The following is a 110,839-nucleotide window of genomic DNA, read 5'->3' as shown; positions in this document are numbered from 1 at the left end:
GCTGCCATAGGGCCCTTCGATGCGCAGAATGTCTTTCTCCTTCATGGCGCCGAACACGTGGTCGGTGAACTTGCCGCCCGGCATGTGGCGCAGGTGCAGCTCCATGGCCGGCTGGCCGGCCTGCGTGTGCGGCGCGTTGGCCATGGAGTAGCTGCGGCGGTCGCCGTCGCGCAGCAGGAATTCGATGTACTGACCCGCGTGGTACTGGAAGGTGTCGGACGCGGGCAACTGCAGGTGCATCACGATCACGTCGTGCGAGGCACGCTCCAGCCGGTTCACGCGCACCGGCATCTTCTTGATCGGGAAGGCGCCTGCTTCGGTGACCTGGCGCGACTCCAGCACCACGTCGCTGTGGGCCACGCCGCAGCAGGTCAGCGCATAGCCGGCGGCTTCTTCATCGGCGCTCAGGGCCTTGGCCTGGTGCGGACCATGGGTGATCTGGCCGCTGACCACTTTGCATTTGCACGAGCCGCAGGCGCCGTCCTTGCAGCCATACGGCAGACCGATGCCCTGGCGGATCCCCGCGGCCAGGATGGCCTCGTCGGGTTCGGCAGTGAAGCTGCGCCCGCTGGGTTCGATGGTGATGGTGAATGTCATACTGGCATGGTGTTGTGGTTGGGGCGCTGTGTTGCGTCGCGACACAAAAGCAAACGATCATTGTCGCAAATCTGGGAATCGCATGAGCCTTCTGGGCGCTTTGCCCGCACGCTTCCGGCGTGAGCGGGTGTTGATCATTGGCTGTGGTGACGTGGGCCAACGAGCGGCTCGCGTGCTGGGTGGCGGCCGGCGTGTGCGGCTGCTCGCCCTCACATCGACACCCGGGAGCGCGGCTGCGCTGCGCGCGCAGGGCATCACCCCCTTGCAGGGCAACCTGGACGATGCCCGCAGCCTGGGGCGCCTCGCCGGGTTGGCCACCCGTGTGCTGCACCTCGCACCGCCCCCGACGGGTGAATCGTCCGACTGGCGGCTGGATACCCGCACCCGGGCGCTGGTGCGGGCGCTGGCGCAGCGCTCGTTGCCTGTGGCGCTGGTGTACGGCTCCACCAGTGGTGTCTACGGGGACCGGCAGGGGCAATGGGTGAGCGAGGCCACACCGGCTCAGCCGCGCACGCCGCGCGCCTGGCGGCGTGTCGATGCCGAGGCCAGGGTGCACTGGCTGGGCCGCGCCACGGGCGTGCGCACCAGCGTGCTGCGCATCCCCGGCATCTACGCGCCCGACCGCGAGGGCGGAACGCCGCGTGAGCGCCTGCTGCGCGGCACGCCGGTGCTGTGTGCTGAAGACGACGTTTTCACGAACCACATCCACGCCGACGACCTGGCGCGGGCCTGCGTGCTGGCGCTGTGGCGCGGGCAGCCGCAGCGCAACGTCAACGTGAGTGACGACACCGATCTGAAGATGGGTGACTACTTTGATCTCGCGGCCGACCTGTATGGACTGCCCCGTCCGCCGCGCATCGCGCGCAACGCCGCAGGCGATCAGTTGCCGCTGATGCTGCTGAGCTTCATGAGCGAATCGCGCCGGCTGCACAACCAGCGCATGAAGGCTGAACTGGGCCTGCGCCTGCGCTATCCCACAGTGGCCGAAGGCCTGGGGAGCTGATCAGGCGCCGGGCGTCATGGAGGCCAGCAGCCAGGCTGTGTACCCCACATACAGGGCCAGCAGCACCAGCGCCTCCAGCCGGTTGATGCGCCCGGGGCCGCGGAAGCCCCAGCCCATCGCGAAGAGCAGCACGGTCAGGCCGGCCATCATCGGCAGGTCGCGCGTGAGCACATCCCCGCCGATGTCCATCGGGGCAATCACACCCGCAAGACCGACTACAGCCAGCGTGTTGAACAGGCCGGACCCCAGCACATTGCCCAGGGCGATGTCGTGTTCCCCCTTGCGCGCCGCCGCCACGCAGGAAGCCAGTTCGGGCAACGAGGTGCCCAAGGCCACCACGGTCAAGCCGATGATGAGGTCACTCACGCCCAGTGACTGCGCGATCGACACCGCGCCCCAGACCAGCAGGCGCGAGCTGCCCACCAGCAACAGCAGGCCCAGACCCAGCCACATGAGCGCACGCCGTATCGGCATCGGATGTGCCTCCAGCTCGGTGGCTGTTTCGGTGGCCAGGGCATCGCCGCCGCCGCTGCGGGCCTCGACGATGGACCAGGTCACCAGCGTGCCGAACACCAGCAGCAGCACCGCGGCGTCGAGCCTCGAGAGCACGCCGTCCCAGACCAGCAGCGCCGACAGCGCGGTCACCGCCATCAGGATCGGGAGCTCCTTGCGCAGGATCACCGACCGCACCAGGATCGGCGCGATCAGCGCCGTGATGCCGAGGATCAGCGCCATGTTGACGATGTTGGAGCCCCAGGCGTTGCCCAGTGCGAGCCCGGGATTGCCCTGCGAAGCCGCCAGGACCGACACCACCATCTCGGGCGCCGAGGTGCCGAAGCCCACGATCAGCATGCCGACCAGCAGTGGGGGCACGGCAAAGTGCTGGGCCGTCGCCGAAGCCCCGGCCACAAAACGGTCGGCGCTCCAGACCAGCAGTATCAATCCGGCGAGGATGGCAAGGGAAGGCAGCAGCATGGGAAGTCGGGCCCGGGTTGTTGGACAATGAAGTGGATTGTGTCAGCTGATCCTCGTCCCCCCTTCCTGTCGGACATGACGTCCGGCGGGCTCCTCCAGCGCCGCCGCGTTGCGCCCGCACCATGAGTTCATTGCCACCCGATCGGCCAGACGTCCCCGCTGCTGCCGTCCAGCCGTCGGGTTTCTGGGGCTCGCCCCTGCGGTCACGCCTGGCGCTCACGGCGGGCGCCGTGGTGCTCATGCTGCTGCTGCTGTGGTGGTGGCGGCCGCTGCTGCTCATTCCCGGCACGCAGCCGTTGGTCATGTCGGGGGGTGATCCCTACCTGCGTGCCTTGATGCGCACCATTTCGGCCAGTGAGTCCAACGTGCTGCGGCCTTACCACGTGTTGTACGGGCACGGCTATGTGTGGACGCTGGATATGCACCCCAACCGTTGCGAACCCATCGGGCAGGGGCCCAACCGGGGCAACTGCTCCACCGCCGCCGGGCGGTACCAGCTGCTCTACAGCACCTGGCTCGAACTGGCCGCACGCCACCACCCGCAACGCACCGACGATCCCCTGGATGCCACCGGGCTGAGTTTTGCGCCCGTGCATCAGGACATGGTGGTGCACGCCTGGCTGTCCGAAGCACGCTGGGGCAACCTGTCGGCCCAGTTGCGGCAGGGGCGGGTGCAGCCGGTGTTGCGGCGGCTCTCCGGCACCTGGACCAGCCTGGGCTATGGCATCGAAACCAACAGCATGAGCCGCCAGCTGCCGCGTATCTTCCAGCAGGTGCTGAAGGAAGAGCTGGCCCGCGCAGGGTCGGATGCGGCGGAACCGGCCGCCGAAAAACAAAAAGGCCGCACAGTGAAAACTGTGCGGCCTTGAGTGTGGTGCCCGGGGCCGGAATCGAACCGGCACGCCTTGCGGCGGGGGATTTTGAGTCCCCTGCGTCTACCAATTTCACCACCCGGGCTGGAATCTGGGAGACAGAAATTATGGCACAGTGGGGCCCATGAACTACCCAACCATTGAAGACGCCATCGGTAACACGCCGCTGGTGGCGCTGCAGCGCATCGGTGCGGCGGACAACCAGGCTCGGGGCAACGTCATTCTGGGCAAGCTGGAGGGCAACAACCCGGCGGGCTCCGTCAAGGACCGGCCGGCGGTGTCCATGATCCGGCGCGCCGAGGAGCGCGGCGAGATCAAGCCCGGCGACACGCTGATCGAAGCCACCTCGGGCAACACCGGCATTGCGCTGGCCATGGCCGCGGCCATCAAGGGTTACCGCATGGTGCTGATCATGCCGGAGGACCTCTCGATTGAACGTGCGCAGACCATGAAGGCCTTTGGCGCCGAGCTCATCCTCACGCCCAAGAGCGGCGGCATGGAGTACGCCCGCGATCTGGCCGAAAAGATGCAAGGCGAAGGCAAGGGCCGCATGCTGGACCAGTTCGCGAACGCCGACAACCCACGCATCCACTACGAGACCACCGGCCCCGAGCTCTGGGAGCAGACCGGCGGACGCATCACCCATTTCGTGAGCGCCATGGGCACCACCGGCACCATCACTGGCGTGTCGCGCTTTCTCAAGGAAAAGAACCCGGCCATCCGCATCGTGGGTGCCCAGCCCAGCGAAGGCTCGCGCATCCCCGGCATCCGCAAATGGCCCACCGAATACCTGCCGAAAATTTACGACCCCAGCCAGGTGGACGAGCTGGTGTACGTGAGCCAGGGTGATGCCGAAGACATGTGCCGCCGCCTGGCGCGCGAAGAGGGCATTTTTGGAGGCATCTCGGCGGCAGGAGCCTGCTGGGTCGCCCTGCAGATTGCGCAGCAGGTGGAAAACGCCACCATCGTCTTCGTCGTTTGTGACCGCGGCGACCGCTACCTGTCCACCGGCGTGTTCCCGGCCTGAACAGGTGAGCGCCGAGTACCGTTTCTGCCCCTGCTGCGCCACGCCGCTGACGCTCACGGGCGCCGAGGAGGACGGCGGTTTCAAGGAGCGGCTGCGTTGCCAGGCCTGCGACTTCACGCACTGGAACAACCCCACGCCCGTGCTCGCGGCCATCGTTCAGGTCGGTGAGCGGGTTCTGCTCGCGCGCAACGCGGCCTGGCAGAACCGCATGTTCGGTCTGATCACCGGATTCATGGAAGCGGGTGAGACGCCCGAAGAAGGTATCCGGCGGGAGATTGCCGAAGAAACCGCGCTGGAGGTGACGGCGCTGCAGCTGGTGGGTGTGCACGACTTCCAGCGCATGAACCAGATCATCATCACCTACCACGCGCAAGCCACCGGCGAGATCCGGCTTTCGCCCGAACTGGTCGAATACAAGCTGCTGGCGCCGGCACAGCTGAAGTGCTGGCGCGCGGGTACCGGGCTGGCCCTGGCCGACTGGTTGCGAGGCAAGGGCATCGAACCGGTGTTCATGGAAACGCTGCCCTCAGACCCCCATCAGGCGAACGCTGCCAAGTCGCTCTGACACCCGTTGCCCGCTGGGGTCCACGGCCACCTGGCCGCGGATTGGCTGGACATCCGCTTGACATAGAATCGTTCAACCACAGGAATCCCTCCATGAACGCCGACAAAGAACTTGATGCCCGCGGCTTGAACTGCCCCCTGCCCATCCTGAAAGCCAAGAAAGCCCTGGCTGACATGACCAGCGGACAGATCCTTCGCGTGGTGTCTACCGATGCCGGGTCGGTGCGTGATTTCCAGGCCTTTGCCAAGCAGACGGGCAACGAACTCGTGGAACAGCAGACGGTGGGCACCGAGCATTTCACGCTGCTCAAACGCCGTTGAGGGCGTGAACGGTTGTTGCCCTGAGCCGCAACAACCCGATACGTTGTTTCCATGGAAGTCCTGCTGATCGACCCACTGGTCCCCGAGGCCCTGAGCTGGTTGCGCGAGCGCTACGAGGTGGCCTTCCGTCCGGATCTGGCCGACGACCCGGTCGCGCTGCGCAACACCGCCTACAAGACGCGCGCCATCGTCCTGCCACCCCATGTGGTGGTGTCGCAGGAATTCCTGGACTTTTCACCCAAGTTGCAGCTGGTGGCTCGCATGCAGATATCCAGCGACAACACCGATCTGGAGGCCTGCGCCCGGCGCCACGTGCGCGTGGTGCAGGCGCGCAGCGCCACGGTGCGCTCCAACGCCGAGTACCTGCTGTATGGCCTGCTCATGCTGTACCGCCGGGGCATGATCAGTGCGTTGCTCGGTCGCCAGATCGCGCAGGTGCGCATGGGGCGGGAGCTGGCGGGCAGCACCGTGGGTGTGCTCGGGCTGGCCCCGGTGGCTCACACGCTCGCGCCCATGCTCAAGGGCCTGGGCGTGCGCCTGCTGGGCTACGACCCGGCCGTGCACCATGCCGCGCCCATCTGGGCCAAGCTCGGTGTGGAGCCGGTTCCGCTCAACGATCTGCTGGCGCGTTCCGACGCGGTATCGCTCCAGGTGGTTTATGCCTCCCGCTTCCGGGGCTGGATCAACGAGCGGCTGCTCAACCACTGCAAGCCTGGCCAGCTGTGGGTCGGTGTGAGCCGCAGCTCGCTGTTCGACCCGGAGGCCCTGGCCCTGGCCCTGACCGATGGCCGCATCGACGCCTGTCTGCTCGACGGCGCCAATCCGGCTTTTGCGGCCGAAGGCACGCCGCTGTACAACGTGCCCAACCTGCACCTGACGCCGCGCCTGGGTTCTCATACCCGCGAAGCCAAGCTGCGTGCCAGCTGGTACGTCGCTCACCGCATCCACGAGACGCTGTCGCCTGCGACAGCCGCGACAAAACAGAGCGAATTCTCCGAACTCGACAGCCTGAACCACCCGTCCGACATGGAAGACCCGCAGGCGGTTTCGCCGTCGCAGTGGGAGTCGCTGGCGGTCCACCACCGGCCCTGAACGCGGTTCAGGTCCGCGCGGTGGCGGGTCAGTTGCCCAGTCGCGCCAGTTGCTCGCGCACCTTGGCCAGCGTGGCCGTGAAGTCGGCGACACGCTTCTTTTCCTGATCGATCACCGCCGGCGGTGCCTTGGCCACGAAGGCCTCGTTGCCCAGCTTGCTGTTGGCCTTCGTGACCTCGTTTTCGAGGCGTGTGGCTTCCTTGGACAGGCGCACCTTTTCGGCGGCCACGTCGATCTCCATGAACAGGCACAGGCGGGCTTCACCCGCCACGGCCACGGGAGCGGCCTGCGCGGCGGCGGCCCAGGCGGCCTCGTCGGTGAACACCTTCACTTCGCTCAGCTTGGCCAGGCCCTGCAGCACGGCGGCGTTGGCCTGCATGAAGGCCGTGTCGCCCAGCACGTACAGCGGCAAGCGGGTGGCGGGTGAGACGTTCATCTCGCCGCGCAGTGTGCGGCAGGCGTCCACCAGACCCTTGAGCTTGGCCACAGCCGCTTCGGCGGTTTGATCGATGCGCTCGGGCTGGCTGACCGGGTAAGCCGCCACGCTCACCGATTCACCGGCACGGCCGGCCACGGGCGCAACCTTCTGCCAGAGTTCTTCGGTGATGAAGGGGATGACCGGGTGGGCCAGACGCAGGATGGTCTCCAGCGTGCGGATCAGCGTGCGGCGGGTGGCGCGCTGCTGCGCTTCGTTGCCGGTGTTGATCTGCACCTTGGCGATCTCCAGGTACCAGTCGCAGAACTCGTTCCAGACGAAGTCGTAGACCGTGTTGGCCACGTTGTCCAGGCGGTACTCGGCGAAGCCCTGGGCCACCTCGGCTTCCACACGCTGCAGCTTGGAGACGATCCAGCGGTCAGCGGGGCTGAACTCCAGGTAACCGCCGGGCAGGCACTCGGCCGCACCGTGGTCCTTGAGGCCGCAGTCCTGGCCTTCGCAGTTCATCAGTGTGAAGCGCGTGGCGTTCCAGAGCTTGTTGCAGAAGTTGCGGTAGCCCTCGCAGCGCTTGCTGTCGAAGTTGATGCTGCGGCCCAGCGAGGCCAGCGCGGCGAAGGTGAAGCGCAGCGCGTCGGCGCCGTAGGCCGGGATGCCTTCGGGGAATTCCTTCTCGGTCTGCTTGCGCACCTTGGGCGCGGTCTCGGGCTTGCGCAGGCCGGTCGTGCGTTTGTCCAGCAGGGGAGCGAGCGAGATGCCGTCGATCAGGTCCACCGGGTCGAGCACGTTGCCTTCGGACTTGCTCATCTTCTGGCCCTGCGCGTCGCGCACCAGGCCGTGGATGTAGACGTGCTTGAACGGCACGCGGTCGGTGAAGTGCGTCGTCATCATGATCATCCGGGCCACCCAGAAGAAGATGATGTCGTAGCCCGTCACCAGCACAGTGCTCGGCAGGTAAAGGTTGTAGTCGTCGGTGGGCTTTTCACCTTGTTCTGGCCAGCCCATCGTCGAAAAAGGAACGAGCGCCGACGAGTACCAGGTGTCGAGCACGTCTTCGTCGCGCGTGAGGGGACTGCTGTTGGTTAGGCGTTGAGCAATGGCTTCAAGGGGGCGACCTTCTTCTATCTGTCGCTGTTGCCATTGAGCGGTAGCTTCTTCCAGGCTGCGCGCCACGTAGACCTGGCCCTGCTCGTCGTACCAGGCCGGGATCTGGTGGCCCCACCAGAGCTGGCGGCTGATGCACCAGTCCTGGATGTTGTTCATCCACTGGTTGTAGGTGTTGACCCAGTTCTCGGGCACGAACTTCACCTCGCCCGACTGCACGGCAGCGATGGCTTTGTCGGCGATCGAGGTGCCGCTGGTGTTGTGTTCATTGCCCTTGCTGGTCATGGCGACGAACCACTGGTCCGTCAGCATGGGCTCGATCACCTGGCCGGTACGCGCGCAGCGCGGCACCATGAGCTTGTGCTTCTTGGTCTCGACCAGCAGGCCGGCGGCTTCGAGGTCGGCCACGACCTGTTTGCGGGCGACGAAACGGTCCAGGCCGCGGTATTTTTCGGGCGCGTTGTCGTTGATGGTGGCGTTGAGCGCCAGCACGCCAATGATCGGCAGCTGGTGGCGCTGGCCGACGGCGTAGTCGTTGGCGTCGTGCGCGGGCGTGACCTTGACCACACCGGTGCCGAATTCGCGGTCCACGTAGGCGTCGGCGATCACGGGGATTTCCCGGTCGCACAGCGGCAGCTTCACGTACTGGCCGATGAGCGCGCTGTAGCGCTCGTCTTCCGGGTGCACCATCACGGCCACGTCACCCAGCAGGGTTTCAGGGCGGGTGGTCGCCACCGTGAGGTGACCCGAGCCATTCACCAGCGGGTAGGCGATGTGCCAGAGGAAACCGTCTTCCTCTTCGCTTTCCACCTCCAGGTCGGACACGGCCGACATCAGCACCGGGTCCCAGTTCACCAGGCGCTTGCCGCGGTAGATCAGGCCCTGCTGGTAGAGCTTCACGAAGGTCTCGGTCACGACCTTGCTCAGCTTCTCGTCCATGGTGAAGTACTCGCGGCTCCAGTCCACGGAATCGCCCATGCGGCGCATCTGCGTGGTGATGGTGTTGCCGCTTTCTTCCTTCCATTCCCAGACCTTGGCGACAAAGTTCTTGCGCGCCTCGGCGGGCGTGGGGCCCATGTCGTGGCGGCTGATACCCTTTTCCTGCAACTGGCGCTCCACCACGATCTGCGTGGCGATGCCCGCGTGGTCGGTGCCCGGCACCCAGACCGTGTTGGCGCCGCTCATGCGGTGGTAGCGCGTGAGGCTGTCCATGATGGTCTGGTTGAACGCGTGGCCCATGTGCAGCGTGCCGGTCACGTTGGGGGGCGGCAGCTGGATGGCGAAGGACGGTGCGTCTTCCCTCGGCATGCCCGTGCCGCGGAAGCCCGCCACGCCGTAGCCACGCTGCTCCCACTCGGGTCCCCAGTGGGCTTCGAGCGCGGCGGGCTCGAACGATTTGGAGAGCGATTGCAGGCCAGGTTGGTGCAGGGTGTCGGACATGGGTGGGCGCAGAAGTGGATCGGCGCCCCGCAGGGCGCCGACAGGGTGAACTCGGGAATGGCCTGATTTTATTCCGCGGCGGGGGTGGGTATCTCGCGGGCCGCTTCGATGCATTCTTGCAGCACCCGAGAGTCGCCCACCTGGTTGGCCAGCAGCAGGATCAGCCGGGCATTGAGCAGTTCGCTGTCTTCGCGGCTCAGGCCTGCATGGGCATCGAGCAGCTGTTCGTAAAAGGCGTCAGCGTCCTGGAAGTGGAGGGCGAGTTTCATGGTTGATCTCCGCGCAGTCCGAGGCAACGTTCGATGGCCGAAACCAGCTGGGCGTCGACCGACTCGCCGGTGGCGGCCAGGTAGCCGTCGGGACGCAGCAGCGCCCAGGCGTGGCCAAAGACATGGCAGGCGCCCTGCAGGTGGCCCTGGTGGTCGCGGACATGCTCCAGCGCCTGCGGCGTGGCGTCGGGCCCGAGCACCTGCACGCTGCGCACCGGCGCATCCAGACACAGCCGCCGCAAACGCTGCAGGGCCGCGGCCGACAGATCGCCAAACACCAGCACCAGCAGGCCGCCCGCGGCCCAGTCAAGCAGCTCGTTGACGCAGCCTCGGGTACCGTCGGCCCAGGCGAAACGCACGTTCTGCACCGACAGCCCCGCGCCGCCGCCAGCCCGGTAGGTGCACGCGCTGGAGCGGCTGTAGGGGTTGGCCACCGCCATGCGCCCGGTGTTGATCAGGCTGCGCGCAAACGGGTACTGCCTGGCCAGCCCGATGGTGGCCTGGCGGAACAGCCGCTCGATGCCGGCGGCCGGGCGCAGAAACCGTGCGGTGCGGTTGGTCACGCACACGTTTTGCTGCGCGGCCTCGATGCGTTCCTCGTTGTAGCTCGCCAGCAGGGAAGCGTCTGCCTGGCCCTTGAGCACGGCCGCGAGTTTCCAGGCCAGGTTGTCGGCGTCCGCCACGCCGGAGTTGCCCCCGCGTGCACCAAACGGGCTCATGACCTTGGCCGCATCGCCGATCAGGAACACCCGCCCATGGCGCATGGCGTGCACGCACTCGCTGCGGTAGGTGTAGGGGCCGATCCAGACGATGTCCACCTCCACATCGGCACCGAAATGGCGCGCCAGCCGTTCGCGCACCGCTGGTTCACGGCTCACGGCTTCTGGGTCGCTGTCGGGTGCCATCTGGTAGTCGATGCGCCAGACCTCGTCGGCCATCAGGTGCTGCCAGACCGCGCGGTTTTCGTTGAATGGCGCCTCGATCCAGGTGTGGCGCTCCACCGGCGGATGTCTGGAAAAGCGCACGTCGGCGATGCACCAGCGGTCATCGCCCCGTCGGGTGTCAAACGGCACTTGTAGCCACTGACGCAACGGGCTGTTCGCGCCCGTGGCGTCGATCACGTGTTCGGCCTCCATGCGGTAGCGGCCCGCCGGGGTGTCCACGGTGAGCGTGGCGCATGTGTCGTTTTGCTCGAAGGCCACCAGCCGGTTCTGCCAGCGCAGCTCCACATGGCCGAGCCCGTGGATGCGCTCGACCAGATAGCCTTCGACATAGAACTGCTGGATGTTGATGAACGGTGGCTGGCGCGAGAGATGGAAATTGCCTTGCTGCTTCAGATCGAAGCTGAAGACCTCATCCCCGCCCGCGAAGGTTCGCCCCACACTCCACTGCACGCCCTTGGCAGCCACCCGCTCGTAAATGCCCAGGCGTTCGAAGATTTCCAGCGATTTCTGCGTGTAGCAGATGCCGCGCGAAGAGGCGCCCTTGACGCCCACGGTGTTGTCTTCGTCGATCAACACCGAGGCCACGCCGTAGCGCGCCAGCGAGCAGGCCAGCGTCAGCCCGGTGAGGCCGCCGCCGACGATGACCACGGTGTGGCGCACCAGTGGGTCGCCCTGCAACTCGGGGGGCGCTTCAAACGGGTATTCGGGCAGGTCGTAGCCCGAGCCACCGCTGAATTCGTATCCGTTTGTGGGTCCGGTTTCCCGGTACGTGTCGACGTGGCTGTTCATGGTCTCCTCACGGGATCGGTGCTCGCGGGCTGTCACTGCGGACAGTCGTCTGGCTGCGACCTGAGTGGCGCGGCTGACAGCCCTCAGCGCAATCGCGATGCCAGTTTGAGGGTTTCCCGCTGGGCTGTCGATGGTGTTGAGAGTTGTTATCAATACTATCGACGAGATAGTCATAAACAATTTGCCACATAGGCCAGAACAATTAGACGAGGTCTGCCAACGGGCGTAAGGTGCCATCTGTCTCAACGGGGTGTTCCGGCGTGGGCACCTGGTTGGGCGTTTCTTCAACCACGACAAGGAGATACCCCATGGCCGCATTGAAAGGCTCGAAAACCGAGCAGTGCCTGAAAGACGCCTTCGCTGGCGAATCGCAGGCCAACCGCCGTTACCTGTACTTCGCAAACAAGGCCGACGTGGAAGGCCAGAACGACGTGGCCGCGCTGTTCCGCTCGACCGCGGAGGGGGAAACCGGCCACGCACACGGCCACCTGGAGTTCCTGGAGCAGTCGGGCGATCCGGCCACCGGCCTGCCCATCGGCCCCACGCGCCAGAACCTGGAATCGGCTGTCGCTGGCGAAACCCACGAGTACACCGACATGTACCCGGGCATGGCCAAGACCGCGCGCGAGGAAGGTTTCGACGAAATCGCCGACTGGTTCGAGACCCTGGCCAAGGCCGAGCGCTCGCACGCCAACCGCTACACCAAGGCGCTGAACGAGCTTGTGGACTGACCCCCTGCGCCGCTGACGCGGCTTCCCCCTGAGGGGGACGACACCAGCGGCCCGGCAAAGCCGGTTCCGCGGTGTCCTTGGGTGAACTCCCCCTCACTACGGGGGTGTTTTTGAAAGCGTTGCAATCGAGCGCTTTCAAAAACCCACGATAACAACCCGCACAGACGAGGAGAAGAGACATGGCGACCGAAGGCAACCTGCAGGCTCCGACGCGGCACGCACTCGACTGGAAGGGCCCCGACTTCCACGACGAGGAAAAGTGTTTTGTCGAGCTCGAACGCATCTTCGACATCTGCCATGGCTGCCGGCGCTGCGTGAGCCTCTGCGGGGCGTTTCCTACGCTGTTCGATCTGGTCGACGAGAGTTCGACCATGGAGGTCGACGGCGTCGCCAAGCCCGACTACTGGAAGGTGGTCGACCAGTGCTACATGTGCGACCTCTGCTACATGACCAAGTGCCCGTACACGCCGCCGCACGAATGGAATCTGGACTTCCCGCACACCATGCTGCGCGCCAAGGCCATCAAGTTCAAGAAGGGCGAGGTCAAGCTGGCCGAACGTTTTCTCGCCTCCACCGACGTGCACGGCCAGTTCGCGGGCATTCCCGTCGTGGTGCAGGTGGCCAACGCGGTCAACAAGACCAAGGCCATGCGCAGTGTCATGGAAAGCGTGGCCGGGGTGGACAAGGACGCCTGGCTGCCCGAACTGGCGACGAAAAAATTCCGCTCCGGCACACCAGAGGCCACGTCGTCCAACGTGGTGAATGGCGAGAAGACGCCGGGCAAGGTGGTCATCTTTTCGACCTGCTACATCAACTACAACGAGCCCGGGATCGGGCTTGATCTGCTGAAGATCCTGAACCACAACGCCATCCCGTACGTGATCGTGGAGAAAGAAAAGTGCTGCGGCATGCCCAAGCTGGAGTTGGGCGATCTGGACTCGGTGCAGGCCAGCAAGGAAGCCAACATCCCGGTGCTGGCGAAGTACGCGAAAGACGGCTTCGCCATCCTCGCCGCGGTGCCGAGCTGTGCGCTGATGTTCAAGCAGGAAATCCCGCTCATGTTTCCGGACGACGCCGACACCCAGCTCGTGAAGGAGCACATGTGGGACCCGTTCGAGTACCTCATGGCGCGCAAGCGCGACGGCCTGCTGAAGACCGAATTCCCGCAGCCGCTGGGCAACGTGAGCTACCAGATCCCCTGCCACGGCCGGGTGCAGAACATCGGCCGCAAGACCGAAGAAATGTTCAAGATGATCCCCGGCACCACGCTCAACACCATCGAACGCTGCTCGGGCCACGCGGGCACCTTCGGCGTGAAGAAGGCCTACCACCAGCAGGCCATGAAAATCGGCAAACCGGTGTTCAAGGCCATGGCGACCATGAAGGACGGAGCCAAACCCGACTACATCAGCTCCGACTGTCCGCTCGGTGGCCACCACATCGCGCAGGGTTTTGAAGTCAATGGCCTGGGCGCGCCCGAGCTGCAGCACCCGCTGAGTCTGGTGGCCAAAGCCTACGGATTGAAATAAGGAACACCCGATGCAACTCACCGGACACATCACCCCCGACAGCCTCATGAGCCTGGAGGCCTACAGCAAGTGGCGCAAGGCGCACAAGCCCGAGGTCATCGCGCACCGCAAGCAACGCAGCGTGCAGCTGGGTGAACACATCAACCTGCAGTTCGAGAGCGAGATGACCATCCGCTACCAGATCCAGGAGATGCTGCGCATCGAAAAAATCTTCGAGGAAGACGGCATCCAGCAGGAGATCGAGGCCTACGCACCGCTGGTGCCGGATGGCAGCAACTGGAAGGCCACGGTGATGATCGAATACACCGACGCCAACGAGCGCAAACGCGAGCTGGCGCGCCTGATCGGCGTGGAAGACCGCCTGTTTGTCGAGGTCGACGGTCAGGCCCGTGTCTACGCCATCGCCGACGAAGACCTGGACCGCGAGAACGATGAAAAGACCAGCGCCGTGCACTTCGTGCGCTTCGAGTTCACGCCCGCCATGTGTGCCACAGTCAAGGCCGGTGGCGCCGTCAAACTGGGCTGCGACCACACCCACTACCCGGCCCACACCCAGATCCCCATGGAAACGCTGGCCAGCCTGGCCGGCGACCTGAAGTAACCGGTCCCGTTGGTCATAATCGGGCTTCCTGCGGGAAGCCCTTTTTGTGTTTCCTCCCGCTGCGTCCACGACAACATGCTGTTCCTCATCTCCCCCGCCAAGGCCCTCGACTTCGAGACGCCGGCCCACCTTGCGACCCACACCCAGCCGCTGTTCGTGAAACAGGCGGCCGAGCTCATCGACGTGATGCGCGACAAGTCGCCGCAGCAGATCGCCGATCTCATGGGCCTGTCGGACCCGCTCTCGGGCCTGAACTTCGCGCGTTACCAGGCCTGGGTGCCGAGGTTCACCGCGAAGAATTCCAAGCAGGCGGTGCTGGCGTTTGACGGCGATGTCTACGGCGGGCTCGACGCAAAGAGCCTGGGCGAAGCCGAACTCGACTGGCTGCAGCAGCACCTGTGCATTCTCAGTGGCCTCTACGGCGTGCTGCGTCCGCTCGACTGGATGCAACCCTACCGGCTGGAGATGGGCACGCGCCTCGTCACGCCGAAGGGCAAGAACCTGTACCAGTTCTGGGGCAGCCAGATCGCCGACTACCTCAACCAGCGCGCCCGCGCCGACAAGAGCCCGGTCGTGATCAACCTTGCCAGCGAAGAGTATTTCAAGGCGGTGGACCGCCGTGTGCTGCAGCCGCGCGTGGTCAGCTGCGTGTTCGAAGAGCGCAAGGGCGACGGCTACCAGATCATCAGTTTCTTCGCCAAGCGCGCGCGTGGCCTGATGGTGCGCTACGCGGTGAAGCACCGCGTGACCACGCCCGAGCAGCTCAAGGGCTTTGATCTGGACGGCTACCGGTTTGTGGCGGCCGCATCCGACACCGACCGCCTGGTGTTCCGCCGCGAACAGAAGCCCTGACCCATGACGGGCGACACCATGGTGCAAACCATCACCCCCGAGCTGCGCCGCTGGATCGTGGAGCAGACCGTCGCCGGTTTTTCGCCCGAATCGGTGCTCGATGCCATGGTGAAGGCGGGCTGGCAGAAGGAGCTGGCGGCCTCGGCGCTGGAAGACAGCTTGCGTGAACACCTGGGGCAACGCGGGGATGGCCGAGGCGCCGGTGTGGCGCCGGCGGTCGTGACCGCGCGATCCATGGCGGGCGCCGCGCGCCTGCCCGAGATCAGCCTGTCGCCCTCACTGCTGTGCCTGGACGCCGGCGACCGCCAGGTCCGTGTGCTCGCGACGCTGGCGCTGCCGCGGGTGGTGGTGCTGGGCGGGCTGTTGAGCGACGAGGAGTGCGGAGCGCTCATCGATTTGGCCCGTCCGCGCCTGGCGCGCTCCCTCACGGTGCAGACCCAGACCGGCGGCGAAGAGCTCAACCCCGACCGCACCAGCAACGGCATGTTTTTCACCCGCGGCGAAAGCGAGCTGCTCCGCCGCATCGAGGCGCGCATCGCCCGCCTGGTGAACTGGCCGGTGGAAAACGGCGAGGGCATGCAGGTGCTCAACTACCCGGTGGGTGCCGAATACAAACCGCACTACGACTACTTCGACCCGGCCGAGCCGGGCACGCCCAACATCCTGCAGCGCGGCGGGCAGCGCCTCGCCACGCTGGTGATGTACCTCAACGAGCCTGCGGAAGGCGGCGGCACCACCTTCCCGGACGTGGGGCTGGAGGTGGCGCCGCAACGCGGCAACGCCGTGTTCTTCAGCTACGACAGGCCCAGCCCGATCACCCGCACGCTGCACGGCGGCGCGCCCGTGGTGCAGGGTGAAAAATGGGTCGCGACCAAGTGGCTGCGCGAACGCGAATTCATCTGAACCGGTCCTTCATGAACCTCCCTGAACATTCCCAGCTCGGCAAGGCCTCGGCCTATATCGACCAGTACGACGCGTCGCTGCTGTTCCCCTTGCCGCGCGAGCCCAAGCGGCGCGAGATCGGCATCACCGGTAGCGTGCCCTTTCTGGGCGCCGATCTCTGGACCGCGTTCGAACTGAGCTGGCTCAACCCCAGGGGCAAGCCGCAGGTGGCGCTGGCGCACATCACCGTGCCTTGCGAGAGCACGCACATCGTCGAGAGCAAGTCGTTCAAGCTCTACCTCAACAGCTTCAACAACACCCGGATGGAGAGCGCCGACGCGGTGCGCGAACGCATCCGCGGCGACGTGAGCGCGGCCATCTGGAGCGGCGGCCCCGTCAAGGCCGGCGCCGGAGTGCGCCTGTTGCTGCCCGAGCTGTTCGACTGTGAACCGGTCAAGGAGCTGGAAGGTTTGTCGATTGACCGGCTCGACGTGGAATGTGACCACTACCAGCCTGCGCCCGAGTTGCTGAGCGCCGCCCTGGATGAAAAGCCGGTGGAAGAAACCCTGGTGAGCCATCTTCTGAAGAGCAACTGCCTCGTCACCGGTCAGCCCGACTGGGGCAGCGTGCAGATCCGCTACAGCGGCCCGCAGATTCACCAGGCCGGCCTGCTGCAGTACATCGTGAGTTTCCGCAACCACAACGAGTTCCACGAGCAGTGCGTCGAGCGCATCTACACGGACATCATGGCGCGTTGCAAGCCCACCAAGCTCATGGTCTACGCCCGCTACACGCGCCGTGGCGGACTCGACATCAACCCCTGGCGCAGCAGCCACCCACAGCTGCCGCCAGCGAACGTGCGCACCGCGCGGCAGTGAGGCCGCCGGCGCTCACAACATCTTCTGGATCAGCGCGCCTTTGAACAACACCGGCCCGGTCGGACCGGTTTCGCTCGGCACGCCGCCCTTGGGCTCCAGGCTGATTGCCAGCGCCGGCACTTCGCGCACGTCGCGCTGGTCGGCCGCCAGCTGCAGCAGCTTCTCCTGACTCAGCACGCCCAGTGAACGCGGTGCCGCGCCGGGCGGCAGCGCCCAGAGTTGCAGGGACTTGTCGGCCGCTTCCTGGTAGCCACCCACGCGCTGCAGCGTGAGACGGCCGTTCTTCGGGTCGAAGGTCACCAGCATGGACGCGCTGGCCTGCTCGTCATTGAGCACGGCCACGTATTCGATCTGCGGTTGCGCTGACAGCTGAGCCTGCAGTTCACCGATCTGCGCACCCATCTCGTCGCGCAGGCCCACGGCCGTGACGACCGCCAGCACCGTGGCCAGCGCGCCGGCCGCGGTGGTGCCGCGCCACAACGCCAGGCTGCGCAGCCAGCCACCCGGTTTGGGTGGCGCTTTCGCTTCGTGCGCGGCGGCCATGGCGGCCTGTTCGCGCTCGGCTCGCACGAGGTTGTCAATGCGCGTCCACACCGCGGGCGAAGGTTCGACGGGGGCCTGCAGCTCGTTCATGCTGGCCACGCGGCTTTGCCAGATGAGCGCGGCCGCGCGCACCGGCGCCTGTTCGCGCGCCAGCGCTTCAAAACGGCGGCGCGCACCACCGCGCAAGGTGCCCAGCGCGTAGGCGCTGGCCAGACGGTCCAGCAGTTCGGGGTGTTGGGGCAAGTTCATGCAAACCTCGCCATGCATTGGCGCAGGTGGTCCAGCCCGCGGCGTATCCAGGTTTTCACCGTGCCCAGCGGCAGCTTGAGCTGTTGCGCCAGCTCGCCGTGGCTCAGGTCGCGCAGGTAGGCCAGGCTCACCACCTCGCGTTGCCGGTTCTCCAGGCGCCCCAGGCACTGGTGCAGCGCCCAGGCCTGCTGGCTCGCGAGGCTGGTGTCCATGGGGTTGGGCGAATCGCCTTCGAGCGTGTCGGCCATCGCCTCGTCGATTTCATCGGTCAGGTGTTCGCGCTCGGCCTTGCGGCGGCGCAGCAGGTCCAGCGATCGGCTGCGCACGATCAGGCCGAGCCAGGCCATGGGCGGGCTCAACGACGCGCGGTAGTCGGGCGCGGTGCGCCAGATCTGCAGAAAGGTCTCTTGCAGCGCGTCTTCGGCCCACCCGTTGTTGCGCACCACCCGCAGCGCGAGACCGTAGAGCTTGCCCGAGGTCTGGTCGTACAGCGCTTTCAGGGCGGGCTCGTCGCGCCGGGCCACGCGGTCGATCAGGGCCATGAGCTCGTCGTCGGGTTGGTCTCGCATGCGCGCATTGTGCGGGAGCGCCCGACCCGCCGTGGACCACAGGGTCTTGAACGGGGCCAGGCCGATCATCATGGCCGCCGCCGGCGGGGCTGCACCTGGGTGGGCACGCTCAGGGCGGTGAGCGGCGTCACGTTGAGCGCGGTGGGCGCGGCTTCGACCAGCTGGTCGGTGTGCCACACGCGCAGTCGCGCCGCGCCTTCGGGCACACCCTGCAGCGTGGCCACGCCCGCGGCGTCGGTCTTGACGGCCCAGGGCGAGTCGGTGACGAACAGGAAGCCGCGCATGGAGCCGTGGATGTGGCAACCCAGCTGCAAAGGTCCGGCCTTGCCGAGCGTCACTTCGGCGCTTTCGGACGGCTGGCCGTCGACCTTGCCACCCAGGCGCAGTTCAAACCCGGCGCCCGGTCCGGCGCTGAGCCCGGCGAGGCCGGCGGGCAGGCCGCGCACATGGTGTTCCCAGCCGTCGAGGTTGGTGAAGCGCACGCGCGAACCCACCGGCACCAGGGTCAGCGCCGGGTCGAACCGCATCTTCTGCTGGGTGATCGTCGCCTGCACCGGCGCGGGTGCCGGCGGCTTGGTGCCGTTGACCGGCTCGACCAGCACCACGGCGTCGGCCAGCGGCTGGCCATCGCGCGCGAGCAGGGTGATCTGCACCGTGGCCGCCTGGGCGGCGCCCGCGAGCAGCGCGAGCGCGGCAGCCGCAACGCCTGACAGGATCCGGGCTTTCATCGCGTGTTCACCACGTCGCGGTGCATCGGCGCGAGCAGCGCGAGCAACTGGTTCTGGCGCGTGAACGGGATGCCGCGCGCGTCCATGCTCGCTTGCAGCACCTCCACCAGCGCATTGAAGTGGCTGCGCGTCACGTCCATCTCGGCGTGGGCCTCTTTCATGTCGGGGCCCTTGTAGACGCAGGGACCGCCGGCGAGCTGGCAGACCTGGTCGGTCAGCTGCTTGGCCAGGTTGTCGAGCTGGGTTTCCTTGAACTGCTCGCCGATGCGGGCGTCGGCCTTCAGGCGGATCACGAAGTCGTCCATCAGGGCGCGGATGCCGGCCTGTTCGCCGAAAGCCTGGTACAGCCCGGGCGCGGGCGCCACCGGGTAGGCGGAGGCGGGCGTGGCTTGCAGGGGAGCGGGCATGCTCTGGGCCAGGACGTGCCCGCTGCCCATGGCGAGCAGGGTGAGGGCGGTGGCGGTGATGAGGTGTTTCATGTCGGTCTTCATGGGGTGATGGGATGGGGAATGCTCAGAAGGCGATCTGTGCCGAGAGGTAGACGCCGGTCTGCTTCCTGTTGCCGGTGGTGGCGGGCACGATGCGTCCCAGGTCCACGTAGGCGGCGGTGAGCGAGACGTTTTTGCTCGGCGCCCAGGCGATGAAAATGTCCTTCCAGTCGTCGGCACGCAGGCCGTCGCCCAGGCCCGCGGCGGCTCCCGCGCGCTGCAGCTTGTTGGGCATGGCGCGGTACTCGAAGCCCACGGCCACGTTCTTGCTCAGCAGGTAGGCCACCGAGAGCTCGGGCATGAGTTGATAGCCGTTGTCCGCGCCGCCCAGCCGGGCGCCAAAACCGAGCAGGCCGTTCTGGTTGGCCTGGGTGGCGCGCAGCGTGCCGTTGACCACCACGCCTTGTGCGAGGAAGAGCTTGGTCGCGCTCACGTAGAAGTCCACGCCATCGCGTTTCGCGCCCAGCGCGTCGAGCGTGCCGTCGAGCCCGCTGGAGCGCAGGCGCTTGGCCTGAACGCCCACGGCGATCTGCGGCATCAGCGAGTCGCTGTCGAGCACCGCATCGCCGGCCACGCGCAGCTTGGCGCCCAGGATGTCCTGCTTCAGGTGCAGGCCGGGCAGACCGAGCAGCGTGCCGGTGATGCCGGTGTCGAAATCCTGATGGCCGAAGGAGAGTTCCAACCGGTCGTTGAAGCCCACGGCCACGCCCGCCGCGGTCAGGCCGTGGTCCCTCGTTTCGGCTCGGCTCAGGTAGGCCGACACGCCTTTTTCGCCCTCGGTGGCCTGGCTGCCGATCACGGCCCAGGGGCTGATGCCGCCGCCGGCCGCGCCTTCCACCGTGCTCACGCCGCCGGTGAGCAGCAGCTTGCCGGTGTCGGCCTGGGCGGGTGTGGCGGCAAGCAGGGCGGCCGAGGCCGCCAGTGCCAGCAGGGTGGTCGATAGGGCCTGGGGGCGACGGGTCTCGGTGAGGTGATTCATGGGGTGGTTCATCGCTTGGTTGGGGTGAGGTGGTTGCTGAGGGGCGCCGTTGCCAGTGCAGCGTCTGCACAGCTGGCCCACCCACTACGCCACCCGGCGCCGTGTGGATTCAGCGATTTGAATCACCTCAAAAATTTGTGGGTTTCTGAATCCACCCGTTGGGGCGTCTGCGTATCCGGGGTGTCGGCAGCGCTGGTCCCACCCGATCAACGCCGCCGGCCCCACGACAACCGAACCCACCCCACCTCAAGGAAACACCACCATGTCACGCTCCACCTCTTCCGCTTTCACCGCATCCACCCCGCTGATCGCCGCCACCCCGTCACGCCGCTCCTTCATGGGCACTGGCGGCGCGCTCTCTGCCGTCGCCGTGGCCCTGCTCGCCGGCAAAGACGTCATGGCCGTCGGCATGAAGGGCGACATGTCCAAAGACGTGTCCATCCTCAATGTGGCGCTGGGCCTGGAGCACGAAGCCATCAACGCCTACCAGCTCGGCGCCGGCAGCGGCCTGCTGCAGAAGCCGGTGCTTGATGTGGCGGTGCAGTTCCAGGGCCACCACAAGACCCACCGCGACGCGCTCATCGCCACCATCCAGAAGCTCGGCGGCAAGCCGGTGGCCGAGATGAAGCTGGAGGAATACGCCAAGGCGCTCAACGCGGCTTCGCTGAAGAGCCAGGGCGACGTGCTCGACCTCGCGGCCCGCCTGGAGCTGGGCGCGACCAACGCCTACCTGAGCGTCATTCCCGCGCTGGGTGATCGCGAACTCGCCAAGGTGGCCGCCCGCCTGGCCGCCGACGAGACCATGCACTTCACGGTGCTGAACAACGCCCTCGGCCGTTCGTTGCCGCCGGGCGCGTTCTCGTTCGGCGCCTGATCCGCGTGTTTTTCGGGCCGGGGACGGTTGGCCGCCCCGGCTATTTCGCTGTCACACCCGTTCTTCTTTCAACCGCAACGAGGAGTTTTTCCATGTTCATCAAAACCACCCTGGCTGCCGCAGCAGCCCTTGCCCTCACAGCTTGCGCCTCCAAGATGAGCGCACCGGCCATGGCGTATTCGCAGGCCGGCCTGCCCGCCACCGTGCAGGTGCCCGCCGGTCACAAGGTCGCCCTGGAAACCGTGGGCGTGGGCCAGATCACGTACGAGTGCCGCGCCAGGAAAGACATGGCCGGCCAGTTCGAGTGGGTCTTTGTTGGCCCCGATGCCAAACTGATGAGCCGCAACGGCCAACAGGTCGGCAAGTACCACGGCCCGCCCGCCACCTGGGCCAGCATGGACGGCTCCCAACTCACCGCCACCCAGCTGGCGGTGGCGCCCGCTGCGGCCGGCAGCATCCCGCTGCAGCTGGTGAAGGCCAACCCGGCGATGGGCATGGGCGCCATGCAGGGCGTGACCTACATCCAGCGCGTGAAGACGCAGGGCGGCGTGGCTCCTGCCATGGCCTGCGATGCGGCCACCATGGGCAGCCAGCAGATCGTCAATTACCAGGCCGACTACATCTTCTGGAAGGCCGCGTGAGCCAGGTTCACACCGCGCGGTTGAAACCTTCCAGCAGGTTCACCGCGTTGGTGCCCACCGCGTCCACCGCGTAGCCGCCCTCGAAGGTGAACACCGTGGGCAGGCCGGCACTGGCCAGCGCCTCGCCCACGGCGAAGTAGTCGGCGCTTCGCAGCGTGAAGCCCGAGATCGGGTCGCCCTCGAAGGTGTCCAGCCCCATCGGCACCACCAGCGCGTCGGTCTTGAACGCCTTCACCGCCTCCAGCGCTTGGCCGAGCGCCGCGCGCCAGGTGGCGAAGTTCGTGCCGCGCGGCAGCGGCAGGTTGAGGTTGAAGCCCTCGCCCGCACCCGCACCGCGCTCGTCCGCATGGCCCAGGAAAAAGGGGTACTCGGTCACCGGGTCGCCGTGGATGGAGGCGGTGAACACGTCGGCCCGCTCGTAGAAGATGGTCTGCGTGCCGTTGCCGTGGTGGTAGTCCACGTCCAGCACCGCCACACGCTGCCTGCCGCCGTCGCGCAAAGCCTGCGCCGCAATCGCCGCGTTGTTCAGGAAACAGTAGCCACCCAGAAAGTCCGGCCCTGCGTGGTGGCCCGGCGGGCGGGTGAGCGCAAACACCGAGCGCGCACCGCCCAGCACCTCGCGCGCCGCCGCCAGCGCACAGGCCGCGCCACCGCGCGCCGCGGCCCAGGTGCCCGCCATCAGCGGTGAGCCCGAGTCAAAACAAAACAGGCCCAGCCGCGCCGCGAAGTTCTGCGGCAGCACGTCGGTGCGGAAGGCGTGTTGGTTCCCCAGCGGCCAGACCGAGGGCAGGGCATCGCGCAATCCGTTCGCCGGGTCCATGGCCACCCACTCATCCCAGGCGCCGGTCAGAAACTGCGTGTAGCACGCGTCGTGCACGCGGGCGATGGCAGCGTCCAGATCGACTTCAGCCACCTCGGGGGTTTCCAGCGCCCCCAGCGACCGGCGCTGCAGCTCCGTCAACACGAAGTCCAGCCGCGCCGGCACCTCGTGGCACGGCACCATCCGGCCGCGGAACATCTCTTCGCGTCCCTGGTGCAGGGCGTGGTGGGGGTTGTGAAAGGTTTTCATGCGGCGCAGTGTCGCATGGGGCTCGTCGTTGCCGGGCACCACTTCGCCGGGGCATGAACGGTACCGAACAGTTGTGCGCAGCGAAGCCCGCTACGATGCGATTTACGGCCCGCGCCTTGAACCGAGCCCCTGCACATGACAACGATCCAGCACCCTTCGCGCACCCGCACCCGGCAACTGATCGGTTTGGCTGGCTGGATGGCCCTGTGTTTTGCCACCGCCGCTGCGGGCGCGGTCGCGTCGGCCAATGCCAAATCGTTCTACAGCGGGCTGGTGCAACCGGCGTGGGCACCGCCCGGCTGGCTGTTCGGCCCGGTGTGGACAACCCTGTTCACCATGATGACCGTCGCCGCCTGGCTGGTCTGGCGCGCGCCGGCACAGCCAGCCGCACGGCGCGCGGCGCTCGGTCTTTTCGTCGTGCAACTCGCGGCCAACGCCTTGTGGAGCTGGCTCTTCTTCGCCTGGCAAAAGGGTGGCTGGGCGTTCGCAGAAGTGCTGGTGTTCTGGGTGCTGATCGCGCTCACCTGCGCCGCGTTCTGGCGCATCCGGCCGCTGGCCGGCGCCCTGTTGCTGCCTTATCTTGTCTGGGTAGCGTTTGCCTCGTACCTCAACTGGGTGCTGTGGCAGGCGAATCCGGCGATCCTGGGTTGAAACCCTGCTGCTGCTCTGTCTTCAGCGACCCCGATTCCTTTTCCAACTCCAAGGAGCACCCATGTCATCCGGAAAAATCCTCGTCGCCCAGGGCGGCGGCCCGACTGCCGTCATCAATCAGTCCCTCGTGGGCGTGGCGCTGGAGGCGCGGCGCTTCCAGAACGTGAAACTGGTCTACGGCGCGCGACACGGCGTGCGCGGCATCGTGGACGAAAACTTCGTGGACCTCACGCAGGAGACCAGCCACAACCTCGAAGCCGTGGCGCGCACGCCGGCTTCGGCGCTGGGCTCCACGCGCGACAAGCCCGACCTGAAGTACTGCCAGGAAATCTTCAAGGTTCTCAAGGCACACGAAATCGAGCACTTTTTCTACATCGGCGGCAACGACTCGTCGGACACGGTGCGCATCGTGAGCGAAGAGGCGCGCAAGGCCAACTACCCGCTGCGGTCCATCCACATCCCGAAGACGATCGACAACGACCTGGTGGGCAACGATCACACGCCCGGCTTCCCGTCGGCGGCGCGTTTCGTGGCGCAGGCTTTTGCCGGCGCCAACCTCGACAACGCTTCACTGCCCGGCGTGTATGTGGGCGTGGTGATGGGCCGGCACGCGGGCTTTCTCACCGCCGCATCGGCGCTGGGCAAGAAGTTTCCGGACGACGGCCCGCACCTGATCTACGTTCCCGAGCGCGTGTTCGAGATTCCGAAGTTCCTGGCCGACGTGAAGGCCATGTATCAGCGCCACGGCCGCTGCGTGATCGCGGTGAGTGAAGGTATTCACGACGCGTCGGGCCAGCCCATCATCACCCAGCTGGCGAAAGACATCGAGAAGGACGCGCACGGCAACGTGCAGCTCTCGGGCACCGGCGCGCTGGCCGATCTGCTGTGCGAGGAGATCAAGAACAAGCTGGGCATCAAGCGCGTGCGCGGCGACACCTTTGGCTACCTGCAGCGCAGCTTCATCGGTTGTGTTTCCGACGTGGACCAGCGCGAGGCGCGCGAGGTGGGCGAGAAGGCGGTGCAGTTCGCGATGTGGGGCAGCGTGGACGGTTCGGTGGCGATCAAGCGCACCGGCTTCTATTCGGCCGACTACGAGCTGCTGCCGCTGGACGCGGTGGCCGGCAAGACGCGCACGATGGAAGACGAGTTCATCACCGCCAGCGGCACCGACGTGACCGACGCTTTCCGCCTGTACCTGCGCCCGCTGCTGGGCTCCGACATGCCCGACGCCTACCGCCTGCGCAACAACCCGGTGGCCAAGGTGCTGCACAGGGGCTGAGCGGGGCAGGGGGTCGGGGTCCCGCTGTCGCGCCGATTGGGGATTGATCTCTTGTGATCCGCTGCGGGGGCTGATAGCCTGCAGCTTCGCCGTCGCACTTCCGGCGCTGCCGGTGCACGGTGCACGTCCTGCCCTCTGTGACCTTTGTCAGAAAGCGAGCGATCCGTGAACCCTGCCATCCTGCCCACCTTCCGTTTCCCCGAAGGCACCTGCATCGCCCAGGCTCAGCCCCACATGGGGGTGCCCGTGACGCTGAATTCCCCCGGTCGAGCGGTCATGACCGACCTCACCCATGTGCGCGCCGCCACCATCGCACCCGACATGGGGCTGAACGAGGCGCGTCAGACCATGATCCACCAGGGGGTGCGCCTGCTGTTCGTGGTCAGCGAGATCCCCTGGATGGACGGACTCATCACCTCGACGGATCTGGAGGGTGAACGCCCGATGCAGGTGATCAACCAGCGCGGTCTCCGCTACGAAGACCTGACGGTGGCCGACGTGATGTCGCCCCTGGGCCAGCTGGATGCGATCGACCTCGACGATCTCGCGCACACCACGGTCGGCAAAGTCGTGGCCACCCTCAAGCACGTGGGCAGACGCCACATGCTGGTGGTGCAGAAGGGGGACGACAGCCAGGGACCGCGGGTGCGCGGCGTCATTTCTCAAACGCAGATCGAGCGCCAGCTGGGCAAGCCCATCGATGTGATCGAACTCGCGGGCAACTTCGCCGAGATCCGGGTGTCGCTGGCGGCCTGAAGCGCGCTGGCAGACAGTTGCCGGCTCAGCCCAGCGCCTTGAACGGCTGCAGCGGCGAGAGCGGCGTGAAGCCGCCCGGGCGTTTTTCTTTCATGGCGGCGATGGACTCGCGCACATGCGCGTTGCTCCAGATCGCGCCCTGCAGCCAGCCCATCTGGCGCAGGCTGTCTTCCACGGAATGGTCGCGTGCGTAGTTCACGGCCTGCTTGGTGCCCCAGATAGCGATCGGCGGCTTGCTGGCAATCTCTTTCGCGCACAACAGCGCCGCGGCGAGCATGGCCTCGGCCGTGTCGAACACTTCGTTCACCAGCCCGTAGGCCAGCGCTTTGGCGGCGGGCAGGCGGCGGCCGGTGTAGGCCATCTCTTTCACCACGGCGAACGGGATCAGCTTGGGCAGGCGCTGCAGCGTGCCCACGTCGGCCACCATGCCGATGTTGATTTCCTGGATGCAGAAAAACGCGTCTGCCGTGGCGTAGCGGATGCAGGCGGCGGTGACCATGTCCACCGCGCCGCCGATGCAGCCGCCCTGGATGGCGCAGATCACCGGGAAACGCAGGTTCTCGATCTTCGTGAAAGTGGCCTGCATGTCGGTCAGCAGATCGAAGATGGCGGCGCGGCCTTCGGGGCTCTGGTCGTCCATGGTGATGACGCCACTGAAGGTTTCCAGCGCCATGCCGGCGCTGAAGTGTTTGCCGGTGCTGCTGATCACCAGCGCGCGCGCCGTGCCTTCGGTGTGGAGGGCGGTCAGCACCTCGTCCAGCTCGCGCCAGAAGGTGGGGTGCATGGTGTTCATCGCCTCGGGCCGGTTGAGCACCAGGTGGGCGACGTTATCCGTCAAGCTCAGGGAAAAGCAGGTCGGTGTGGTCATCGGAGGCCTTGTCTTTGTGGGGTTTGGAAGGAAGCGAAGCACTGTAGCCCGAGGCCTCTTCGCCTTCTGTCCCGGGCTTGACCAGCTTGCCCACGCGCACGCCCAGCAGGCGGATGCGCCGGCTCAGGTCCACACGCTTGAGACACTGGCCCGCCTGGCGGCGGATGGTGGCAGCGTCGTCGGTGAAGTGATCGATCGTCACGTCGCGCGTCACGCTCTGGAAATTGTCGTAGCGCAGCTTGATGCCGATGGTTTTGCCCGCATAACCCTTGCGTTGCAGGTCGTCGGCGACCTGCTCGCACAGCGTGGTGAACACCGTGCCCAGCTCGGCGCGGTCACGCACCGCGTGCAGGTCGCGCTCGAAGGTGGTCTCGCGGCTCATGCTCACCGGCTCGCTCTCGGTCACCACCGGGCGCTCATCGCGGCCCCAGCTCACTTCGTGCAGCCAGTGGCCGTAGCTCTTGCCGAAATGTTCGATCAGCCAGCCGGGCTCGCGCGCCGCCAGTTCGCCGATGGTGTGGATGCCATACCCCTGCAGCTTCTCATCGGCCTTGGGGCCGACACCGTTGACCTTGCGGCAGGGCAGCGGCCAGATCTTCGCCTCCAGATCGTCGGGCCAGACGATGCTGATGCCGTTGGGCTTGTTGAATTCGCTCGCCATCTTGGCGATCAGCTTGTTGGGCGCCACGCCGATGGAGCAGGTGATGCCGGTGGCCTGGAAGATGCTCTTCTGGATCAATCGCGCCAGCACGCGCCCGCCCTCGCGCTGGCCGCCGGGCACGTGGGTGAAGTCGATGTAGACCTCGTCCACGCCACGGTCCTCCATCACCGGCGCGATCTCCAGGATGGTGCTCTTGAACAGGCGCGAGATGCGGCGCACTTCGTCAAAGTCCACGGGCAGCAGGATGGCTTGCGGGCAGAGCCTGGCCGCCTTCATGAGCCCCATGGCCGAGCCGACACCGAACTGGCGCGCGGGGTAGGTGGCGGTGGTGATGACGCCGCGCCCGGTGTAGCTCGCCAGGCGGGGGAAAAAGTCAACCGGGATGCGGCTGAGGTCGCCATCGGACCAGTCGCGTTCCGGGTAGGCCTCGCGCAGTCGGGCCAGCACGTCGTCCTCGCGCCGCCGCCCGCCGCCGATCACCACCGGCAGGCCCTTGAGCTGCGGGTAACGCAGCAGCTCCACCGACGCAAAAAAAGCGTCCATGTCCAGGTGCGCGATGCGCCGGGGCAGGGGGGCGTTTGGGTTGGCAGCAGCAGTCACGGCGCCAAGCATAGCGCTGTGGATGCGCGGTGCGGCGGGCTAAGATGGTCCATCTGCGCAGCGCCGTCGCGCTGCCGTTTTTCTGGGAGCGCCAACATGAACGCACTGTCCCGCCTGATCGCCGCCCTGCTCGTGGGCGCGGGCATCGCCGTCGCCGGTTTTTCGGTGAGCCAGGGTCTGGAGCGCTTCCGCATGTCGGACCGCTCGGTCACCATCAAGGGCCTGGCCGAGAAAGATGTGGAGAGCGACTTCGCCATCTGGACGCTGAGCTTCCGCCGCGCTGGCAACGAGTTCGGCACCGTGCAGCAGGCGCTGGCCGCCGACCGCGAAAAGGTGCTGGCCTTTTTGAAGGAGCGCGGATTCACCGACACCGAACTCGAAGCCCGGCCGCTCCAGGTGCAGGACCTGATGGCGCGCGACTACGCGCAGGGCAACGTGCCTTTCCGCTTCAACGGCAGTGGCCAGGTGCTGGTGAAGACGAGCCGCGTGGCCGATGTGGCCAGCGCCGCGCTGGCGGTGGACCCGCTGATCCAGGGTGGCATCCAGCTTGGCGGTGACGGCGAAGGCGCCAGCGGCCCGCGCTACCAGCTGCGCGGCTTCAACGACATCAAGGCGCCGCTGCTCGCCGAAGCCACACGCAACGCGCGCGAGCAGGCCGACAAGTTCGCGGCCGAAGCGGGGGCCAGCCTCGGCCCGTTGAAAAACGCCAACCAGGGCGCGATCCGCATCACCGGCACCGACGGCAACGACTTCGATGACGGCAGCTCGCGCAGCAAGCGGCTGCGCGTGGTGAGCACGTTCGAGTATGAGTTGAGGTAGAGCACCCCCCGCAGCGCTTCAAGCGTCGGGTCGCGCTTCGGACGCCTCTGCTGCGGGCGTGTCGCCTTCCGTGTCCCCGGGAATGCCTGACCAGCTTTCCCAGCCCGGGCCAAAGGTTTCGATGGGGTGCTGCGTGCGCTCCGAGCCGTTGCCGCAGAGCAGGTCGTCGGCGGCGCAATAGCGGTCACAACCCCAGCAGTTGCGCTCGGGGTGGGGTGGGTTGACCGGGAAGCGTTTGGCCATGACCGAAGGCGGTTGGCGCACCCGGAACCTCAGATCGACTTCTGCACCAGCCAGCCCTTGAACAGCCAGGGCAGGCTGGGGCTGGCGCCGGCGGGTACGCCGCCTTTGCTCTCGGCGCTGACGGCCAGCTCGGTCACACCTTGCAGATCGGTCTCTTTCACCGGCATCTGCAGCGTCTTGTATTTGCTTTCGATCACACCCAGCGAGCGCGGCGCGGCATCGCCCGCGATGGCCCAGACCTGCATGCTGTCTTCGCGGCCTTCTTTCACATCGTTGAGCCGCTGCAGCAGCAGCGCGCCGTCTTTGGGGTTGTAGGTGGCGAGCATGGCGGGTTTCTGCTGGTTGTCCTGCAACAAGGCCACCTGGCGGATCTGTGGCACCTCAACCAGCCGGGCCTGGGCGTGCTGGATCTGCGCCTGCAGCTGCGTCATCAAGCTGCTGTGGGCAGCCCAGCCGATCAGCAGCACGAGCAGCAAAAAAATGGCCAGTGCGCGCCACCAAGGGCTGACGCGGCGGTCGGAAATTTCGGTGGAGTTGATGGATGTCATGGCGGTAGCGGTTTTCTTTTTCCCATTCAGGTGAAGTGGGATTACCATCGGCCCCTTTTCGGGAGTTTCAGGCACGGCGCATTCTCCCACGCACCCCCACGTCAGACGACTTCGCTGCGATGTCCATCAACGAATCCGACCAAACCATCACCGACTGGCCCGACAGCGGGTCAGAGGTGCCCACGCTGCCCGTTGGCCGCCTGGTGTATGCCAGTGTGTGTCTGGTGCAGGAGGCGGTGCTGGACGAGATGCGCCGCATCCGCGACCACGCCTTGGCACACAACGGGCCGGAGGGCATTCGTGTGGCGCTGCTGTACATGAGCGGCTGGTTCGTCGAATGGATGGAGGGGCCCGAGGGCGCGATCCAGGCGCTGTTGCAACGCGTGGCGCAGGATCCTCGGCACCAGGGGATCAAGGTGATTCACCGCAGCGTGGGACGGCCCCGGCTGTTCCGCCCCTGGATCGGCTCCATCGTGCAGACGCCCGAACGGCCCGATGCCTTTGGCCTGCGTGTGTTCGAGCAGTTGGACCGGTTCGAGGCTGGCCAGGTGGTGGACCCGGCCAGCGTGTGGCTGGCGCTTTGCTCGCCGGCCGTGGCCGCCATGCCGACACCCTTGGGCCAGTACCCCCGGATCATGCTGCTCTCGGCGCGAGGCGCCCGGACGTTCGACCTGATCACCTGGCTGGCGAGCGTGCAGCGGCAGCCCCTGGTGCGGCGCCGCTTCGCTGGCGCTGCCGACGATGCCCCCGATGTGGAGAGCGACTACCTCGACCTGCCGGCACACGGTCGGCAGGGCCTGCGGCTGATCGCGAATGCCCGCAAGGGGCTGGCCATGGGCATGACACACGCGTTCCTGCCCGATTACACGGCCGTGGTGGTGCTGCTCGACCAGGATCCGTCCGCCAACCAGCGCATCGTTGATCGGGTGCTCGCGGCCTGCCGCCAGGTGCACCATTTGCCGACCATCGTGGGGCTGGGAACGCAAGCCGAACTGACCACCGATTTGATGGAACAGGTCGAGCGCCAGGGACTGGCCTGGCTCGCAGCCCGCACCCGCACGGGCAAGCCCGATCTGGGGGACTACTGGGTGGCCTTGCTGCCAGCGCTGAACGCGCTGGAGTGATTGACCCACCCCCGCCGCGCTTTGCGCGACCCCCTCAAGGGGCTTTGCTCCTGGCCCGGCGGAGCCGGTTCCACCGCGTTCTGGGTTGGGCACCTCGCTCCGGCTAAACCCTCAAGCGGCCTTGGGGTAGGTGCCGGGCAGCAGGATGCTCTGGTCCACGTTCTGGATGTTGGTGTGGCCGCAGAAGGCCATCGTGATGTCGAGTTCCTTGTGGATGATCTCCAGCGCTTTCAACACGCCTTCTTCACCCATGGCACCCAGGCCGTAGACCATGGCGCGGCCGATCATGGTGCCGCGTGCGCCCAGCGCCCAGGCCTTGAGCACGTCCTGCCCGCTGCGGATGCCGCCGTCCATCCAGACCTCGATCTGATCACCCACCGCGGCCACGATGGCGGGCAGCGCTTCGATGCTGCTCGGTGCACCGTCGAGCTGGCGCCCGCCGTGGTTGCTCACCACGATGGCATCGGCCCCGCTGGCGACGGCCAGCTTCGCATCTTCCACGTCCATGATGCCTTTGAGGATCAGCTTGCCGCCCCATTGCTGCTTCACCCAGGCCACGTCTTGCCAGTTCAGCGTCGGGTCGAACTGCTCGTTGGTCCAGGACGCGAGTGAACTCATGTCGCTCACACCCTTCACGTGGCCCACCAGGTTGCGGAAGGTGTGGCGGCGCGTGCCCATCATGCCCAGCACCCAGCGCGGCTTGGTCGCGATGTTGAGCACGTTGCCCAGCGACGGGATCACCGACGCGCGCATCTTGTTCTTCAAATCCTTGTGGCGCTGGCCGATCACCTGCAGGTCGAGCGTGAGCACCAGCGCGCTGCATTGGGCCACCTTGCAGCGTTCGATCATGCGGGCCATGGCCTCGCGGTCGCGCATCATGTAGAGCTGGAACCAGAACGGCGCGGTGGTGTGCTCGGCCACGTCTTCGATCGAGCAGATGCTCATGGTCGACAGCGTGAACGGGATGCCGAACCTTTCGCAGGCCTTGGCCGCCTTGATTTCGCCGTCGGCACTCTGCATGCCCGTCAGCCCCACGGGCGCGATGCACACCGGCATCTTCACGGCCTGGCCCACCATCGTCGTGGCGGTCGTGCGGTTCTCCATGTTCACCGCCACGCGCTGGCGCAGCTTGATCTTCTGGAAATCGTCGCTGTTGGCGCGGTAGGTGCTCTCGGTCCAGGAGCCGGAATCGGCGTAGTCGTAGAACATGCGCGGCACGCGTTTTTTGGCCAGCACGCGCAGGTCTTCGATGGTGGTGATCACGGTCATGGGTTTGTCTCCGGGGTGTCGTTGGGTGAGCTGCACGCGATGTTAGCGAGGCGGGCCGGAAATGGCTTGTGAAAGCGGGACAGTGGGGGTTGAAATTTCTGATGCCCCAACCGGGGGATGTCGCCGCGCCGAAGCGCCTTGGAGGCGTCAGGCGCCCGGCGTATCATGATCTGGCTGGGAGCCCACGCACCGGAGGAACACCATGACGCACCGTTTTTCGAAGCACGCTGTTCAAGTCCTTCAACCCCTGGCGGCGGCTGCCGCGCTGGCGCTGGCGCCGATGGTGGCGCAGGCTCAGACGGCGCCCACGCAATTGTGGGTTGATCTGTCCACGTCCACCATGCCCGGCATGCCCGACATGTTGCAGGGCGGTGTTGGCGGCATGATCGGCGGGCTCTTCGGTGGCGGTCGTGGCGGTGGCGGGTCGCAGACCTACGGCCACGCCAGCGGCCGTTTCATCCAGCAGGGCAGCGGACCCAGCCTGACCGGCGCCTTCCCACCCAACCGCGTGATCGACCTCGCGCTCTACAACCCGCGCCAACCCGGCGTTGAGGCGGCGCTCGCGATCCCGCCAACCATGGGCATGGGCGAGCAGCTGCCGCTGGTGCCGCCCAGCCCGGGTTTCAAGGAGCCGGGTGACAGCGCTCCCGGCGAGGTGCCCGAGGTCAAGGGCCGCCTGCTGGTGTACTGGGGTTGCGGCGACAAGGTGCGCCCCGGCCAGCCCAAGGTGATCAACCTCGCCAGCAACCCGGCGCAGTGGGCGCCGGTGCTGGCCGGGCGGCACGCGCCCGAGCGTGCCGCCAAGGTGGGCGCGCAGCACGCGCTCTACCCCAACGAGAAGAACACCGTGAACCCGAAGGCCGACACCTCGCTCGTGGGTGAACATCAGGTGCGCGGCGAAGGCGTGCCCGAGTCCATGCGCTTCCAGCTGGCCGAGCGGCAGGACCTCATGTCCGCCATCCGCCTGCAGAGCCAGGGGCAACTCACGGAGAGCATCCAGCTGAGCTGGCTGACCGTGCCGCGCGCCCACGCCTACCACCTGCACGCCATGGGCGCGGTGGGGCAGGACATGGTGCTCTGGTCCAGCGCAGACAACGGCGACGCCGGGCTCGGCCTGTTCGACTACCTCACCGAAAGCACCAGCGCCAAGTGGGTGAAAGACAAGGTGCTGCTGTCGCCGGGCACCACCGAGTGCGCCGTGCCGCAGGGCATCTTTGCGAGCCCGGGGGGCGAGGCGGGCGGCGCCATGTTGCGCATGATCGCCTACGGCCCCGAGAGCACCCTGAGCCACCCGGCGCGCCCGGCCACCGCGCCCAAGTCCTGGCAGCCGGAGTGGACGGTGCGTGTGCGCACCAAGAGCCAGACCATGGCGATGCTGGGCATGGATATGGGGGGCATGGCCGGCGGCAGCGAGAGCAGCAGCGACAGCGCTCCCGCCGAGGAGCAGGCAGAAAAGCCCTCGGGTCTGCCCGGCGCGGCCGGCAGCATCCTGCGCGGCATCTTCGGCCGCTGAACCGGCGGCGCGCTTCAGCTGGCGGCGGGCAGGGCCTGCGCCCGCTCGGCGTCCGACAGCGGTTCCAGCCAGCCCAGCTGCTGTTCCAGCACCGCCACGGTGGCTTCCGACGCATCGGCGCCGCGCGCCTGCCGCTCGGTGATGCGCGCGCGCAGCACGTCCACCGGCGCCTCGCAGGCGAGGATGTGAAACGGCACGCCCGCGCCCTGCGCCAGCGCCGCGAAATCGGCGCGCTCGGCCGCGCGCAGAAAAGCCGCATCCACCAGCACCGTCCAGCCGTCGGCGAGCAGCATGCGCGCTCGCGACAGCAGCGAGGCGTAGGTGTCGACGTGGGCCTGCGGGCTGTAGAGCCCGGCGTTCAGACCCGAGCCGCTGGCCGCCAGCGCACTCATGCCGTGCAGGCGCTTGCGCTCCACGTCGGAGCGCAGGCGGATCGCGCGTCCGCTGGTCTCGGCGGCGAGCCAGCGGCTGGAGGCCCAGGTCTTGCCGCTGCCAGAGAGGCCGTGGGTGATGAGCAGTTGCGGTGCGGGTGGGTGGGCGATGTCGCGCGCCAGCGCGAGGTAGCGCCGGGCTTCGGCCAGACACGCGTCGGCTTCGGGCGAGGCGCCTGCGCCACCCAGCTGCCCCAGTCGTATCGCCGCCACCTTGGCGCGCACCCCGGCGCGGTAGCTGGCGAAGAAGGTCCACACGGTGTGCGAAGACACATCGCCGCTCGCATCGAGCCAGGCGCTCAGCAGCACGTTGGCCAGGCCGGGGCGGCCGTGGGCCAGCAGGTCCATCCAGACAAAGGCCATGTCGTTGGCCACGTCGATCCAGCGCAAGCCGTCGTTGAACTCGATGGCGTCGAAGGGCAAGACCTCGTCCTCGATCAGCACCAGGTTGGCCAGGTGCAGATCGCCATGCCCCTCGCGCACGCGGCCCTTCTGCCGGCGCCGGGACAGCAGCGGTTCGATGGCGTTGAAGCGCTGCTCGGTCCAGTCGCTCAGCTCGCGCACCAGGGCGGCGTCGGCGGGGTCGGTCAGGGCCGTGCGCAGGGTGCTGAAGTTGTCGCGCGGCCAGCGCATGGCCGCGGTCGGGTGGCCCCAGGGGTCACCGTTGCCGGCCACCGCGGCCCGGGCCTGAAACGCCGCCATGCGCCGCGCCAGCCCGCTCATGTGTTCGGGCGTCAGCGCGCCGCGCTCGCACAGGTGGTCCAGCCGGGCCGCCTCGTCGAAGCGGCGCATCTGCACCGCGAACTCGATCGCCTGCCCGGCGTCGGCCTTGCCGGGCTCGCCCCAGCGCGGCGCCGCGGGCGTGCCCACGATGGGCAACACGCCCAGGTAGAGCTGCGTCGCGGGGCGGTCGAGATTCTGGAAGCGCCGGTTCACCCGGATCTCGGTCTCGCTGGCCTGGCGGCGCAGGGCCAGGGTGCTGAAATCCATGAAGGGAAAACGCACCGGCTTCTTGATCTTGTAGGCGAAATCCCCCGCCAGCAACACCCAGGCGCCGTGCGTTTCCATCAGCTCCACGCGCTCCACCGGCTGCGGCTGCACGGCGGCGTACCGCGCCGGCTCCAGCAGGGCGGTGATCAAGGGCGGCAGCGCATCGTTCATGCGAGCCACTGTAAGCCAGCTCCCCCTGACGCTGCCTGACACCCTTCTTTCCTGGCTGCTTCAGAGGTGAAAATGATTTCCCAGCGACCCCCATAACGACGCCCGGAGACAGCAACCATGAACCTCGCCCACCTGCTCGAACGCGTGGCGCTTCAAGAACCTGCGCGCCCCGCCATCTTCAGCGGCGCCCGGTGCGTGGCTACCCACGGCCAGTGGGAAGATCACGCCACGCGAGTGGGCGCTCACCTTCTATCTGCCGGTCTGGCGCCCGGCGACCGCGTTGTGCTCTTCATGCGCAACCACCCGCGCTACCTGGAGCTGATGTTCGGCGCCTGGTGGGCCGGGCTGGTGGTGGTGCCGGTCAACGCCAAGCTGCACCTGAAAGAAGTGCAGTGGATCGTGGAGAACTCGGCCGCGCGCTGGGCCTTCGTGACCAGCGACGTGGCGCCCGACCCTGCGGCGCTCACCGGGCTGGACGGCGTGATGGACGCCGAATCCGCCGCCTGCACCGCGTGGCTGGAAGAGGGCGAAGCCCTGCCCGCCATCGAAGAACGCGCCGCCGAAGACACCGCCTGGCTGTTCTACACCAGCGGCACCACCGGCCGCCCCAAGGGCGTGATGCTCACGCACCGTAACCTGCTCACCATGGGGCTGACCTACTTCAACGACGTGGACGCCATCGCGGCCGGCGACGCCATCGCCTACGCCGCGCCCATGTCGCACGGCGCCGGCCTCTACGCCATCCCGCACCTCATGGCCGGCGCGCGCCACGTGGTGCCCGCCTCGGGCGGCTTCGACGCGGCCGAGCTGTTCGCGCTCGGCCGCCAGCTCGGGCCGCTCTCGCTGTTCGCTGCGCCGACCATCGTCAAACGCATCGTCGACGAGGCCGAGGCGCAGGGCTTCACGCCCCAGAAGTGCGGTGAAAGCTTCAAGACCATCGTCTACGGCGGCGCGCCCATGTACGCGGCACACATCCAGCGCGCCCTGCGCGTCATGGGCCCGCGCTTCGTGCAGATCTACGGCCAGGGCGAAAGCCCCATGGTCGGCACCGCCCTCAGCCGCGCGCACCTGGCCGACACGGCGCACCCGCGCTACGCCGAGCGCATCGCTTCCGTGGGCGTGGCGCAGACGCCCGTGCGCATCCGAGTGGCCGGGCCAGACGGCGAGCCGCTGCCGCCGGGCGAAGTGGGCGAAGTGCTGATCCAGGGCGACAGCGTCATGGCCGGCTACTGGCGCAACCCCGAAGCCACCGCCGCTGCCGTGCGCGACGGCTGGCTCTGGACCGGCGACATGGGCGCGCTCGATATCGACGGCTTCCTCACCCTCAAGGACCGCAGCAAGGACCTCATCATCAGCGGCGGCAGCAATATCTACCCGCGCGAGGTGGAGGAGGTGCTGCTCACCGCGCCCGGCGTGGCCGAAGTGGCCGTGGTCGGCGCCCCCGACCCCGAGTGGGGCGAAATCGTGGTGGCCTTCGTGGTGCCGCAGCCGGGGGCGGCGCTGAGTTCAAAAGCGCTCGACGCCTTCTGCCTGGAACAGATCGCCCGCTTCAAGCGGCCCAAACGCTATGAGATCGTGGACGCGCTGCCGAAGAACAGCTACGGGAAGGTGTTGAAGACGGTGTTGCGGGAGCGGCTGTAGATCGGCAAGCGAGCGCGGGTCCATTGATGAAGCTCAATCGTGCTGGCTTCTTGCGGCATATAAGGAGGGCGGTGCGTGCGCCACGCGCCGGGCCGGTGCCACCGACCCGCTTGCCTTGATTGAAAGACATCAGGCTTTTCAAACAGGAGGATCAATCATGCAGACCAACGCACTCCCTCACTACGACATGTCGGTCAACACAACCGGCTGCTGCTTCAAGTTCAACCCCGACGGTTGGGATGCGCAGGAGCTCCACTTTCGTGACAAACCGTTCGTGCGTGCCAAGACGCACAGCCTGATGCACGTGCCCATTGACATGGGCAGGGTTTTCTCGCGCGTGCAGAAACACATGGAAGACGCCGGCGCCATTGACGGGTCGGACACCATCGTGCTCTCGCGCGACACATCATCTTTCGCCGGAGAGCATTTGTTCGCGGTGCCAAAGGCGGTACCGGAAGAAGAGATGACCACGCTCTCGGGCGACTTCGTCACCAAGGTCTTTGAAGGCCCCTACCAAGAGGCCCGCCACTGGCACGAGGCCATGGCAGAGCTGGCTCGCGCCCGCGGCAGCGAGCCGAAATCGATCTGGTTTTTCTACACCACCTGCCCGAAATGCGCGAAGGCCTATGGGAAGAACTACGTGGTGGGTGTTGCCGAGGTCTGACGGATCGGCTTGCGGGGGGCGGGGCAAAAGGCAAGACCCCGTTGTTCGCCAGGCGCTCGACGCCTTCTGCCTCGTGATCCGTTCCCATCAAGCCGCCTGCGCGCCCAGGTCCTGGATCTGCTTCACCCAGCGCTGCACCTGCTCGGGCTTGGCCTCGCTGGCCGGCCCGAGGTGCGTCAGCCGGGTGGGCTTGAGGCCGACGAACTCCAGGATCTGCCCGCGCAGCTGCCAGATCAGGGCGTTCCTGTAGGCCAGCCGCATGAACCAGCCCGGCGTGTCGGAGGTGATCACCACGCGCGCACTGCGGCCCGTCAGCATCGGCAGCGGCAGGCCGAGCAGGCTCTTCTTGCGGGTGTCGAAGGCCCGGCCGGGCAGCAGTGCCCGGTCAAACAGGCCTTTGAGCTTGGCGGGCAGCCCGCCCCACCACATGGGCGTGGACATCATGAAGTGCTCGCTCCACGACAGGTCTTGCAGCAGTTGCTCCAGCGCGGGCTCCAGCGCCTTGGGTTGCTGGTAGTCGACCCAGCCGAAGTCGGCGTCGAACGCCAGGTCGTGCAGGTGGGTGAGTCGAACCTCGTGCCCGGCCTGGCGCGCGGCGTTGGCATAGGCCTCCACCAGGGTGCGGGACAGCGAACGTTCGGCCGGGTGGCCGTTGAGAATGAAGATGCGTTTCACGGGCGTGCTCCTATAAAATTGACCGGAGTCAAATTTATAGATCAAAAAATGACCAAGGTCAATATAAATTGACTGAGGTCACTTTATGGCCGCCCATGCCCCATGAAAAAAGCCGTCCAGCAGCGAACCCTTGAAACCCGCTCCCGACTGACCTCGGTGGCGGACCAACTCGTCGCCGAAAAAGGCTTCGAGGCCCTGCGCATCGAAGAAACCGTACAAGCCGCGGGCGTGGCCAAGGGCACGTTCTTTGCCCATTTCAAGGACAAGGACGAGCTGATGGACCTGCTCATCGGCCAGCGCATCGAGACCCTGCTCGACCGCATGGCGGCCGAACCGGCGCCGCGCGACGCGGACCAGCTGGCCCAGCGCCTGATGCCGCTGGTGGAGCTGATGTCGTCCGAGCGCTATGTGTTCGACCTCATCATGCGGCGCTCGGGCGCCATGGCGGTGGAAGAGATCGGCCCCATTGCCCTCAGCTTCGGCCGGCTCGGCGAGCTCGTGGGTCAGTGGCTGGTGCAGGGCGCGTTCCGCAAAGACGTGCCGATCGAGATCCTGGTCGAGGGCGTCGAGGCCTTTCTGATGCAGACCCTGGCGCTGAACTTCTGCGCCCTGCACAAGGACAAGACCATGAAGGCTCGGCTGCAGCCTTACTTGCGGGCTTGGTTGGCGCCTGTGGAGGGGTGAGCTGGCTGTGGACGAGGTTTGACGGATCGCTTTGCAGGACACGGGGCAATAGGGAAGACCTGACCTCGTTGCTTCCTTCGACTGACTAACTAGTCCACGGTATGTTCGTTCTCGCCCGTGACTGCAAAAGCATAGCGATCTATTTTTTCATAAGAATCTAGCGAATTTTTAATTAACTCTCGCTCCACCTCAGGTTGGTTTCCCTGAAGTTCATTAAATTTTCGAAGTGAGTTTTCATATTCATTGAAGTATTTATGCAATCTACGATTGGGTTGTCGCCACCACTTTAAATTACGGCGGAGTGCGATTATCATTTTGTCGCCCATCGGCTTCTCTGGTACAACTGCTCTCTCACCGGTCAAACTGTTCTCTACAACGTGCCCATAAACTGTCGATCGAGCATCATCCAGAAGGATGTCAGGCGAACGGAATGTCCACTGTTCATTCAGCCATTTGCAATAATCTAACAACTTTTCTGCTTCACGTTTTTTCCAAGAGAAAATCTTCTCAACCAAAAATATAAATATGGCAGCCGCTGCGCCTATTAAAGCCGAAAACCATTGAGAGTCCAAAAAGCCATGTCGACTCATTCCGTCAGCGATCAAAGCCAGACTGGTGTTGATGCCATGCATCGAGTCTGCAATTGAAGGTATCGGCTCCATGTTGTACATATCTCCAATTTTTGGGTTGTGGGGGAGTTGGGGTCAGGTCTTGTCTTTTGCCTCGCGGAAGCGATAGAGATGTGGGGACTCTTTCATTTTCGCGCCAGAGTCATCGTCATAAACCGACTGAACGGATCCTCCCGGTAATCCGAAAACGGCCCGCATTCCACAAATCCGAACCGTCGGTACATGCCAATAGCCGGTTCAAACGCCGGCGTGCTGCCGGTTTCCAGGCTCACCCGCACATAGCCGCGCTGGTGCGCGAGGTTGAGCAGTTCGGTCAGGATGGCTTGGGCGACGCCCTGGCGCAGGTGGCGGGCGCTGGTGCGCATGGACTTGAGTTCGCCGTGTCCGCCGCCGAACGCGGTGGTGGGCGCCAGTTCCTTGATGGCGCCCATGGCGAGCAGTTCACCTTTGTCGGCGCCGGGTGGATCAGAAGGCGCGCGGCGCCAGGCGGTCAGGAACGTGATCTCCGGCCGGCGCAGGCCGTCGAGGTCCAGCGCAAACACGCACTCGGGCGGCGACTCGGCGCGCATGCCGGCGAGGTGCTCTTCCAGCAGGGCGATCACCTGCGGGTGCGTGAGTTCGCGGTCGATGCGGACGTGGAACGGGCGCGGCTGGGCGTCGTTCATGGGCGCCCCTCCCTGGGCGGCGTTGTTGTGGGCTGATGCCTCGGCGGCCATTGTGTACGGTTTGTTACCAGAGAGGCAAGCAACACGAACGGGCGGGCGACGGTGCGTGTCAAGTTGTCTGTGCAGGGGGCCGATAAACACCGAACACCTATCGAGGATTCAGCATGGACATGGACGTTTCTCCCGCTTTGCTCATGGACCGCGTGCTTCAGACGCGCCAGGGGCAGATCGCGCAGGAAGCGCAAATCCTCGTCATGAAAAAAGCCATGGACATGCAGGAGTCGGCGTCCGCGGCGCTGCTGAACGCGGTGGCGGGCGATCTGCCGCTGGCGAGCGGTGGAGCGGTGGGGACGCAGGTCAATGCGCTGGCTTGAGGCCGCCTCGGTACTCGCTCAGAGCTGGTGCCTGATGCACTGCGGTCCTAAGATGCGGCGCATCTGCAACGCACCAAGCCCATCTCATGAAAGCTGCCACCTTGCCTTCGCTGCGCGTCGATCCCCAATTGCGTGATGCCGCGCAAAGCGTGCTGCAGGAGGGCGAGACCTTGTAGGGTTTCATTGAGGCCTCGGTTCGGGAAACCATCAAGCGACGACGCACCCGCGCCGAGTTCGTGGTGCGTGGGCTGGCGTCGCGCGATAAGGCGCTGGCCACGGGGGCTTACTTTGCTGCGGATGAGGTGCATGCCGAGCTGAGTCGGATGCTGACTCAGGCTCGTGCACATGTGCAGAAGAGGGTGCCGGGGTGAGTTTCGCGGTCTGGTAGCGCCGCCGTTACGGTCGCCTCAACATGCGTGCCGCCAGCACGCTGGCCAGCAGCATGAGTGCGCTGCCGGTGAGGGCGGTGAACTGCAGCGCGTCGGTGAAGGCGGCGCGGGCCATGAGGGTCAGCGTCTGCGCCGCTTCGGCGGGCAGGCGTTCGGCCACCGAGAGGGCGCCGCCCAGGGTGGCGAGCGCTTCCGGGGGCAGGCTGTTGCCGCCGGCCTGCGCGAGTTGCTGGCGGTAGATGAGGGTGCCCGCGCTGCCGAACAGCGCAATGCCCAAAGCGCCACAGAATTCCGAGCTGGTTTCGGCGATGGCCGAGGCGGCGCCCGCGCGTTCGGGCGGCGCGGAGGTGATGATCTGTTCGGTGCCGATGGCGAACACGGGCGCCATGCCCAGGCTGACCACGACCATGCCGGCCACCAGCACCCACAGCGCCCAGGGGCCGTCTGAACTGCACCCCAAAGGTTGGACATCAATCCAATCGATGGGGTGTTTTTCATGACGAAACACAGTGAGAGCTTCAAGCTCGAAGTTGTTCAAAGGTATCTGGCCGGGCCGCTGGGCCATAAGGCTTTGGCCAAGCAGTACGGGATAGGCCGAAACAGCATCGCGAACTGGGTGGACCGCTATATGGCCCATGGTCTGAAAGGATTGCACAGAAAGCCAGGGGGCTACTACAGCGCAGAGTTCAAGTTGAACGTACTGCGCCAGGCCAAGCTTCGGGAGTTGTCGAACACGCAAGCGGCCACGCTCTTTGATGTGCGTGGCGGTGGAGGCATCGTGGGTTTGTGGCGGCGCCAGTACGATGAGGGCGGCCTGCAAGCGCTCCACCCCAAACCCCGAGGCCGCCCTCCCATGAAGCCCCCCAAGCCCAAATCCGCGCCAGCCGCCCCCGCGCAGACGGACGACAAGCGCTCGCTGCAAGAGTTGCACGAGGAGAACGAGCAACTACGTACGGAGGTGGCCTACCTAAAAAAGTTGGAGGCCTTGGTTCGAGCCAATCGGCAAGCTGCGCTGAAAAAGCGCAAGCCGTCCTCGAACTGAGGCCACAGTTCCTGCTGCGTCGACTACTGCAGTCCGCAGGCCTGTCGCGAAGCACGTTCTACTACCAAGCCAAGGTGCTGCAGGCTGGCGACCGATACGCCGGATTGAAGGACAGCATTCAAGCTGTGTACGAACGCCACAAGGGGCGTTATGGCTACCGGCGCATCACGGCCGAGCTCGGCCGCAGCGGCCAAATAGTGAATCACAAGACGGTGCAGCGTCTGATGCAGAGCCTGGGCCTGAAGTCGCTAGTGCGACCCAAGAGATATCGCTCCTATCGGGGCGAGATGGCCTCGACGCCCAACCTACTCAATCGTCGGTTCGAGGCCGAGCGTCCGAACGAGAAATGGGTGACCGATGTGACCGAGTTCAATGTGCGCGGCGAGAAGCTGTACCTGTCGCCCGTGATGGACCTGTTCAACGGAGAAATCGTGGCTTATGAAATGAACGAGCGTCCGCTCTTCCCGCTGGTGGGAAACATGCTCAAGAAGGCTCTGTCGCGGCTCACTGCGCAGGAGGCTCCGATGATGCACTCAGACCAAGGCTGGCAGTACCAGATGGAGGCCTATCGACAGCGGCTGCTCGAGCGAGGCCTGACGCAAAGCATGTCCCGCAGGGGTAACTGCCTGGACAACGCAGCGATGGAGAGCTTCTTCGGCACGCTGAAATCGGAGTTCTTCCGTCTCAACAAATTCGACAACGTCCAGCAGTTACGACAGGGACTGTGCCGCTACATCCACTACTACAACCACCAGCGTATTAAGCTCAAACTAAAAGGCCTGAGCCCGGTGGAGTACCGAACTCAGGCCTTGGGTGCCTAGCTTCCAACCGTCCAACTTCTTGGGGTCAGTTCAGTCGGCCCCCACCATCATCAGCATGCCGACCGCCGCCGCCGCGAGGCACCACACCATCACCGGCCCGGGCCCGAAGCGCCGCGCCAGCCAGGGCGCCAGCACCAGGGAGCCGAACACGAATCCGCCCGCCCACGGCACCGTGGCCCAGCCGGCCTGCAGCGGCGAGAGCGCCAGCACCATCTGCAGGTGCTGGGCAATGAAGATGTAGATGCCGAACATGGCCAGGCACGACAGCCCGTAGGCCATGATGGCGGTGCGGAAGCTGGGGATGGCGAACAGGCGCAGTTCGAGCAGCGGGTAGTCGATGCGCTTCTGGCGCCGCACGAACGCCACGCCGAGGGCCAGCCCGGCGAGCAGCAAGGCCAGCCGCCCCCAGCTCGGCCCGTGTTCGGCCATGGCCTTGACGGCGTAGATCAGGCTGAGCACGGCGCCCAGCGAGAGCAGCACGCTCGGCCCGTCGATGCGGCCGGCGTTCTCGTCGCGGTACTCGGGCAGCAGGCGCGGCCCGAGTACCAGCAGCAGGGCCATCACCGGCACGGCGGGCAGGAACACCGAGCCCCACCAGAAGTGCTCCAGCAGCCAGCCGCCGACCAGCGGGCCGATGGCGCTGCCGACCGAGAACGCGGTGATCCACACGCCGATGGCGAACTGGCGCTGCGTCTCGTCGTGGAACATGTTGCGGATCAGCGAGAGCGTGGACGGCGCGAGCGTGGCGCCGGCGATGCCCAGCAGCGCGCGCAGCACGATCAGCTCGTTGGGGGTGCGCGCGAACGCGGCCAGCACCGAGGCCACGGCGAAGAAGGCCGCGCCGATCAGCAGCAGGCGGCGGCGCCCGATGCGGTCGCCCAGCGTGCCCATGGTGATCAGGAAGCCGGCGACGAAGAAGCCGTAGATGTCGATGATCCAGAGCAGCTGCGAGGCGCTGGGCACCAGCGCCCGGCTGAGCGCGGGCACGGCCAGGTTGAGCACCGTGAGGTCCAGGGCGTAGACCAGGCAGGGCAGGGCGATCACGGCCAGCCCGAACCATTCGCGGCGGGCGGCCCGGGCGGGCGGGATGTCCGGCAAGGTGGACGGGGCAGGATTCATGGTATCGGCAGCATCGGGCACAGACCTGTTCCGCCCGGTACGAAGGCGGGGCCAGGGCGAATGATAGGGACGAAGTGCCCCCTCACACCACGACGATCACCCCGTCCGGATTTCGACATCCGGGCTCTGCGAAGGGGCGGTTCCGTTCAGGCCGATAGAACAGCGTTGCCCGTGGGCAGGGTCACCGTCGGAATGCTGCTGGCGTCCTTGATCACCTGGCGTTGCGGCACGTAGTGCAGCAGCACGTCGGTTTCCTTCTTGACCACGGCATAACACTCGCAGCTCAGGGCTTCGAGTTTGGGGCGGTCCAGCACCTTGATCAATCCGCGTCCGTACGAAATCACACCCAGTTGCTGCAGCTTCAGCGCCGCCTGGGTGACGCCCTCGCGGCGGACACCGAGCATGTTGGCGATGAATTCCTGCGTCATGGTCAGCTGGTTGCCGGAGAGCCGGTCCATGGACAGCAGCAGCCAGCGGCAGAGTTGCTGGTCGATGGCGTGGTGCCGGTTGCACACGGCGGTCTGGGCGACTTGTGTGATCAGGGCCTGCGTGTAGCGCAGCATCAACACCAGCAACTCGCCATGGCGCTTGAACTCATCCTTCACCCGCGACCGGGGCAGGCGGTAGGCATGACCGGCGCTTTGCACCAGCGAGCGGCTGGGCGTGCTCTCGCCGCCCATGAACAAGGTGATGCCCAGCAGGCCTTCGTTGCCCACCACAAGGATCGCGGTGGAGGCGCCGTTTTCCATCACGTACTGCAGCGAGACGATGGCGTCGGTGGGGAAGTAGACGTGGCGCATGGGACGCCCTGATTCGTACATGAGCCCGCGCAGCGGCAGCGCAACCAGTTCCAGATAGGGGAACAGCCGGTCCTGAACTTCCGGTGACAAGGCGGCCAGCAGATGGTTCTGCCGAGGATGAGGCTGGATTTTGGTTTTGGTGGACATCTCGATGCTCTGGGAAGCTGGAGCTTGTATGACACCCGCTCAAAATTGCGTGGAGCATACACGCACAGCGCGTGCGGGGTCTGCGGGCTGCACAGAGACCTTGTAAGAACGGGGCATCACCAGGTCGTGCGCGTCTTCAGCAACGTGAAGCGCTACCCGCGACTGCGCGCTCAGGCCGCTGGACGGGTCGGCGCGGGCGTCTTCAGCTGCAGCTGACGCTGCCGCAGCCGCTCATCGTCGCCGGCCGCACCCGGTCCGGGTCGGCCAGGGTTTCGGTGCGGCTGTCGAAACCCACGTCTTTCAGGTGCAGGGCGAGGCCGGCGTCCATGCTGGCGGCGTGTTGCGGGAACCATTCGACCAGCGCCTCGGCCAGGCGGGTGATGATTTCCGGGTCGTCGTTCTGATAGTGGGGAATCACCGCGTGCAGCGTTTCCATGATGGTCGCGTGGTGCGAGGCGTGGCAGTTGTCGGCGGTGAAGCCGGTGGCGAGCATCCAGCGTTCTTCCTGCGCAAAGTGGGCGGCGGTGTGCTCCACAAACGCGCGGTAGAGCGGCAACTGCTGGTCTTGCGGGGTGGCGAGCAGCTGGTTGAGCAGGGTGACGAACTCTTCGTGCGTCTCGTCCATGCGGGCGTCGCCGGTCTGCAGGCCGGGGGCCCATTCCAGGCCGGTGGTGACGGGGGCTTCGGGCGTGGCGGTGGTGTTCATGGGGCGCAACTGTACGGGGTGGGTGGGCCGGAAGGCTTGATGAAGGTCAAGCGCCGCAAGACACCGATTGTGCCAGCGGGCGCCGTCTATGATGGCGACGGCGCACCCGCCGGGCCGCGCTTTCCAGCCACCACAGCCAGGAGGAACCCATGGGATTCGTTGACGCGATCAAGACCTGTTTTTCCAAGTACGCCAGTTTCAGCGGCCGCGCGACGCGCGCTGAATACTGGTGGTGGGTGTTGTTTGTGGTGCTGGGCGGGGTGGTCACGGGGGCCGTGAACGATGGTCTGAACGCTGTTTTCGGCCTCGCCATCCTGGTGCCGTCCATCGCCGCGGCGGCTCGCCGCCTGCACGACATCGGCAAGAGTGGCTGGTGGCAGCTGGTGGGGTTCATTCCCCTGCTGGGACTGATCCTGATGATTTACTGGACCGTGCAGCCCAGCCAGGGCGACAACGAATACGGTTCGGCCGGGCCGCTGACCGCCGGAATCTGAACCAGGCGCCCGATCAGGCCAGGCGGGCGCGGTGGCGCGCGATCTGGCTCAGCACCTGGGCCGGCGCGGTGCCACCCAGGGTGTTGCGGGCGTTGAGGCTGCCGCGCAGGCTCAGGCACTCGTAGACGTCTTTTTCAATGCTGGCGTTGAAGCTTTGCAGCACCGCCAGCGGCAGTTCGGACAGATCGCACTGGTGACTCGTGGCGGCTTTCACGGCGTGGGCCACGGTCTCGTGGGCATCGCGGAAGGGCAGGCCTTTTTTCACCAGGTAGTCGGCCAGGTCGGTGGCGGTGGCGTAGCCTTTCTTGGCGGCTTCTTCCATGGCGATGGCGTTGACGGTGATGCCGCCTTCCTTCTGGCCCGTGGCGGGGTTCAGCTGGCCGCCCACCATCTCGGCAAAGATGCGCAGCGTGTCCTTGAGCGTGTCCACGGTGTCGAACAGCGGCTCCTTGTCTTCCTGGTTGTCCTTGTTGTAGGCCAGCGGCTGGCCCTTCATGAGCGTGAGCAAACCCATGAGGTGGCCGAACACGCGGCCGGTCTTGCCGCGCGCGAGTTCAGGCACGTCGGGGTTTTTCTTCTGCGGCATGATCGAACTGCCGGTGGTGAAGCGGTCGGCGATCTTCACGAAACCGAAGTTCTGGCTCATCCACAAAATCAGCTCTTCGCTGTAGCGGCTGATGTGCACCATGCACAGGCTGGCGGCGGCGGTGAACTCGATGGCGAAGTCGCGGTCGCTCACGCCGTCCAGGCTGTTCTGGCAGACCTGCGGGTTGCCTTGTTCATCGACCATGCCCAGGCTCACGGCCACGCGCTCACGGTCCAGCGGGTAGGTGGTGCCAGCCAGCGCCGCGCTGCCCAGCGGCAGGCGGTTGGTGCGGCGGCGCACGTCGGCCAAACGCTCGGCGTCGCGGGCGAACATTTCCACATAGGCCAGCAGGTGGTGCGCAAAGCTCACCGGCTGCGCCACCTGCAGGTGGGTGAAGCCGGGCAGGATGACCTCGACGTTCTGCTCGGCCACGTCCACCAGCGCGGTCTGCAGTTCAACCAGCAGGTCAGAAATCAGGTCGATCTCGCTGCGCAGCCACAGGCGCACGTCGGTGGCGACCTGGTCGTTGCGGCTGCGGCCGGTGTGCAGGCGCTTGCCGGCGTCGCCCACCAGCTGGGTCAGGCGGGCTTCGATGTTCAGGTGCACGTCTTCCAGGTCGAGCTTCCACTCGAACGAGCCGTTTTCGATTTCAGCGCGGATCTGCGCCATGCCGCGTTCGATGGACGTGCGGTCGTCGGCGCCGATGATGCCCTGTGCGGCCAGCATTTCCGCGTGTGCCAGGCTGCCGGTGATGTCGGCCAGCCAGAGGCGTTTGTCAAAAAACACGCTGGCGGTGTAGCGCTTGACCAGTTCGCTCATGGGCTCCGAGAATAGGGCGGACCAGGCTTCGGATTTCTTGTCGAGTTGGTTGGTGGACATGGTGGTGCCAGCGGCTGGGTAGGGAATTGGAGGGCGGCGGGTGCGCCGGGCCGGGCTGGCCGGGTTTTACAAACGGATCTGTGCTGCCCATATCGGGCGGTCGCGGCCTATAGTGCGAGCCATGCAAGACTCCCGAATTTTATCGAGCTTCCAGGACCTCGCACCAGCGTCCGGCACGCGGCCCCTGCGGCGCATGCCCGAGCCGGTGCGCGCCAGCGAACTGGTGTTCGACACCTGCAAGGTCGGCGTGGTGCTGCGGGCGGTGCTGTTCGTGCAGGCCGTCGTGTGGGTGGCGGCAATGTTTGACGCCCAGGGCTGGTGGGCCTGGGCCGGCCAGATGGCCATGCTGACAGGCGCTGCCCTGCCCGCGACACTGGTCTGGTTGCTGGGCGTGTGTGCCCTCAAGCGGCCTCTGGGTCGCCTGCCGATGCCGGCGCAGTGGACCGCGGGCACCTCGTTGGGGGCCTTGGCGGCGTTGTATGGCTGTGCGCTGCTGCACTGGATGGGGCTGGTGGATCCGGCGCCCTGGCTGGCCAGCGCGGCCTCGGGTGCGTTGTTTGCCGCGGTGCTGGTGGCGGCGCTGGTCTGGCGCGCCCGCGCCCGCACACCGGCGAGCACCGCCGCGCGGCTGGCCGAGCTGCAGGCCCGCATCCGGCCGCACTTTCTGTTCAACACGCTCAACAGCGCGATCGCGCTCGTGCGGGCCGAGCCTGCCAAGGCCGAGCGCCTGCTCGAAGACCTGAGCGAACTGTTCCGTCACGCACTCGCTGACTCCAAGGAAGCGGTGCCGCTGAGCCAGGAACTGGAGCTGGCCCGGCACTACCTGGCGATCGAGCAGGTGCGTTTTGGCGCTCGCCTGCGGCTGGAGTGGAGCATCGACGAGTCGGCCTCCGAGGCCCGGCTGCCACCGCTGATCCTTCAGCCGCTGGTGGAAAACGCGGTCAAGCACGGCGTGGAGCCCAGCCCCACCGGTGCCGTGGTGCGCATCAGCACGCAGCGGCGTGGCAGCGTGGTGGTGATCAAGGTGACCAACACCGTGCCGGCGGGCAGCGGCACCAGAGGCAACGGGCTGGCGCTGGACAACGTGCGCCAGCGCCTGGCCCTGTTGCACGACGTGCAGGGCCGGTTTCAGAGCGCACTGGTCGATGGCGTGTTTCAGGTTCGCCTTGAAATACCGGTATAAGCTGTTGTTTCGAGCCTGACAGCAAGGGAGCGTGGCATGGCATTGAAGGTTTTGATCGTTGACGACGAAACATTGGCCCGTTCGCGGCTGCGCACGCTGCTGGGCGATTGCCCCGATCCGCGCACCGAGATCGTGGGCGAAGCGGCCAACGCGGTGCAGGCCATGGAGCAGATCCAGCGCAGTGCCTGCGATCTGGTGCTGCTGGATGTTCACATGCCCGGTGTCGACGGCATGGCGCTGGCCGCCAGCCTGCGTCAGATGGTATCGCCGCCGCAGATCATTTTCGTCACGGCCTATGCTGAACATGCGGTGCAGGCGTTTGACCTGGAAGCCATCGACTACCTGACCAAGCCGGTGCGACTGGAGCGCCTGCAGCAAGCGCTGCAGAAAGCGCAGCGCCTGCGCAGTGTGGGCGGCGAGGGCGCCGCGGCAGATGCGCACGGTGCAGCGGATTGCCTGCTGATCCAGGAGCGCGGGCGCAGCGAGCGCGTGGCGCTGTCGGACGTGATCTACCTCAAGGCCGAGCTGAAATACATCACGGTGCGCACGGCGGAGAAGGAGCACATCTACGACGGCGCCTTGAGCGATCTGGAGCAGAAATACGCGCACCTGTTCGTGCGGGTGCACCGCAATGCGCTGGTGGCGCGCCGCGCAGTGCGGGCGGTGGAGAAGCACAACGATCCTGTGGACGGCGAGGGCTGGACGGTGCGGCTCGATGGGGTGGACGAGCGTCTGTCGGTTTCGCGTCGTCAGCTGGCGGCTGTTCGTGAAGCGTTGATGAGCTGAGTTTTTGCTTGCGTTGCTCCGGTTCTTGAGCTGCTTCGGTCTCCGGTAGCACCGGTCATCGGCAAGCGGGGCGACCGATTTCGCTCATGTCCCCCGGCGGCTGAAGCCGCCTCCTCCTTTACTTCGCTGCATCAGTCACCCCGTTTGCCGATGACCTCCATGGCGAACGGACTGCTCAATGCTGGAACGCCCACGCGGCTCTGGCTGGCGAGGACATGGCGTTCTGCATAGCGAAGTAAAGGAGGAGACGGCCGCAGGCAGTCGGGGGACATGAGCGGCGCAGAGCGCCATGGTCTCGCCAGCGTGCGAGGTGCAACGCAAGAGGCTCAGACCTCAGCCGCCTCAATGAGGAAGCGCACGCGTCGCTGACCCTGCCACTCATCCGCATCCAGCCGGAACGCCAGCTTCACCCGTTCAGGCAATGGCTCGGTATGCCCAAACCAGATGCCGTCCACCGGGTCACCCTGGTGCTTCATCTTGAGAGCAAGGTGCTTCTCGCCCACGAGACGCTGCGACACGATCTGCAGCTCTTCGCAGAACACCGGCGGCGCAAAACCCTGGCCCCACACCTCGTGGTGCAGCGTGTCCACCAGGTCGGTGCGGCGGTACTGCTTGTCGAGCGCGCCGTCGGCTTCCATGCGGCGCTGCAGCGTGGCGGCGTCGAGCCATTCGTGCGCCACCTGCTGCAGCGCGGCTTCAAAAATGTCCAGGTGTTCTTCGTCGATGGTGCAACCCGCCGCCATGGCGTGGCCGCCGAAGCGCAGCAACACGCCCGGGTGGCGCTTGGCCACGAGGTCGAGCGCGTCGCGCAGGTGGAAGCCGGGAATGGAGCGGCCCGAGCCCTTGAGCTCGTTTTCCTTGCCCTCGGCGCCGCTGGCGGCGAACACGAAGGTGGGCCGGTGCATCTTGTCCTTCAGGCGCGAAGCGACGATGCCGACCACGCCTTCGTGGAAGTCCGGGTCGAAGACGATCAGCGCCGGTGGCGGCTCTTCGGATTCGTCGAACATCTCTTCGGCCAGCATCAGCGCCTGGTCGCGCATCTCGCCTTCAATCGCTTTGCGCTCGCGGTTGATGCCATCGAGCGTGCGCGCCAGTTCGTCGGCGCGCAGGCCATCGTCGGTGGTCAGGCACTCGATGCCCAGCGTCATGTCGGCCAGGCGGCCGGCGGCGTTCAGACGCGGGCCCAGCGCAAAGCCGAAGTCGAAGCTGGTGGCTTTTTGAGGCTGGCGCGCGACCACGTTGAACAGCGCCGTCATGCCCGGCGGCATGGCGCCGGCTCGCACGCGCTTCAGGCCCTGGGCCACGAGGCGGCGGTTGTTGGCGTCAAGCTTCACCACGTCGGCGACCGTGCCCAAGGCGACCAGGGGCAGCAGCGTGTCGATCTTCGGTTGTGACTTCGCATCAAACACGCCGCGCTCACGCAATTCGGCGCGCAGCGCCAGCAACACATAGAACATCACGCCGACGCCAGCAATCGATTTGCTCTCGAAATCGCAACCCGGCTGGTTGGGGTTGACGATCACGCAATCGGCGGGCACCACGACCTCGCCGCCTTTCAGCGCGGGCAGGTGGTGGTCGGTCACGATGACCTGCAGGCCCAACTCGCGCGCGGCGCCCACGCCGTCGAGGCTGGCGATGCCGTTGTCCACCGTCACCAGCAGGTCGGCACCTTGCGCCTTCACACGCTTCGCGATGGCGGGCGTGAGGCCGTAGCCGTCGGTCACGCGGTCGGGCACCAGGTAGTTCACGCGGTCAAAACCCATGGGCGCGCCCAGCAGGCGCAGGCCGCGCAGGCCCACGGCGCAGGCGGTGGCGCCGTCGCAGTCATAGTCGGCGACGATGCAGATGGCTTTGTTGGTCGCCATGGCGTCGGCCAGCGCGCGGGCGGCTTCCTGTGCGCCCTTCATGGAAGACGGCGGCAGCAGCAGCGAGAGCGCGTCGTCGAGCTGCTCCTTGGCGGTGATGCCGCGCGCGGCAAACAGGCGCGCCAGCAGCGGGTGCACGCCGCCTTGCTCCAGTGCCCAGGCGGCGCGGGGGGGGACATCGCGGGTGATGATCTTCATAGGGTTTCGAGGGCTTTCCAGGCAGGTTCACTGCCCAGCAGTTTTTTGAACAGGCGTCCCAGGCGCGCGCCGGCGCCGTGTGGGGCGTTGACCCAGGTCTGCGCGCCACGTTCGCCGCAGAGCGTGAGCGTGACCGGCTCAGCACGACGGGCGGCGTCCAGCAGGGTTTTGATCTCGGTGGCGTCGAGCTGCGCCCAGGCCTGTTGCCAGGCCGTCCAGTCGGCGCGCAGCGCGGCCTGGCGCAGGGTATTGGGGACGGTGGGTGCGGGTCGCAGCGGTGCGGGTGCTTCCAGGGCCCCCGCACCGCTGATCCAGAAACCGTTGACCGGCAACAGGCCCCGCGCGGTGCGCGCATCGTGCACCGGGTGCGTGTAGAACAGCATCTGTGCTTCGCTCTGCAGGCGCTTGAGCAGCTGGCTGCCGGCCGGGTTGGCGGGGCTCTGGGGCATCCATCTGTCCACCGGGCGGCCGCTCACGCGGTCCAGGCTGGCGCAGGCGATGCCGCGCAGCGGCTCGCCGCTGGCGTGCCAGAGTGTGGCCGACTCAAAGCGCAGGGTGATGCCGTCTTCGGCGCAATAGGGCTTGAATGCGTCGAACAGGCCACGGGCGTCTTCATTGGTCAAGCCGATCTGCTCGCCCGGCAGCAGGCTCACGTGATCCGTGCCGATCTGGAAATGGCAGGGGCTGAACCAGGCCTGTGGCGTGGCGGGTTCGGCACTCCCGGCGGCGGCCCAGGGGATCTGGCCGTCGTCACAGGCTGAACCATCGGCCTTCACCAGGCCCCGGATCTGCGCCAGCGCGCGCTCGTGCGGCAGGCTCAGCGAGTGCTCGTCACCGCTGTCGGTGGTCGCAGGTGCCAGCTCAGCCAGCAAGGCCCCCAGGTTCGGCAGGTTCAGGCTGTTCAGCACGGTCTGGCACTCCAGCGCACTGGCGCTGGCAAACGGGATCAGCAAGTGCTTGGGCAGAGAGGACAGGGCTTCTGGGGCCATGGAGGCAACGGACATGGGTGCGATTGTCGGGGATGCCACAATCCGCCCTGGACTTCATGATGCAAACCCCCTACGAACTCATACTCGGCTGGCGCTACACCCGCGCCGGCCGCGCCACCCGGCGCAACGGCTTCATCTCCTTCATCTCGGGCGTGTCCATGCTGGGCATTGCGCTGGGCGTGGCGGCGCTCATCATCGTGCTGTCGGTGATGAACGGCTTCCAGAAGGAGGTGCGCGACCGCATGCTGGGCGTGCTTTCGCACATAGAAATTTTCGAGCCGGGTGGCCAGGCGATCCCCGACCTGGCGGCCACGCTGGCCACCATCGAGCGGCATCCCGAGGTGCTGGGCGCGGCGCCTTTCGTGGGCGCTCAGGCGCTGATGGCGCGGGGTGAGGACATGAAGGGCGCGCTGGTCCGGGGCATCGATCCGGCGCTGGAGCCCAAGGTGACGGACCTCGCAGCCGATCTGGCCGACACCGTGTTGCCGCGGCTGGTGCCGGGTGCGTTCGGCGTCATTCTGGGCGGCGAGCTGGCACGCAGCCTGGGGGTGGGCACCGGCGACACGGTGACCCTGATCGCACCCAGCGGTCAGGTGACGCCCGCCGGCGTGGTGCCGCGCATCCGCCAGATGACGGTGGTCGGCACCTTCGATTCGGGCCACTTCGAATACGACTCGGCGCTGGCCCTGCTGCACCAGGAAGACGCCGCGCGCATCTTCCGCGTCGAAGGGCCCACCGGTGTGCGCGTGAAGATCAAGGACCTGCACGCCGCGCGCGAGGTGGCGATTGCCATCGCCGCCGACCTCGATCCGGGCCTGCTGGTGCGCGACTGGACGCGCCAGAACCGCAGCTGGTTCGCGGCGGTTCAGCTGGAAAAACGCATGATGTTCATCATCCTCACGCTGATCGTGGCGGTGGCGGCGTTCAACCTCGTGTCCACGCTGGTGATGACGGTGACCGACAAGCGCGCCGACATCGCCATCCTGCGCACGCTGGGCGCCAGCCCGCAGAGCATCATGGGCATCTTCATGGTGCAGGGCGCGATGGTGGGCATCATCGGCACCGGCGCCGGCCTGCTGCTGGGGCTGGGCGTGGCCTTCAACATCGATACCCTTGTGCCCGCGCTGGAGCGCCTGCTGGGCGCGAGCTTCCTGCCCCAGGACGTGTACCTCATCAGCAGCATGCCCAGCGATCCGCAACAGGGCGACATCCTGCCGGTGGGCCTGATTTCGCTGGTGCTGTCGTTTGTGGCGACCATCTACCCGAGCTGGCGTGCGAGCCGCGTGAACCCCGCGGAGGCGCTGCGTTATGAGTGACCAGCCCATGTCTCCCGTTGTTCTCCAGGCCACCGGCCTGACCAAACGTTTCTCCGAAGGCCGGCTCGATGTGACCGTGCTGCAGGGCGTGGACCTGACGGTGCGCCAGGGCGAAACCGTGGCCATCGTCGGCGCTTCCGGCTCGGGCAAGAGCACGCTGCTGCACCTGCTCGGCGGCCTGGACGCGCCCACCAGCGGCAGCGTGCAACTCATGGGGCAGACGATGTCGGGCCTGAGCGCGACGCAGCAGGGGGCGCTGCGCAACCGGCACCTGGGCTTCGTCTACCAGTTCCACCACCTGCTGCCCGAATTCAGCGCGCGCGACAACGTGGCGATGCCGCTGTGGATCCGCCGCCTGCCGCGTGCTGAAGCGGCCGAAATCGCCACCCGGACCCTGACGCGCGTCGGGCTGGCCGGGCGCCTGCACCACCGACCGTCCGAACTGTCGGGTGGAGAACGCCAGCGCGTGGCCATCGCGCGCGCGCTGGTGACGCAGCCGGCCTGTGTGCTGGCCGACGAACCCACCGGCAACCTCGATCGCGCCACCGCCGACGGTGTGTTCGAACTCATGATGCAGCTCGCCCGCGATCAGGGCACGGCCTTCATCGTCGTTACCCACGACGAGACGCTGGCGGCGCGCTGCGGGCGCGTGCTGCGGTTGACTACCGGCGTGCTGACCTGAGGGTTCAGGGTGCGGTCTGGGCGAAGCGCAGCGGCTGCGCCATGCCGTTCACGTGGATCAGCAGCGTGCGGCCCTGCAGCTCGTAGCGCTCGGCCTTCTGCAGGGCAGCGAGATAGCGCGCCTCCTGCTCGTTCGCCGGCCCCATGCAGGCCATCTTGGTCGAACCCATCTGACCAAAGCCGATGTGGCCCTGCGTGATGCGGACCGAACCGAAGAAGCGGTTGCACGAACCGTTGCCGGCGACGCGACCCGCCTCGGGGAAGATCAGCGTCGCCTGCGAGCGCTCCATCACGGCGCTGTCGCCCAGGGCTTCCAGCCGCCACTCGGTGCCCGTGAGCGAGGGCGCGGCGGGCTGTCCGGCGCAGGCGGCCAGCGAGAGGGAGATGGCCAAGCAGGCGAAGGGGCGGACGAAACAAGAGGTCGAATGGGACATCGGGGGCTCCGGGGCCGCACGGTGTGCCCCACATCGGGCACGCTTCAGGCGGCACAATCAAGGTTATACCGCCATGTGGATCGACACCCATTGCCACCTCGACGCTCCCGAATTCGGCGCTGAACACGCGCTGGCGGTGGAGGCGCGCGAGAGGGCGCGTGGGCTGGGCGTGGGCTTGTGCGTGATCCCGGCGGTGGAGCGCAGCAACTTCGACACCGTGCGCCGGCTGGCACACCGGCTGGGCGACGCCTACGCGCTGGGCATCCATCCGATGTGCGTGCCACAGGCGCGGGACGAAGACCTGGATGCGCTGGACGCGGTGCTGACCGAACACCGCGACGATCCGCGGCTGGTGGCGGTGGGCGAGATCGGGCTGGACTTCTTCGTGCCCGCGCTGTGCGAGCCCGCCATGCGCGAGCGCCAGGCCCGCTTCTACCGCGCGCAGCTGCGGCTGGCGCGCAAGCACGGCCTGCCGGTGATCCTGCACGTGCGGCGCAGCGCCGACGCCTTGCTGGGCGCGTTGCGCGAGCTGCCGGTGGCGGGCGGCATTGCCCACGCTTTTAACGGCAGCGCACAGCAGGCACAGGCTTTTCTCGATCTTGGCTTCAAGCTCGGCTTCGGCGGCGCGGTCACGTTCGATCCGGCGCTGAAACTGCGCCGGCTGGCCGCCGAGTTGCCGCTGTCGGCGCTGGTGATGGAGACCGACGCGCCCGACATCCCGCCGCACTGGCTGTATGCAACGGCGGCGGAGCGCGCAGACGGGCGCTCGCAGGGGGTCAACACGCCGGCCGAGCTGCCGCGCATTGGGCAGGTGGTGGCGGATCTGCGGGGTGTGCCAACCGATGAGCTGGCGCGGGCGACCAGCGCCAACGCCCTGGTTGCGCTGCCGAAACTGGCGGCTTTGGCAGCGGGAGGGGCCGTGGCTTGAGCCGCCTGCAGGGTTTGCCGCCGGTGCTGGACGTGCGCACGCGCCTGCTGGTGCTGGGCAGTTTCCCGGGTGTGGCATCGCTGCGCGCGCAGCAGTATTACGGCCATCCGCAGAACCAGTTCTGGAAGATCCTGGGGGCGCTCTGGCAGCAGCCGCTGATCGCGTTGCCGTATGCCGAGCGCATCGCCGCGCTGCACGAGCATGGCCTGGGGCTGTGGGACGTGTACGGCGCCTGTGAGCGCGAGGGCAGTCTGGACGCCGACATCCGCGCCGCCGAACTCAACGACTTCGCTGCGGTGCAGCGGCAGTGCCCGATGCTGGAGGCGATTGCGCACAACGGGGGTGAGAGCTTCCGGCACGCCAAGCACACGTCGGCCTTCGGGTTGCCGGTGTACAAACTGCCGTCCACCAGCCCGGCCAACGCGAGCTGGTCGTTTGATCGCAAGCTCGCTGCGTGGGCCGAGGTGTTGCGGCGGCATGGGGTTGCTGCATAAAGCCTTTCGCTCCTGGACCTCGCGGGCTTGCTGCGACGGTGCGCTCTGCGCCGCTCATGTCCCCCGGCCCGGCTTCGCCGTGCCTCCTCCTTTACTTCGCTATGCAGAACGCACCGCCACAGCAAGCTGGAGACGTGGGGGTGATCCAGCGTCGAACTGAGAAATGGTGGTTGGGACGTCGACGTCGGGTGGCTGACGCAGCGAAGTAAAGGAGGAGGGCCGGAACGGCCCGGGGGACATTCGCGGAGTCGGCCGCGCGGCGGCGGCGTCCTGGCGCGATGTTGGCCAGAAACACGAGCCCAGAAGAAAAGCCAACCGGCGCGAGAAAAGCCCAGACGGCTTCCCTGTTCATAATGATCGCTTTGCAGTTCCAGAAGTGACAAAGATGCCGTATTGGTTGCCCGTCCGCGCAGCGACGGATTCAGGGGGTTCGCCCGCCCGCCACCCCGTGGCACGGTTCCCCCGCCTGTGGTGTGGTGACCGAAAGGGAGCGCGCGCATGAAGAGCGGAGCCAATGCCACGGCCCGCCGCCGCACCGGGCCGCAGACCCTGCCCGACGTGACCATGTCCGAAGACGGCGAGGTGCGTTTCCTGCACCTGGGGACCGAGTGGATCCAGGGCTCGATGATCATCGACGCGCCGTTCGACATCGAGCTCGACTATGTGCAGCGCATGATGGCCTGGCTGCTGTTCGTGGAGCCCGATTCGGTGGGCAAGCGCCGCGCCATGCAGCTCGGGCTGGGCTCGGCCGCGTTGACCAAGTTCCACTTCAAGCAGTTGCGCATGGACACCACGGCGATCGAGATCAACCCGCAGGTGCTCGCGGCCTGCCGTGGCTGGTTCAAGCTGCCGCCCGACGGCCCGCGCCTGCGCGTGCTGCTGGCCGATGCGGAGCAGGAAATCCGCAACCCGGCGCACACCGGCCAGATCGACGCGCTGCAGGTCGATCTGTACGACCACGAGGCCGCCGCACCCGTGCTCGACAGCCCCGATTTCTACGCCGACTGCCGCTCGGTGCTGACCGACGAGGGCGTCATGACGGTGAACCTCTTTGGCCGCGACGCAAGCTACGAGCGCTCGCTGCAGAGTATCTGCGCGGCGTTTGGTGAAGGCGCGGTCTGGGCTTTCAAGCCCACGCGCGAGGGCAACACCATCGTGCTCGCGCAACGCACCGCCGACCGTCCCACGCGCATGGCGCTGCTGGCGCGGGCCGAAGAAATCCAGTCGCGCTGGCGCCTGCCAGCGGTCAAATGGCTGCGCATTTTCAAACCGGTTGACTGAACGTGTCATGAAAACCACCACCACCAAGGCCCCTGCGCCCAGGCCCGCTCACGAACCCGGGCCGCTCGACTGGCGCACGCTGGTGGGCTGGCTGCGCGAAGATGGCGTGATCTCGGCGGACGAGGCGGCCCGCACGGTGGCGCGTTGTGCGTCGGCGCACAGCGCCCAGCACCCGCTGCAGCGGCTTGCGGTGGTGGGCGTGGCGCGCGAGGCCGACGGACATGTGCTTGACATCGAGCAGCTCACGCAGTGGCTGGCCGGACACAGTGGCATGGATTATTTCCGCATCGATCCGCTGAAGGTCGACGTGGGCAAGGTGGCTGACGTGATGAGCGCGGCTTACGCCGAGCGCCACAAGGTGCTGCCGGTGCAGGTGGGTGTGGCCGAGGTGGTGGTGGCCACGGCCGAGCCCTTCATCCGCGACTGGGTGCCCGAGGTGGAGAGGCAGACGCGCAAGAGCGTGCGCCTGGTGCTGGCGAGTCCGCAGGACGTGGCGCGCTACACGGCCGAGTTTTTCGCTCTCGCCCGATCGGTTCGTGCGGCGAGCAAGCTGGGTGGCCAGGGAGGGTTTGGCAGCTTTGAGCAACTGGTTGAACTCGGCAAGGCCAACAAGCAGCTCGATGCCAACGACCAGCACGTGGTGCAGGTGGTGGACTGGCTCTGGCAATACGCCTTCGACCAGCGTGCGAGCGATATCCATCTGGAGCCGCGGCGCGAGCAGGGCGTGATCCGTTTTCGCATCGACGGCGTGCTGCACCCGGTCTACCAGATGCCCATGGGCGTGATGAACGCGATGATCGCGCGCATCAAGCTGCTGGGCCGCATGGACGTGGTGGAAAAGCGCCGTCCGCAGGATGGCCGCATCAAGACCCTGCGCCCCGGTACGGGCACGGGCGCGAGCGCGGTGCGCGGTGACGAGGTCGAGATGCGCTTGTCCACCCTGCCCACCGCCTTTGGCGAGAAGCTGGTGATGCGCATTTTTGATCCCGAAGCCACAGTGAAGGACCTGAGCGCGTTGGGTTTTGCGCCGCACGACGCCCAGCGCTGGCAGTCGCTCACCAGCAAGCCCTACGGCATCGTGCTGGTGACCGGACCGACCGGCTCGGGCAAGACCACCACGCTCTACGCCACGCTCAAGCGCCTGGCGACCGAAGAGGTGAACGTGAGCACGGTGGAAGATCCGATCGAGATGATCGAGCCCGCCTTCAACCAGACCCAGGTGCAGCCGCACCTGGACCTGGACTTTGCCCAGGGCCTGCGCGCCCTGATGCGGCAGGACCCGGACATCATCATGGTCGGCGAAGTGCGCGACCTGCCCACCGCCGAGATGGCGGTGCAGGCCGCGCTGACCGGCCACCTGGTGTTCACCACGCTGCACACCAACGACGCACCCAGCGCCATCATGCGGCTGATGGAGCTGGGCATCCCGCCTTACCTGATCAACGCCACCGTGCTTGGTGTGCTGGCGCAGCGCCTGGTGCGCACCCTGTGTCAGGCCTGCCGCGTGCGCGAGGACGATGCAGGCACCACGGCGTCGCGCGAAGCCCTGGCCGAGCTGGTCAAGCCCTGGCAGATCAGCGGCAAGTACCGGCCCTATCGACCGGTGGGCTGTGTCGATTGCCGCATGACTGGCTACCACGGTCGCATGGGCCTGTACGAACTGCTCGTGGTCACCGAGACCTTCAAGAGCAAGGTGAGCCGCGAGCCGGTGCTCGAAGCATTGCGCAGCCAGGCGGTGAAGGACGGCATGCGGCCGCTGCGCCTGGCCGGGGCGGCGCGCGTGGCTGAAGGCCTGACGACGCTGGACGAGGTGCTGGCCTGCACGCCGCCCGTGAGCGGCTGAAGGCAATCGCCCCCTTGCGGACTGTCACCGATGGTGCCAGTCCGGGGCTCCACCGCTGCGCGGGTCGCTGCCCCCCGAGGGGGCTGTTTCGCCGTGGGGCGGCCCTGCGGCGAAACGGTGCCCCACACTCCGCCGCTGCGCGATGTGCCAAACGTTTGACCGGACCGTTGTCCATGATTTTCAGCAAGGGCTTATATTCCAGTGTCCGCACGACCGCATGAAAAGCCCGAGATGATCCCGATCAAGACCGAATCCGCCTGGCGCGGCACCGCCGATTGCCGCAACTGCGGTATCCGCGATATGGTGCTGTTTGCCGACCTGCGTGAAGAGGACTTCAACCTGATCCACGCGCCCATCGACGACCTCGAATTCAGTGCGGGTCAGCCGCTGGTGCGCATGGGCGAGACGGCCACGTCGCTCTACACCCTGCGTTCGGGGGTGATCAAGCTGGTGCGCAACACGGTGGACGGGCGTCAGCGCATCGTGCGCGTGCTGCGCTCGGGCGACGTGATCGGGCTCGAAGCCCTGATGGGCCCGGTGTACGACTCCGATGCCATTGCGCTGACCAACATCAAGGTGTGCCGCCTGCCGCTGCAGGTGATCCAGCGACTGAACCGCGAAACGCCGCGCCTGCACCAGCGCCTGATGGAGCAGTGGCACCACAGCCTGAAAGAAGCCGACGACTGGCTGGCCGAGCTCAATTTCGGCAACGCGCGCCAGCGGGTGGCCGGACTCATTCTCAAGATGCGCGCCGAGCACGACGTCACGGTGGCCAACCTGTTCTCGCGCGAAGACATGGGCGCGATGCTCGATCTCAAGCTGGAGACGGTGAGCCGCACGATCTCGGCCTTCGAACGCGAGGGCCTGATCGAACCTCTCGACAAGCAGGGCCGCACCTACCGCGTGGTCGACGCGGACCGGCTCTCGGCCCCCAAGGCCTGAGAGGCTGTCCCGAGCGGTCTTGGCCTGGCGTGACAGCAGGTCGCGCGGGGTCTGCCGATAATCGGAACGATGCCTTCCCCTTCCGCGCCACCCGTACCCCACCTCGCCACCGGTCTGCTGCTCGCCAGCGCCGGCTCCATCGCCTTCAGCGGCAAGGCCATCATCGTCAAACTCGCCTACCGCCACGGCGTGGACGCGGTGACGCTGATCATGTACCGCATGCTGTTCGCGCTGCCGCTGTTCCTGGCGCTGGCCTGGTGGGCCAGCCGGGGCAAGGCAGCCCTCACCGGCAAAGACTGGCTCGGCATCGTCGGCCTGGGGTTCACCGGCTACTACCTCGCCAGCTTTCTCGATTTCTGGGGCCTGCAATACATCAGCGCCAGCCTGGAGCGGCTGATCCTGTACCTCAATCCCACGCTGGTACTGGTGCTGGGCTGGGTCATCTACAAGCGGCGCATCAGCGGCCTGCAGGCGCTGGCCATGGCGGTGAGCTACGCGGGCGTGCTGCTGGTGTTCGGCCACGAGGCCGGCTTCCAGGGCCCGAACGCGGTGCTGGGCGCGCTGCTGGTGTTTGGCAGCGCCATCAGCTACGCGATCTACCTGGTCTACAGCGGTGAGCTGGTCAAGCGCCTGGGCTCGCTGCGACTGGTGGGGCTGGCCACCAGCGTGGCCTGTGGCCTGTGCCTGCTGCAGTTCGTGATCTTGCGCCCTTTGAGCGCGGCCGATGTGGCGCCCGAGGTGATCTGGCTCTCGCTGCTCAACGCCACCTTGTGCACCTTTGCACCGGTGCTCATGGTCATGATGGCGATCGAACGCCTGGGCGCCGGCCTGACCGCGCAGACCGGCATGATCGGCCCCATGTCCACCATCGTCATGGGCGTGCTGATCCTGGGCGAGCCGTTCAACGGCTGGATCGTGGCGGGCACGGTGCTGGTGCTCGCGGGTGTGTTTCTGGTGACGCGTTTCGGCAAGCCCGCTGCGGGCCAGTGATTGTTTTTTATTGACAAGGAGACACGGACATGGACTTCGGCATCAAAGGCAAATGGGCGCTCGTGTGTGGCGCGAGCAAGGGGCTGGGGCTGGGCTGCGCGCAGGCGCTGGCGGGTGAGGGCGTGAACGTGGTCGTGGTGGCGCGCGGGCGTGAAGCGCTGGAAGCTTCGGCCGTCGGCATCCGCACCGCGTCGCCCGGCGTGCAGGTGATCGCCGTGGCCGCCGACATCACCACCACAGAAGGCCGGGCAGCGGCGCTGGGTGTGGCCGGCGGGCCGGGTACGGCATTCGACATCGTGGTCACCAACGCGGGCGGCCCGCCGCCGGGCGACTTCCGCAACTGGGACCGCGAAACCTGGATCAAGGCCGTGGACGCCAACATGCTCACGCCCATCGAACTCATCAAGGCCACGGTGGACGGCATGGCCGCGCGCGGTTTCGGCCGCATCGTCAACATCACCAGCAGCGCGGTGAAGGCGCCGATCGACATCCTGGGCCTGTCCAATGGCGCACGCAGCGGCCTGACGGGTTTCGTGGCCGGCGTGGCGCGCAGCGGCCTCGCGGCGCAGGGTGTGACCATCAACAACCTGCTGCCCGGCAAGTTCGACACCGACCGCCTCAAAGGCACGTTGGCGGGTGCCGCCAGCAAGAGCGGCAAAAGCGTGGACGAGGTGCGCGCGGTGCAGATCGCCCAGGTGCCGGCCAAGCGATTCGGCACACCGGATGAGTTCGGCGCCATCTGCGCCTTCCTCTGCAGCCGGCAAGCGGGCTACCTCAACGGCCAGAACATCCTGCCTGATGGCGGGCTGTACCCAGGAACATATTGATCAGCGCCGCGACGACACCAGAATCCCGCCGACGATCAGCACGAACCCTGCCCCGTGGTACAGCTGCGGCAGCTCGCCCAGCAGTGTGGCCGACATCAGCGCGGCGAACAGCGGTGTGAGGTTGTTGAAGAAACCTGCGACCGTGGGCCCCACGCGTGCCACGCCGATGCCCCAGCTGCGGTAGGCCAGCAGCGACGGGCCAACCGCCACGTAGACCAGTGCCATGATCAACGGCCAGCCCCATTGCATGTGGCCGGTGGGTGCGGGCGGCAGGGTCAGCCATTCGGCGCCGGTCATCATGCCCGACCAGCCCAGGCCGAACACAATCTGCGCCAGCAGAAAGGCGGCCCAGTCGGCCTTGATGTCGGGCGCGTAGCCGCCTTCGGGCGGGCGCACCAGCAACCAGCTGTACCAGGCCCAGGTGAGCGCGGCCAGCAGCATCCAGCCGTCACCCGCGACCAGCCGCAGCTCGCCCAGTTGCGCCAGCTCACCACGTGAAAGTACGACCGCCACACCGGCCAGTGAGAGCGCAGCGCCCACGGCTGCGCGGCGCGAGACCGGCACACCGTAGAGCACGCGGCCGAACAGCAGCATCCAGATCGGGATGCTGGAGGCCACCAGCGTCACGTTGATCGGTGTCGAGGTCTTGAGCGCCATGTACTGCAGGGCGTTGTACAGGCCCACGCCGAGCAGGCCCAGCAGTGCGAAACGCCGCCGCTGTGGCCACAGGCCGCTGCCCGGGCGCAGCACCCAGGCGGCGAGCGGCAGCAGCAGCACGCCGGCGAGCACCCAGCGCAAGAGGTTGAAGGTGATCGGTGGAATGGAGCCCTGCATCATCCGCCCGACCACGGCGTTGCCGGCCCACATGAGCGGCGGGATCAGCAGCAGGGCGATGGTGGACGGCGTGAGGCGGGCGGGTGTGGACATGCGGCGACTGTACCCACACGGTCATGTCCCGCGCTGGAGCGGGGCCTGTGCATCTGGCCCGCAGGCGACACGGCCGTTTCGTGGCAGCATGTGGGTCGTTTCAAAAAAAGCAGGAGATTCCCATGACCCAGACCAGCCGCGCCGTGCGCATCCACGCCAACGGCGGCCCCGAACAACTGGTGATCGATACCGTGGACGTGGGCGAACCCGGCCCCGGCCAGGTGCGCATCCGCCACAAAGCCATCGGCCTGAACTTCATCGACGTGTACCAGCGCAGCGGCCTGTACCCCAACACCATGCCGCTCGCGCTGGGCATGGAAGGCGCGGGCGTGATCGAAGCCGTGGGCGAGGGCGTGACGCACCTGAAGGCGGGCGACCGAGCCGCCTACGCCGCCAACCCGCCCGGCAGCTACTGCGATGTGCGTGTGATGCCGGCCATGAACGTGTGCCAGCTGCCCGATTCGATCAGCTTTGAGACCGGCGCGGCCATGATGCTCAAGGGCCTGACCGCGATGTACCTGCTCAAGCGCTGCAAACCGGTCGAGGGGCTGGAGCGGGGTGACTTCGTGCTGTTCCACGCGGCGGCTGGCGGTGTCGGACTGATCGCCTGCCAGTGGGCCCGGGCGCTCGGTCTGCGCCTGATCGGCACCGCGGGTTCGGACGAAAAATGTGCGCTCGCCCGAGAGCACGGTGCCGAGTTCACCATCAACTACCGCAGCGAAGATTTCACCGCCCGTGTGAAGGAGATCACCGGTGGCCAGGGTGTGAAAGTGGTCTACGACTCGGTGGGCAAGGACACGTTCGACAAGTCGCTCGACTGCCTGATGCCGTTCGGCCTGATGGTGAGTTTCGGCAACGCCAGCGGCCCGGTGGCGCCGTTCGCGCCCGGCATCCTCGGCCCCAAGGGTTCGCTGTATGTGACGCGCCAGACGCTGTTCACCCACATCACCAGCCGCGAGCGCACGCAGGCCATGGCCGACGAGCTGTTCGCGGTGGTGGGCAGCGGCGACGTGAAGATCCGCATCGACCAGCGCTTTGCGCTCACCGATGTGCAGGCTGCCCACCGCAGCCTGGAAGCCCGACAGACCACGGGCTGCACCATCCTGTTGCCCTGAGCAGGGAGCACCCGCACGCGCCTTCGCCGCGAGGCTCAACCGCGGGGTGGTGCCTTGGCGGGTTTTTCTGGCGGTGGTGGCGGCTGGTGCCGTGTGGCCAGGTAGAAGCCCAGGATGCGCGCCACATAGGCTCGTGTTTCCGGAAAGGGCGGCACGCCCTGGTGGCGATCGACCGCGCCTTCGCCGGCGTTGTAGGCGGCCGAGGCCTTGACCACATCGTGATCGAAACGCTGCAGCAGCCAGCCCAGATAGGCCAGGCCACCTTCGATGTTCTGCTGGGGGTCCAGCGGATTGCGAACGCCAAATCGGCGGGCTGTGGCGGGGATGAGCTGCATCAGGCCCTGCGCGTTTTTGGGCGACACCGCGAGCGGGTTGAAGTTCGACTCCGCGCGCACGATGGATACCGCGAGGCGCGGGTCCACGCCGTAGTAGGGCGCGCGCTCCTGTACCCGCTGGGCCCAGCGGCGGCGCTCCCGGTTCAGCTGGTCCAGGTAACGTTTCACCACTTCGTGGCTCACCGGCTCGGTATGGTTTTCCAGCGACCCGGCCGTTGGCTCGGGCATGCATGGCGGGCGCTGCCCGTCCCCTGGGACCGGACCGGCCTCGGTGAAAAACCGGATGGCCTCGGCGTGGCCGTTCTGGGCCGCCAGTGCCAGCATGAAGCGCCCCTGGGCCTGCGCTTTCGGCACGCTGCGCTGCTGCAGCAGCAGGTGGCCGAGCCGGTACTGGCCATCCGCACTGCCCCGTCGCGCCGCGCTGCAATAGTGTTGCGCTGCCAGATGAAAGTCCAGTGCGCGCATGGCCGTCTGGCCTTGCTCCAGCAACTGAGGCAGGTCGGGCCCGCCGTCGGCTGCAGCCTCGGGGGGGTGGTCGCCCAGGGTGCGCAAGGAAACGACGATGCCGGTGTCAGCGCCCACCGCCGGCACCGCGCCGGCCAGTGTGGCCAGCGTCAGCAAGCTCTGCCGCCAGCGCACCGTGTGCTCCCATCAGGCCAGCGCCGCCGCCGGTTGCGGTGCCACGGTCCGCAAGGCTGTGCGCAGGTGGTCCAGGGTGCTGTCCACGTCGTGCCACTTGTCGAGACCAAAGAGGCCGATGCGGAAGGTCTTGAAGTCCGTGCCTTCGTCGCATTGCAGCGGCACGCCCGCGGCGGTCTGCAGGCCGGCGGCGAGAAATTTCTTGCTTGACTGGATGTCGGGATCGGTGGTGTAACTGACCACCACGCCCGGCGCCTGGAAGCCCGGTGCCGCCACGCTGGGGAAACCGTGTTCTTCCAGCAGCGCGCGCACGGCGCGACCCAGCGCGACCTGTTCATCGCGCACCCTGGCGTAGCCGTAAGCCTCGGTTTCCTTCATGGTGTCGCGCAGGTGCAGCAGGGCGTCGGTCGGCAGCGTGGAGTGGTAGGCGTGGCCACCGCCTTCGTAGGTTTCCATGATCTGCAGCCACTTCTTGAGGTCCATGGCGAAGGTGGTGCTCTGCGTGGCGTCGATGGCTTTGCGGGCGCGCTCGCTCAGCATCACCATGGCGCAGCAGGGTGAGCTGCTCCAGCCCTTCTGGGGCGCAGAAATCAGGATGTCGACACCAGTGGCTTTCATGTCCACCCACATCGCGCCCGAGGCGATGCAGTCCAGCACGAACAGGCCGCCCACGGCATGCACCGCATCGGCCACGGCGCGCAGGTAGTCGTCGGGCAGCATCATGCCGGCCGCGGTTTCCACGTGCGGCGCGAAGACCAGTGCCGGTTTTTCTTGGGCGATGGTGGCTTTTACCTCTTCAATCGGTGCCGGCGACCAGGCGGCTTGCGCGCCCTCGGCGGTGCGGTGCGCCTTCAACACCGTGTGGCTGGCGGGGATCGAACCCATGTCGAAGATCTGCGTCCAGCGGTAGCTGAACCAGCCGTTGCGGATGACCATGACGTGTTGGCCGTGCGCAAACTGGCGCGCCACCGATTCCATGCCGAAAGTGCCGCTGCCCGGCACCAGCACCGCCGAATGCGCGCCGTAGACGCGCTTGAGCATGGCCGAGATGTCGGTCATCACGCCCTGGAAGCGCCTGGACATGTGGTTGAGTGCGCGGTCGGTGTAGACCACCGAAAATTCGAGCAGGCCGTCGGGGTCGACGTGGGGCAGCAATCCGGGCATGGGGTGTCTCCTGGCAGGTCGCTCTGAAAGAGGGTCTGCCAGATTAGCACAGGGCTGTGAAGACTGCACCCCCAAAAAAAAGCCGGTCGACGCGATCCTCCGAAGGAGGTGTGTAAGGGTCTATTTGCTCCGGCGCACGCGCAGGATTTCGTCCAGGATCAGGGCGATGGCGCCGATGGTGATGCCCGCATCCGCCACGTTGAACGCCGGGAAATGCCCGCCCGGGAAGAGGCCGGAGAGGAACGACCAGTGGAAATCCAGGAAGTCGACCACGTAGCCGTGCAGCACGCGGTCGATCACGTTGCCGATGGCGCCACCCAGGATGCAGGCGAGCGCAAACGCGAACAGCTTTTGCCCCGGATGCGAGCGCAGCATCCAGACGATGAAGATGGCCGCCACGATGCCCACACCGGTGAAGAACCAGCGCTGCCAGCCCCCGGCCGAAGCCAGGAAGGAGAACGCCGCGCCGGTGTTGTGCACGCGGACCACGTTGAAGAAGCTGGTGACGGTGGTGCTGTCGCCGAGGCGGTAGTTTCCGAGGATCAGCACCTTGGTGAACTGGTCCAGCAGCACGATGGCGACCGCCAGACCGAGCCAGGGCCAGAGGGAGCCTTTGATCCTGGCCATCAGGCGATCACCCGCTGTTCACCGCTGCCGTGCAGGTTGCTCACGCAGCGGCCGCAGAGCGTGGGGTGGGCCGCGTCGGCGCCCACGTCGTCGCGGTAGTGCCAGCAGCGTTCGCATTTCTGCGCCGCACTGGGCGCCACCGCCACCTGCAGTTCGGCGCCGTCCACCACCGTGGCGGCGGACGTGATGGTGACGAATTTCAGGTCGTCACCCAGCGAGCGCAGCAGGGCCGCGTCGTCGGCACCGGCGGTGATCACCAGCGTGGCCTGCAGCGAAGCGCCCACGGCACCCGCGGTGCGCAGGTCTTCGATGGCCTTGTTGGCCACGTCGCGGATGGCGCGGATGCGGTTCCACTTCGCCAGCAGCGCCTCGTTGGCTGATGGCAGCGGCGAGAAGGTTTCGAAGAAGATCGAGCCCTGGTTCTTGTCACCCACGAAATGGCCCCAGGCCTCCTCGGCGGTGAAACTGAGGAAAGGCGCCATCCAGCGCAGCATGGCACTGGTGATCTGGTGCAGCGCGGTCTGGGCGCTGCGCCGCGCCAGGCTCTTGGGCGCGGTCGTGTACAGCCGGTCCTTCAGCACGTCGAGGTAGAACGCGCCCAGGTCTTCCGAGCAGTAGACCTGCAGCTTGCTCACCACCGGGTGGAACTCGTAGACGTCGAAGTGCGCCAGGATCTGGGCCTGCAGCTCGCTGGCGCGGGCCAGCGCGTAGCGGTCGATCTCCAGCATCTGGTCCAGCGGCACGGCGTCGGTGGCGGGGTCGAAGTCCGACACGTTGGCCATCAGGAAGCGCAGCGTGTTGCGGATGCGGCGGTAGGCGTCGACCACGCGGGCGAGGATCTTGTCGTCGATGTTGAGGTCGCCCGAGTAGTCGGTGCTGGCCACCCACAGGCGCACGATCTCGGCGCCGAGCTTGCTCGTCACCGACTGCGGCTCCACCGTGTTGCCCAGGCTCTTGCTCATCTTGCGGCCCTGGCCGTCGGTGGCGAAGCCGTGCGTCAGCAGGCCCTTGTAGGGCGCGCGGTCGTACAGCGCGCAGCCCAGCAGCAGCGAGCTGTGGAACCAGCCGCGGTGCTGGTCGTGGCCTTCGAGGTAGAGGTCGGCCTCGGGGCCTTGCGCGTGGCTGGCGCCATTGGGGTAGGCGTGGGCGTGGCTGCCGCGCAGCACGTGCCAGAAGGTCGAGCCGGAGTCGAACCAGACCTCCAGGATGTCGGTGCTCTTGGTGTAGTGCGGGGCGTCGGCACCGAGGATCTCTTCGGCCGTCACGCGGCTCCAGGCCTCGATGCCGCCCTTTTCGACGATGTCGGCGGCCTGGTCCAGGATGTCCATGGTGCGCGGGTGCAGCTCGCCCGAATCCTTGTGCAGGAAGAAGGGTACGGGCACGCCCCACGAGCGCTGGCGCGAGATGCACCAGTCGGGCCGGTTGGCGATCATGTCGCGCAGGCGGGTCTTGCCATTCTCGGGGTAGAAGCTGGTGTGGTCGATGGCGTCCAGTGCCAGCTGGCGCAGGGTCTTGGGCGCCTTGTCCTTCGTGAACACGCCATCGCCCTCGTCCATGCGCACGAACCATTGCGCGGCGGCGCGGTAGATCACCGGCGTCTTGTGGCGCCAGCAGTGCGGGTAGCTGTGGGTGATCTTCTGCGTCGCCATCAGGCGGCCGGCGCCCTTCAAGGCTTCGAGGATGACCGGCACGGCCTTCCAGATGTGTTGTCCGCCGAACAGCGGGAAGTCGGGCGCGTAGGCGCCGTTGCCCTGCACGGGGTTGAGGATGTCGTCGTACGCCAGACCGTTGGCGACGCAGGAGTTGAAGTCGTCCACGCCGTAGGCCGGCGCCGAGTGCACGATGCCGGTGCCGTCGCTGTCGCTCACGTAGTCGGCCACATAGACCGGCGACAGGCGGCGGTAGCCTGCGTCCACGTCGTACAGCGGGTGGCGGAAGTTGAGGCCGCCGAGCTGGTCACCCTGGGTGGTGGCGAGCACGTTGCCTTGCAAGCCGAAGCGCTCCAGGCACTTTTCAACCAGCGTTTCGGCCAGCACCAGACAGCCCATGGGCGTATCGACCAGCGCGTAGGTCAGTTCGGGGTGGGCGTTGAGTGCCTGGTTGGCGGGGATGGTCCAGGCGGTGGTGGTCCAGATGACGGCGAAGGCGGTCTTGCCCGCGGGCAGACCGGTCAGGCCGAAGGCGCCGGCCAGCTGGGCGGCATCGTCGGTCTCAAAGGCCACGTCCAGCGTGTCGCTCTGCTTGTCGGCGTATTCGATCTCGAACTCGGCCAGCGAGCTGCCGCAGTCGAAACACCAGTACACGGGTTTCAGCCCCCGATAGACAAAACCGCGCTCGATCACACGCTTGAAGGCGCGGATTTCGCCGGCCTCGTTGGCCGGGTCCATGGTGCGGTAGGGGCGCTCCCAGTCGCCGAGCACGCCCAGGCGCTTGAAATCTTCGCGCTGCTGATCGATCTGCTCGGTGGCGAAGGCGCGGCTCTTGGCCTGCATGTCGTCACGGCTCAGGTTGCGGCCGTGCAGTTTCTCGATCGCGTTTTCGATCGGCAGGCCGTGGCAGTCCCAGCCGGGGATGTACTGGGCATCGAAGCCGGCCAGCTGGCGCGACTTGACGATCATGTCTTTCAGTACCTTGTTCAGCGCGTGGCCGATGTGCAGCTTGCCGTTGGCGTAGGGCGGGCCGTCGTGCAGCACGAACAGCGGAGCGCCCTGGCGGGCGTCGCGCAGGCGCTTGTAGAGGCCGCCGCCGTTCCAGTCGTTGACCCAGGCCGGCTCACGCTTGGGCAGGTCGCCGCGCATGGGGAACGGCGTGTCGGGCATGTTCAGCGTGGCGCGGTAGGCGCTGGCTTCGGGCTTGGCCTCGTTCTTCGGGGCAGCAGGTTTTTCAGACATGGTGGTCGGCTTTCGAATTCGGGATCGGCAAAGGCGGGCTCGGAGGTGCGGCGTGGCGCACGGGGGTGGGGCGGGTCGCCCTGAGCCTGTCAGAGGGCGCGCGGCCCGGGGCTCGGCGCCCCGGCAGCGGCGTTAAATTCGGTCGCGGGTGGTCTGGCGGTGCGTCTGGGTGTGCAGCGACGCAAAAAACGCACGCGCATCGTCGCGGTCCTTGGCAATGCCCCGGGTGAGGGCGTCCAGACCGTCGTACTTCAGCTCGTCGTGCAGTTTGTGCAGCAGTTCCACGCGGATGATTTTACCGTAGGCCTCTCCGCCGGGCAGGCTGGCGGCCATGTTGGCCGGCCAGTCCAGGCAATGGGTTTCCAGCAGCACGCGTCCGCCGTTCACGTCATCGGGGTCCAGCGAAGGGCGAACGCCGAGGTTGGCCACGCCCGCCAGGGGCTGGCCTTGGGGCGTGAGTCCGTGCACATGCACCGCAAAAATACCGCTCGCAGCCGGCTTCCAGTGGGCAAAGCGCAGGTTGAGCGTGCGAAAGCCGTCGCCAGCCCCGGGGCGGCTTTCGGCCAGCTGGCGCCCGAGCTTGCGGCCGTGCACCACGTGCCCGCTCACCGCGTAGGGGCGGCCCAGCAGGGTGGCCACGCGGTCCATGTCGCCCGCGGCCAGCGCATCGCGCACGGCGGAGCTGGACACCCGGATGCCGTGAACTTCGTAACTCTGCATGCGCGCGACGTCAAAACCCAGCTGGGCACCCGCGGCGTCCAGCATGGCGTAGTCCCCCGCGCGCTGGGCGCCGAAGCGGAAGTCGTCACCGACCAGCACATAACGCACGCCCAGGCCAGCGACCAGCATGTCCTTGATGAAGGCATGGGGCGGCTGCCCGGCCAGGCGCGCGTTGAAGGGCAGGACCACGCACTGGTCCACACCGCAGCGTTCCAGTTCTTCGAGCTTGTCGCGCAGCGTGGCGATACGGGCCGGGGCCAGGTCGGGCTTGTGGTGCAGGGCGGCAAAGTAGTCGCGCGGGTGGGGTTCGAAGGTCATCACGCAGCTGGGCACATCGCGGTGCCGGGCTTCGTTGTTCAGCAGTGCCAGCATGGCCTGGTGGCCCCGGTGCACGCCATCGAAGTTACCGATGGTGAGCGCGCAGCCGGATGGCGACGCGCTGGTGGCGCCGTGCTGCAGGTTCCAGAGTCCTCGGATGATTTTCATGGGCAATGCCCGCCCCATCCGGGGTGTTGGGCGCGGTTCAGGATGTTTGTCACAGAAGCGCTGTATATTGACACATGACAGGCGGTCCATCTGGAGCGTGAGGGGCCGTGCTGAAGACAGATTGTCCGGTTGTTTGTCAACATGGAGGTGGGTCTTGAAGGTTCTGAAGCTGTCTGCGCAGGGGCTGCCACAGTCCTGGATCAGCCTGGAAGAAGCCGTGCTGCATTACGCTGCGGATGAGGTGCGCTGGGAAATGGGCGCCGAAGTTGCGGTGTTCCATGGCGGTCACAACGCCATCACCGGACGGCAGTCAATCATCACCATCAACTCCATCATCGGCACCCAGGGCGTGCCGCGCATCAACCCTTTCGACCTGCGGCCCACGCTCACCAACAGCAAACTCTTTGCCCGCGACCGTTGCCTGTGCGGCTATTGCGGCGGGCATTTCCACGAAGAAGAGCTGACGCGCGAGCACATCATGCCGCTGGGGCAGAATGGCCGTGACACCTGGATGAACGTGGTGACGGCCTGCCGCTCGTGCAACCACCGCAAGGGCAACCGGACGCCCGAGCAGGCCCACATGCCCCTGATCTACACGCCTTACGTGCCCAGCCTGTGGGAAGACTTCATCTTGCGCAACCGCCGCATACTGGCGGACCAGATGGAGTTTTTGATGTCTCATTTGCCCAAGACTTCGAGGCTTCACGCGTAGTTCTTTTTTTAGTGCTGGCGTTTCTTCGATGGCCTGAGAGCACTGGGCGACCGACTCCGCTCATGTCCCCCGACGGCCTGCGGCCGTCTCCTCCTTTACTTCGCTGCGCCGGTCACCCAGCGCTCTCAGGCCGCGAACACCCGAGTGCGCCAGCGATATTTCGTCAGATCGCTGAGGCGGTGTGCCCTGCGCAGCGAAGTAAAGGAGGAGGGCTGGCGAAGCCAGCCCGGGGGACATGAGCGGAGTAGGGCGCACCGCCTCGGCGATCCCGCGAAACCGATGAACGCCCAAAGAAAAGCCCCGCAAAGCGGGGCCTCCGTACCAACCCAAACAGAAGACTCAGGCAAACACCCCCGCCGTCTCCTCCATCCGCGCCGACACCTCCCCCAGGTGGTGCAGCGTGTCGCCGAAGGTCAACTCCAGCTGGGTCAGCTTCTTGAAGTAGTGGCTGCCGATGTACTCGTCGGTCACGCCAATGCCGCCGTGCAACTGCACCGACTGCTGGCCCACGAAACGCATCGAGTTGCCCAACTGCACCTTGGCGCGAGCCATCGCGCGGCGGCGCTCGGTCGCCGGGGCGTTCAGCTTCAGGCAGGCGTAGAAGCTCATGGAGCGTGCCAGTTCCAGCTGCATCTTCATGTCGGCCACGCGGTGGCGCAGGGCCTGGAAGCTCGCGATCGCCACGCCGAACTGCTTGCGCGTGTTCATGTAGTCCACGGTGAGGGCCACGGTCTTGTCCATCACGCCCACGGCCTCGGCGCAAACAGCCGCGATGCCGATGTCCACCGCGTGTTCCAGCGCGGCCAGGCCGTCGGTGGTGATCAGGCTGGCGGGTGCGTTTTTCAGGCTCACTTCGGCTGCACGACCGCCATCCTGCGTGCCGTAGCCCTGGGTGCTCACGCCGGCAGCACGGCGGTCCACCAGGAACAAGGCGATCTGTCCGTTGGTCACCGCGGGCACGATGAAGGCGTCGGCCTGGTCACCGGCGGGCACCACGCTCTTGGCGCCGCTCACCGTCCAGCCACTGCCGGCCTGTGCGGCGGTGGTCTTGCAGTCATCCAGCCGGTAGCGCGCACCGCGTTCCTGCTGCGCCAGCACCACCAGCGCCTCGCCCGAGGCGATCTTCGGCAGCCAGGCGGCCTTGACGTCCGCACCCGCATAACCCCCGAGCACACCGCCCGCGATCAGCGTCTGCGCCAGCGGCTCCAGCACGATGCCGCTGCCCAGCTCCTCCATCACCACCATGCCCTCTACCGGGCCCATGCCCAGGCCGCCATCGGCTTCGCTGATGTAGAGACCCGCCAGGCCGAGTTCGGCCAGCTCGTTGTAGGCACCGCGGTCAAAACCGCCGGCTTTCACGATGGCGCGGCGGCGTTCGAAGTCGTAGCCTTTGTCCACCCATTTGCGCACTGCGTCGCGCAGCTGTTCCTGATCGTCTGAAAAGTCGAAATCCATGGTGTAACTCCTTAGCCGAGGACCGTCTGGGCGACGATGTTGCGTTGCACTTCGTTGCTGCCACCGTAAATGGTGGTCTTGCGCAGGTTGAAGTAGGTGGAAGCGAGCGGCGCGTTGCCCACGGCGCCACCCGGGAAGTCGCCCTGCCAGCCGGCTTCCATCGCCTCTTCGATGAAGGGCGTAGAAAACGGGCCGGCGGCCAGCATCATGAGTTCGGCGTAACGTTGCTGGATCTCGCTGCCCTTGATCTTGAGCAGGCCGGCGATGTCCAGCGAGTTCTTGCCCGATTTCTCGGCGCTCAGCACGCGCAACACCAGCATCTCCAGCGCCACCACGTCCACCTCCAGCAGCGCGATCTGGTCGCGGAAACGGCTGTCATCCCAGACCCCTTCGGCCTTGGCGATGCGCTTCAGGCGCTCCAGCTCGCGCTTGGCGCGGTTCACGTCGGCGATGTTGGTGCGCTCGTGCGAAAGCAGGTGCTTGGCGTAGGTCCAGCCCTTGTTCTCTTCGCCGATCAGGTTCTCGGCCGGCACCTTCACGTTGTCGAAGAAGACCTCGTTGACTTCGCACTCGCCGTCGAGCAGCTTGATCGGGCGCACGCTCACCCCCGGCGACTTCATGTCGATCAGCAGGAAGCTGATGCCGGTCTGCGGCTTGCCCTCGGTGCTGGTGCGCACCAGGCAGAAGATCCATTCGCCGTACTGGCCCAGCGTGGTCCAGGTCTTCTGGCCGTTGACGAGGAAGTGGTCACCCTGGCGCTCGGCGCGGCATTTGACCGAGGCCAGGTCGGAGCCCGAGCCCGGTTCGCTGTAACCCTGGCTCCACCAGACCTCGCCGCTGGCGATGCCGGGCAGGAAACGTTCCTGCTGCTCCTTGTTGCCAAAGGCCATGATGACCGGGGCCACCATCACCGGGCCGAAGGGCACGATGCGCGGCGCACCGGCCAGCGCGCATTCTTCTTCAAACAGGTGTTTCTGCACCGCGGTCCAGCCCGGGCCGCCGAACTGCTGGGGCCAGCCGTAGCCCAGCCAGCCCTTTTTGCCGAGTATCTTCGCCCAGCGCTGCATGTCGTCGCGGCTCAGGCGCAGCGCGTTGTGGACCTTGTGGGCGATGTCGGCGGGCAGGTTGTCCTTGACCCAGGCGCGAACTTCTTCGCGGAACGCCTGCTCTTGCGGCGTGAATGCCAAATCCATGCTTGTCTCCTTGTGTGCGGCGCGGCCCAGGTGGCGGGTTCTCGCTCAACGGCGCACAGTTTGGCACGACCGTTCGTTTTATCCCTGTCCGGGCTGCGACAAGCCCAGTTGCTCGTGCAGGTTTTGCAGCTGGGCCCGCAGAGATTCCACTGTCTCCTCCAGGCTGGCCAGTCGACGGGTGAGTGCGATCACTTCGTCTTCGGTGGCACCGCTGCCGCTGTGGCTGGCGGGCGCACTCAGCGCTTGCGGGTCCACCGGGCCGCAGAGCAGGTGGGCCCAGCGCTGTTCCCGGGCACCCGGCGCGCGCGGCAGCTTCACCACCAGCGGGCCGCCCTTTTCAGGCGAACGGTCCTGCAGCTCTTCAAGGAACGCGTCCACCGAGGCGATGTCGAGGAACTTGTACCAGCGCTCGGTGTTCAGGCGCAGCTCGCCCGCGGTCTGCGGGCCGCGCAGCACCAACATGCCCAGCAGCACGGCGGACTGCTCGGGCACGCCCACGGCGCGCTGGAAGTTGTGTTCGTAGCGCGTGACGCGACCACCACTGGTCTCCACCACCATGTGCAGCTGGCGCAAGCCGTCGATGGCTTCAGCGATTTCGCCCTCGGTCAGTGAGAGCACCGGTTCCCGGCTCGACTTCTGGTTGCAGCCGCTCTGCAAGCTGTTGAGTGTCAGCGGGTAGCTGTCGGGCACGGTGCGCGCCTTTTCCATCAAGGTTCCCAGGACACGGGCCTCGGTGATGGACAGGGGGCGCTGGTCAAAGCGGTGCACGCGGGGACCGGCGGGAGAGGTTGGGTGTTCCAGGGTCATTACACTTCGTGGCCATGTCAGCCGTTCATAAAAACATCGTTATTCTGATCTCAGGCAGCGGCTCGAACATGGCCGCCATCGTCAAGGCCGCCGAGCGGCGTCATTGGGGTACTCGGTACGGCGCCCGTGTGGCGGCCGTCATCAGCAATAAGGCCGACGCCGCAGGTCTTGAATTCGCACGCAAACACCAGATAGCCACCGCCGTGTTCGATCACAAGGCCTTCGCGTCGCGCGAAGCCTTCGATGCTGCGCTCATGACCGAAATCGACCACCACGATCCAGCGCTGGTGGTGCTGGCCGGCTTCATGCGCATCCTTACGCCCGGCTTTGTGGCGCACTATGAAGGCGGGCTGGTGAACATCCACCCCAGCCTGCTGCCCGCGTTCACAGGGCTGAACACCCACCAGCGTGCCATCGCCATGGGCTGCAAGTTCGCCGGCGCCACCGTGCACCGCGTGACGACCGAACTTGACCACGGCGAGATTCTCGACCAGGCCGTGGTGCCCGTGCTGCCGGGCGACACCGCGCAAGCGCTCGCCGCGCGGGTGCTGACGCAGGAACACATCATGTACCCGCGCGCAGTGGAGCAGCTGCTCGCCGCCGGCTGATCAGACGCCTTTTGCGAATACCAGGCCCGCGTGTTCCCGCATGGCGTGGAACTTGATCTTCGGCCAGTTGGCCTCGACTGCCCGCAGCGTGGCCGCGTGGTCCACCAGCAGCGTGGGCGCGTCCACGGCGTCCAGCGCCACGCGGTGGCTGTTGGCGTCGATGAACTTCTTGAGCTCGATTTCGCCACCGTCCTCTGGCGCACAGGTGACCCAGCGTGCCACCTGGTAAGGGCTGCCCATGATGCGGGCCTTGACGCCGTATTCGTGTTCCAGCCGGTGCGCCACCACTTCAAACTGCAGCTGGCCCACGGCGCCGAGCAACAGCACGCTGCCCGCCACCGGGCGGAACACCTGGATCGCACCTTCTTCACCGAGCTGGGTGAGGCCGGCGCGCAGCTGCTTGCTGCGCAGCGGATCGGCCACTTCCACGCTGCGGATGATTTCCGGCGCGAAGAAGGGCAGGCCAGTGAACTGCAGGCTTTCACCCTCCGTCAAGGTGTCGCCGAGCTGCAGCACACCGTGGTTGGGGATGCCGATGATGTCGCCGGCAAACGCCTCGTCCAGCAGCTCGCGCCGCTGCGACAAAAAGCTCACCACGGTGTTGGGCCGCAGGTCCTTGCCGCTGCGCACCACCCTGAGCTTCATGCCGCGCTCGAAATGACCGCTGGCCACACGCACAAAGGCGATGCGGTCGCGGTGCGCCGGGTCCATGTTGGCCTGGATCTTGAACACCACGCCGGTGAATTTGGCTTCTTCGGGGTGCACCACGCGCTGGATGGCGGGGCGGTCGCCCGGGGGCGGTGCCAGGTCCACCAGCGCGTCCAGCACTTCGCGCACGCCGAAGTTGTTGACGGCGGAGCCGAACAACATGGGCGTCTGTTTGCCGGCGAGGAATTGCGCTTCGTCGAACGCGGGCGAAGCGCCTTCGACCAGTTCCAGCTCGCCTTTGGCCTGTTCGAACTCCGCGCCAAAGCGCTTCAGGCTCTCGGGGTTGTCGAGGCCAGCGAGCACGTCTTCATCGCCGCCGCGGCGGTCCTCGCCCGCAGCGAACACGCGCATCTGGTCGGTGCGGCGGTCGTACACGCCGCGGAAGGTTTTGCCCATGCCCACGGGCCAGGTGAACGGCACGACCGTCATGCCCAGCTCGCGCTCGATTTCGTCCATCAGGTCCAGCGGGGCCTGCACCTCGCGGTCCATCTTGTTGACGAAGGTGAGGATGGGCGTGTTGCGCGCGCGGCAGACCTGCAGCAGGCGCCGCGTCTGCGGTTCCACGCCGTTGCCCGCGTCGATCACCATCAGCGCGGCATCCACGGCGGTCAGCACACGGTAGGTGTCTTCGCTGAAGTCCTGGTGACCGGGCGTGTCGAGCAGGTTGATCACGCAGTCGCGGTATTCCATCTGCATCACGGAGGAGGCCACCGAAATGCCGCGCTGCTTCTCGATCTCCATCCAGTCGCTGGTGGCGTGGCGCGCAGCCTTGCGCGCCTTCACGCTGCCGGCGATGTTGATGGCGCCCGAGAACAGCAGCAGCTTCTCGGTCAGGGTCGTTTTACCCGCGTCGGGGTGGGAGATGATGGCGAACGTACGGCGACGCTTCACCTGTTGGGCAATTTCGGACATAGCCCATGATTATCGCGGGTGGGACAATAGGGCGATGCACCCCAAAGCCCTCCTGGACGAATGTTCCGCCCTGATCGAACAGGTTTTCAAATTTGACCACCCCACCGACGCCGTGGTCGCGCGCCATTTTCGCGAGAACCGGTCGCTCGGGCCGCGCGAGCGCGCCACGTTGTCGGACACGGTTTACGCCATCCTGCGCGAGCGCCTGAAGTTCGAATGGCTGGCCCGCTCGGGCACAGGTTCCAAGTGGCGGCGCCTGGCGATTCTGGGCTTCCCGGGTGATCGCGACTTCCTCAAGAGTGCGTTGACCGAGGTTGAAAAGACCTGGTGGGACCACTGTCTGGCGGTGAAAGATGCCGACCTCATGGCGCAGCACCGCCACAACCTGCCCGACTGGCTGGCCACAGCGCTGGGTGAACAGGTGGGCGACGAGTTCGACGCGCTGGTGGCGAGTCTGAATCAGCCCGCGCCGCTGGACCTGCGCGTCAATGTGCTGAAGAAAAAGCGCGAAGCGGTCTTGGTCGAGTTGCGCCAGGCGGGGTTGGCATGTGAGTCCACCCCATATTCCCCGTTGGGCATCCGACTGCAGGGCAAGCCTTCGCTCGCCAAACTGCCGGCCTTTGTGCAGGGCGACGTGGAGGTGCAGGACGAAGGTTCGCAACTGCTGGCCTTGCTGCTGGATGCCAAACGGGGCGAGATGGTGGTGGATTTCTGTGCCGGTGCCGGCGGCAAGACACTGGCCATCGGCGCTGCCATGCGCAACAGCGGGCGGCTCTACGCTTTCGACACCTCCGGGCACCGCCTTGATGCGCTCAAGCCGCGGCTGGCGCGCAGCGGCTTGTCCAATGTGCACCCGGTGGCGATTGCGCACGAGCGCGACGACCGCATTAAGCGCCTGGCTGGCAAGATCGATCGCGTGCTGGTGGATGCGCCCTGTTCCGGGCTGGGCACGCTGCGCCGCAGCCCCGACCTGAAGTGGCGCCAGACGCCGCAGACCGTGGCGGCACAGGCTGAGCTCCAGCAGGCCATTCTGAACAGCGCGGCCCGATTGCTCAAGCCGGGCGGGCGGCTGGTGTACGCCACCTGCAGCCTGCTGCCGGCAGAGAACGAAGCGGTTGCCGCGGCCTTTTCAGAGGCCCACCAGGACTTTGAGCCCGTGCCGGTGGCAGGCCTGCTGGCCCTGGCTCAGGTGCCGCAGGCAGACAGCCTGTGCCAGGGCGAGGATGGTCAATGGCTCCGTTTGTGGCCACATCGGCATGCAACGGATGGCTTTTTTGCTGCCGTCTGGCGGAAAAAGTCCTGAAAGACCGGCAAATGAGCTATTTCGCCTGAACAGTTTCCCCACGGGGAGCTGTCCGGCGATTGTTGATTGACACCCCCGGCTTTAAAATGGCAGGTTGCTTCGCCCCTGTCCTTAACGGGAGCGTTTGGCAGCCTGACGCCTTCGTGGGCGGTTGAATAGGACCTTGATGATTGCTTCTGATTTCGAGTTTTTTGCCAGTTTGTGGGATGGCCTGATCCAGTTCCTGGCCCATGGTCTGACCGGTGCGGCCTGGTGGCAGGTGCTGCTGGTCGCTCTGGTGTTCACCCACATCACCATCGCCAGCGTCACGATCTACCTGCACCGCCACTCGGCGCACCGTTCGTTGGACCTGCACCCCATTCCGTCGCACTTTTTCCGCTTCTGGCTCTGGATGACCACAGGCATGGTGACCAAGGAGTGGACGGCGATCCACCGCAAGCACCACGCCAAGTGCGAGCGCGAAGGTGACCCGCACAGTCCGGTGGTTTTTGGCATCAAGAAAGTGTTCTTTGAGGGCAGTGAGCTCTACCGCGCCGAAGCCAAGAACCAGGAAACGCTGGACCGCTATGGTCACAACACGCCCGGCGACTGGGTGGAACGGCACTTCTACACCGGTCGCTCACGCCTGGGTGTGGGCCTCATGCTGATCATCAACGTCGCACTGTTTGGTGTGCTGGGGGTGTCGGTCTGGGCGCTGCAGATGATGTGGATCCCGATCACGGCAGCCGGCATCATCAACGGCATCGGCCACTGGTGGGGTTACCGCAACTTCGAGGCGGCCGACGCCAGCACCAACGTGTCCCCGTGGGGCATCCTCATCGGTGGCGAAGAGTTGCACAACAACCACCACACCTACCCGACGTCGGCCAAGCTGTCGGTCAAACCCTACGAGTTCGACATCGGCTGGATGTACATCACCATGCTGAGGTCGGTGGGTCTGGCCACCGTGAAGAAGCTGCCACCCAAGATGGCGTTTGGCGACGTGAAGCCGGTGGCCGACGAAAAAACGCTGGAGGCGATCATCGCCAACCGCTATGAAGTGATGGCGGGTTACGCGCGCGAGATGCGTGCCGCCTGCCAGCGTGAAGTTGAAGGCCTGAAGGCCCGCAGCGCCGACGCTTCGGTGCTGGATGCGGCCCGCCGTTGGCTGCACCGCGACGACGACAAGGTGCCTGCGGATGTGAAGCCGCAACTGGCCCTGGTCCGGGCGGAACACCCGGTGCTCGACAAGATGGTCACGATGCGCGAAGAACTGCGCGCCCTGTGGTCCAGCACGAACGCGACCCGTGAGCAACTGGCCAGCGACCTGCAGGCCTGGTGCCGGCGCGCCGAAGAAAGCGGCATTGCTGCGCTGCGCGACTTCTCGATTCGCCTGCGCTCCGCGCACGCTTGAGCTTGTCCCTCCCCCGCCGCGGCGCTGCCGCGACCCCCTCAAGGTGCCAACGCTGGCGGCCCGGCGGAGCCGGTTCCGCGGCGTTCCGGGTTAAGGCACTCGCTCCGGATAGATGGTTTTCTCTTCGTCTGGGCAACAAAAAAGCCGCTGTTTTCACAGCGGCTTTTTTGTTGGGGGTATCCGGCTGAATTACTTCAGCTTGATTTCCTTGTAGTCCACGTGCTTGCGAGCTTTGGGATCAAATTTCTTGATCAGCATCTTCTCGGGCGTGGTCTTCTTGTTCTTGGTCGTGGTGTAGAAGTGGCCGGTACCCGCAGTGGATTCCAGCTTGATCTTTTCGCGTCCGCCTTTGGTTGCCATGTTGGTGCTCCTTAAGCTTGGCCGCGTGCGCGCAGGTCTGCGAGCACGGCGTCGATACCGTTCTTGTCGATCAGGCGCAGGGCAGCACCCGACACGCGCAGGCGAATCCAGCGGTTTTCGCTTTCGACCCAGAAACGGCGGTATTGCAGGTTCGGCAGGAACCGGCGCTTGGTTTTGTTGTTGGCGTGGGAAACATTGTTCCCGACCATGGGCTTCTTGCCCGTGACGTCGCAGACGCGTGCCATGAGGACACTCCGATACTTTTATACAGCCGGTCACGCAGGACGCTGGAGACGGTATTCCCGTTCCGCATCTGGCAACCCAGCCTCACCTCGCCAGAAAAGGGTGGCGGTAACCCAAGTTTGTAGCGCACGACCAAAATCGGCCATTCGCAGCAAAGCCTTGAATTATAGCGCGGGCAGGTTGGTCTGGCCAGCGCCGCCCGGCGGGGTGCCCTCAGGCCTCGTTCTGCTCCAGAAAACGCTGGGCGTCGAGTGCCGCCATGCAGCCGGTGCCGGCGCTGGTGATGGCCTGGCGGTACACATGGTCCTGTACGTCGCCGGCAGCAAACACGCCAGGCACGCTGGTCATGGTGGCCATGCCCTTGAGCCCGGATTGCGTGACGATGTAGCCGTCTTTCATCTCCAGTTGGCCTTTGAAGATGTCGGTGTTGGGGCTGTGGCCGATGGCGATGAAGCAGCCGGTGAGCTTGAGGTCTTCGGTCTCGCCGGTTTTCACGCTTTTCAGCCGCACGCCGGTCACGCCGCTCTGGTCGCCCAACACCTCGTCGAGCGTGAAATGGGTCTTGAGCTCGATCTTGCCCGCGGCGACTTTCTCCATCAGCTTGTCGACCAGGATGGGTTCGGCCTTGAACGTATCGCGACGGTGCACCAGACTGACTTTGCGGGCGATATTGGACAGATACAGGGCTTCTTCGACGGCCGTGTTGCCGCCGCCCACCACCGCCACGTCCTGCTCGCGGTAGAAAAAGCCGTCGCAGGTGGCGCAACCGCTCACGCCCTTGCCCATGAAGGCTTCTTCAGAAGGCAAGCCCAGGTACTTGGCCGAGGCACCGGTGGCGATGATCAGGGCATCACAACTGTATTCACCACTGTCACCCTTGAGCACAAAAGGACGTTTGGAAAAGTCGACTGCGTTGATGTGGTCGAAAACGATCTCGGTCTTGAAGCGTTCAGCGTGTGCCTGGAAGCGCTGCATCAGTTCCGGGCCCTGCACGCCATCCACGTCGGCCGGCCAGTTGTCCACGTCGGTGGTGGTCATGAGCTGGCCACCCTGGGCGATGCCAGTGATCAGCACCGGGTTCAGGTTCGCACGTGCCGCATACACTGCAGCCGTGTAGCCCGCGGGGCCGGAACCTAGAATAAGAACTTTGGTGTGCTTCATGGTGCAAATCCCCATCAAAGAGTGGGGGTGTGTGGTTTAGAGTTGAGATTCATTGCGACGCGTTTGGGGCCTTGGCATCTTTCGCCATGCGGGCGTCCGGTCTTTCGAAGCATTGTAGGGAAGAGCGCTGCATCCGCAGTCTGACCAGAGGTATATACGCATGTCCATCCTGTCCAATCTGGATTTGATTCGCCGGGTCCCGCTGTTTTCCACGCTGACGCAGGCGCAGGCCGAGTCTGTTGCAGATGCGGTCATCAAACGGCGTTTCAAGCGCGGCGAGTGCATCGTTGAACAGGGCAAGAAGTCCAATTTTCTGGCCATCGTGCTGACGGGGCGCGCTCGTGTGGTCACCACCGATGTGCGTGGCCGGGAAGTCATCCTGGCCACCATGAACCCGGGCGACTATGTGGGCGAGATGAGCCTGATCGACAACCAGCCGCATTCGGCCACGGTCCGTGCCGAGGTGCAGACCGATGTGTTGATTCTGGGGCGGCCGGAGTTCGCCCGTTGCCTGCCCGAAAACACCTCCATGGCCTATGCGGTGATGAAGGGATTGGTGCAGCGCCTGCGTTATGCCGACCGCAAGATCGAGTCCCTGGCGTTGATGGATGTTTACGGCCGCGTGGCCCGGGCCTTGCTGGAGTTCGCGCGACCCGACAAGGACGGGCAACTGGTGATTCGGGAACGGGTGTCCCGCCAGGATGTGGCCAAGATGATCGGTGCATCGCGAGAAATGGTCAGCCGGGTCATGAAAGACCTGGAAGACCGGGGGTTCATCGAGGTGGGCGAAGACGGCACCACCGTGGTCAAGGAACGGCTCAACACGCTGGGCTGAAGCCCCTGCGTGGGCTGCGCTGGTCGCGACCCGGATTCTCCCGGCCAATCGCTGCACCTGTTACCGGTTTACCGGCTCCTGGCCCGGGTGGGCTTGGGGTAAGCTTGTTGCCGAACCGCAGCAAGGACCATGACTTATTCACTCAATACACTGAATGCCGACCGGGCTCAAGCCACGCCTGGAGGTATGGCCCGTTTCACCCAGGAGATTGGGCTGGTGGTAGGTGCTGCAGTCCTGGCCTTCTGGCTCCTCGCGTTGCTCAGTCATTCGCTGGCTGATCCGGCCTGGAGCACGACCGGGTCTCGGGCCGAAGTGGGCAACTGGGGCGGCCATCTGGGCGCGCTGCTGGCCGATGCGAGCTACTACCTGTTGGGCTGGTCGGTCTGGTGGTGTTTTTTCGCCGGTTTGCGGGCCTGGCTGTCGGCGTTGGCCGGGCGGTTGCGTGGCCAGCAACCCCAGGCCGTCTCGCGGGATGCGCATGGGGATGCGCATGGGGCTGTGCACTGGTGGCAAACCCCTTGGGCGCGTCGTCTGGCCTATGTGCTGGCGTTGCTGGTGTTGCTGAGCGCCAGTGGGGTGCTGGAATGGAGTCGCCTGTATCGGCTGGAGCCGCATCTGCCGGGAACCGTGGGGGGCGTGCTGGGTCATGCGCTCGGACCCGTTGCGGTGCGCTGGCTGGGTTTCACCGGCTCGGCGCTGGCCATGCTGGCTTTGCTCGTGATCTGCCTGCCCAGGGTGTTCCGGTTTTCTTGGGGGCAATGGGCCGAGCACCTGGGCGCCTGGCTGGACAACTGGTTCGAATCGCGCCGCGAAAAACGCGAGGCGGTCGAAGACCAGCGCATCGGGGAGATGGCTGCGCGAGCGCGCGAAGAAGTGGTCAAGGTCGAGCGCGTCGAGAGCGAAGAGCACCACCCCACCCCGGTCCTGATCGAGCCCACACTGGTGGATGTGCCCAAGAGCGAGCGTGTGGCCAAGGAACGCCAGAAGCCCTTGTTCGTCGAGATGCCCGACAGCAAGCTGCCGCAGGTGGATCTGCTGGACAGTGCGCCATTGCACCAGGCGGGAGTGGACAGCCAGACGCTGGAGATGACCAGCCGCCTGATCGAGAAGAAGCTCAAGGACTTTGGCGTCGACGTGCGCGTGGTGGCCGCAGCACCCGGTCCGGTGATCACCCGTTACGAAATCGAGCCGGCCACGGGGGTCAAGGGCTCGCAGATCGTGAACCTGGGGCGCGATCTGGCGCGCTCCTTGTCCTTGGTGTCGATCCGTGTGATCGAGACCATTCCGGGCAAGAACCTGATGGCGCTGGAACTGCCCAACGCCAAGCGGCAGATGATCAAGCTGAGCGAGATCCTGGGCTCGCCGGTCTACAACGACGCCAAGTCGCTGCTCACCATGGGCCTGGGCAAGGACATCGGTGGCCAGCCCATCGTGGCCGACCTGGCCAAGATGCCGCACTGCCTGGTCGCCGGCACCACCGGTTCGGGCAAGTCGGTCGGCATCAACGCCATGATCCTGTCGCTGCTTTACAAGGCCGATGCCAAGGACGTGCGCCTCTTGCTGATCGACCCCAAGATGCTGGAGATGAGTGTCTACGAAGGCATTCCGCATTTGCTCGCCCCCGTGGTCACCGACATGAAGCACGCCGCCAACGGGCTGAACTGGTGCGTGGCCGAGATGGAGAAGCGCTACAAGCTCATGAGCAAGCTCGGCGTGCGCAACCTTGCGGGCTACAACGTGAAGATCGACGAGGCCAAGGCGCGTGGTGAAATCATCGGCAACCCGTTCAGCCTCACCCCCGAACAGCCGGAACCGCTCGAACGCCTGCCCTACATCGTGGTGGTGATCGACGAGCTGGCCGACCTGATGATGGTGGTGGGCAAGAAGATCGAAGAACTGATCGCCCGCCTGGCGCAAAAGGCGCGCGCCGCCGGCATCCACCTGATCCTGGCCACGCAGCGCCCCAGCGTGGACGTGATCACCGGCCTGATCAAGGCCAATATCCCCACCCGGCTGTCGTTTCAGGTCAGCAGCAAGATCGACAGCCGAACCATCCTCGACCAGATGGGCGCCGAGAGCCTGCTGGGCATGGGCGACATGCTGTACATGCCGTCCGGTACCGGCTTCCCTGTTCGGGTGCACGGCGCGTTTGTGAGCGACGAAGAGGTGCACCGCGTGGTGGCCTATCTGAAGCAGCAGGGTGGTGAACCCAACTACATCGACGGCGTGCTGGAGAGTCCGGCGAGCGATGGTGAGGGGGGTGACATGTTCGGTGAGGGCGGTGGCGACGGCAACGAAAAAGACGCGCTGTACGACCAGGCGGTGGAGATCGTGCTCAAGGACCGCAAGGCCAGCATCTCCTATGTGCAGCGCAAGCTGAAGATCGGCTACAACCGCGCCGCGCGTCTGCTGGAAGACATGGAAAAAGCGGGCATGGTCAGTGCACTGACCTCCAGCGGTCAACGCGATATTCTGGTGCCTTCGCGCGGTGAATGATGTTCGGGCCTGAACCTTGTGGCCGCGGCCGGGTCCCAATCCACATGATCAAAAAATTGTTTACCACGGTGACCACGGTCACTGCCCTGACATTCACAACCTTGCCCGCACAGGCCGACGGCCTGAAAGACCTCGAAACCTTCCTGAGCGAGGTGGGCAGTGCGCAGGCCGGCTTCACCCAGGTGGTGACCTCGCCGGTGCGCAACGGTGAAACCGTGGCGCGCCGCAAGACGTCGAGCGGGCGCTTTGAATTCCTGCGGCCCGACCGTTTCCGCTTCGAGTACACAAAGCCTTTCGAACAGACCATCGTGGCCGATGGCCAGACGCTGTGGCTGTACGACGTGGACCTGAACCAGGTGACGGCGCGCAAGCAGCAGGAGGTGCTCGGCAGCACCCCCGCGGCCCTGATCGCGGCGGGCACCGATCTGCGTGCCCTGTCCGAAGTGTTTGAGCTCAAGGCGGCGCCCGCCGCGGAGGGCCTGGAATGGCTGGAGGCCCGCCCGCGCAACAAGGACGGACAGTTGCAGAGCGTGCGCGTCGGCTTCCGGCAGGGCCAGCTCGCCGCGCTGGAGATCGCCGACAGCCTGGGCCAGCGCTCGGTGCTGACCTTCAACCAGTGGCAGGACAACGCGCCGATGAAGGCGGAGCGGTTTCGCTTTCAGCCGCCTGTCGGCGCCGATGTGATCCGGCCCTGAGCGTGCACACCGCCTTGAAAGCAGGTCTTTGAGTTCACACGCCGCGCCGCACACGCCGCTGGCCGAGCGCCTGCGCCCGCGCACGCTGGCCGAGGTGATCGGGCAGCACCACCTGCTGGGTGAGGGCATGGCATTGCGGCTCGCGTTCGAATCGGGCCAGCCACACAGCTGCATCCTCTGGGGTCCGCCGGGTGTGGGCAAGACCACCATCGCGAGGCTCATGGCCGATGCCTTTGATGCCCAGTTCATCACCATCAGCGCGGTGCTGGGCGGCGTGAAAGATATCCGGGAGGCGGTGGAGCAGGCTCAGGCCGCACGCGATGGGCTTCAGGCGCAACACACCATCGTTTTCGTCGACGAGGTGCACCGCTTCAACAAGAGCCAGCAGGACGCCTTTCTGCCACATGTGGAAAGCGGACTGTTCACCTTCATTGGCGCGACCACCGAAAACCCCTCGTTCGAAGTCAACTCGGCGCTGCTGTCACGCGCGGCGGTCTATGTACTGCAGCCGTTGGGCGAAGACGATCTGCGCCAGCTGATCGCCCGGGCGCAAGGCATCGGTGCAGTGCCTCCGGTTGAAACCGCCGCCGCCGACCGCCTGATCGCCTACGCCGATGGCGATGCCCGCCGCCTGCTCAACACGCTGGAGACGCTGGCGGTGGCGGCCACGCGCGAGAAACTCGCCGAGGTGACGGACGCCTGGCTGATGCGTGTGCTGGGTGAGCGCATGCGTCGCTACGACAAAGGTGGCGAGCAGTTCTACGACACCATCAGCGCCCTGCACAAAAGCGTGCGCGGTTCCGACCCGGACGCCGCACTGTACTGGTTCGTGCGCATGCTCGACGGCGGTGCCGACCCGCGCTACATGGCGCGCCGCTTCATCCGCATGGCCAGTGAAGACATTGGCCTGGCCGATCCGCGCGCGTTGCGTCTGGCGCTGGACGCGGCCGAGGTGTACGAGCGCCTGGGCACGCCGGAAGGCGAGCTGGCGCTGGCCGAATGTGTGGTGTACCTGGCCGTTGCGCCCAAGTCCAACGCGGTCTACAAGGCCTTCAACGAAGCCAAGGCGTTCGTGAAGAAGGACGGCACGCGCCCGGTGCCCATGCACCTGCGCAATGCACCCACCAAGCTCATGAAGGAGCTGGACTACGGAAAAGGCTACCGATATGCCCACGATGAGGCGGGCGGCTTCGCGGCGGGTGAACGCTACCTGCCCGATGGCATGGCCGGGCCTGATTTTTACCGTCCGGTCGAGCGTGGCCTGGAAATCCGCATCGCCGATAAGCTGCGCGAACTCAAAAAACTGAATAATCAGAATAACTAATGCAGCGCGATTCGCGCTGATGCAGCCGCGCGGGAAAATCAAAAATCAGGGTAAACCCGCGCCGCATAAGGGCTTACACGCATCGGACCCTCTGAAACGCCTAGCTACAATCCGCCCACCAACCCGCAGTCTGTCCTGTTTCAAGGTCGAGCCTGGCGGGTTTTTTGCTAACTCAAGGCAGACAGACCAGGCACCCGCTTGGCTGGAAAAACACGGAGAAGTTTGTATGGACGTTTTGCTGCAGCAGATCATCAACGGCCTGGTTCTGGGCAGTATGTATGCGTTGGTGGCGCTGGGGTACACCATGGTGTACGGCATCATCGGCTTGATCAACTTTGCGCACGGTGACGTGCTCATGGTGGGTGCGCTCACCAGCTGGACGCTGATCGGCTGGATGTCGAGTGCCTGGGCCGGCATGCCTGGCTGGCTGTTGCTGCTGGTGGCCACGCTGATCGCCATGGTGGTCTGTGGCGTGCTGAACTTCACGATCGAGAAGCTGGCCTATCGGCCACTGCGCAATTCCCCGCGGCTCGCGCCGCTGATCACCGCCATCGGCATGTCGCTGCTGTTGCAGACCTTTGCCATGATCATCTGGGCGCCGAACCCGAAGTCCTACCCGTCGACCCTTTCGCGTGAGCCGATCGAGTTCGCCGGTGCCGTGATCTCGGTGACACAGATCACCATCCTGGCCACCACGGTCATCACGCTGGCTTTCCTCATGTGGCTGGTCAACCGGACCAACCTGGGCCGCGCCATGCGGGCCACGGCCGAGAACCCGCGCGTGGCGGCGCTCATGGGCATCAAGCCCGACATGGTGATTTCCGCCACGTTCATCATCGGCGCCATGCTCGCGGCCATCGCAGGCGTGATGTGGGCATCGAACTATGGCACGGTGCAGCATGCCATGGGCTTCATGCCCGGCCTGAAGGCCTTCGTGGCGGCAGTCATGGGCGGCATCGGCAACCTCGCCGGAGCCGTGGTGGGCGGCGTCGCCCTGGGTCTGATCGAGTCGCTGGGTGCGGGCTACCTGGGCCAGCTGACCGGCGGCGTGCTGGGCAGCCAGTACACCGACATCTTCGCCTTCATCGTGCTGGCCCTGGTGCTGACGTTGCGGCCGTCCGGGCTGCTGGGCGAGCGTGTGGCCGACCGGGCCTGAGGGTCAAGGAACACATCATGATGAACACCAAATCCGGAAAACTCATCGCCTACCTGCTGGGCGCTGTCGCGCTGCTGTTGTTGCCCATCATCCTGCAATCGACCGGGAGCAACTCCTGGGTGCGCATTGTCGACATCGCGCTGCTCTACGTGCTGCTGGCGCTGGGCCTGAACATCGTGGTTGGTTACGCCGGCCTGTTGGACCTGGGGTACATCGCCTTCTTCGCGGTGGGGGGTTACATCTTCGCTCTGGTGGGCTCGCCCCACCTCACCGACACCTTCCCGGCCATCGCGGCCATGTTCCCCAACGGTATCCACATCAGCATCTGGCTGGTGATGATCCTGGCGGCGGGGGTCGCGGGCATTGTGGGGGTCATCCTGGGTGCGCCCACGCTCAAGTTGCGTGGTGATTACCTGGCCATCATCACACTGGGTTTTGGCGAGATCATCCGCATCTTCCTGCTCAACATGGACCGCCCGGTGAACATCACCAACGGCCCCAAGGGCATCAGCCAGATCGACACCATCTCGGTCTTTGGCCTGGACCTGGGCAAGCGCCTGACCATCGGTGACTACACCTTCCAGCCCGTCACGCTGTATTACTACCTGTTCCTGTTTTTCGTGGTGGGGGCGGTGATCCTCTCCTACCGCCTGCAGGACTCGCGCATCGGCCGCGCCTGGATGGCCATCCGTGAAGACGAAATCGCCGCCAAGGCCATGGGCCTGAACACGCGCAACCTCAAGCTGCTGGCTTTCGGCATGGGCGCCACGTTTGGTGGCGTCTCGGGCGTGTTGTTCGCTTCGTTCCAGCGCTTCGTGTCGCCCGAATCCTTCTCGCTGATGGAGTCGGTGATGGTCGTGGCGATGGTGGTGGTGGGTGGTATTGGCCACATCCCTGGCGTGATTCTGGGGGCCCTGTTGCTGGCCGGTTTGCCGGAGGTTCTGCGCCACGTGGCCGGTCCTCTGACCGAATGGACCGGTGGTCGCCTGGGCCCTGAAATTCTGCGCCAGCTGCTGATTGCGCTGGCCATGGTGGTGGTGATGCTGATCCGTCCCAAGGGCTTGTGGCCCTCGCCGGAACACGGCAAATCGCTGGCGAAATGAGCGGAGTCAAGTTGCATGTCTGAAACCATTCTCAAAGTCGCCAACGTCTCCAAACGCTTCGGGGGCCTGCAGGCCCTGAGCGATGTGGGCATTGAAATCCTGCGCGGTCAGGTCTACGGCCTGATCGGACCCAACGGCGCTGGCAAGACCACGTTTTTCAACGTGCTGACCGGGCTGTACACGCCCGACAGCGGCACGTTTGAACTGGCGGGCAAACCCTACACGCCCTCGGCTGTGCACGAAGTGGCCAAGGCCGGTATCGCGCGCACCTTCCAGAACATCCGCCTGTTCGCTGAAATGACGGCGCTGGAAAACGTGATGGTGGGGCGCCATGTGCGCACCCATTCTGGCCTGGTCGGTGCGGTGTTCCGCACGCCCGGCTTCAAGCGCGAAGAGGCGCAAATCAGGGAGCGGGCCCGCGAGCTGCTCGACTACGTGGGTATCGCCAAGTTCGCTGACTACAAGTCGCGCACGCTGAGCTACGGCGACCAGCGCCGACTGGAGATCGCGCGCGCCCTGGCCACCGATCCGCAGCTGATCGCGCTGGACGAGCCTGCCGCCGGCATGAACGCCACCGAAAAGGTGCTGCTGCGCGAACTGATCGACCGCATCCGCAAGGACAACCGCACCATCCTGCTGATCGAACACGACGTGAAGCTGGTGATGGGCCTTTGCGACCGGGTGACGGTGCTCGATTACGGCAAGCAGTTGTCTTCCGGGACACCGGCCGATGTGCAGAAGGACCCGAAAGTGATCGAGGCCTATCTGGGCACGGGCGGAAGCTGAGGACACAAGAACATGGCAAACACACTACTCAAAATCAGCGGCCTGAAGGTTTCTTACGGCGGCATCAAGGCCGTCAAGGGCGTCGACCTGGAAGTGCGCGAGGGCGAGCTGATCTCGCTCATCGGCTCCAACGGCGCGGGCAAGACCACCACCATGAAGGCGGTGACCGGTTCGTTGGCCTTTGAAGGCGGCGACATCGAATACCTGGGCCAGAGCATCAAGGGCCGCGGTGCCTGGGACCTGGTCCGGCTGGGGCTGGCCATGGTGCCGGAAGGCCGGGGCGTGTTCACCCGGATGAGCATCACCGAGAACCTCCAGATGGGCGCCTACATCCGCAAGGACAAGGCGGGCATCGCCAACGACATCGAGCGCATGTTCGGCATCTTCCCGCGCCTGAAAGAGCGCAAGGACCAACTGGCCGGAACGATGAGCGGCGGCGAGCAGCAGATGCTGGCCATGGCGCGTGCGCTCATGAGCCAGCCCAAGGTGCTGCTGCTGGACGAGCCTTCCATGGGCCTGTCGCCCATCATGGTGGACAAGATCTTCGAGGTGGTGCGCGACGTCTCGGCCCAGGGGGTCACCATCCTGCTGGTGGAGCAGAACGCCCAGCGCGCGCTGCAGATCGCCAACCGGGGCTACGTGATGGATTCCGGTGAAATCACCATGACCGGCACCGGCCAGGACCTGCTGGTGGATCCCAAGGTGCGCGAAGCCTATCTGGGACATTGACACCCCCCCGCGCCGCCTGCGGCGTCACCCCCCCCAGGGGGCAACGCGAGCGGCCCGGCAAAGCCGGTTCCACCGCGTTCTGGGTTTGGGGACCTTCGCACCGGAACTTACAATAGCGGGTTGCGCTTCTTCAGGCGCAGCCCGTTTTTTCTTGCCCCACACCATGACCACCGAACACGCCCACGCCACCCCCGCCACCGACGACAACCAGCTGATTGCGGAGCGGCGCGAGAAGCTCAAAGCCTTGCGCGATGCGCAGCAGCGCGGCGAGGGTGTGGCGTTCCCGAACGACTTCAAGCCGGTGGACAAGGCCGAGGCGCTGTTTGCCACACACGCTGAAGCCACCAAGGAATCGCTGGAGGCCACGCCGGTGCGCGCCTGCGTGTCGGGCCGCATGATGCTCAAGCGCGTGATGGGCAAGGCCAGCTTCGCCACCTTGCAGGATGCGTCTTTTGGTCCGAGCGGCGGCCGCATCCAGATCTACCTGAACACCGACAGCGTGGGCGCACCGATGCTGGAGACCTTCAAGCATTGGGACCTGGGCGACATCATCGCCGCCGAAGGCGTGCTCATGCGCACGCGCACCGGCGAGCTGACCATCCACGCTGACCAGATCCGCCTGCTCACCAAGAGCCTGCGCCCGCTGCCCGACAAGTTCCACGGCATCCACGACCAGGAAATCAAGTACCGCCAACGCTATGTGGACCTGATGACCGACGAGAGCGCCCGCAAGCGCTTCGTCACGCGCAGCCACGCGCTTTCCAGCATCCGCGACTTCATGGTGAGCCACGGATTTCTGGAAGTGGAAACGCCGATGCTGCACCCCATTCCCGGCGGCGCCAACGCCAAGCCGTTCAAGACGCACCACAACGCGCTCGATCAGGAGATGTTCCTGCGCATCGCGCCCGAGCTGTACCTGAAGCGCCTGCTGGTCGGTGGTTTCGAGCGTGTGTTCGAGATCAACCGCAACTTCCGCAACGAAGGCATCAGCGTCCGCCACAACCCCGAGTTCACCATGATGGAGTTCTACGCGGCCTACTGGAACTACCAGGACCTGATGGACTTCAACGAGCAGCTGATCCGCCATGTGGTCAAGCAGGTGCACGGCGACACGCCGCTCACCTACAACGGCAAACCGGTGGACGTGACTTCGCCGTTTGAACGCCTGACCATCCGCGAAGCGATCCTGAAATACACCGAAGCCGGCGAGGGCGTGGACAGTGCCGAGTGGCTGATTCCCGCGCTGAAGCAGCTGGGCATGACCGAAGCCAAACACCAGCTCAGCACGCGCAGCCTGGCCAGCCTGCAGGTGCTGTATTTCGAAGAGACGGTGGAAGAGCAGCTCTGGAACCCGACCTTCATCATGGAGCACCCGACGGAAATTTCACCGCTGGCGCGCGCCAACGACGACCGCCCCGAGGTGACCGAACGCTTCGAGCTCTACATCACCGGCCGCGAATTCGGCAACGCCTTCTCGGAACTGAACGACGCCGAAGACCAGGCCGCACGTTTCCACGCGCAGGTGTCGGCCAAGGACGGTGGTGACGAAGAAGCCATGTACTACGACGCCGACTTCATCCGCGCACTGGAGTACGGCATGCCGCCGGCCGGCGGCTGCGGCATCGGCATCGACCGCCTGATGATGCTGCTGACCGACAGCCCCAGCATCCGCGACGTGATCCTCTTCCCTGCACTGCGCCGCGAGGCTTGACACGAGTCCCGACATGCCGCCCATGAGCCGGGCGCTGCGCTGGGTCTGGCGGCTGTTCGCCCTGGGCCTGGCGCTGGCGCTGGCCGTCAGCCTCTGGGACTACCAGGACCGCTGGCACACGCCCGGTTACTGGTTGCGCAACCTGGTGATGCTCTGGCTCTACTGGGCGCCCCGGCTGGCCGGGCCTTTCCTGCTGATCGGCCTGGTGGGGGTCGCGGTGACCGGGCGCGGGTTCCTGCGCTGGAAGGCCGGGGTGGCGGCCTTGCTGGTTGTGGTGGGGCTGTGGTCCTCGCTGGTGGAGCCCGGTCTTTCTCGGGTGCGACAGACGACGATCATCGGCTTGCCCCCAGGCGCCGAGCCGGTGCGCTTGGCCGTCATCGCCGACATTCACTGGGGCCTGTTCTTCCGCGATCACCAGCTCGAACGCCTGGTGCGCCAGCTCAACGCGCTGGAGGTGGATGCGGTGCTGGTGGCCGGCGACTGGACCCATGAACCCCGGCGGGACCTGAAGACCGGTCTGGCCCCGCTGGCGGCCATCCGGCATCCGGTGTTTGGCGTGCTCGGCAACCACGATGTCGAAGCGCCCGGTCCGGACCTGACCCAGCCGCTGCGCGAGGCGCTGCAAACCCATGGCGTGCAATTGCTGGAAGGAAGGCGCCTTGCCTGGAAAGGCTGGGAGCTGGTTGGGCTGGACGATGGCTGGGGTGGCCGGCCCGAGGCGCAGATTCGCGCGCTCTGGCCCGAGGCCTCCGGACCCGCCACGGGTCCGGGCAACCGCCTGGTGGTGACCCACCAGCCCGACACGGTGGCGCTGCTGCCGCCGGGTGCCGCCCACCTTTCGGTGGCCGGACACACGCACGGCGGACAGATCTGGATTCCCGGTCTCACCCCCTGGGTGCTGCGCAACACGAACACGCGGCAGCCCTGGTGGAACGGCCTCTACGACACGGCGGCGGGGACACTTCTGGTCACGCCCGGGATCGGGACCATCGGTTTGCCGGCGCGTCTGGCGGTGATGCCGACCATCGAACTGGTCGAACTCACTCCCTGAGAGGCTTCAGCAGTTGAGCGTCTGGATGCTCTTGTGCGGGGCTTTCTTCAACTCGTCCAGCGCGATGCGCAGCCAGTCCAGGTGCGCCTGGGCATTCTCCTGAAGACCCAGCGTCTCCTCGGGCAGCAGGGCCACCACCACCTTGCAGCGCAGCGTGGTCCCCACGGGCAGTTGCGGAGACGGGCGCAGGCCACCCGCAACGATGCTCGTGGCCGCGGCCACCGCCTGCGCCGAGCGGACCGGCCCTTCCATCAACAAGGCAAAGCTGTGGTCATCAACCCGGGCGGCGGTGTCCACATCCCGCGCGACCGAGCGCAGCAGCGAGCCCGTGAGCACCAGGGCACTGTCGGCGACCTCCCTGCCGTGTTCCTGATCGAACCAGGTGTGGTTGTCCAGATCGATCAGCAACAGCGCACTGCGGTGGCGGTAGCGCTGGGCGCGGATCAGGCTCTCGTGCAGGCGCAGCATGAAGTTGTGGCGGTTGGTCAGGCCGGTGAGCGGCTCGGTCAGCGCCAGCGCCTTGGCACGGGCCTGCGACTCGTGTTGCATGGACGAGCGCTGCAGCAGGCCATAGATCAGCAAGGGCGCTTCAAAGGCTGCGGCGATCACCAGGCCGTACTGCGGGAGAAAGCCCGAGGAGATGAGCCCGAAGTTGCGCATCACCGGCAGCGCGCCGGCCAGCAGCACCGGCAGGATGCCCAGCGCGATCCAGCGCGCCCAGCCCTCCCGGCTGCGCCAGGCGGTCCAGAGCATGACGAAAACCAGCAGCATGGTCAGCGCGCCGGTGGTGGTGATGGCCTCGAGACTCCACTGGGACGGGGCCGCCTGGTCCCAGGCCACCAGGCCCAGCATCGCCGCGGCCAGGGTGAGCGATAGGCGGTTCAGCCAGCGCCCGATGCGCCGCGGTTGCACCAGGTGGCGCACGAACAGCAGCCCGGCCACCGCCGCCAGCGGCATCAGCACAAACTCGGCCGCGCCGTTCCAGCGCGCGAAATCGGGCCACAGGAACTGCCCCCCCACCCCCAGCGAGGCGGCCAGCGAGAGCCCCAGCAGCGTGATGTAGATCGCGTAGGCGGCGAAGCTGCTGTCGCGGAACACCAGCGCGTTGGCCACCGCCACGACGACGAGCAGCAAGGTCATGCCGAAATAGGCGCCCAGCGTGAACTGCTGCAGGATGCGCTGCTCGCGCAACTGGTCGTGGCTGTGGATGAACAGCTCGCCAGAGAACGGCACGCGCGCGTGTTCGATGCGCACCCAGTAGGCCACTGGCGCATCGCTGCGCGGGGCCAGCTTGAACACGGGATAGCGGTCGGGAGACGCCCAGGCGCTCACCGGCAAACGGTCGCCTGCGTGCTGCTCAAGCCAGCTGCCGTCGGCGTTGCGGTGGAACAGGCTGACGCGGTCGGTGCCCGAGCGCGCCAGCTCCAGCTCCCAGTGCGAGCGGTTGTCCTGGGCCCAGGCGGTGAAGCCGATCCAGAGCGCGGCCTTGCCTTCCAGCCGCAGGCGGTGTTGCCACGCCCGCAAGCCGAAAGGCAGATCGGCCTGGCGCTGCTCCACGTCCTGCACCGTGAGCTGGCCTCCAGGGTCCACCCACCAGGCACTGCGCTGGGCCAGGGACACGCTTTTCATGGAGCCGTCGAGGACCACCGGGGGCAGGCCGGAGGGGGTGGTGGCGGGCACGGCGAATGCGCTGCCGCACAGCGACAGCGTCAGCCAGAGCAGCCACGCCATGAAACGGCGCGCGGGTGTTGGCAAAGGGGTGCGGGCGTGCGGGGTGGGTGCCCGGGCCACCGGATTCTTGTCAAGCATCCTCCAATTCTGTCGCCACGGATTGCGGGACGAGCGGTCATAGTTGGCACCGGGGGCCATTGCCTGCGGGTTGTGACCTGTTTGTGACACCCGCAGACGTGAAAAAGCCCCAGCTGGCGTGGTGCCGTCTGGGGCCTGGGGCCGGCCTGGGCCGGTTCAGGCGAAGGCGGCCAGCGCCTTGCGCATCTTCTTCATGGCAGCGACCTCGATCTGGCGCACGCGCTCGGCGCTCACACCGTATTCGGCCGCCAGCTCGTGCAGCGTCATGCCACCCGAGCCGTCATCGTTCACCTTGAGCCAGCGCTCGGTCACGATGCGGCGCGAGCGCTCGTCCAGCTCGCTCATGGCGGTGGCAATGCCTTCCGTGGCCAGCACGTCGCGTTGTGCCGACTCGATCATCGCCGTGGGTTCGTGGGTGGCGTCGGCCAGATAGGCAATGGGGCCGAAGCCGTCTTCGCCATCGTCGCCCGGGCTCGGGTCGAGCACCACGTCACCACCCGAAAGCCGTGTTTCCATTTCACGCACTTCGGCGGGCTTGACCTTCAGGTCGCGTGCGACCACGTCCACCTCGCCGTCAGAAAACGCCTCGCGGTGCGTGTCGCCGTCCAGCGCCTCGGCGCGGAAGCCCTGTTTCATCGAGCGCAGGTTGAAAAACAGCTTGCGCTGGGCCTTGGTCGTGGCCACCTTGACCATGCGCCAGTTCTTCAGGATGTATTCGTGGATCTCGGCCTTGATCCAGTGCATGGCGTAGCTCACCAGACGCACGCCCTGATCGGGATCGAAGCGCTTGACCGCCTTCATCAGGCCGACGTTGCCTTCCTGGATCAGGTCACCATGTGGCAGGCCATAGCCCAGGTACTGGCGGGCGATCGACACCACCAGCCGCAGGTGCGACATCACCAGTTGTCCGGCAGCGTCGATATCGTTGTGGTCGCGCAGGCGGCGCGCGGCGCCCTGTTCCTCGTCCAGCGTCAGCAGTGGCATGCGGTTGACGGCCGAAATGTAGGCATCCAGGTTGCCCAGCGCAGGCAGCGTCAGCGAACGGCTCGCCCATGGGCTGGACACAGCCAGTGTGCTGGACGGCAAGGCAGCGGGTGCAAGTAGTGCAGTGGTCATGTAGAAGAACCCTCCTAAGGTTGGTCTTTTATAAATACTAGCACTCACTAAGAGGGAGTGCTAATTGAATAGTTCCATGACCCTGATGCAAAGAACCACTCGGACGCTGAAGGCAACTCGAACATCTGCCACCTGCTTTTGTGAGTGGTTTATAAGTTATTGATTTAAAATGACTTTTTCCGTTTTCAGTGTTGCCGGGAAAGTCTGAAACGGCGGGGCCACCGGCGATACCCTTGGCAGGGGGTGTCGAGTGGTCCCTATCCTGGCGACGGCAGCGCCAGCAGCAACAGGAGGAAGTTTGCTGACGAGTCTTCCCTGCCGGCAGTGCCATGCAGCTGGCGAATGACGCCGGCTTGTGGCAACAACTGCAACTCGCAGGTCTCGGGTACAGCGCCATTCCGCGCCCGCGCGAGCATCTCCTGCAATTGTTCGACGCTGGCCGCCGACAGGAAGCTGGCGAGCGGACGACCCAACAATTCATTGCTCGCAGCGCCGAGCAGCCGGGCGCCCGCCAAGTTGATTTCGCACAGCACGGTGGCCTCGTCGATGATCAGGTACGCCGCGGGCGCATGTTCGAAGAGGGTTGTCTGGCTGTTGGCGCCGACCGAAAACTGAGCCACTTTTGAGGGTAGTGCCGACCCAAAACTGAGCCAGGTGAACAACCTACTCTGCTGTTTTTATGTGCAGCAGAGGACAAGGAGTGATCACCATGGACATGATTGGCAGGATCCGGCATTTGCATGCCCGGAAGAACAAATCGGAGCGCGAGATATCGCGCATGACAGGGCTCTCGCGCAACACGGTGGCGAAGTGGTTGCACGGCGAGGTGGACGGCCCGCCGAAGTACCGGCGCGGCGAACAGCCCAGCAAACTCACGGCGTTCCATGACGCACTCAGGCAGGCCTTGAAGGCCGATGCACGTCGGCCCAAGCACGAGCGGCGCACGGCCAAGGCGCTGTACGCCGAGATCAGGCGCGCGGGCTACGAGGGCGGGTACACGCGAGTGACCGACTTCATCCGGGCATGGCGCCAGAGCGAGGGTCAGGGGTCTGCGGGCAACGCCTTCGTGCCGCTGACCTTCGAGCTGGGCGAGGCCTTCCAGTTCGACTGGAGCGAGGAAGGCATGGTGATCGGTGGCATCTACTACCGGGTGCAGGTCTCACACATGAAGCTGTGTGCTTCACGGGCCTTCTGGCTGGTGGCCTACCCCAGCCAGGGCCACGAGATGCTGTTCGATGCCCACACCCGGTCGTTCGCGGCACTCGGCGGTGTGGCCCGACGCGGCATCTACGACAACATGAAGACCGCTGTAGACAAGGTCAAGAAGGGCAAGGGTCGCATCGTCAACGAGCGCTTTGCCACCATGTGCGCGCACTACCTGTACGACCCGGACTTCTGCAACGTGGCCAGCGGCTGGGAGAAAGGGGTGGTGGAGAAGAACGTGCAGGACAGCCGTCGGCGCATCTGGATCGACGCGGCCAAGATCAAGTTCGGCAGCTTCACCGAACTCAACGCCTGGCTGGGCCAGCGCTGCCGCGCGCTGTGGGACGAGGTGCGCCACCCCGAGCACACCCAGTTCAGCGTGGCCGAGATGCTCGAACACGAGCGCGCGCACCTCATGCCCATGCCGGTGCCGTTCGACGGCTACGTCGAGAAACCCGCGCGGGTCTCCAGCACCTGCCTGGTGTCGGTGGCGCGCAACCGATATTCCGTGCCGTGCGAACGGGTCGGCCAGTTGGTCAGCACACGGCTGTACCCGGGCAGCGTGGCCATCGTGGCCGACGACACCATCGTGGCGCGCCACGAGCGGCTGAGCAACGCGGGCGAGACCCGGTACGACTGGCAGCACTACATCCCGCTGCTGCAGAGGAAGCCCGGTGCCCTGAGGAACGGCGCGCCCTTTGCCGACATGCCCGAGGCCCTGCAGCGGCTGCGCCGAGGGCTGCTGCGCAACCCGGGTGGCGACCGGGTGATGGCGCAGGTGCTGGCCATTGTGCTCAGCGCCGGTCTGGACGCGGTGCTGGTGGCCATCGAGCTGGCACTGGAGAGCGGTCCACCGGGCAAGGTCAGCGTGGAGCATGTGGTCAACGTGCTGAACCGGCTCAACGCGCAGCCGATACCGCCCACGGCGGCCACACTGTTGAAGGTGAGCACGCCGCCGCTGGCGAACACGGCTCGCTACGACAGCCTGCGTTCGGACACCGTGGGCAACATTGTGGGAGTGACCACCGAAGGAGCCGGCCATGAAGACTGATGTGCTGGTCGAACTCAAGGCACTGCGCCTGCACGGCATGGCCGGGGCGTGGGCCGATCTGGTCGAGCAAGGGGGTGGTAAGGGAGGCGGTGTGGGCATCGAGTCCTCGCGCTGGCTGATCGAGCACCTGTTGCAGGCCGAGGGCACGGACCGCGCGATGCGCTCGGTCAGCCACCAGATGCACGCGGCGAAGTTCCCGGTGCACCGCGACATGGCGGGCTTTGACTTCGAGGTCTCGCCGGTGGACCGCAAGCTGGTGGAGACTCTGGCCACCACGGCCTTCACCGACGAGGCGCACAACGTGGTGCTGGTGGGCGGGCCGGGCACAGGCAAGACCCATCTGGCCACGGCCATGGGCGTCTCGGGCATCACCCGGCACGGCAAGCGGGTGCGCTTCTACTCCACGGTCGATCTGGTCAACGCACTGGAGCAGGAGAAGGCCCAAGGCAAGGCCGGGCGCATCGCAGCCAGCCTGCTGCGCATGGACCTGGTCATTCTGGACGAGCTGGGCTATCTGCCGTTCAGCCAGGCCGGCGGGGCGTTGCTGTTCCACCTGCTGAGCAAGCTGTACGAACACACCAGCGTGATGATCACGACCAACCTGGACTTCGCAGAATGGTCCAGCGTGTTCGGCGACGCGAAGATGACCACCGCGCTGCTGGACCGTCTCACTCACCACTGCCACATCGTGGAGACAGGCAACGAGTCGATCCGTTTCAGTCGCAGCACAGCTGCAGCCAAGAAGCGTATCAAGGCCCGCGAGCAGGCGCGAAAGAATACCTCGACGCAGGCTGAGCCCGACCCATTCTGAGCAAGTGCCGTGCTGTGCAAGCCGCTACAGGCTACGCCCTGCGCGGCTTGCACAGCGCCTTCAACACAACAACAAGGAGATCGCCGAACCAGGACAGCACCTACACTTATCCACAGCCGACCCCACAAAAGTCGGCTTCCACCCCTGGCTCAATATTCAGTCGGCACGGTGGCTCAAATTTGGATCGGCGCCGACACCAGCGCCATCAAAGCCACGCGCAAGGCGTTCTCGGATATGGGTTTGGTGTGGTCCCTCTGGCTGGGGAACACTTTCTGGCCGTGCCCGGTCAACGGATGCAGGCCGCGCAGGATGGCCACCGCCTGGCGGGGCAGGGGCACCAGGTGCGGGTCTCCGGTTTCCTTGCCGTCTTTGCTGCGCTTCATGCGGCTGGCCGGGACAGTCCACAGCGCGGCATCCAGGTCGAACTCAGTCCAATCAGCGGCGCGAAGTTCGCCAGGTCGTTGAAACAGCAGTGGTGCGAGCTGCAGGGCGGCCTTGACCACCGGCCCACCGTGGTATGCGTTGATGTGGCGCAGCAGGTTGCCGAATTGCTCGGGCTCGGTGATAGCGGGGAAGTGGCGCTTGGGCTTGGCCTTGAACACGCCCGAGAGATTTTGGGCGATGTTGTTTTGAGTCACCCCGCTGGATACGGCGTAGCTCCAGATCAGACCGCAAACGCTGCGAGCCTTCGCCAGGGTGCCCAAGGTGTTGCGGGCTTCGATGGGGCGCAGCGCGGCTATCAGCTCGGGGGTCGTGATCTCGCCAATGGGCCGATGCCCAAGTCCGGGGATCAGGTCTTGTTTGAGGATCTGCTCGCAGCGGACCCGGTGGGTTTCACTCCACCCGGGCGCCTTCAGGTCGAAAAGCGCTTGAGCCACGGCGGCAAAGCTCTCTTCTTTCGAAGCTTTGAGCTTGGCTCGCTGAGCCTGGCGAACCTCCACGGGATCATGACCGTCTGCTTTCTGAAGCCGGGCCACGTCGCGCGCCTTTCGGGCTGCGGTCAGGGCCGTGGCCGGGTAGCTGCCCAGCGCGAGCCGGCCCTCTTTGCCTTCCCTGCGGTACTTCCAGAACCACCGCTTGGCGCCAGCTGGCGATACCTCCAGGTACAGACCGCCTGAATCGGCCAGCCTGGCGCGCGGCTTGTCGACTGGGCATGTGGCGTTTCTGCACTGTGCATCGGTCAGCATGGCGGGACTCTTTCGCAAGTGGTGGGGGAACACCGGGGATTCTCGCGAAAAGGGGGTCATTTGTTCCCCCTGCTGTTCCCCCGGTTTGGACTTGCTCTAAGTTTACCGTGCCGATATTTGCTGAACAACGCAGGGGCGTTTCCCCTATGAAAAAGGCCGTTCGCTTTACTTTAGCGAACGGCCTTGAACTTGTTTTTGGCGGAGACGGTGAGATTCGAACTCACGGACCCTTGCGGGTCGGCAGTTTTCAAGACTGCTGGTTTAAACCACTCACCCACGTCTCCGGATGCGGTTGTCGCGAGCAGGATTTTAGCCTGTGGCCCGCCTGATCGCGGCCCATCGAGCGGGAATCAGGCCGCGGCCGCTTCGATGGCCGGGTTTTCCTGGCGCAGCATGCCGCGGGTTTCGATGAAACGCACCACCTCGTCCACGCCGTCCAGCGTTTTCAGGTTGGTCATGACCCAGGGGCGGCGCGCGCTGTCGGGGCGCATGCGGGCGGTGTCGGCCTTCATCACCTCCAGGTCGGCGCCCACGTGCGGGGCCAGATCGGTCTTGTTGATGACGAAGAGGTCGCTCTTGGTGATGCCGGGGCCGCCCTTGCGCGGGATTTTTTCGCCCGCGGCGACGTCGATCACGTAGATGGTGAGGTCGCTCAGCTCGGGGCTGAAGGTCGCGGCGAGGTTGTCGCCGCCGGACTCGATGAACACGATGTCGGCGTCGGGGTGTTCCGCCAGCATGCGGTCGATCGCTTCGAGGTTGATGGAACAGTCTTCGCGGATGGCGGTGTGCGGACAGCCGCCGGTCTCCACACCCATGATGCGGTCCGCCGGCAGCGCGCCGCTGACGGTGAGCAGGCGCTGGTCTTCCTTGGTGTAGATGTCGTTGGTGATGGCGATCAGGTCGTAGCGCTCTCGCATCGCCTTGCACAGCATCTCCAGCAGGGTGGTCTTGCCGGAACCGACAGGCCCGCCAATGCCCACGCGCAGCGGGGGCAGGTGTTTGGTGCGGTTCGGGATGTGGTGCAGGGCGCTCATGGGGTGTACCTTGGTGGGGGCTTCGACAAGCTCAGCCTGAACGGGGAAAGTCAGGACCGGAAGAGTCGGGAGTATTGGGTTTCGTGGCGCGCCGAATGGATGGCGAGCAGGGGCGTGAAGGCTTGGCGTTCGCTGTCTTCCAGCGCCATGGCGTGGCCCACGGCGACCGGGATCTCGCGCGCCAGCCGCGCCAGCATGCGCTGGCCCGCGCTCTGGCCCAGCGGCACGGACTTGATGGCGGCCTGCACCATGTTCTCGGCCCAGCCGAAGGCAAAGCCGATCAGGCTGTCGCGCACACTGGTGTCGGCGCTGGCCGCTGCGCAGGCCATGGCCACGGGGTAGCTGACGGGGCTGAGTCCAGCCGACTGCAGGCGCTCAAACACGCCCGCGCCGAGTTCGCCCAGGCAACGCGCCCACTCCAGCATCGAGCGGCCCATCTGTTCGGTCTGCAGGCGGAACTCGTGTGTTTCCCGGGTTTGCAGCACCCAGGCGTTGAGCGCCTGGATGCGGGCCAGATCGCCGGTGCGCCAGGCGGGAATGGCCTGCGCGACAACAGCCAGATCGGCGCGCGCCAGGCCCAGGTGCAACTGGTCGATGAGCCATTGCGCGGCACTGGCTTCGTCGCTCACCAGCCCGGCGTCCACGGCGGCTTCCAGACCTTCGGAGTAGGAGAAGCCACCCACTGGCAGGGCCGGCGAGGCCAGCCACAGGATCTGCAGCAGGCCGGCGGTCGAGCTCGGCGATGAGGCGGTGCAGGCCTCAGCCGTGCTCATGTCCTGCCGCGTGGTCGTGTCCGTGGGCATGGTGCCCGTGCCCGTGCCCGTGCCCGTGCGCGTGGCCGGCGTGGCCGGCGTGGCCATGGTCGTGTGTCCGACCGCCATGGGCATGGCCGTGCCCGCTGGCGTGTTGTACGTAGGCGCCGCCCTCGGGCTCGAAGGGTTCGCGGGTTTCCACCACCGTGAGGTGCATGGCGCGCAGCATGTCGGCCAGCACGTGATCGGGTTCGATCTTGAGGTGGTCGGGCTGCAATTCGATGGGCACGTGGCGGTTGCCCAGGTGGTAGGCGGCGCGCATGAGGTCGAAGGCGCCGTCGTGCGTGTGGCCGTGGTGGTGGTCGGTGCAGGCGGTGATGCGCAGCACGGTTTGCGGCGCAGCGACCACGCGGATGAGCGATCCGTCCTGCGTGATCAGCACATCGCCGCCGCGCACCACGGTGCCGCGCGGCAGGAAAACGCCCACGTTGCGGCCGTCGGACGCGGTGGCGTCAAAACGGCTCTTCTGGCGCACATCCCAATCCAGTTCGATGTGCGCGGCGCGGCGCACCAACACCGGGGCGAGGCCCTGGGCCTGGGGGATGAGCTTGGAAGCTTGAAGCATGAATGGCAGAGGTCGGGATGGTCAGAACAGGAAGTATCGCTGCGCCATCGGAAGTTGGCTGGCGGGCTCGCAGGTCAGCAGCACGCCGTCGGCGCGCACGGTGTAGCGCTGCGGGTCGATCTCCATCTTCGGCAGGTAGCTGTTGTGCACCATGCTGGCCTTGGTGACGCTGCGGCAGTTCTGCACCGCCACGGTGGCTTTCTGCAGGCCGTAGCGCTCGCCCACGCCCGCGCGCAGGCCGGCCTGCGAAACAAAGGTGAGGCTGCCCTTGGCGAGTGCGCCGCCGAAGGCGCCGAACTGCGGCCGGTAGTGCACCGGCTGCGGTGTCGGGATGGAGGCGTTGGGGTCGCCCATGGCGGCCAGCGCGATGCTGCCGCCCTTCAGGACCAGGGCGGGCTTGACGCCGAAGAAGGCAGGCTTCCAGACCACCAGGTCGGCCCATTTGCCAACTTCGAGCGAGCCGACGATGTGCGACATGCCGTGCGCAATGGCCGGGTTGATCGTGTACTTGGCGATGTAGCGCTTGACGCGAAAGTTGTCGTTGCGCGATGAATCTTCGGGCAGCGTGCCGCGCTGGCTCTTCATCTTGTCGGCCGTCTGCCAGGTGCGGATCACCACCTCGCCCACGCGGCCCATGGCCTGGCTGTCGCTGCTCATGATGCTGATGGCGCCCATGTCGTGCAGGATGTCCTCGGCCGCAATCGTCTCGCGGCGGATGCGGCTTTCGGCGAAGGCCAGGTCTTCCGGAATCGACGCGTCCAGATGGTGGCAGACCATCAGCATGTCGACGTGTTCGTCGAGCGTGTTGACGGTATAGGGCATGGTCGGGTTGGTGGACGAGGGCAGGAAGTTGGCCTCGCCGACCACGCGGATGATGTCGGGCGCGTGGCCACCGCCCGCGCCTTCGGTGTGGAAGGCGCAGAGCGTGCGGCCCTTGGTGGCCGCAATCGTGTCTTCCACAAAGCCCGATTCGTTCAGCGTATCGCTGTGGATCGCGACCTGGGTGTCGGTTTCTTCGGCCACATCGAGACAGTTGCTGATGGCGCTCGGCGTCGTGCCCCAGTCTTCGTGCAGCTTGAGGCCGATCACACCGGCCTCGACCTGCTCGCGCAGCGGCGCGGGCTGGCTGGCGTTGCCCTTGCCCAGAAAGCCCAGGTTCATGGCAAAGCCGTCGGCCGCCTGCAGCATGCGTTCGATGTGCCAGGGGCCGGGTGTGCAGGTGGTGGCGAAGGTGCCGGTGGCCGGGCCGGTGCCGCCGCCGAGCATGGTGGTCACGCCCGAGGCCAGGGCCTCGTCGATCTGTTGCGGGCAGATGAAGTGGATGTGGCTGTCGATGCCGCCCGCGGTGACGATGCTGCCTTCGCAGCTGATGACCTCGGTGCCCGGGCCGATGACGATGTCCACGCCGGGCATGGTGTCGGGGTTGCCCGACTTGCCGATGGCCACGATGCGGCCGCTCTTGAGGCCGATGTCGGCCTTGACGATGCCCCAGTGGTCGATGATGAGCGCGTTGGTCAGCACCGTGTCCACCGCGCCTTCGGCACGGGTTCTTTGCGACTGCGCCATGCCGTCGCGGATGGTCTTGCCGCCGCCAAACTTGGCTTCTTCGCCGTAGCCGCCCGCGGCCAGGGTGAAGTCTTTTTCCACTTCCACGATCAGGCCGGTGTCGGCCAGGCGGACACGGTCGCCGACGGTGGGGCCGAACATGTCGGCGTAGGCGCTGCGGGGGATGCTTGCCATGTTGTTGATCCTGACTTCTTAGACGGCGCCTTGAACCAGACCCCGGAAACCGATCACGACGCGGTCGCCGGCAAAGTCCACCAGTTCCACCGTGCGTTGTTGCCCGGGTTCAAAGCGCACGGCGGTGCCCGCCGCGATGTTCAGGCGCATGCCTTTGGCCGCGTCGCGATCGAAGCCGAGCGCGGCGTTGGTTTCGGCAAAGTGGTAGTGCGAGCCGACCTGCACCGGCCGGTTGGCGGTGTTCTGCACCACCAGCGTGAGCGTGCGGCGACCCGGGTTGAGGGCGTGTTCGCCCGTGTCCACCAAGTATTCACCGGGGATCATGGCCGCCCCTCACTTCTTCGAGAGCCAGACCGCCAGCGCGATCAGCCCAGCCACCGCCACAAAACCCAGCGCGTCGGTGGGGTGCCAGTGGCTGCCAAACAGGCCGTGTCCGTCGTGGGCGAAGACGGGCAGAGACGCAAGGGCAGCGGAAAGGGTGAGCAGCGATTTCATGTCTGGGCTCCAAATAAAAACAGGCGGTCGGCGCGAAGTGTCTGAGTCTGGGGATGCGGTGGAACCGGCTCCGCCGGGCCACTCGCATCGCCCCCTGGGGGGTGACGCGCGGAGCGCGGCGCGGGGGGTCACGGTATGGGATCGTGCACCGTCACCAGCTTGGTGCCATCCGGGAACGTGGCCTCCACCTGGATGTCCGGGATCATTTCGGCAATGCCCTCCATCACGTCGGCGCGCGTGAGCACGTTGCGGCCTTCGCTCATGAGCTGGGCCACGGTCTTGCCGTCGCGAGCGCCTTCCATCACAGCGGCGCTGATCAGGGCCACGGCCTCGGGGTAGTTGAGCTTCAGGCCACGCGCCTTGCGCCGCTCGGCCAGCAGGGCGGCGGTGAAGATCAGCAGCTTGTCTTTCTCTCGAGGGGTCAGTTCCATGGCGCGCTCTTTGTTCGGTTGATGGAACCTGTGAGCAAATTCCGTGCCCCTGGCCTCAGAGTCGGGCCAGCAGCTCGGCCTTCTTGGTGCTGAATTCGGTGTCGGTCAGCAGGCCTTTGGCGTGCAGGCCGGCCAGGCGTTCGATGGCTGCAAAGATGTCTGGCGAACCGGTGTCGGGTGGGTTGTTGGGCTGGAAGCCGCCTGACAGCGGCGCCTGGGCTTGCACGACCATGCCGTCGCGCGAGACCACGGGCAGGCTGGCCACGTCGATCAGGCCGTACTGGCTGGAGAACGACAGCGTGCCGCCCACCGATTGCTGCTGCGAAAAACCGCCGATCTGGTGGTCCAGCGTGTCGTAGACCGTGACCGAGCCGTTGACTTCGATCGCCAGGCGCCGCGCCTGCGCGAAATAGGCGTAGCGCACGTTGTTCTGGGCGCCGGTGCTGTTGGGCCAGCGCAGGTCGGCGGGCCACCAGTCGCCGCTGGTGCCGGGTGCGGGCGGCACAAACAGGCTGTTGGCGCCGAAGCCGCTCACCTGTGATCCGTTTTCGCCCTGGCCCTGCACGCCGTCGCCAGCGCGGTTGGCCTGGATCTGGTTGTAGGCGCTGCCGCCCTGACTCTGGCTTTGAAAGCTGCCGCTGCGCAGCAGGTCGGGCTGGCTGGCGATCAGGTTGGACAGCTCGCTGCAGAGGTTGTCGACCCGGCCCTTCAGGTGGTTGTTGAACATGTCCGACACCATGGTCATGCCGCCGCGCATCCACTGGCCGGAGCCGCTGAATTCGGGGTGGTTGAACTGGGCCATGCTGCCGTTGCCGTTGATCACGGATTCGAGCATGGAGAGCGTGGCGTCGAAACTGAAGCCGTGGCGCTGGGCGATGTGATTGAGGGTCTGCTGACCCTGGGGGGAGAGTTGTCGCATGCTGAAAGTGGCCGTCCGGTGATGGACGTTGCAGTTTCGCAGAAGCCTGTGATGCAAACAGCCGTGGCATGAAAGCTGCACAAAGCCCCGGGTGAATTCCGAGCCCGCCATCACTGCCCCCATCGATCCACCGCCGGGCCGCCCCAAGGTGGATCAGCCCCCGCGGGGGGCAGCGACCCGCGCAGCGGCGGAGAGTGGGGGCCATGACCCGGCGCCGCAGCGCATCATCAAGGTGCGCCGCGACTACAACAGCTGGGTCGGCAGCGAGACGATGGAAGATTACGCGCTGCGCTACACGCCGCAGCGCTTTCGCAAGTGGAGCGAATGGCGCGTGGCCAACACGGCGTTCGGTGCTGCCTCGTTCCTTATTCTTGAAGCGGTGGGCGCCACGCTGCTGGTGCAGTACGGCTTTGTCAACGCGTTCTGGGCCATCCTGGTCACCGGGCTGATCATCTTCCTGGCCGGCCTGCCCATCAGCGTCTACGCCGCGCGCTACGGCGTCGACATGGACCTGCTCACGCGCGGCGCGGGCTTCGGCTACATCGGCTCGACCATCACCTCGCTGATCTACGCTTCGTTCACCTTCATCTTCTTCGCGCTCGAAGCGGCGGTCATGGCCTACGCGCTGGAGCTGGCGCTGGACATCCCGCCCGCCTGGGGTTACCTGGTCTGCGCGCTGGTGGTGATCCCGCTCGTGACCTACGGGGTGTCGGTCATCAGCCGCTTCCAGGTCTGGACCCAGCCGCTGTGGCTGGTGATGATGCTGGTGCCGTTCGTGGCGGTGTGGACGCTCGATCCCGGTGCGTTCTCCAATGTGGTGCATTACGGTGGCGAGTCTGGTGCGGGTGTGGTCTTTGATTGGCACCTGTTTGGTGCGGCTCTCACGGTCGGCATCGCGCTCATCACGCAGATGGGCGAACAGGCCGACTACCTTCGTTTCATGCCGGCGCCGGAAAAAGGCAGGGCCTGGCGCTGGTGGGCCGGTGTGCTGGCCGGCGGGCCGGGCTGGGTGATCCTGGGCGTGCTCAAGATGCTGGGCGGCGCGCTGCTGGCTTACCTCGCCATCAGCCACATGGTGCCGCCCGACCGCGCGGTAGACCCGAACCAGATGTACCTCGCGGCCTACGAATATGTGTTCCCGAACTACGGCTGGGCGGTGGCGGCGACGGCGCTGTTCGTGGTGGTGTCGCAGCTCAAGATCAACGTCACCAACGCCTACGCCGGCTCGCTGGCCTGGAGCAACTTCTTCTCGCGCCTCACGCACAGCCACCCGGGTCGCGTGGTCTGGGTGGTGTTCAACACGCTGATCGCTTTCATGCTGATGGAGATGAACGTGTTCCGCGCGCTGGGCGAGGTGCTGGGGCTCTACAGCAACCTGGCCATCGCCTGGATCATGGCCGTGGTGGCCGACCTGGTGATCAACAAACCGCTAGGCTGGAGCCCGCCGGGCATCGAGTTCAAACGCGCGCACCTGTACGACATCAACCCCGTGGGCGTGGGCGCCATGGGTCTGGCCTCGGCGCTGTCGATTGCGGCGCACATGGGCCTGATGGGCGAGGGCGCACAGGCGTTTTCGGCGGTGATTGCGATGGTGACGGCGCTGGTGGCGTCGCCGCTGATCGCATGGGCAACGCAGGGGCAGTATTACATCGCCCGGCAAAGCGAGACCTGCGGAGGACGATCGTGCGAAGGATGCGACGTGAAAGGGGGAGACCACCCAGAAACACCGCGGAACGGGCTTCGCCCGGCCGCTGGTGTTGCCCTCCTGGAGGGGGGTGACGCCGCAGGCGGCGCGGGGGGTGCATCCAAGTCCAGCGCGGGGGGTGTTCTCAAGTGCGTGATTTGCGAGCGCGAGTACGAAGCGCCCGACATGGCGCACTGCCCAGCGTATCAAGGCCACATCTGTTCGCTCTGCTGCACGCTCGATGCGCGCTGCGGCGACCTCTGCAAACCCCACGCGCGCCTCTCCGAACAGTGGCAGGGTGCCTTGCGCACGGTGCTGCCGCAGCGCATGTGGCCTTATCTCGAAGCGGGCCTGGCGCACTACCTGTTGCTGATGCTGGTGGTGGCGCCGGTGCTCGCGGCCGTGCTCGGCCTCTTGTACCGGCAGCAGGTACAGGGCCTGGGGCAGAGTCTGCAGGCGGTGGCCGACGCCAGTCTGCTCGACGCCGCGCTGCGCACCGGTTTCCTGCGGGTCTACGCCGTGCTGTTGCTGATCGCGGCCACGGTGGCCTGGTGGCTGGTGCTGGCGCACAAGAGCCGCCTGGTGGCGCAGGAAGAGTCGAACCGCCAGACGCGCCTGCTCATGCACGAGATCGAGTCGCACCGCCAGACCGACGAGCAGCTGCAGCGCGCGCGCCAGGCCGCCGACCTGGCCAACCAGGCCAAGAGCCGCTACATCAGCTCCATCAGCCACGAGCTGCGCACACCGCTCAACAGCATCCTCGGTTACGCCCAGCTGCTGCAGGAAGACAGCGACATCGCACCGCACCGCGCCCAGGCCATCAAGGTCATCCACCGTGGCGGTGAACACCTGCTCTCGCTGATCGAGGGCACGCTGGACATCGCGCGCATCGAGTCCGGCAAGCTCAAGCTCGATGTGAAACCCATGGCCTTTGCCGACGCCATGCAGGAAGTGGCGAGCATGTTCGAGCTGCAGGCCGCGGCCAAGGGCCTGCGCTTCGTGTTCGAGAGCGGCAGCCGCCTGCCCGACGCCGTGCGCGCCGACGAAAAGCGCCTGCGCCAGATTCTCATCAACCTGCTGGGCAACGCGGTGAAGTTCACGCGCCAGGGCGAGGTGCGGCTGCGTGTGACGCACGCGCGCGAGATGGCCGTGTTCGAGGTGCACGACACAGGCCCTGGCATGGCCGCGCAGGAACTCGACCGCGTGTTCGAACCCTTCGCGCGCGGCCAGGCCGAGGCCGCTGCCGCGACCGGTGCGGGCAGCACCGGCACCGGCTTGGGCCTGACCATCGCCAAGATGCTGACCGACCTCATGGGTGGCGAGATGACGGTGCGCAGCACCCTGGGCGAAGGCACGGTGTTCAGCGTGCGCCTGTTCCTGCCCGAGCTGCATGGCGCCGTGGTGCGGCGCGAGAGTGTGGCGCCGTCGATCACCGCCTACGAGGGCGAGCGCCGGCGCGTGCTGGTGGTGGACAACGAAGAGAGCGACCGCGAGCTCATCGCGCGCTGGCTGCAGCCGCTGGGTTTTGATGTGACGCTCGCCACCAGCGGCCACGACGCGCTGGCCATCCTGGACGCGCTCGACCCGGCGGGCGAGGGCGCGCCCCACGCCATCTTCATGGACCTCGCCATGCCCGGCATCGACGGCTGGGAGACCCTGCGCCGCCTGCGCGCGCGCGGCTGGGGCGGTGTGCCGCTGGCCATCGTCTCGGCCAACGCCTTCGACAAGGGCCTCGACAACGACCTCGGCCACAGCCCGCAAGACTTCTTCGTCAAGCCGGTGCGGCGGGACGACCTGCTGGCCTGGCTGGGCCAGCGCCTGGGCCTGCAATGGATCACCGCAGAGGGGGCGGCGCAGACCGGGCAGCGGGCGCATGCGCCTCAGGCCTCGGCCGCCAGCAGCGCGGCCGAGCTGGCGCCGCTGCTCGAACTCGTGCGCCTGGGCTACTACAAGGGCATCGTCAACTGGCTTGACGACTGGGTGCGCCAGCGCCCCGAGCAGGCCGACTTCGCCCAGGGTCTGCGCACCCTGGCGCGCGAGTTCCGCTTCGAGGCCATCGAACAGCGCCTGCAACAAAGCACCACGCTTCCATGAGCACCGACACCCCTTTCCCCGAGCGCCTGTCGGCGCAGTTGCCGTCGCCCGATGCCCTGGTCGTTCTGATCGTGGACGACGTGCCCGACAACGTCGCCCCGCTGCACGACGCGCTCGACGAAGCCGGCTACACCGTGCTGGTCGCGCTCGACGGCGAGGCCGCCATCCGCCGCGCCACGCAGGCCCTGCCCGACGTGATCCTGCT

At 66.1% G+C, this 110,839-nt stretch carries 109 protein-coding genes, 2 tRNA genes and 1 pseudogene (2 of these 112 cut by a window edge); 57 read left to right on the top strand and 55 right to left on the bottom strand.

Features of this window, described 5'->3' with window-relative positions:
• Positions 1-597, bottom strand: the 5' portion of a protein-coding gene (locus AC23D4_RS10885) for a CDP-6-deoxy-delta-3,4-glucoseen reductase (RefSeq protein ID WP_472887573.1). The gene continues 435 nt to the left of window position 1, outside the view; 597 of the gene's 1,032 nt are visible here — the first part of the coding sequence; it begins with the start codon at positions 595-597; the stop codon falls past the left edge of the window.
• An 82-nt stretch (positions 598-679) separates the two neighbouring features.
• Between AC23D4_RS10885 and AC23D4_RS10880 the strand changes: the two genes are divergently transcribed.
• Positions 680-1,600, top strand: a complete 921-nt coding sequence (locus tag AC23D4_RS10880; RefSeq protein ID WP_472887572.1) for an SDR family oxidoreductase — start codon at positions 680-682, stop codon at positions 1,598-1,600.
• On the opposite strand, the gene AC23D4_RS10875 is transcribed toward AC23D4_RS10880, so the two are convergent.
• Positions 1,601-2,575: a calcium/sodium antiporter gene (locus AC23D4_RS10875; protein ID WP_472887571.1), complete on the bottom strand. Its 975-nt coding sequence runs from the start codon at positions 2,573-2,575 to the stop codon at positions 1,601-1,603.
• A 122-nt stretch (positions 2,576-2,697) separates the two neighbouring features.
• On the opposite strand from AC23D4_RS10875, the gene AC23D4_RS10870 reads away from it, so the two are divergent.
• A complete protein-coding gene (locus AC23D4_RS10870; protein ID WP_472887570.1) occupies positions 2,698-3,444 on the top strand; it encodes a glycoside hydrolase family 24 protein in 747 nt (248 codons plus the stop codon).
• A gap of 3 nt (positions 3,445-3,447) precedes the next feature.
• Here the strand turns inward: AC23D4_RS10870 and AC23D4_RS10865 are convergent.
• Positions 3,448-3,532: transfer RNA gene (locus AC23D4_RS10865), tRNA-Leu, on the bottom strand.
• 39 nt (positions 3,533-3,571) lie between these two features.
• Here AC23D4_RS10865 and cysM point away from each other — a divergent pair.
• From cysM to AC23D4_RS10845, 4 genes are all read left to right on the top strand, one after another.
• Positions 3,572-4,474 carry a cysteine synthase CysM gene (cysM, locus tag AC23D4_RS10860; protein ID WP_472887569.1) on the top strand — a complete coding sequence of 301 codons (903 nt, stop codon included), beginning with the start codon at positions 3,572-3,574 and terminating at the stop codon, positions 4,472-4,474.
• A 4-nt stretch (positions 4,475-4,478) separates the two neighbouring features.
• On the top strand, positions 4,479-5,039 hold the full coding sequence (locus AC23D4_RS10855) for an NUDIX domain-containing protein (RefSeq protein ID WP_472887568.1): 561 nt from the start codon (positions 4,479-4,481) through the stop codon (positions 5,037-5,039).
• Between the two features lie 92 nt (positions 5,040-5,131).
• Positions 5,132-5,359 carry a sulfurtransferase TusA family protein gene (locus tag AC23D4_RS10850; protein ID WP_472887567.1) on the top strand — a complete coding sequence of 76 codons (228 nt, stop codon included), beginning with the start codon at positions 5,132-5,134 and terminating at the stop codon, positions 5,357-5,359.
• Positions 5,360-5,410: 51 nt separating this feature from the next.
• On the top strand, positions 5,411-6,451 hold the full coding sequence (locus AC23D4_RS10845) for an NAD(P)-dependent oxidoreductase (RefSeq protein WP_472887566.1): 1,041 nt from the start codon (positions 5,411-5,413) through the stop codon (positions 6,449-6,451).
• Between the two features lie 28 nt (positions 6,452-6,479).
• Here AC23D4_RS10845 and AC23D4_RS10840 read toward each other — a convergent pair whose 3' ends face one another.
• The 3 genes from AC23D4_RS10840 to AC23D4_RS10830 form a co-directional block, all read right to left on the bottom strand.
• Complete coding sequence (locus tag AC23D4_RS10840) at positions 6,480-9,428, bottom strand: valine--tRNA ligase (RefSeq protein ID WP_472887565.1); 2,949 nt, start codon at positions 9,426-9,428, stop codon at positions 6,480-6,482.
• A 68-nt stretch (positions 9,429-9,496) separates the two neighbouring features.
• Complete coding sequence (locus AC23D4_RS10835; protein ID WP_472887564.1) at positions 9,497-9,697, bottom strand: DUF2783 domain-containing protein; 201 nt, start codon at positions 9,695-9,697, stop codon at positions 9,497-9,499.
• Positions 9,694-11,430 carry an FAD-dependent monooxygenase gene (locus AC23D4_RS10830; protein WP_472887563.1) on the bottom strand — a complete coding sequence of 579 codons (1,737 nt, stop codon included), beginning with the start codon at positions 11,428-11,430 and terminating at the stop codon, positions 9,694-9,696. Before AC23D4_RS10830 ends, AC23D4_RS10835 begins: the two co-directional genes overlap by 4 nt.
• Before the next feature lie 308 nt (positions 11,431-11,738).
• Here AC23D4_RS10830 and AC23D4_RS10825 point away from each other — a divergent pair, with 308 nt between their 5' ends.
• From AC23D4_RS10825 to queF, 6 genes are all read left to right on the top strand, one after another.
• Positions 11,739-12,161 (top strand): rubrerythrin family protein, encoded by a 423-nt coding sequence (locus tag AC23D4_RS10825; RefSeq protein WP_068176239.1) that lies wholly within the window; start codon positions 11,739-11,741, stop codon positions 12,159-12,161.
• Positions 12,162-12,340: 179 nt separating this feature from the next.
• On the top strand, positions 12,341-13,690 hold the full coding sequence (locus AC23D4_RS10820) for a (Fe-S)-binding protein (protein ID WP_472887562.1): 1,350 nt from the start codon (positions 12,341-12,343) through the stop codon (positions 13,688-13,690).
• Between the two features lie 10 nt (positions 13,691-13,700).
• Positions 13,701-14,291, top strand: a complete 591-nt coding sequence (locus tag AC23D4_RS10815; protein ID WP_472887561.1) for a DUF3501 family protein — start codon at positions 13,701-13,703, stop codon at positions 14,289-14,291.
• Positions 14,292-14,366: 75 nt separating this feature from the next.
• Positions 14,367-15,143 carry a peroxide stress protein YaaA gene (gene yaaA, locus AC23D4_RS10810; protein WP_472887560.1) on the top strand — a complete coding sequence of 259 codons (777 nt, stop codon included), beginning with the start codon at positions 14,367-14,369 and terminating at the stop codon, positions 15,141-15,143.
• A 3-nt stretch (positions 15,144-15,146) separates the two neighbouring features.
• Positions 15,147-16,046: a 2OG-Fe(II) oxygenase gene (locus AC23D4_RS10805; protein ID WP_472887559.1), complete on the top strand. Its 900-nt coding sequence runs from the start codon at positions 15,147-15,149 to the stop codon at positions 16,044-16,046.
• A gap of 11 nt (positions 16,047-16,057) precedes the next feature.
• A complete protein-coding gene (gene queF, locus AC23D4_RS10800; RefSeq protein WP_472887558.1) occupies positions 16,058-16,903 on the top strand; it encodes an NADPH-dependent 7-cyano-7-deazaguanine reductase QueF in 846 nt (281 codons plus the stop codon).
• 12 nt (positions 16,904-16,915) lie between these two features.
• Here queF and AC23D4_RS10795 read toward each other — a convergent pair whose 3' ends face one another.
• The 5 genes from AC23D4_RS10795 to AC23D4_RS10775 all read right to left on the bottom strand — a co-directional run bounded on the left by AC23D4_RS10795 (position 16,916) and on the right by AC23D4_RS10775 (position 20,459).
• Complete coding sequence (locus AC23D4_RS10795; protein WP_472887557.1) at positions 16,916-17,695, bottom strand: anti-sigma factor; 780 nt, start codon at positions 17,693-17,695, stop codon at positions 16,916-16,918.
• Positions 17,692-18,264: a sigma-70 family RNA polymerase sigma factor gene (locus AC23D4_RS10790; protein WP_472887556.1), complete on the bottom strand. Its 573-nt coding sequence runs from the start codon at positions 18,262-18,264 to the stop codon at positions 17,692-17,694. The genes AC23D4_RS10795 and AC23D4_RS10790 overlap by 4 nt, the downstream gene beginning before the upstream one ends.
• 68 nt (positions 18,265-18,332) lie before the next feature.
• Positions 18,333-18,992, bottom strand: coding sequence for a cupredoxin domain-containing protein (locus AC23D4_RS10785; RefSeq protein ID WP_472887555.1), 660 nt, complete (start codon positions 18,990-18,992; stop codon positions 18,333-18,335).
• Entirely contained in the window at positions 18,989-19,471 is a 483-nt protein-coding gene (locus AC23D4_RS10780; RefSeq protein WP_472887554.1) for a group I truncated hemoglobin, read from the bottom strand. Before AC23D4_RS10780 ends, AC23D4_RS10785 begins: the two co-directional genes overlap by 4 nt.
• Positions 19,472-19,505: 34 nt before the next feature.
• Positions 19,506-20,459, bottom strand: coding sequence for a DUF3034 family protein (locus tag AC23D4_RS10775; protein WP_472887553.1), 954 nt, complete (start codon positions 20,457-20,459; stop codon positions 19,506-19,508).
• Between the two features lie 262 nt (positions 20,460-20,721).
• On the opposite strand from AC23D4_RS10775, the gene AC23D4_RS10770 reads away from it, so the two are divergent.
• Together AC23D4_RS10770 and AC23D4_RS10765 are read left to right on the top strand one after the other, a co-directional pair.
• Positions 20,722-21,333, top strand: a complete 612-nt coding sequence (locus AC23D4_RS10770) for a ferritin-like domain-containing protein (RefSeq protein WP_472887552.1) — start codon at positions 20,722-20,724, stop codon at positions 21,331-21,333.
• A gap of 92 nt (positions 21,334-21,425) precedes the next feature.
• Positions 21,426-21,974: a DUF3455 domain-containing protein gene (locus AC23D4_RS10765; RefSeq protein WP_472887551.1), complete on the top strand. Its 549-nt coding sequence runs from the start codon at positions 21,426-21,428 to the stop codon at positions 21,972-21,974.
• Between the two features lie 7 nt (positions 21,975-21,981).
• Here AC23D4_RS10765 and AC23D4_RS10760 read toward each other — a convergent pair whose 3' ends face one another.
• Complete coding sequence (locus AC23D4_RS10760) at positions 21,982-23,043, bottom strand: histone deacetylase family protein (protein ID WP_472887550.1); 1,062 nt, start codon at positions 23,041-23,043, stop codon at positions 21,982-21,984.
• Between the two features lie 135 nt (positions 23,044-23,178).
• On the opposite strand from AC23D4_RS10760, the gene AC23D4_RS10755 reads away from it, so the two are divergent.
• The 3 genes from AC23D4_RS10755 (at position 23,179) to AC23D4_RS10745 (ending at position 25,729) form a co-directional block, all read left to right on the top strand.
• Positions 23,179-23,694, top strand: a complete 516-nt coding sequence (locus AC23D4_RS10755) for a TspO/MBR family protein (protein ID WP_472887549.1) — start codon at positions 23,179-23,181, stop codon at positions 23,692-23,694.
• A 61-nt stretch (positions 23,695-23,755) separates the two neighbouring features.
• Positions 23,756-24,973: a 6-phosphofructokinase gene (locus tag AC23D4_RS10750; RefSeq protein WP_472887548.1), complete on the top strand. Its 1,218-nt coding sequence runs from the start codon at positions 23,756-23,758 to the stop codon at positions 24,971-24,973.
• 165 nt (positions 24,974-25,138) lie between these two features.
• Entirely contained in the window at positions 25,139-25,729 is a 591-nt protein-coding gene (locus AC23D4_RS10745) for a CBS domain-containing protein (protein WP_305361921.1), read from the top strand.
• A 25-nt stretch (positions 25,730-25,754) separates the two neighbouring features.
• Here AC23D4_RS10745 and AC23D4_RS10740 read toward each other — a convergent pair whose 3' ends face one another.
• Positions 25,755-26,597, bottom strand: a complete 843-nt coding sequence (locus AC23D4_RS10740) for an enoyl-CoA hydratase-related protein (protein ID WP_472887547.1) — start codon at positions 26,595-26,597, stop codon at positions 25,755-25,757.
• Positions 26,557-27,870 (bottom strand): Y-family DNA polymerase, encoded by a 1,314-nt coding sequence (locus AC23D4_RS10735; protein ID WP_487623731.1) that lies wholly within the window; start codon positions 27,868-27,870, stop codon positions 26,557-26,559. Before AC23D4_RS10735 ends, AC23D4_RS10740 begins: the two co-directional genes overlap by 41 nt.
• A gap of 84 nt (positions 27,871-27,954) precedes the next feature.
• On the opposite strand from AC23D4_RS10735, the gene AC23D4_RS10730 reads away from it, so the two are divergent.
• Complete coding sequence (locus tag AC23D4_RS10730; RefSeq protein WP_472887546.1) at positions 27,955-28,677, top strand: SIMPL domain-containing protein; 723 nt, start codon at positions 27,955-27,957, stop codon at positions 28,675-28,677.
• Positions 28,678-28,695: 18 nt separating this feature from the next.
• On the opposite strand, the gene AC23D4_RS10725 is transcribed toward AC23D4_RS10730, so the two are convergent.
• Both AC23D4_RS10725 and AC23D4_RS10720 read right to left on the bottom strand, forming a co-directional pair.
• A complete protein-coding gene (locus AC23D4_RS10725) occupies positions 28,696-28,920 on the bottom strand; it encodes a DUF3079 domain-containing protein (RefSeq protein WP_472887545.1) in 225 nt (74 codons plus the stop codon).
• Positions 28,921-28,949: 29 nt separating this feature from the next.
• Positions 28,950-29,468: an anti-sigma factor domain-containing protein gene (locus AC23D4_RS10720; protein WP_472887544.1), complete on the bottom strand. Its 519-nt coding sequence runs from the start codon at positions 29,466-29,468 to the stop codon at positions 28,950-28,952.
• A gap of 119 nt (positions 29,469-29,587) precedes the next feature.
• On the opposite strand from AC23D4_RS10720, the gene AC23D4_RS10715 reads away from it, so the two are divergent.
• Positions 29,588-30,592 (top strand): BLUF domain-containing protein, encoded by a 1,005-nt coding sequence (locus tag AC23D4_RS10715; RefSeq protein ID WP_472887543.1) that lies wholly within the window; start codon positions 29,588-29,590, stop codon positions 30,590-30,592.
• A gap of 111 nt (positions 30,593-30,703) precedes the next feature.
• On the opposite strand, the gene AC23D4_RS10710 is transcribed toward AC23D4_RS10715, so the two are convergent.
• The gene (locus tag AC23D4_RS10710) at positions 30,704-31,861 is read right to left on the bottom strand and encodes an alpha-hydroxy acid oxidase (protein ID WP_472887542.1); all 1,158 of its coding nucleotides are present in this window, start codon (positions 31,859-31,861) and stop codon (positions 30,704-30,706) included.
• 202 nt (positions 31,862-32,063) lie between these two features.
• Between AC23D4_RS10710 and AC23D4_RS10705 the strand changes: the two genes are divergently transcribed.
• Positions 32,064-33,374 (top strand): hypothetical protein, encoded by a 1,311-nt coding sequence (locus tag AC23D4_RS10705; RefSeq protein ID WP_472887541.1) that lies wholly within the window; start codon positions 32,064-32,066, stop codon positions 33,372-33,374.
• 14 nt (positions 33,375-33,388) lie between these two features.
• Here the strand turns inward: AC23D4_RS10705 and AC23D4_RS10700 are convergent, their stop codons facing one another.
• Positions 33,389-34,966 carry a bifunctional aminoglycoside phosphotransferase/ATP-binding protein gene (locus AC23D4_RS10700; protein WP_472887540.1) on the bottom strand — a complete coding sequence of 526 codons (1,578 nt, stop codon included), beginning with the start codon at positions 34,964-34,966 and terminating at the stop codon, positions 33,389-33,391.
• A 117-nt stretch (positions 34,967-35,083) separates the two neighbouring features.
• Between AC23D4_RS10700 and AC23D4_RS10695 the strand changes: the two genes are divergently transcribed.
• Together AC23D4_RS10695 and AC23D4_RS10690 are read left to right on the top strand one after the other, a co-directional pair.
• Positions 35,084-36,607, top strand: a complete 1,524-nt coding sequence (locus AC23D4_RS10695; RefSeq protein WP_472887539.1) for an AMP-binding protein — start codon at positions 35,084-35,086, stop codon at positions 36,605-36,607.
• 157 nt (positions 36,608-36,764) lie between these two features.
• A complete protein-coding gene (locus AC23D4_RS10690; RefSeq protein WP_472887538.1) occupies positions 36,765-37,271 on the top strand; it encodes a hydrolase in 507 nt (168 codons plus the stop codon).
• Positions 37,272-37,358: 87 nt separating this feature from the next.
• Here AC23D4_RS10690 and AC23D4_RS10685 read toward each other — a convergent pair whose 3' ends face one another.
• Positions 37,359-37,946 carry an NAD(P)H-dependent oxidoreductase gene (locus AC23D4_RS10685; RefSeq protein ID WP_472887537.1) on the bottom strand — a complete coding sequence of 196 codons (588 nt, stop codon included), beginning with the start codon at positions 37,944-37,946 and terminating at the stop codon, positions 37,359-37,361.
• A gap of 102 nt (positions 37,947-38,048) precedes the next feature.
• Here AC23D4_RS10685 and AC23D4_RS10680 point away from each other — a divergent pair, with 102 nt between their 5' ends.
• Positions 38,049-38,630, top strand: a complete 582-nt coding sequence (locus tag AC23D4_RS10680; protein ID WP_472887536.1) for a TetR/AcrR family transcriptional regulator — start codon at positions 38,049-38,051, stop codon at positions 38,628-38,630.
• Positions 38,631-38,719: 89 nt separating this feature from the next.
• Here AC23D4_RS10680 and AC23D4_RS10675 read toward each other — a convergent pair whose 3' ends face one another.
• Both AC23D4_RS10675 and AC23D4_RS10670 read right to left on the bottom strand, forming a co-directional pair.
• A complete protein-coding gene (locus AC23D4_RS10675; protein WP_487623730.1) occupies positions 38,720-39,292 on the bottom strand; it encodes a hypothetical protein in 573 nt (190 codons plus the stop codon).
• Between the two features lie 92 nt (positions 39,293-39,384).
• Positions 39,385-39,924 (bottom strand): GNAT family N-acetyltransferase, encoded by a 540-nt coding sequence (locus AC23D4_RS10670; protein WP_472887534.1) that lies wholly within the window; start codon positions 39,922-39,924, stop codon positions 39,385-39,387.
• Between the two features lie 164 nt (positions 39,925-40,088).
• On the opposite strand from AC23D4_RS10670, the gene AC23D4_RS10665 reads away from it, so the two are divergent.
• Positions 40,089-40,298 carry a YjfB family protein gene (locus tag AC23D4_RS10665; protein ID WP_472887533.1) on the top strand — a complete coding sequence of 70 codons (210 nt, stop codon included), beginning with the start codon at positions 40,089-40,091 and terminating at the stop codon, positions 40,296-40,298.
• 86 nt (positions 40,299-40,384) lie between these two features.
• Positions 40,385-40,474: a YlcI/YnfO family protein gene (locus tag AC23D4_RS10660; protein ID WP_472887532.1), complete on the top strand. Its 90-nt coding sequence runs from the start codon at positions 40,385-40,387 to the stop codon at positions 40,472-40,474.
• A gap of 220 nt (positions 40,475-40,694) precedes the next feature.
• Here the strand turns inward: AC23D4_RS10660 and AC23D4_RS10655 are convergent, their stop codons facing one another.
• Entirely contained in the window at positions 40,695-41,147 is a 453-nt protein-coding gene (locus AC23D4_RS10655; protein WP_472887531.1) for an MFS transporter, read from the bottom strand.
• A gap of 36 nt (positions 41,148-41,183) precedes the next feature.
• Here AC23D4_RS10655 and AC23D4_RS10650 point away from each other — a divergent pair.
• A protein-coding gene (locus AC23D4_RS10650; RefSeq protein ID WP_472887530.1) for an IS3 family transposase occupies positions 41,184-42,550 on the top strand; the annotation gives its coding sequence in 2 pieces (ribosomal slippage) (positions 41,184-41,673 and positions 41,673-42,550; 1,368 coding nt in all).
• A gap of 45 nt (positions 42,551-42,595) precedes the next feature.
• Here the strand turns inward: AC23D4_RS10650 and AC23D4_RS10645 are convergent.
• The 3 genes and pseudogenes from AC23D4_RS10645 to AC23D4_RS10635 form a co-directional block, all read right to left on the bottom strand.
• Positions 42,596-43,669: pseudogene (locus AC23D4_RS10645) on the bottom strand (MFS transporter); the annotation flags it as partial.
• Positions 43,670-43,815: 146 nt separating this feature from the next.
• The gene (locus AC23D4_RS10640; protein ID WP_472890077.1) at positions 43,816-44,616 is read right to left on the bottom strand and encodes a Crp/Fnr family transcriptional regulator; all 801 of its coding nucleotides are present in this window, start codon (positions 44,614-44,616) and stop codon (positions 43,816-43,818) included.
• A 202-nt stretch (positions 44,617-44,818) separates the two neighbouring features.
• On the bottom strand, positions 44,819-45,322 hold the full coding sequence (locus tag AC23D4_RS10635; RefSeq protein WP_472890078.1) for a bacteriohemerythrin: 504 nt from the start codon (positions 45,320-45,322) through the stop codon (positions 44,819-44,821).
• A gap of 149 nt (positions 45,323-45,471) precedes the next feature.
• Between AC23D4_RS10635 and AC23D4_RS10630 the strand changes: the two genes are divergently transcribed.
• Positions 45,472-45,816 (top strand): DUF805 domain-containing protein, encoded by a 345-nt coding sequence (locus AC23D4_RS10630; RefSeq protein WP_472890079.1) that lies wholly within the window; start codon positions 45,472-45,474, stop codon positions 45,814-45,816.
• A 13-nt stretch (positions 45,817-45,829) separates the two neighbouring features.
• Here the strand turns inward: AC23D4_RS10630 and argH are convergent, their stop codons facing one another.
• Complete coding sequence (argH, locus tag AC23D4_RS10625) at positions 45,830-47,281, bottom strand: argininosuccinate lyase (protein ID WP_472890080.1); 1,452 nt, start codon at positions 47,279-47,281, stop codon at positions 45,830-45,832.
• Positions 47,282-47,402: 121 nt separating this feature from the next.
• Between argH and AC23D4_RS10620 the strand changes: the two genes are divergently transcribed.
• Positions 47,403-48,464 carry a sensor histidine kinase gene (locus AC23D4_RS10620; RefSeq protein ID WP_472890081.1) on the top strand — a complete coding sequence of 354 codons (1,062 nt, stop codon included), beginning with the start codon at positions 47,403-47,405 and terminating at the stop codon, positions 48,462-48,464.
• 36 nt (positions 48,465-48,500) lie between these two features.
• Positions 48,501-49,250 carry a LytR/AlgR family response regulator transcription factor gene (locus tag AC23D4_RS10615; protein WP_472890082.1) on the top strand — a complete coding sequence of 250 codons (750 nt, stop codon included), beginning with the start codon at positions 48,501-48,503 and terminating at the stop codon, positions 49,248-49,250.
• A gap of 326 nt (positions 49,251-49,576) precedes the next feature.
• On the opposite strand, the gene recJ is transcribed toward AC23D4_RS10615, so the two are convergent.
• A complete protein-coding gene (gene recJ, locus AC23D4_RS10610) occupies positions 49,577-51,313 on the bottom strand; it encodes a single-stranded-DNA-specific exonuclease RecJ (protein ID WP_472890083.1) in 1,737 nt (578 codons plus the stop codon).
• Positions 51,310-52,317 (bottom strand): phosphoglycerate mutase, encoded by a 1,008-nt coding sequence (locus AC23D4_RS10605; RefSeq protein WP_472890084.1) that lies wholly within the window; start codon positions 52,315-52,317, stop codon positions 51,310-51,312. The genes recJ and AC23D4_RS10605 overlap by 4 nt, the downstream gene beginning before the upstream one ends.
• Before the next feature lie 44 nt (positions 52,318-52,361).
• On the opposite strand from AC23D4_RS10605, the gene AC23D4_RS10600 reads away from it, so the two are divergent.
• Together AC23D4_RS10600 and lolD are read left to right on the top strand one after the other, a co-directional pair.
• Positions 52,362-53,618: a lipoprotein-releasing ABC transporter permease subunit gene (locus tag AC23D4_RS10600; protein ID WP_472890121.1), complete on the top strand. Its 1,257-nt coding sequence runs from the start codon at positions 52,362-52,364 to the stop codon at positions 53,616-53,618.
• A 7-nt stretch (positions 53,619-53,625) separates the two neighbouring features.
• Positions 53,626-54,300 carry a lipoprotein-releasing ABC transporter ATP-binding protein LolD gene (gene lolD, locus AC23D4_RS10595; protein WP_472890085.1) on the top strand — a complete coding sequence of 225 codons (675 nt, stop codon included), beginning with the start codon at positions 53,626-53,628 and terminating at the stop codon, positions 54,298-54,300.
• Between the two features lie 4 nt (positions 54,301-54,304).
• Here lolD and AC23D4_RS10590 read toward each other — a convergent pair whose 3' ends face one another.
• Complete coding sequence (locus AC23D4_RS10590) at positions 54,305-54,733, bottom strand: META domain-containing protein (RefSeq protein WP_472890086.1); 429 nt, start codon at positions 54,731-54,733, stop codon at positions 54,305-54,307.
• 73 nt (positions 54,734-54,806) lie between these two features.
• Between AC23D4_RS10590 and AC23D4_RS10585 the strand changes: the two genes are divergently transcribed.
• The 7 genes from AC23D4_RS10585 (at position 54,807) to AC23D4_RS10555 (ending at position 62,038) form a co-directional block, all read left to right on the top strand.
• Positions 54,807-55,661, top strand: a complete 855-nt coding sequence (locus tag AC23D4_RS10585) for a TatD family hydrolase (protein ID WP_472890087.1) — start codon at positions 54,807-54,809, stop codon at positions 55,659-55,661.
• Positions 55,658-56,155, top strand: a complete 498-nt coding sequence (locus tag AC23D4_RS10580; RefSeq protein ID WP_472890088.1) for a DNA-deoxyinosine glycosylase — start codon at positions 55,658-55,660, stop codon at positions 56,153-56,155. The genes AC23D4_RS10585 and AC23D4_RS10580 overlap by 4 nt, the downstream gene beginning before the upstream one ends.
• A 498-nt stretch (positions 56,156-56,653) precedes the next feature.
• Positions 56,654-57,436: a class I SAM-dependent methyltransferase gene (locus tag AC23D4_RS10575; protein WP_472890089.1), complete on the top strand. Its 783-nt coding sequence runs from the start codon at positions 56,654-56,656 to the stop codon at positions 57,434-57,436.
• A gap of 7 nt (positions 57,437-57,443) precedes the next feature.
• Positions 57,444-59,279, top strand: coding sequence for a type IV pilus assembly ATPase TfpB (gene tfpB, locus AC23D4_RS10570; protein WP_472890090.1), 1,836 nt, complete (start codon positions 57,444-57,446; stop codon positions 59,277-59,279).
• Between the two features lie 231 nt (positions 59,280-59,510).
• Positions 59,511-60,221: a Crp/Fnr family transcriptional regulator gene (locus AC23D4_RS10565; protein ID WP_472890091.1), complete on the top strand. Its 711-nt coding sequence runs from the start codon at positions 59,511-59,513 to the stop codon at positions 60,219-60,221.
• Between the two features lie 69 nt (positions 60,222-60,290).
• The gene (locus AC23D4_RS10560) at positions 60,291-61,211 is read left to right on the top strand and encodes a DMT family transporter (RefSeq protein WP_472890092.1); all 921 of its coding nucleotides are present in this window, start codon (positions 60,291-60,293) and stop codon (positions 61,209-61,211) included.
• 29 nt (positions 61,212-61,240) lie between these two features.
• The gene (locus AC23D4_RS10555; RefSeq protein ID WP_472890093.1) at positions 61,241-62,038 is read left to right on the top strand and encodes an SDR family oxidoreductase; all 798 of its coding nucleotides are present in this window, start codon (positions 61,241-61,243) and stop codon (positions 62,036-62,038) included.
• On the opposite strand, the gene AC23D4_RS10550 is transcribed toward AC23D4_RS10555, so the two are convergent.
• Positions 62,039-62,965: a DMT family transporter gene (locus AC23D4_RS10550; RefSeq protein WP_472890094.1), complete on the bottom strand. Its 927-nt coding sequence runs from the start codon at positions 62,963-62,965 to the stop codon at positions 62,039-62,041.
• 122 nt (positions 62,966-63,087) lie between these two features.
• Here AC23D4_RS10550 and AC23D4_RS10545 point away from each other — a divergent pair, with 122 nt between their 5' ends.
• Positions 63,088-64,080: a quinone oxidoreductase family protein gene (locus AC23D4_RS10545; RefSeq protein ID WP_472890095.1), complete on the top strand. Its 993-nt coding sequence runs from the start codon at positions 63,088-63,090 to the stop codon at positions 64,078-64,080.
• A gap of 35 nt (positions 64,081-64,115) precedes the next feature.
• On the opposite strand, the gene AC23D4_RS10540 is transcribed toward AC23D4_RS10545, so the two are convergent.
• The 5 genes from AC23D4_RS10540 to AC23D4_RS10520 form a co-directional block, all read right to left on the bottom strand.
• Positions 64,116-65,054: a lytic transglycosylase domain-containing protein gene (locus AC23D4_RS10540; RefSeq protein WP_472890096.1), complete on the bottom strand. Its 939-nt coding sequence runs from the start codon at positions 65,052-65,054 to the stop codon at positions 64,116-64,118.
• A gap of 12 nt (positions 65,055-65,066) precedes the next feature.
• Positions 65,067-66,218, bottom strand: a complete 1,152-nt coding sequence (locus AC23D4_RS10535; RefSeq protein WP_472890097.1) for an aminotransferase class V-fold PLP-dependent enzyme — start codon at positions 66,216-66,218, stop codon at positions 65,067-65,069.
• Between the two features lie 120 nt (positions 66,219-66,338).
• The gene (gene lspA / locus AC23D4_RS10530; protein ID WP_472890098.1) at positions 66,339-66,845 is read right to left on the bottom strand and encodes a signal peptidase II; all 507 of its coding nucleotides are present in this window, start codon (positions 66,843-66,845) and stop codon (positions 66,339-66,341) included.
• A complete protein-coding gene (ileS, locus tag AC23D4_RS10525) occupies positions 66,845-69,736 on the bottom strand; it encodes an isoleucine--tRNA ligase (RefSeq protein WP_472890099.1) in 2,892 nt (963 codons plus the stop codon). Before ileS ends, lspA begins: the two co-directional genes overlap by 1 nt.
• A gap of 132 nt (positions 69,737-69,868) precedes the next feature.
• Complete coding sequence (locus AC23D4_RS10520) at positions 69,869-70,942, bottom strand: bifunctional riboflavin kinase/FAD synthetase (protein ID WP_472890100.1); 1,074 nt, start codon at positions 70,940-70,942, stop codon at positions 69,869-69,871.
• A gap of 154 nt (positions 70,943-71,096) precedes the next feature.
• Between AC23D4_RS10520 and AC23D4_RS10515 the strand changes: the two genes are divergently transcribed.
• Positions 71,097-71,654 carry an HNH endonuclease gene (locus AC23D4_RS10515; RefSeq protein ID WP_472890101.1) on the top strand — a complete coding sequence of 186 codons (558 nt, stop codon included), beginning with the start codon at positions 71,097-71,099 and terminating at the stop codon, positions 71,652-71,654.
• 339 nt (positions 71,655-71,993) lie between these two features.
• Here the strand turns inward: AC23D4_RS10515 and AC23D4_RS10510 are convergent, their stop codons facing one another.
• The 3 genes from AC23D4_RS10510 to AC23D4_RS10500 form a co-directional block, all read right to left on the bottom strand.
• Positions 71,994-73,109, bottom strand: coding sequence for an acyl-CoA dehydrogenase family protein (locus AC23D4_RS10510; RefSeq protein WP_472890102.1), 1,116 nt, complete (start codon positions 73,107-73,109; stop codon positions 71,994-71,996).
• Between the two features lie 11 nt (positions 73,110-73,120).
• Positions 73,121-74,302, bottom strand: a complete 1,182-nt coding sequence (locus AC23D4_RS10505; protein WP_472890103.1) for an acyl-CoA dehydrogenase family protein — start codon at positions 74,300-74,302, stop codon at positions 73,121-73,123.
• Between the two features lie 78 nt (positions 74,303-74,380).
• Complete coding sequence (locus AC23D4_RS10500; protein WP_472890104.1) at positions 74,381-75,109, bottom strand: YceH family protein; 729 nt, start codon at positions 75,107-75,109, stop codon at positions 74,381-74,383.
• Positions 75,110-75,177: 68 nt separating this feature from the next.
• Between AC23D4_RS10500 and purN the strand changes: the two genes are divergently transcribed.
• Entirely contained in the window at positions 75,178-75,717 is a 540-nt protein-coding gene (purN, locus tag AC23D4_RS10495; RefSeq protein WP_487623729.1) for a phosphoribosylglycinamide formyltransferase, read from the top strand.
• On the opposite strand, the gene AC23D4_RS10490 is transcribed toward purN, so the two are convergent.
• A complete protein-coding gene (locus AC23D4_RS10490; protein WP_472890106.1) occupies positions 75,718-77,337 on the bottom strand; it encodes a peptide chain release factor 3 in 1,620 nt (539 codons plus the stop codon). It lies immediately after the preceding gene.
• Positions 77,338-77,371: 34 nt separating this feature from the next.
• Between AC23D4_RS10490 and AC23D4_RS10485 the strand changes: the two genes are divergently transcribed.
• Both AC23D4_RS10485 and AC23D4_RS10480 read left to right on the top strand, forming a co-directional pair.
• Positions 77,372-78,640, top strand: a complete 1,269-nt coding sequence (locus AC23D4_RS10485) for an RsmB/NOP family class I SAM-dependent RNA methyltransferase (RefSeq protein ID WP_472890107.1) — start codon at positions 77,372-77,374, stop codon at positions 78,638-78,640.
• 166 nt (positions 78,641-78,806) lie between these two features.
• Positions 78,807-80,033, top strand: coding sequence for a DesA family fatty acid desaturase (locus AC23D4_RS10480; protein ID WP_472890108.1), 1,227 nt, complete (start codon positions 78,807-78,809; stop codon positions 80,031-80,033).
• Between the two features lie 189 nt (positions 80,034-80,222).
• Here AC23D4_RS10480 and rpmG read toward each other — a convergent pair whose 3' ends face one another.
• From rpmG to trxB, 3 genes are all read right to left on the bottom strand, one after another.
• Positions 80,223-80,393 carry a 50S ribosomal protein L33 gene (rpmG, locus tag AC23D4_RS10475; protein WP_068173845.1) on the bottom strand — a complete coding sequence of 57 codons (171 nt, stop codon included), beginning with the start codon at positions 80,391-80,393 and terminating at the stop codon, positions 80,223-80,225.
• Positions 80,394-80,404: 11 nt separating this feature from the next.
• Positions 80,405-80,638 carry a 50S ribosomal protein L28 gene (rpmB, locus tag AC23D4_RS10470; RefSeq protein WP_177136162.1) on the bottom strand — a complete coding sequence of 78 codons (234 nt, stop codon included), beginning with the start codon at positions 80,636-80,638 and terminating at the stop codon, positions 80,405-80,407.
• Positions 80,639-80,849: 211 nt separating this feature from the next.
• Complete coding sequence (gene trxB, locus AC23D4_RS10465; protein ID WP_472890109.1) at positions 80,850-81,797, bottom strand: thioredoxin-disulfide reductase; 948 nt, start codon at positions 81,795-81,797, stop codon at positions 80,850-80,852.
• Positions 81,798-81,957: 160 nt separating this feature from the next.
• Here trxB and AC23D4_RS10460 point away from each other — a divergent pair, with 160 nt between their 5' ends.
• The 10 genes from AC23D4_RS10460 to AC23D4_RS10415 all read left to right on the top strand — a co-directional run bounded on the left by AC23D4_RS10460 (position 81,958) and on the right by AC23D4_RS10415 (position 93,683).
• Positions 81,958-82,632: a Crp/Fnr family transcriptional regulator gene (locus AC23D4_RS10460; RefSeq protein ID WP_305361967.1), complete on the top strand. Its 675-nt coding sequence runs from the start codon at positions 81,958-81,960 to the stop codon at positions 82,630-82,632.
• 129 nt (positions 82,633-82,761) lie between these two features.
• Positions 82,762-85,128 carry a DNA translocase FtsK gene (locus tag AC23D4_RS10455; protein WP_472890110.1) on the top strand — a complete coding sequence of 789 codons (2,367 nt, stop codon included), beginning with the start codon at positions 82,762-82,764 and terminating at the stop codon, positions 85,126-85,128.
• Between the two features lie 47 nt (positions 85,129-85,175).
• Complete coding sequence (gene lolA / locus AC23D4_RS10450; RefSeq protein WP_472890122.1) at positions 85,176-85,823, top strand: outer membrane lipoprotein periplasmic chaperone LolA; 648 nt, start codon at positions 85,176-85,178, stop codon at positions 85,821-85,823.
• A gap of 28 nt (positions 85,824-85,851) precedes the next feature.
• Positions 85,852-87,147 (top strand): replication-associated recombination protein A, encoded by a 1,296-nt coding sequence (locus tag AC23D4_RS10445; protein WP_472890111.1) that lies wholly within the window; start codon positions 85,852-85,854, stop codon positions 87,145-87,147.
• 226 nt (positions 87,148-87,373) lie between these two features.
• Positions 87,374-88,303: a branched-chain amino acid ABC transporter permease gene (locus AC23D4_RS10440; RefSeq protein WP_305361970.1), complete on the top strand. Its 930-nt coding sequence runs from the start codon at positions 87,374-87,376 to the stop codon at positions 88,301-88,303.
• Positions 88,304-88,320: 17 nt separating this feature from the next.
• Positions 88,321-89,406, top strand: a complete 1,086-nt coding sequence (locus tag AC23D4_RS10435; protein WP_472890112.1) for a branched-chain amino acid ABC transporter permease — start codon at positions 88,321-88,323, stop codon at positions 89,404-89,406.
• A 15-nt stretch (positions 89,407-89,421) separates the two neighbouring features.
• Positions 89,422-90,192: an ABC transporter ATP-binding protein gene (locus tag AC23D4_RS10430; protein ID WP_472890113.1), complete on the top strand. Its 771-nt coding sequence runs from the start codon at positions 89,422-89,424 to the stop codon at positions 90,190-90,192.
• Between the two features lie 12 nt (positions 90,193-90,204).
• On the top strand, positions 90,205-90,921 hold the full coding sequence (locus AC23D4_RS10425) for an ABC transporter ATP-binding protein (protein WP_472890114.1): 717 nt from the start codon (positions 90,205-90,207) through the stop codon (positions 90,919-90,921).
• 163 nt (positions 90,922-91,084) lie between these two features.
• A complete protein-coding gene (gene lysS / locus AC23D4_RS10420) occupies positions 91,085-92,632 on the top strand; it encodes a lysine--tRNA ligase (RefSeq protein ID WP_472890115.1) in 1,548 nt (515 codons plus the stop codon).
• Between the two features lie 13 nt (positions 92,633-92,645).
• Complete coding sequence (locus tag AC23D4_RS10415; protein ID WP_472890116.1) at positions 92,646-93,683, top strand: metallophosphoesterase; 1,038 nt, start codon at positions 92,646-92,648, stop codon at positions 93,681-93,683.
• A 6-nt stretch (positions 93,684-93,689) separates the two neighbouring features.
• On the opposite strand, the gene AC23D4_RS10410 is transcribed toward AC23D4_RS10415, so the two are convergent.
• From AC23D4_RS10410 to AC23D4_RS10400, 3 genes are all read right to left on the bottom strand, one after another.
• The gene (locus AC23D4_RS10410; protein ID WP_472890117.1) at positions 93,690-95,492 is read right to left on the bottom strand and encodes a sensor domain-containing diguanylate cyclase; all 1,803 of its coding nucleotides are present in this window, start codon (positions 95,490-95,492) and stop codon (positions 93,690-93,692) included.
• 156 nt (positions 95,493-95,648) lie between these two features.
• Positions 95,649-96,608 (bottom strand): RNA polymerase sigma factor RpoH, encoded by a 960-nt coding sequence (gene rpoH / locus AC23D4_RS10405; protein ID WP_472890118.1) that lies wholly within the window; start codon positions 96,606-96,608, stop codon positions 95,649-95,651.
• A gap of 257 nt (positions 96,609-96,865) precedes the next feature.
• Positions 96,866-97,270 (bottom strand): PAS domain S-box protein, encoded by a 405-nt coding sequence (locus AC23D4_RS10400; RefSeq protein WP_472890119.1) that lies wholly within the window; start codon positions 97,268-97,270, stop codon positions 96,866-96,868.
• Between the two features lie 47 nt (positions 97,271-97,317).
• Here AC23D4_RS10400 and istA point away from each other — a divergent pair, with 47 nt between their 5' ends.
• Both istA and istB read left to right on the top strand, forming a co-directional pair.
• Positions 97,318-98,862 carry an IS21 family transposase gene (gene istA, locus AC23D4_RS10395; protein WP_487623627.1) on the top strand — a complete coding sequence of 515 codons (1,545 nt, stop codon included), beginning with the start codon at positions 97,318-97,320 and terminating at the stop codon, positions 98,860-98,862.
• Positions 98,852-99,673, top strand: a complete 822-nt coding sequence (gene istB / locus AC23D4_RS10390) for an IS21-like element ISThsp19 family helper ATPase IstB (protein ID WP_487623626.1) — start codon at positions 98,852-98,854, stop codon at positions 99,671-99,673. The genes istA and istB overlap by 11 nt, the downstream gene beginning before the upstream one ends.
• Before the next feature lie 173 nt (positions 99,674-99,846).
• Here the strand turns inward: istB and AC23D4_RS10385 are convergent, their stop codons facing one another.
• The 10 genes from AC23D4_RS10385 to AC23D4_RS10340 all read right to left on the bottom strand — a co-directional run bounded on the left by AC23D4_RS10385 (position 99,847) and on the right by AC23D4_RS10340 (position 106,856).
• The gene (locus AC23D4_RS10385) at positions 99,847-100,860 is read right to left on the bottom strand and encodes a tyrosine-type recombinase/integrase (RefSeq protein ID WP_472889549.1); all 1,014 of its coding nucleotides are present in this window, start codon (positions 100,858-100,860) and stop codon (positions 99,847-99,849) included.
• Between the two features lie 196 nt (positions 100,861-101,056).
• Positions 101,057-101,144, bottom strand: a tRNA-Ser gene (locus tag AC23D4_RS10380).
• A 66-nt stretch (positions 101,145-101,210) separates the two neighbouring features.
• The gene (gene ureG, locus AC23D4_RS10375) at positions 101,211-101,894 is read right to left on the bottom strand and encodes an urease accessory protein UreG (RefSeq protein WP_472889548.1); all 684 of its coding nucleotides are present in this window, start codon (positions 101,892-101,894) and stop codon (positions 101,211-101,213) included.
• Between the two features lie 50 nt (positions 101,895-101,944).
• On the bottom strand, positions 101,945-102,667 hold the full coding sequence (locus AC23D4_RS10370) for an urease accessory protein UreF (RefSeq protein WP_472889556.1): 723 nt from the start codon (positions 102,665-102,667) through the stop codon (positions 101,945-101,947).
• Complete coding sequence (gene ureE / locus AC23D4_RS10365) at positions 102,654-103,271, bottom strand: urease accessory protein UreE (protein ID WP_472889547.1); 618 nt, start codon at positions 103,269-103,271, stop codon at positions 102,654-102,656. Before ureE ends, AC23D4_RS10370 begins: the two co-directional genes overlap by 14 nt.
• A 21-nt stretch (positions 103,272-103,292) precedes the next feature.
• A complete protein-coding gene (gene ureC / locus AC23D4_RS10360; RefSeq protein ID WP_472889546.1) occupies positions 103,293-105,011 on the bottom strand; it encodes an urease subunit alpha in 1,719 nt (572 codons plus the stop codon).
• Between the two features lie 18 nt (positions 105,012-105,029).
• Positions 105,030-105,335, bottom strand: coding sequence for an urease subunit beta (locus AC23D4_RS10355; protein WP_472889545.1), 306 nt, complete (start codon positions 105,333-105,335; stop codon positions 105,030-105,032).
• A 9-nt stretch (positions 105,336-105,344) separates the two neighbouring features.
• Positions 105,345-105,506: a hypothetical protein gene (locus tag AC23D4_RS10350; protein WP_177136237.1), complete on the bottom strand. Its 162-nt coding sequence runs from the start codon at positions 105,504-105,506 to the stop codon at positions 105,345-105,347.
• A 128-nt stretch (positions 105,507-105,634) separates the two neighbouring features.
• The gene (locus AC23D4_RS10345) at positions 105,635-105,937 is read right to left on the bottom strand and encodes an urease subunit gamma (protein WP_077329814.1); all 303 of its coding nucleotides are present in this window, start codon (positions 105,935-105,937) and stop codon (positions 105,635-105,637) included.
• A 55-nt stretch (positions 105,938-105,992) separates the two neighbouring features.
• Complete coding sequence (locus AC23D4_RS10340) at positions 105,993-106,856, bottom strand: SHOCT domain-containing protein (RefSeq protein ID WP_472889544.1); 864 nt, start codon at positions 106,854-106,856, stop codon at positions 105,993-105,995.
• Positions 106,857-107,127: 271 nt separating this feature from the next.
• Here AC23D4_RS10340 and AC23D4_RS10335 point away from each other — a divergent pair, with 271 nt between their 5' ends.
• Together AC23D4_RS10335 and AC23D4_RS10330 are read left to right on the top strand one after the other, a co-directional pair.
• Positions 107,128-110,634, top strand: a complete 3,507-nt coding sequence (locus AC23D4_RS10335; protein ID WP_472889555.1) for a hybrid sensor histidine kinase/response regulator — start codon at positions 107,128-107,130, stop codon at positions 110,632-110,634.
• On the top strand, positions 110,631-110,839 hold the start of the coding sequence (locus AC23D4_RS10330) for a response regulator (protein ID WP_472889543.1). It continues 829 nt past the right edge of the window; only the first 209 of its 1,038 coding nucleotides appear in the window; it begins with the start codon at positions 110,631-110,633; its stop codon lies off the right edge, out of view. The genes AC23D4_RS10335 and AC23D4_RS10330 overlap by 4 nt, the downstream gene beginning before the upstream one ends.

The organism is Hydrogenophaga sp. L76, from assembly GCF_057654755.1.
The sequence above is the reverse complement of the archived record's forward strand: the minus strand, read 5'-3'. Positions and strand labels throughout refer to the sequence as shown.

Coding starts and splice junctions, on each gene's coding strand:
- argH (WP_472890080.1), bottom strand. CDS start 47,281: ATGTCCACCAACCAACTCGACAAGAAATCCGAAGCCTGGTCCGCCCTA.
- AC23D4_RS10695 (WP_472887539.1), top strand. CDS start 35,084: ATGAACCTCGCCCACCTGCTCGAACGCGTGGCGCTTCAAGAACCTGCG.
- AC23D4_RS10670 (WP_472887534.1), bottom strand. CDS start 39,924: ATGAACGACGCCCAGCCGCGCCCGTTCCACGTCCGCATCGACCGCGAA.
- yaaA (WP_472887560.1), top strand. CDS start 14,367: ATGCTGTTCCTCATCTCCCCCGCCAAGGCCCTCGACTTCGAGACGCCG.
- AC23D4_RS10350 (WP_177136237.1), bottom strand. CDS start 105,506: ATGAAATCGCTGCTCACCCTTTCCGCTGCCCTTGCGTCTCTGCCCGTC.
- queF (WP_472887558.1), top strand. CDS start 16,058: ATGAACCTCCCTGAACATTCCCAGCTCGGCAAGGCCTCGGCCTATATC.
- AC23D4_RS10535 (WP_472890097.1), bottom strand. CDS start 66,218: ATGCCCGGATTGCTGCCCCACGTCGACCCCGACGGCCTGCTCGAATTT.
- AC23D4_RS10815 (WP_472887561.1), top strand. CDS start 13,701: ATGCAACTCACCGGACACATCACCCCCGACAGCCTCATGAGCCTGGAG.
- AC23D4_RS10850 (WP_472887567.1), top strand. CDS start 5,132: ATGAACGCCGACAAAGAACTTGATGCCCGCGGCTTGAACTGCCCCCTG.
- tfpB (WP_472890090.1), top strand. CDS start 57,444: ATGAAAACCACCACCACCAAGGCCCCTGCGCCCAGGCCCGCTCACGAA.
- AC23D4_RS10585 (WP_472890087.1), top strand. CDS start 54,807: ATGTGGATCGACACCCATTGCCACCTCGACGCTCCCGAATTCGGCGCT.
- AC23D4_RS10830 (WP_472887563.1), bottom strand. CDS start 11,430: ATGAACAGCCACGTCGACACGTACCGGGAAACCGGACCCACAAACGGA.
- ileS (WP_472890099.1), bottom strand. CDS start 69,736: ATGTCTGAAAAACCTGCTGCCCCGAAGAACGAGGCCAAGCCCGAAGCC.
- ureC (WP_472889546.1), bottom strand. CDS start 105,011: ATGGCAAGCATCCCCCGCAGCGCCTACGCCGACATGTTCGGCCCCACC.
- AC23D4_RS10785 (WP_472887555.1), bottom strand. CDS start 18,992: ATGAAAGCCCGGATCCTGTCAGGCGTTGCGGCTGCCGCGCTCGCGCTG.
- AC23D4_RS10635 (WP_472890078.1), bottom strand. CDS start 45,322: ATGAACACCACCGCCACGCCCGAAGCCCCCGTCACCACCGGCCTGGAA.
- AC23D4_RS10665 (WP_472887533.1), top strand. CDS start 40,089: ATGGACATGGACGTTTCTCCCGCTTTGCTCATGGACCGCGTGCTTCAG.
- AC23D4_RS10410 (WP_472890117.1), bottom strand. CDS start 95,492: ATGCTTGACAAGAATCCGGTGGCCCGGGCACCCACCCCGCACGCCCGC.
- AC23D4_RS10490 (WP_472890106.1), bottom strand. CDS start 77,337: ATGTCCGAAATTGCCCAACAGGTGAAGCGTCGCCGTACGTTCGCCATC.
- ureG (WP_472889548.1), bottom strand. CDS start 101,894: ATGAGCGCCCTGCACCACATCCCGAACCGCACCAAACACCTGCCCCCG.
- AC23D4_RS10730 (WP_472887546.1), top strand. CDS start 27,955: ATGAACGCACTGTCCCGCCTGATCGCCGCCCTGCTCGTGGGCGCGGGC.
- trxB (WP_472890109.1), bottom strand. CDS start 81,797: ATGAAGCACACCAAAGTTCTTATTCTAGGTTCCGGCCCCGCGGGCTAC.
- AC23D4_RS10430 (WP_472890113.1), top strand. CDS start 89,422: ATGTCTGAAACCATTCTCAAAGTCGCCAACGTCTCCAAACGCTTCGGG.
- AC23D4_RS10335 (WP_472889555.1), top strand. CDS start 107,128: ATGGAAGATTACGCGCTGCGCTACACGCCGCAGCGCTTTCGCAAGTGG.
- AC23D4_RS10385 (WP_472889549.1), bottom strand. CDS start 100,860: ATGCTGACCGATGCACAGTGCAGAAACGCCACATGCCCAGTCGACAAG.
- AC23D4_RS10880 (WP_472887572.1), top strand. CDS start 680: ATGAGCCTTCTGGGCGCTTTGCCCGCACGCTTCCGGCGTGAGCGGGTG.
- lspA (WP_472890098.1), bottom strand. CDS start 66,845: ATGGCCAGGATCAAAGGCTCCCTCTGGCCCTGGCTCGGTCTGGCGGTC.
- AC23D4_RS10480 (WP_472890108.1), top strand. CDS start 78,807: ATGATTGCTTCTGATTTCGAGTTTTTTGCCAGTTTGTGGGATGGCCTG.
- AC23D4_RS10415 (WP_472890116.1), top strand. CDS start 92,646: ATGCCGCCCATGAGCCGGGCGCTGCGCTGGGTCTGGCGGCTGTTCGCC.
- AC23D4_RS10355 (WP_472889545.1), bottom strand. CDS start 105,335: ATGATCCCCGGTGAATACTTGGTGGACACGGGCGAACACGCCCTCAAC.
- AC23D4_RS10440 (WP_305361970.1), top strand. CDS start 87,374: ATGGACGTTTTGCTGCAGCAGATCATCAACGGCCTGGTTCTGGGCAGT.
- AC23D4_RS10775 (WP_472887553.1), bottom strand. CDS start 20,459: ATGAATCACCTCACCGAGACCCGTCGCCCCCAGGCCCTATCGACCACC.
- AC23D4_RS10735 (WP_487623731.1), bottom strand. CDS start 27,870: ATGCTTGGCGCCGTGACTGCTGCTGCCAACCCAAACGCCCCCCTGCCC.
- AC23D4_RS10875 (WP_472887571.1), bottom strand. CDS start 2,575: ATGCTGCTGCCTTCCCTTGCCATCCTCGCCGGATTGATACTGCTGGTC.
- AC23D4_RS10705 (WP_472887541.1), top strand. CDS start 32,064: ATGACGCACCGTTTTTCGAAGCACGCTGTTCAAGTCCTTCAACCCCTG.
- AC23D4_RS10840 (WP_472887565.1), bottom strand. CDS start 9,428: ATGTCCGACACCCTGCACCAACCTGGCCTGCAATCGCTCTCCAAATCG.
- AC23D4_RS10505 (WP_472890103.1), bottom strand. CDS start 74,302: ATGGATTTGGCATTCACGCCGCAAGAGCAGGCGTTCCGCGAAGAAGTT.
- istB (WP_487623626.1), top strand. CDS start 98,852: ATGAAGACTGATGTGCTGGTCGAACTCAAGGCACTGCGCCTGCACGGC.
- AC23D4_RS10485 (WP_472890107.1), top strand. CDS start 77,372: ATGCACCCCAAAGCCCTCCTGGACGAATGTTCCGCCCTGATCGAACAG.
- AC23D4_RS10600 (WP_472890121.1), top strand. CDS start 52,362: ATGCAAACCCCCTACGAACTCATACTCGGCTGGCGCTACACCCGCGCC.
- AC23D4_RS10370 (WP_472889556.1), bottom strand. CDS start 102,667: ATGAGCACGGCTGAGGCCTGCACCGCCTCATCGCCGAGCTCGACCGCC.
- AC23D4_RS10795 (WP_472887557.1), bottom strand. CDS start 17,695: ATGAACTTGCCCCAACACCCCGAACTGCTGGACCGTCTGGCCAGCGCC.
- AC23D4_RS10740 (WP_472887547.1), bottom strand. CDS start 26,597: ATGACCACACCGACCTGCTTTTCCCTGAGCTTGACGGATAACGTCGCC.
- AC23D4_RS10590 (WP_472890086.1), bottom strand. CDS start 54,733: ATGTCCCATTCGACCTCTTGTTTCGTCCGCCCCTTCGCCTGCTTGGCC.
- AC23D4_RS10750 (WP_472887548.1), top strand. CDS start 23,756: ATGTCATCCGGAAAAATCCTCGTCGCCCAGGGCGGCGGCCCGACTGCC.
- AC23D4_RS10690 (WP_472887538.1), top strand. CDS start 36,765: ATGCAGACCAACGCACTCCCTCACTACGACATGTCGGTCAACACAACC.
- AC23D4_RS10805 (WP_472887559.1), top strand. CDS start 15,147: ATGACGGGCGACACCATGGTGCAAACCATCACCCCCGAGCTGCGCCGC.
- AC23D4_RS10680 (WP_472887536.1), top strand. CDS start 38,049: ATGAAAAAAGCCGTCCAGCAGCGAACCCTTGAAACCCGCTCCCGACTG.
- AC23D4_RS10520 (WP_472890100.1), bottom strand. CDS start 70,942: ATGAAAATCATCCGAGGACTCTGGAACCTGCAGCACGGCGCCACCAGC.
- AC23D4_RS10550 (WP_472890094.1), bottom strand. CDS start 62,965: ATGTCCACACCCGCCCGCCTCACGCCGTCCACCATCGCCCTGCTGCTG.
- lolD (WP_472890085.1), top strand. CDS start 53,626: ATGTCTCCCGTTGTTCTCCAGGCCACCGGCCTGACCAAACGTTTCTCC.
- AC23D4_RS10620 (WP_472890081.1), top strand. CDS start 47,403: ATGCAAGACTCCCGAATTTTATCGAGCTTCCAGGACCTCGCACCAGCG.
- purN (WP_487623729.1), top strand. CDS start 75,178: ATGGCCGCCATCGTCAAGGCCGCCGAGCGGCGTCATTGGGGTACTCGG.
- AC23D4_RS10675 (WP_487623730.1), bottom strand. CDS start 39,292: ATGGAGCCGATACCTTCAATTGCAGACTCGATGCATGGCATCAACACC.
- AC23D4_RS10835 (WP_472887564.1), bottom strand. CDS start 9,697: ATGAAACTCGCCCTCCACTTCCAGGACGCTGACGCCTTTTACGAACAG.
- AC23D4_RS10435 (WP_472890112.1), top strand. CDS start 88,321: ATGATGAACACCAAATCCGGAAAACTCATCGCCTACCTGCTGGGCGCT.
- AC23D4_RS10510 (WP_472890102.1), bottom strand. CDS start 73,109: ATGGATTTCGACTTTTCAGACGATCAGGAACAGCTGCGCGACGCAGTG.
- AC23D4_RS10820 (WP_472887562.1), top strand. CDS start 12,341: ATGGCGACCGAAGGCAACCTGCAGGCTCCGACGCGGCACGCACTCGAC.
- AC23D4_RS10660 (WP_472887532.1), top strand. CDS start 40,385: ATGAAAGCTGCCACCTTGCCTTCGCTGCGCGTCGATCCCCAATTGCGT.
- AC23D4_RS10715 (WP_472887543.1), top strand. CDS start 29,588: ATGTCCATCAACGAATCCGACCAAACCATCACCGACTGGCCCGACAGC.
- istA (WP_487623627.1), top strand. CDS start 97,318: ATGGACATGATTGGCAGGATCCGGCATTTGCATGCCCGGAAGAACAAA.
- AC23D4_RS10340 (WP_472889544.1), bottom strand. CDS start 106,856: ATGCGACAACTCTCCCCCCAGGGTCAGCAGACCCTCAATCACATCGCC.
- recJ (WP_472890083.1), bottom strand. CDS start 51,313: ATGAAGATCATCACCCGCGATGTCCCCCCCCGCGCCGCCTGGGCACTG.
- AC23D4_RS10760 (WP_472887550.1), bottom strand. CDS start 23,043: ATGAAAACCTTTCACAACCCCCACCACGCCCTGCACCAGGGACGCGAA.
- AC23D4_RS10460 (WP_305361967.1), top strand. CDS start 81,958: ATGTCCATCCTGTCCAATCTGGATTTGATTCGCCGGGTCCCGCTGTTT.
- AC23D4_RS10780 (WP_472887554.1), bottom strand. CDS start 19,471: ATGAAACACCTCATCACCGCCACCGCCCTCACCCTGCTCGCCATGGGC.
- AC23D4_RS10615 (WP_472890082.1), top strand. CDS start 48,501: ATGGCATTGAAGGTTTTGATCGTTGACGACGAAACATTGGCCCGTTCG.
- lysS (WP_472890115.1), top strand. CDS start 91,085: ATGACCACCGAACACGCCCACGCCACCCCCGCCACCGACGACAACCAG.
- AC23D4_RS10770 (WP_472887552.1), top strand. CDS start 20,722: ATGTCACGCTCCACCTCTTCCGCTTTCACCGCATCCACCCCGCTGATC.
- AC23D4_RS10790 (WP_472887556.1), bottom strand. CDS start 18,264: ATGCGAGACCAACCCGACGACGAGCTCATGGCCCTGATCGACCGCGTG.
- AC23D4_RS10755 (WP_472887549.1), top strand. CDS start 23,179: ATGACAACGATCCAGCACCCTTCGCGCACCCGCACCCGGCAACTGATC.
- AC23D4_RS10565 (WP_472890091.1), top strand. CDS start 59,511: ATGATCCCGATCAAGACCGAATCCGCCTGGCGCGGCACCGCCGATTGC.
- rpoH (WP_472890118.1), bottom strand. CDS start 96,608: ATGACCACTGCACTACTTGCACCCGCTGCCTTGCCGTCCAGCACACTG.
- ureE (WP_472889547.1), bottom strand. CDS start 103,271: ATGCTTCAAGCTTCCAAGCTCATCCCCCAGGCCCAGGGCCTCGCCCCG.
- AC23D4_RS10725 (WP_472887545.1), bottom strand. CDS start 28,920: ATGGCCAAACGCTTCCCGGTCAACCCACCCCACCCCGAGCGCAACTGC.
- AC23D4_RS10455 (WP_472890110.1), top strand. CDS start 82,762: ATGACTTATTCACTCAATACACTGAATGCCGACCGGGCTCAAGCCACG.
- AC23D4_RS10720 (WP_472887544.1), bottom strand. CDS start 29,468: ATGACATCCATCAACTCCACCGAAATTTCCGACCGCCGCGTCAGCCCT.
- AC23D4_RS10845 (WP_472887566.1), top strand. CDS start 5,411: ATGGAAGTCCTGCTGATCGACCCACTGGTCCCCGAGGCCCTGAGCTGG.
- AC23D4_RS10500 (WP_472890104.1), bottom strand. CDS start 75,109: ATGACCCTGGAACACCCAACCTCTCCCGCCGGTCCCCGCGTGCACCGC.
- AC23D4_RS10765 (WP_472887551.1), top strand. CDS start 21,426: ATGTTCATCAAAACCACCCTGGCTGCCGCAGCAGCCCTTGCCCTCACA.
- AC23D4_RS10870 (WP_472887570.1), top strand. CDS start 2,698: ATGAGTTCATTGCCACCCGATCGGCCAGACGTCCCCGCTGCTGCCGTC.
- AC23D4_RS10560 (WP_472890092.1), top strand. CDS start 60,291: ATGCCTTCCCCTTCCGCGCCACCCGTACCCCACCTCGCCACCGGTCTG.
- AC23D4_RS10630 (WP_472890079.1), top strand. CDS start 45,472: ATGGGATTCGTTGACGCGATCAAGACCTGTTTTTCCAAGTACGCCAGT.
- AC23D4_RS10700 (WP_472887540.1), bottom strand. CDS start 34,966: ATGAACGATGCGCTGCCGCCCTTGATCACCGCCCTGCTGGAGCCGGCG.
- AC23D4_RS10345 (WP_077329814.1), bottom strand. CDS start 105,937: ATGGAACTGACCCCTCGAGAGAAAGACAAGCTGCTGATCTTCACCGCC.
- AC23D4_RS10640 (WP_472890077.1), bottom strand. CDS start 44,616: ATGTCCACCAAAACCAAAATCCAGCCTCATCCTCGGCAGAACCATCTG.
- AC23D4_RS10710 (WP_472887542.1), bottom strand. CDS start 31,861: ATGACCGTGATCACCACCATCGAAGACCTGCGCGTGCTGGCCAAAAAA.
- AC23D4_RS10575 (WP_472890089.1), top strand. CDS start 56,654: ATGAAGAGCGGAGCCAATGCCACGGCCCGCCGCCGCACCGGGCCGCAG.
- AC23D4_RS10605 (WP_472890084.1), bottom strand. CDS start 52,317: ATGTCCGTTGCCTCCATGGCCCCAGAAGCCCTGTCCTCTCTGCCCAAG.
- rpmG (WP_068173845.1), bottom strand. CDS start 80,393: ATGGCAACCAAAGGCGGACGCGAAAAGATCAAGCTGGAATCCACTGCG.
- rpmB (WP_177136162.1), bottom strand. CDS start 80,638: ATGGCACGCGTCTGCGACGTCACGGGCAAGAAGCCCATGGTCGGGAAC.
- AC23D4_RS10555 (WP_472890093.1), top strand. CDS start 61,241: ATGGACTTCGGCATCAAAGGCAAATGGGCGCTCGTGTGTGGCGCGAGC.
- AC23D4_RS10545 (WP_472890095.1), top strand. CDS start 63,088: ATGACCCAGACCAGCCGCGCCGTGCGCATCCACGCCAACGGCGGCCCC.
- AC23D4_RS10425 (WP_472890114.1), top strand. CDS start 90,205: ATGGCAAACACACTACTCAAAATCAGCGGCCTGAAGGTTTCTTACGGC.
- cysM (WP_472887569.1), top strand. CDS start 3,572: ATGAACTACCCAACCATTGAAGACGCCATCGGTAACACGCCGCTGGTG.
- AC23D4_RS10825 (WP_068176239.1), top strand. CDS start 11,739: ATGGCCGCATTGAAAGGCTCGAAAACCGAGCAGTGCCTGAAAGACGCC.